The sequence below is a fragment of the Paenibacillus ihbetae genome (assembly GCF_002741055.1).
GTDB classification, from domain to species: domain Bacteria; phylum Bacillota; class Bacilli; order Paenibacillales; family Paenibacillaceae; genus Paenibacillus_AQ; species Paenibacillus_AQ ihbetae.
The window spans coordinates 2,841,272-2,956,614 of sequence record NZ_CP016809.1 but is presented as its reverse complement, the minus strand read 5'-3'; the positions used below and the strand labels follow the sequence as shown (position 1 = coordinate 2,956,614).

At 50.9% G+C, this 115,343-nt stretch carries 88 protein-coding genes, 1 other RNA gene, 2 pseudogenes and 1 riboswitch (2 of these 92 running past the window's edge); of the genes and pseudogenes, 66 read left to right on the top strand and 25 right to left on the bottom strand.

Annotated features, from left to right (window positions below; all coding sequences use genetic code 11):
- Both BBD41_RS13160 and BBD41_RS13155 read right to left on the bottom strand, forming a co-directional pair.
- Positions 1 to 218, bottom strand: partial view of a class I SAM-dependent methyltransferase gene (locus tag BBD41_RS13160; protein WP_157929359.1) — the 5' end (the start) only. It extends 484 nt beyond the left edge of the window; 218 of the gene's 702 nt are visible here — the first part of the coding sequence; its start codon is at positions 216 to 218; its stop codon lies beyond the left edge, outside the window.
- A 24-nt stretch (positions 219 to 242) separates the two neighbouring features.
- Positions 243 to 1,370: an ATP-binding protein gene (locus BBD41_RS13155; RefSeq protein WP_237087071.1), complete on the bottom strand. Its 1,128-nt coding sequence runs from the start codon at positions 1,368 to 1,370 to the stop codon at positions 243 to 245.
- 185 nt (positions 1,371 to 1,555) lie between these two features.
- Between BBD41_RS13155 and BBD41_RS13150 the strand changes: the two genes are divergently transcribed.
- Positions 1,556 to 2,470: a GNAT family N-acetyltransferase gene (locus BBD41_RS13150; RefSeq protein ID WP_077570471.1), complete on the top strand. Its 915-nt coding sequence runs from the start codon at positions 1,556 to 1,558 to the stop codon at positions 2,468 to 2,470.
- Positions 2,471 to 2,563: 93 nt separating this feature from the next.
- Here BBD41_RS13150 and BBD41_RS13145 read toward each other — a convergent pair whose 3' ends face one another.
- The 3 genes from BBD41_RS13145 to BBD41_RS13135 all read right to left on the bottom strand — a co-directional run bounded on the left by BBD41_RS13145 (position 2,564) and on the right by BBD41_RS13135 (position 4,880).
- Complete coding sequence (locus BBD41_RS13145; protein WP_099477865.1) at positions 2,564 to 2,791, bottom strand: hypothetical protein; 228 nt, start codon at positions 2,789 to 2,791, stop codon at positions 2,564 to 2,566.
- Between the two features lie 26 nt (positions 2,792 to 2,817).
- Positions 2,818 to 3,879: a hypothetical protein gene (locus tag BBD41_RS13140; protein ID WP_099477864.1), complete on the bottom strand. Its 1,062-nt coding sequence runs from the start codon at positions 3,877 to 3,879 to the stop codon at positions 2,818 to 2,820.
- A gap of 236 nt (positions 3,880 to 4,115) precedes the next feature.
- The gene (locus BBD41_RS13135) at positions 4,116 to 4,880 is read right to left on the bottom strand and encodes a DeoR/GlpR family DNA-binding transcription regulator (RefSeq protein WP_099477863.1); all 765 of its coding nucleotides are present in this window, start codon (positions 4,878 to 4,880) and stop codon (positions 4,116 to 4,118) included.
- A gap of 252 nt (positions 4,881 to 5,132) precedes the next feature.
- Here BBD41_RS13135 and BBD41_RS13130 point away from each other — a divergent pair, with 252 nt between their 5' ends.
- The 5 genes from BBD41_RS13130 (at position 5,133) to phnX (ending at position 10,709) form a co-directional block, all read left to right on the top strand.
- The gene (locus BBD41_RS13130) at positions 5,133 to 5,885 is read left to right on the top strand and encodes an ABC transporter ATP-binding protein (RefSeq protein ID WP_099477862.1); all 753 of its coding nucleotides are present in this window, start codon (positions 5,133 to 5,135) and stop codon (positions 5,883 to 5,885) included.
- On the top strand, positions 5,878 to 7,494 hold the full coding sequence (locus BBD41_RS13125; RefSeq protein WP_099477861.1) for an ABC transporter permease subunit: 1,617 nt from the start codon (positions 5,878 to 5,880) through the stop codon (positions 7,492 to 7,494). The genes BBD41_RS13130 and BBD41_RS13125 overlap by 8 nt, the downstream gene beginning before the upstream one ends.
- 276 nt (positions 7,495 to 7,770) lie before the next feature.
- Entirely contained in the window at positions 7,771 to 8,763 is a 993-nt protein-coding gene (locus BBD41_RS13120) for an extracellular solute-binding protein (RefSeq protein WP_099477860.1), read from the top strand.
- A gap of 33 nt (positions 8,764 to 8,796) precedes the next feature.
- Complete coding sequence (gene phnW, locus BBD41_RS13115; protein ID WP_099477859.1) at positions 8,797 to 9,891, top strand: 2-aminoethylphosphonate--pyruvate transaminase; 1,095 nt, start codon at positions 8,797 to 8,799, stop codon at positions 9,889 to 9,891.
- Complete coding sequence (gene phnX / locus BBD41_RS13110; protein WP_099477858.1) at positions 9,888 to 10,709, top strand: phosphonoacetaldehyde hydrolase; 822 nt, start codon at positions 9,888 to 9,890, stop codon at positions 10,707 to 10,709. The genes phnW and phnX overlap by 4 nt, the downstream gene beginning before the upstream one ends.
- Before the next feature lie 64 nt (positions 10,710 to 10,773).
- On the opposite strand, the gene BBD41_RS13105 is transcribed toward phnX, so the two are convergent.
- From BBD41_RS13105 to BBD41_RS13095, 3 genes are all read right to left on the bottom strand, one after another.
- Entirely contained in the window at positions 10,774 to 11,736 is a 963-nt protein-coding gene (locus BBD41_RS13105; RefSeq protein WP_099480603.1) for an alpha/beta hydrolase, read from the bottom strand.
- A gap of 219 nt (positions 11,737 to 11,955) precedes the next feature.
- Positions 11,956 to 18,174 (bottom strand): isopeptide-forming domain-containing fimbrial protein, encoded by a 6,219-nt coding sequence (locus BBD41_RS13100; RefSeq protein WP_099477857.1) that lies wholly within the window; start codon positions 18,172 to 18,174, stop codon positions 11,956 to 11,958.
- A 381-nt stretch (positions 18,175 to 18,555) separates the two neighbouring features.
- Positions 18,556 to 18,653: riboswitch (cyclic di-GMP riboswitch) on the bottom strand.
- 320 nt (positions 18,654 to 18,973) lie between these two features.
- The gene (locus tag BBD41_RS13095; RefSeq protein WP_077570451.1) at positions 18,974 to 19,735 is read right to left on the bottom strand and encodes a kanamycin nucleotidyltransferase C-terminal domain-containing protein; all 762 of its coding nucleotides are present in this window, start codon (positions 19,733 to 19,735) and stop codon (positions 18,974 to 18,976) included.
- 259 nt (positions 19,736 to 19,994) lie between these two features.
- Here BBD41_RS13095 and BBD41_RS13090 point away from each other — a divergent pair.
- Positions 19,995 to 20,710, top strand: a pseudogene (locus BBD41_RS13090) (class I SAM-dependent methyltransferase).
- 104 nt (positions 20,711 to 20,814) lie between these two features.
- On the top strand, positions 20,815 to 21,252 hold the full coding sequence (locus tag BBD41_RS13085) for a hypothetical protein (protein WP_237087106.1): 438 nt from the start codon (positions 20,815 to 20,817) through the stop codon (positions 21,250 to 21,252).
- A 100-nt stretch (positions 21,253 to 21,352) separates the two neighbouring features.
- On the opposite strand, the gene BBD41_RS13080 is transcribed toward BBD41_RS13085, so the two are convergent.
- Positions 21,353 to 21,931: an LOG family protein gene (locus BBD41_RS13080; RefSeq protein WP_077570445.1), complete on the bottom strand. Its 579-nt coding sequence runs from the start codon at positions 21,929 to 21,931 to the stop codon at positions 21,353 to 21,355.
- 302 nt (positions 21,932 to 22,233) lie between these two features.
- Here BBD41_RS13080 and BBD41_RS13075 point away from each other — a divergent pair, with 302 nt between their 5' ends.
- The gene (locus tag BBD41_RS13075; RefSeq protein WP_418304253.1) at positions 22,234 to 22,545 is read left to right on the top strand and encodes a MazG nucleotide pyrophosphohydrolase domain-containing protein; all 312 of its coding nucleotides are present in this window, start codon (positions 22,234 to 22,236) and stop codon (positions 22,543 to 22,545) included.
- 148 nt (positions 22,546 to 22,693) lie between these two features.
- Here BBD41_RS13075 and BBD41_RS13070 read toward each other — a convergent pair whose 3' ends face one another.
- The 3 genes from BBD41_RS13070 to BBD41_RS13060 form a co-directional block, all read right to left on the bottom strand.
- On the bottom strand, positions 22,694 to 23,671 hold the full coding sequence (locus BBD41_RS13070) for an electron transfer flavoprotein subunit alpha/FixB family protein (protein ID WP_099477855.1): 978 nt from the start codon (positions 23,669 to 23,671) through the stop codon (positions 22,694 to 22,696).
- Positions 23,672 to 24,025: 354 nt separating this feature from the next.
- Positions 24,026 to 24,793, bottom strand: coding sequence for an electron transfer flavoprotein subunit beta/FixA family protein (locus BBD41_RS13065; RefSeq protein ID WP_099477854.1), 768 nt, complete (start codon positions 24,791 to 24,793; stop codon positions 24,026 to 24,028).
- A 59-nt stretch (positions 24,794 to 24,852) separates the two neighbouring features.
- Entirely contained in the window at positions 24,853 to 25,443 is a 591-nt protein-coding gene (locus BBD41_RS13060) for a fatty acid metabolism transcriptional regulator FadR (protein ID WP_099477853.1), read from the bottom strand.
- A 550-nt stretch (positions 25,444 to 25,993) separates the two neighbouring features.
- Between BBD41_RS13060 and BBD41_RS13055 the strand changes: the two genes are divergently transcribed.
- From BBD41_RS13055 to BBD41_RS12970, 18 genes and pseudogenes are all read left to right on the top strand, one after another.
- Positions 25,994 to 28,174: a (Fe-S)-binding protein gene (locus BBD41_RS13055; protein WP_099477852.1), complete on the top strand. Its 2,181-nt coding sequence runs from the start codon at positions 25,994 to 25,996 to the stop codon at positions 28,172 to 28,174.
- Positions 28,171 to 30,609 (top strand): 3-hydroxyacyl-CoA dehydrogenase/enoyl-CoA hydratase family protein, encoded by a 2,439-nt coding sequence (locus tag BBD41_RS13050; RefSeq protein WP_099477851.1) that lies wholly within the window; start codon positions 28,171 to 28,173, stop codon positions 30,607 to 30,609. The genes BBD41_RS13055 and BBD41_RS13050 overlap by 4 nt, the downstream gene beginning before the upstream one ends.
- A gap of 241 nt (positions 30,610 to 30,850) precedes the next feature.
- Positions 30,851 to 32,041, top strand: a complete 1,191-nt coding sequence (locus BBD41_RS13045; RefSeq protein WP_099477850.1) for an acetyl-CoA C-acyltransferase — start codon at positions 30,851 to 30,853, stop codon at positions 32,039 to 32,041.
- Positions 32,042 to 32,839: 798 nt separating this feature from the next.
- Positions 32,840 to 34,630 carry an acyl-CoA dehydrogenase family protein gene (locus BBD41_RS13040; RefSeq protein ID WP_099477849.1) on the top strand — a complete coding sequence of 597 codons (1,791 nt, stop codon included), beginning with the start codon at positions 32,840 to 32,842 and terminating at the stop codon, positions 34,628 to 34,630.
- A 421-nt stretch (positions 34,631 to 35,051) separates the two neighbouring features.
- Positions 35,052 to 36,731, top strand: a complete 1,680-nt coding sequence (locus BBD41_RS13035) for a long-chain-fatty-acid--CoA ligase (RefSeq protein WP_099477848.1) — start codon at positions 35,052 to 35,054, stop codon at positions 36,729 to 36,731.
- Between the two features lie 332 nt (positions 36,732 to 37,063).
- On the top strand, positions 37,064 to 37,513 hold the full coding sequence (locus BBD41_RS13030; RefSeq protein ID WP_077570425.1) for a PaaI family thioesterase: 450 nt from the start codon (positions 37,064 to 37,066) through the stop codon (positions 37,511 to 37,513).
- Positions 37,514 to 37,936: 423 nt separating this feature from the next.
- A complete protein-coding gene (gene secG / locus BBD41_RS13025) occupies positions 37,937 to 38,167 on the top strand; it encodes a preprotein translocase subunit SecG (protein ID WP_007132909.1) in 231 nt (76 codons plus the stop codon).
- Positions 38,168 to 38,358: 191 nt separating this feature from the next.
- The gene (gene rnr / locus BBD41_RS13020) at positions 38,359 to 41,001 is read left to right on the top strand and encodes a ribonuclease R (RefSeq protein ID WP_099477847.1); all 2,643 of its coding nucleotides are present in this window, start codon (positions 38,359 to 38,361) and stop codon (positions 40,999 to 41,001) included.
- A gap of 291 nt (positions 41,002 to 41,292) precedes the next feature.
- Positions 41,293 to 41,772, top strand: coding sequence for an SsrA-binding protein SmpB (smpB, locus tag BBD41_RS13015; protein ID WP_007132695.1), 480 nt, complete (start codon positions 41,293 to 41,295; stop codon positions 41,770 to 41,772).
- A gap of 267 nt (positions 41,773 to 42,039) precedes the next feature.
- Positions 42,040 to 42,407: a transfer-messenger RNA gene (ssrA, locus tag BBD41_RS13010) on the top strand.
- Between the two features lie 93 nt (positions 42,408 to 42,500).
- Positions 42,501 to 42,698, top strand: a complete 198-nt coding sequence (locus BBD41_RS13005) for a hypothetical protein (RefSeq protein ID WP_099477846.1) — start codon at positions 42,501 to 42,503, stop codon at positions 42,696 to 42,698.
- A gap of 562 nt (positions 42,699 to 43,260) precedes the next feature.
- Entirely contained in the window at positions 43,261 to 43,743 is a 483-nt protein-coding gene (locus BBD41_RS13000; protein WP_099477845.1) for an RNA polymerase sigma factor, read from the top strand.
- Positions 43,740 to 44,348: a zf-HC2 domain-containing protein gene (locus tag BBD41_RS12995; RefSeq protein WP_099477844.1), complete on the top strand. Its 609-nt coding sequence runs from the start codon at positions 43,740 to 43,742 to the stop codon at positions 44,346 to 44,348. Before BBD41_RS13000 ends, BBD41_RS12995 begins: the two co-directional genes overlap by 4 nt.
- 319 nt (positions 44,349 to 44,667) lie before the next feature.
- The gene (locus BBD41_RS12990) at positions 44,668 to 45,120 is read left to right on the top strand and encodes an HNH endonuclease (protein WP_099477843.1); all 453 of its coding nucleotides are present in this window, start codon (positions 44,668 to 44,670) and stop codon (positions 45,118 to 45,120) included.
- A gap of 155 nt (positions 45,121 to 45,275) precedes the next feature.
- Positions 45,276 to 45,392 (top strand): annotated as a pseudogene (locus BBD41_RS30275) (DNA-binding response regulator); the annotation flags it as partial.
- A gap of 516 nt (positions 45,393 to 45,908) precedes the next feature.
- Positions 45,909 to 46,109 carry a cold-shock protein gene (locus BBD41_RS12980; protein WP_077570416.1) on the top strand — a complete coding sequence of 67 codons (201 nt, stop codon included), beginning with the start codon at positions 45,909 to 45,911 and terminating at the stop codon, positions 46,107 to 46,109.
- Positions 46,110 to 46,135: 26 nt separating this feature from the next.
- The gene (locus tag BBD41_RS12975; RefSeq protein ID WP_317616230.1) at positions 46,136 to 46,402 is read left to right on the top strand and encodes a cold-shock protein; all 267 of its coding nucleotides are present in this window, start codon (positions 46,136 to 46,138) and stop codon (positions 46,400 to 46,402) included.
- Between the two features lie 326 nt (positions 46,403 to 46,728).
- Positions 46,729 to 47,520 carry a sensor domain-containing protein gene (locus BBD41_RS12970; protein WP_077570410.1) on the top strand — a complete coding sequence of 264 codons (792 nt, stop codon included), beginning with the start codon at positions 46,729 to 46,731 and terminating at the stop codon, positions 47,518 to 47,520.
- A gap of 70 nt (positions 47,521 to 47,590) precedes the next feature.
- Here the strand turns inward: BBD41_RS12970 and nikE are convergent, their stop codons facing one another.
- The 5 genes from nikE to nikA are packed head-to-tail and all read right to left on the bottom strand — an operon-like array spanning position 47,591 to position 52,714.
- Positions 47,591 to 48,391 (bottom strand): nickel import ATP-binding protein NikE, encoded by an 801-nt coding sequence (nikE, locus tag BBD41_RS12965; RefSeq protein WP_077570408.1) that lies wholly within the window; start codon positions 48,389 to 48,391, stop codon positions 47,591 to 47,593.
- Positions 48,392 to 48,434: 43 nt separating this feature from the next.
- Positions 48,435 to 49,268 carry a nickel import ATP-binding protein NikD gene (gene nikD, locus BBD41_RS12960; protein ID WP_099477842.1) on the bottom strand — a complete coding sequence of 278 codons (834 nt, stop codon included), beginning with the start codon at positions 49,266 to 49,268 and terminating at the stop codon, positions 48,435 to 48,437.
- A 14-nt stretch (positions 49,269 to 49,282) separates the two neighbouring features.
- Positions 49,283 to 50,116, bottom strand: a complete 834-nt coding sequence (gene nikC / locus BBD41_RS12955; protein WP_077570404.1) for a nickel ABC transporter permease subunit NikC — start codon at positions 50,114 to 50,116, stop codon at positions 49,283 to 49,285.
- The gene (gene nikB, locus BBD41_RS12950) at positions 50,113 to 51,057 is read right to left on the bottom strand and encodes a nickel ABC transporter permease subunit NikB (protein ID WP_099477841.1); all 945 of its coding nucleotides are present in this window, start codon (positions 51,055 to 51,057) and stop codon (positions 50,113 to 50,115) included. The genes nikC and nikB overlap by 4 nt, the downstream gene beginning before the upstream one ends.
- A 16-nt stretch (positions 51,058 to 51,073) precedes the next feature.
- Complete coding sequence (gene nikA, locus BBD41_RS12945) at positions 51,074 to 52,714, bottom strand: nickel ABC transporter substrate-binding protein (protein ID WP_099477840.1); 1,641 nt, start codon at positions 52,712 to 52,714, stop codon at positions 51,074 to 51,076.
- Positions 52,715 to 53,345: 631 nt separating this feature from the next.
- Between nikA and BBD41_RS12940 the strand changes: the two genes are divergently transcribed.
- The 9 genes from BBD41_RS12940 to BBD41_RS12895 all read left to right on the top strand — a co-directional run bounded on the left by BBD41_RS12940 (position 53,346) and on the right by BBD41_RS12895 (position 64,627).
- Positions 53,346 to 54,599: a mechanosensitive ion channel family protein gene (locus tag BBD41_RS12940; protein WP_099477839.1), complete on the top strand. Its 1,254-nt coding sequence runs from the start codon at positions 53,346 to 53,348 to the stop codon at positions 54,597 to 54,599.
- A 341-nt stretch (positions 54,600 to 54,940) separates the two neighbouring features.
- Positions 54,941 to 55,417, top strand: a complete 477-nt coding sequence (locus BBD41_RS12935) for a hypothetical protein (protein WP_099477838.1) — start codon at positions 54,941 to 54,943, stop codon at positions 55,415 to 55,417.
- Between the two features lie 7 nt (positions 55,418 to 55,424).
- Positions 55,425 to 57,128 carry a hypothetical protein gene (locus BBD41_RS12930; protein WP_099477837.1) on the top strand — a complete coding sequence of 568 codons (1,704 nt, stop codon included), beginning with the start codon at positions 55,425 to 55,427 and terminating at the stop codon, positions 57,126 to 57,128.
- Positions 57,129 to 57,338: 210 nt separating this feature from the next.
- The gene (locus BBD41_RS12920; protein ID WP_099477835.1) at positions 57,339 to 57,884 is read left to right on the top strand and encodes a hypothetical protein; all 546 of its coding nucleotides are present in this window, start codon (positions 57,339 to 57,341) and stop codon (positions 57,882 to 57,884) included.
- Positions 57,881 to 59,434, top strand: a complete 1,554-nt coding sequence (locus BBD41_RS12915; RefSeq protein ID WP_099477834.1) for an AAA family ATPase — start codon at positions 57,881 to 57,883, stop codon at positions 59,432 to 59,434. The genes BBD41_RS12920 and BBD41_RS12915 overlap by 4 nt, the downstream gene beginning before the upstream one ends.
- Positions 59,435 to 59,801: 367 nt before the next feature.
- Positions 59,802 to 60,446 carry a TetR/AcrR family transcriptional regulator gene (locus BBD41_RS12910; RefSeq protein ID WP_099477833.1) on the top strand — a complete coding sequence of 215 codons (645 nt, stop codon included), beginning with the start codon at positions 59,802 to 59,804 and terminating at the stop codon, positions 60,444 to 60,446.
- 144 nt (positions 60,447 to 60,590) lie between these two features.
- The gene (locus BBD41_RS12905) at positions 60,591 to 62,915 is read left to right on the top strand and encodes an ABC transporter permease (RefSeq protein ID WP_099477832.1); all 2,325 of its coding nucleotides are present in this window, start codon (positions 60,591 to 60,593) and stop codon (positions 62,913 to 62,915) included.
- The gene (locus BBD41_RS12900) at positions 62,915 to 63,673 is read left to right on the top strand and encodes an ABC transporter ATP-binding protein (RefSeq protein WP_099477831.1); all 759 of its coding nucleotides are present in this window, start codon (positions 62,915 to 62,917) and stop codon (positions 63,671 to 63,673) included. Before BBD41_RS12905 ends, BBD41_RS12900 begins: the two co-directional genes overlap by 1 nt.
- A gap of 111 nt (positions 63,674 to 63,784) precedes the next feature.
- Entirely contained in the window at positions 63,785 to 64,627 is an 843-nt protein-coding gene (locus BBD41_RS12895) for an aldo/keto reductase (protein WP_099477830.1), read from the top strand.
- A gap of 98 nt (positions 64,628 to 64,725) precedes the next feature.
- On the opposite strand, the gene BBD41_RS12890 is transcribed toward BBD41_RS12895, so the two are convergent.
- The 4 genes from BBD41_RS12890 to BBD41_RS12880 form a co-directional block, all read right to left on the bottom strand.
- Positions 64,726 to 68,751, bottom strand: coding sequence for a glycoside hydrolase family 10 protein (locus BBD41_RS12890; RefSeq protein WP_099477829.1), 4,026 nt, complete (start codon positions 68,749 to 68,751; stop codon positions 64,726 to 64,728).
- A 374-nt stretch (positions 68,752 to 69,125) separates the two neighbouring features.
- Positions 69,126 to 69,302 (bottom strand): hypothetical protein, encoded by a 177-nt coding sequence (locus BBD41_RS30010; RefSeq protein WP_167392974.1) that lies wholly within the window; start codon positions 69,300 to 69,302, stop codon positions 69,126 to 69,128.
- 245 nt (positions 69,303 to 69,547) lie between these two features.
- On the bottom strand, positions 69,548 to 70,573 hold the full coding sequence (locus tag BBD41_RS12885; RefSeq protein WP_099477828.1) for a ComEC/Rec2 family competence protein: 1,026 nt from the start codon (positions 70,571 to 70,573) through the stop codon (positions 69,548 to 69,550).
- Positions 70,570 to 71,589 carry an SGNH/GDSL hydrolase family protein gene (locus BBD41_RS12880; protein WP_099477827.1) on the bottom strand — a complete coding sequence of 340 codons (1,020 nt, stop codon included), beginning with the start codon at positions 71,587 to 71,589 and terminating at the stop codon, positions 70,570 to 70,572. Before BBD41_RS12880 ends, BBD41_RS12885 begins: the two co-directional genes overlap by 4 nt.
- A 505-nt stretch (positions 71,590 to 72,094) precedes the next feature.
- Here BBD41_RS12880 and BBD41_RS12875 point away from each other — a divergent pair.
- Entirely contained in the window at positions 72,095 to 72,544 is a 450-nt protein-coding gene (locus BBD41_RS12875) for an Hsp20/alpha crystallin family protein (RefSeq protein ID WP_099477826.1), read from the top strand.
- A 364-nt stretch (positions 72,545 to 72,908) separates the two neighbouring features.
- Here the strand turns inward: BBD41_RS12875 and BBD41_RS12870 are convergent, their stop codons facing one another.
- The 3 genes from BBD41_RS12870 to BBD41_RS12865 form a co-directional block, all read right to left on the bottom strand.
- A complete protein-coding gene (locus BBD41_RS12870) occupies positions 72,909 to 73,847 on the bottom strand; it encodes a phosphoenolpyruvate carboxykinase (ATP) (RefSeq protein WP_237087105.1) in 939 nt (312 codons plus the stop codon).
- Between the two features lie 90 nt (positions 73,848 to 73,937).
- Positions 73,938 to 74,063 carry a paeninodin family lasso peptide gene (locus BBD41_RS29805; protein ID WP_157929298.1) on the bottom strand — a complete coding sequence of 42 codons (126 nt, stop codon included), beginning with the start codon at positions 74,061 to 74,063 and terminating at the stop codon, positions 73,938 to 73,940.
- Positions 74,064 to 74,078: 15 nt separating this feature from the next.
- Positions 74,079 to 76,028 carry an asparagine synthase-related protein gene (locus BBD41_RS12865; protein WP_099477824.1) on the bottom strand — a complete coding sequence of 650 codons (1,950 nt, stop codon included), beginning with the start codon at positions 76,026 to 76,028 and terminating at the stop codon, positions 74,079 to 74,081.
- A gap of 621 nt (positions 76,029 to 76,649) precedes the next feature.
- Here BBD41_RS12865 and BBD41_RS12860 point away from each other — a divergent pair.
- The 28 genes from BBD41_RS12860 (at position 76,650) to BBD41_RS12725 (ending at position 109,099) form a co-directional block, all read left to right on the top strand.
- The gene (locus tag BBD41_RS12860) at positions 76,650 to 77,393 is read left to right on the top strand and encodes a YveK family protein (protein ID WP_007132663.1); all 744 of its coding nucleotides are present in this window, start codon (positions 76,650 to 76,652) and stop codon (positions 77,391 to 77,393) included.
- Complete coding sequence (locus BBD41_RS12855; protein ID WP_007132662.1) at positions 77,374 to 78,015, top strand: CpsD/CapB family tyrosine-protein kinase; 642 nt, start codon at positions 77,374 to 77,376, stop codon at positions 78,013 to 78,015. Before BBD41_RS12860 ends, BBD41_RS12855 begins: the two co-directional genes overlap by 20 nt.
- A gap of 271 nt (positions 78,016 to 78,286) precedes the next feature.
- A complete protein-coding gene (gene galU, locus BBD41_RS12850) occupies positions 78,287 to 79,177 on the top strand; it encodes a UTP--glucose-1-phosphate uridylyltransferase GalU (protein WP_099477823.1) in 891 nt (296 codons plus the stop codon).
- A gap of 18 nt (positions 79,178 to 79,195) precedes the next feature.
- Entirely contained in the window at positions 79,196 to 79,888 is a 693-nt protein-coding gene (locus BBD41_RS12845) for a sugar transferase (RefSeq protein ID WP_007132660.1), read from the top strand.
- Complete coding sequence (locus tag BBD41_RS12840; protein WP_099477822.1) at positions 79,816 to 80,907, top strand: beta-1,6-N-acetylglucosaminyltransferase; 1,092 nt, start codon at positions 79,816 to 79,818, stop codon at positions 80,905 to 80,907. The genes BBD41_RS12845 and BBD41_RS12840 overlap by 73 nt, the downstream gene beginning before the upstream one ends.
- Positions 80,888 to 82,246 (top strand): lipopolysaccharide biosynthesis protein, encoded by a 1,359-nt coding sequence (locus tag BBD41_RS12835; protein WP_099477821.1) that lies wholly within the window; start codon positions 80,888 to 80,890, stop codon positions 82,244 to 82,246. The genes BBD41_RS12840 and BBD41_RS12835 overlap by 20 nt, the downstream gene beginning before the upstream one ends.
- Positions 82,243 to 83,223 carry a polysaccharide pyruvyl transferase family protein gene (locus BBD41_RS12830; protein WP_099477820.1) on the top strand — a complete coding sequence of 327 codons (981 nt, stop codon included), beginning with the start codon at positions 82,243 to 82,245 and terminating at the stop codon, positions 83,221 to 83,223. The genes BBD41_RS12835 and BBD41_RS12830 overlap by 4 nt, the downstream gene beginning before the upstream one ends.
- Positions 83,220 to 83,678 carry a PssD/Cps14F family polysaccharide biosynthesis glycosyltransferase gene (gene pssD / locus BBD41_RS12825; RefSeq protein ID WP_007132656.1) on the top strand — a complete coding sequence of 153 codons (459 nt, stop codon included), beginning with the start codon at positions 83,220 to 83,222 and terminating at the stop codon, positions 83,676 to 83,678. Before BBD41_RS12830 ends, pssD begins: the two co-directional genes overlap by 4 nt.
- A gap of 5 nt (positions 83,679 to 83,683) precedes the next feature.
- Positions 83,684 to 84,154, top strand: a complete 471-nt coding sequence (pssE, locus tag BBD41_RS12820) for a PssE/Cps14G family polysaccharide biosynthesis glycosyltransferase (RefSeq protein ID WP_237087104.1) — start codon at positions 83,684 to 83,686, stop codon at positions 84,152 to 84,154.
- Positions 84,155 to 84,178: 24 nt separating this feature from the next.
- A complete protein-coding gene (locus BBD41_RS12815; RefSeq protein ID WP_099477818.1) occupies positions 84,179 to 85,243 on the top strand; it encodes a glycosyltransferase family 4 protein in 1,065 nt (354 codons plus the stop codon).
- A 4-nt stretch (positions 85,244 to 85,247) separates the two neighbouring features.
- Complete coding sequence (locus tag BBD41_RS12810; RefSeq protein ID WP_099477817.1) at positions 85,248 to 86,768, top strand: hypothetical protein; 1,521 nt, start codon at positions 85,248 to 85,250, stop codon at positions 86,766 to 86,768.
- On the top strand, positions 86,758 to 87,921 hold the full coding sequence (locus BBD41_RS12805; RefSeq protein WP_099477816.1) for a nucleotidyltransferase domain-containing protein: 1,164 nt from the start codon (positions 86,758 to 86,760) through the stop codon (positions 87,919 to 87,921). The genes BBD41_RS12810 and BBD41_RS12805 overlap by 11 nt, the downstream gene beginning before the upstream one ends.
- Before the next feature lie 130 nt (positions 87,922 to 88,051).
- Positions 88,052 to 88,345 carry a lasso peptide biosynthesis PqqD family chaperone gene (locus BBD41_RS12800; RefSeq protein ID WP_099477815.1) on the top strand — a complete coding sequence of 98 codons (294 nt, stop codon included), beginning with the start codon at positions 88,052 to 88,054 and terminating at the stop codon, positions 88,343 to 88,345.
- Positions 88,345 to 88,845: a lasso peptide biosynthesis B2 protein gene (locus BBD41_RS12795; RefSeq protein ID WP_077570332.1), complete on the top strand. Its 501-nt coding sequence runs from the start codon at positions 88,345 to 88,347 to the stop codon at positions 88,843 to 88,845. The genes BBD41_RS12800 and BBD41_RS12795 overlap by 1 nt, the downstream gene beginning before the upstream one ends.
- Positions 88,842 to 90,647 (top strand): ABC transporter ATP-binding protein, encoded by a 1,806-nt coding sequence (locus tag BBD41_RS12790; RefSeq protein ID WP_099477814.1) that lies wholly within the window; start codon positions 88,842 to 88,844, stop codon positions 90,645 to 90,647. Before BBD41_RS12795 ends, BBD41_RS12790 begins: the two co-directional genes overlap by 4 nt.
- A 156-nt stretch (positions 90,648 to 90,803) precedes the next feature.
- Positions 90,804 to 91,331 carry a GNAT family N-acetyltransferase gene (locus BBD41_RS12785; RefSeq protein ID WP_099477813.1) on the top strand — a complete coding sequence of 176 codons (528 nt, stop codon included), beginning with the start codon at positions 90,804 to 90,806 and terminating at the stop codon, positions 91,329 to 91,331.
- 315 nt (positions 91,332 to 91,646) lie between these two features.
- The gene (locus BBD41_RS12780; RefSeq protein WP_099477812.1) at positions 91,647 to 92,354 is read left to right on the top strand and encodes a PspA/IM30 family protein; all 708 of its coding nucleotides are present in this window, start codon (positions 91,647 to 91,649) and stop codon (positions 92,352 to 92,354) included.
- A 27-nt stretch (positions 92,355 to 92,381) separates the two neighbouring features.
- Positions 92,382 to 93,413 carry a TFIIB-type zinc ribbon-containing protein gene (locus tag BBD41_RS12775; RefSeq protein WP_099477811.1) on the top strand — a complete coding sequence of 344 codons (1,032 nt, stop codon included), beginning with the start codon at positions 92,382 to 92,384 and terminating at the stop codon, positions 93,411 to 93,413.
- Positions 93,410 to 94,195, top strand: coding sequence for a TPM domain-containing protein (locus tag BBD41_RS12770; RefSeq protein WP_099477810.1), 786 nt, complete (start codon positions 93,410 to 93,412; stop codon positions 94,193 to 94,195). The genes BBD41_RS12775 and BBD41_RS12770 overlap by 4 nt, the downstream gene beginning before the upstream one ends.
- Before the next feature lie 21 nt (positions 94,196 to 94,216).
- Positions 94,217 to 95,269, top strand: coding sequence for an SPFH domain-containing protein (locus BBD41_RS12765; RefSeq protein ID WP_077570322.1), 1,053 nt, complete (start codon positions 94,217 to 94,219; stop codon positions 95,267 to 95,269).
- A gap of 258 nt (positions 95,270 to 95,527) precedes the next feature.
- Positions 95,528 to 95,719, top strand: a complete 192-nt coding sequence (locus BBD41_RS12760) for a hypothetical protein (RefSeq protein ID WP_099477809.1) — start codon at positions 95,528 to 95,530, stop codon at positions 95,717 to 95,719.
- A gap of 438 nt (positions 95,720 to 96,157) precedes the next feature.
- On the top strand, positions 96,158 to 97,267 hold the full coding sequence (locus BBD41_RS12755) for a BMP family lipoprotein (RefSeq protein ID WP_099477808.1): 1,110 nt from the start codon (positions 96,158 to 96,160) through the stop codon (positions 97,265 to 97,267).
- A gap of 161 nt (positions 97,268 to 97,428) precedes the next feature.
- Positions 97,429 to 98,955 carry an ABC transporter ATP-binding protein gene (locus tag BBD41_RS12750; RefSeq protein ID WP_099477807.1) on the top strand — a complete coding sequence of 509 codons (1,527 nt, stop codon included), beginning with the start codon at positions 97,429 to 97,431 and terminating at the stop codon, positions 98,953 to 98,955.
- Positions 98,952 to 100,046, top strand: a complete 1,095-nt coding sequence (locus BBD41_RS12745) for an ABC transporter permease (RefSeq protein WP_099477806.1) — start codon at positions 98,952 to 98,954, stop codon at positions 100,044 to 100,046. Before BBD41_RS12750 ends, BBD41_RS12745 begins: the two co-directional genes overlap by 4 nt.
- Positions 100,030 to 100,983, top strand: coding sequence for an ABC transporter permease (locus tag BBD41_RS12740; protein ID WP_077570312.1), 954 nt, complete (start codon positions 100,030 to 100,032; stop codon positions 100,981 to 100,983). The genes BBD41_RS12745 and BBD41_RS12740 overlap by 17 nt, the downstream gene beginning before the upstream one ends.
- A 167-nt stretch (positions 100,984 to 101,150) precedes the next feature.
- Complete coding sequence (locus tag BBD41_RS12735; RefSeq protein ID WP_099477805.1) at positions 101,151 to 107,429, top strand: 5'-nucleotidase C-terminal domain-containing protein; 6,279 nt, start codon at positions 101,151 to 101,153, stop codon at positions 107,427 to 107,429.
- Between the two features lie 165 nt (positions 107,430 to 107,594).
- Positions 107,595 to 108,086, top strand: coding sequence for an RNA polymerase sigma factor (locus BBD41_RS12730; RefSeq protein WP_099477804.1), 492 nt, complete (start codon positions 107,595 to 107,597; stop codon positions 108,084 to 108,086).
- Positions 108,083 to 109,099 (top strand): hypothetical protein, encoded by a 1,017-nt coding sequence (locus tag BBD41_RS12725; RefSeq protein ID WP_099477803.1) that lies wholly within the window; start codon positions 108,083 to 108,085, stop codon positions 109,097 to 109,099. The genes BBD41_RS12730 and BBD41_RS12725 overlap by 4 nt, the downstream gene beginning before the upstream one ends.
- A gap of 404 nt (positions 109,100 to 109,503) precedes the next feature.
- On the opposite strand, the gene BBD41_RS12720 is transcribed toward BBD41_RS12725, so the two are convergent.
- Positions 109,504 to 111,423: a beta-N-acetylhexosaminidase gene (locus tag BBD41_RS12720; RefSeq protein WP_099477802.1), complete on the bottom strand. Its 1,920-nt coding sequence runs from the start codon at positions 111,421 to 111,423 to the stop codon at positions 109,504 to 109,506.
- 471 nt (positions 111,424 to 111,894) lie between these two features.
- Here BBD41_RS12720 and BBD41_RS12715 point away from each other — a divergent pair, with 471 nt between their 5' ends.
- A protein-coding gene (locus BBD41_RS12715; RefSeq protein ID WP_099477801.1) for a pullulanase crosses the window boundary here: on the top strand, positions 111,895 to 115,343 show its 5' portion. The gene runs 1,546 nt beyond the window's last position; only the first 3,449 of its 4,995 coding nucleotides appear in the window; it begins with the start codon at positions 111,895 to 111,897; its stop codon lies off the right edge, out of view.

The window sequence follows — 115,343 nt, the reverse complement described above, 5'->3', positions numbered from 1 at the left end:
TTGCGTCCGGCGCCGCAGCCGAGCTCGAGCACACGCCCGGGCCCGATCCGCCCATCTTCGAAATACTGGACGAGATTCTCGTCCGGCGCATTGACGAAGAAGGGAATGCTGCGGTTCCGGTCCGCGTAGAAGCGGTCCCACCATGGCCCCTCCTCCCGGAAGAAGGAGTCAAGCATCTGGAAAACATCCTCGATTTCATGGATCTGCTCGACGTTTATCGACATCACCATTCATCTCCTTTTTTAAGAGGTTATATGGAAATTAGAGCCGCTAAGAGTGACGATAAGCTGCGGATAAGCGGTTGTAATGGACGCCGTGTACTTCTTGATTCGGTTGAAATCGAGGGCTTCGTGAAAGAGCTCCCGGTCTGGTGTGAACGTAACGCTGGTACCAGTCTCCCGAGTTGTTCCGATGATCTGCATCCCGGTCTGAGGAATGCCGCGGCGGTACTCCTGGCGATGAATCCTCCCGTCCCGCCGGATCTCGAGCGTCAGCGCTTCGGAGAGCGCATTGACAACGGCGATGCTGATTCCCTTCTCGGCTCCCGGGACCAGAAGCTGCGCACCGTTATTCAGGCGTTGGATATCCGTCAGTACGGATTGCGCCTCAGGTGTGTTTGAATGCGGGAGCGCCTCTACCGGAATGCCCCTTCCGTCATCAGCGACGGTCACGCTGCCATGCTCATGCAGGAAAATTCCGATCTCACCGGCATAACCTGCCGAATGCTCCAAAATGACGTTCTCCATTACTGCCCAGAGCAGGTGATGCGCATCAAAATTTCCGGTCGTGCCGAAATACAAGCTTGCATGCTGCCGGGCTTCTGCCATATCCATGTAGCTGCCCGTATCCAGCATGTCGCCGGCTGCGGCGAGCAGCAGCAGGAGCGGAAGCTGACGATGCTTCGGTACCGTATAACGCCCGCCCGGCTCCTGTTCCAGCAAGTCCGCGCCAAGAAGCGCCTTCAGGTGATGATACAGCTGGCCCGTCGTCCCCATACGCAGGCGTTCAACAAGCTCGGAGCCGGTGAGGGGCGCTGCCAGCACCGTTTTCAAAATATCCAGCCGCTGTTTATGGCCGAGCGCGGTGATGATTTTGGCTGCCTTCTCGGTCTGGATACCCAAAAGATCGGCCATCTGCCGTTCCTGCGGCTCCAAGCGGATACCTTGCCCTTGTGAAAACACCGTTCCGGCATAAAAAACGGAGCTGCGCTCCTTGAATGGCTCATCGCTTCCCGAAACGTCATTCTGCGCCTGCCGAACCGGACGGTTCTCCGGCTTCCGGTCCAACAGGAGCTGATAAACCAGCTGCTGCAGCTCTGACATCTGCTGCTTTAAAGCTTCAATTTCACGGATTACATCCCGATTGTTCATAGGCTGGACCCTCATGTTCATATCTGAATTATGTTATTACGTAATTATTATATTTCATAATTAAGTGATTGTATATCCATAATCAGGAATATAACCAACGACGGTTTTGTTTGACTTTAGCCATTTTTTATATAGGTCAGGCCGCAGGACCATCGTACAATGAAGGCAAAAGGGGGAAGCGAAGCTTGAATATACGAATCATACGAAACTTCCGGCAGGACGACATGCCTTTGCTCGGAGCGTTATACGAGGCCGTGCGCCAAGGGGTCGGACTGTTCTGGTGGGTGGGCGATGAAGACAACTGGACGAACGTCTTCTGCGCATTTGAAGAGGGGAAGATGGTCGCCAAAGGACAGGTGGCTGTCATCAATGTGCTTCCAGAGGGTTGCCCGGAAAGCTGTAAGCATCATATTTACGTCAATCTGAAGACCGTCCCCGAGCGGGAGCGGGATACTGAGCTGCTGGAGGAATTGTACCAACGGCTCTATACCCGGGCGCTCGAGCTGAAGGAGACGCTGCCCCGCCATCATGGCACTTATTTATGTGTCGGTAATTTTGCCCATGAGGAGAGGAATACGGCGTTTTTCACAGAGGAGAAAGGGTTTAGGCCGCTGGAGAACCTGTACTCCATGGTCCGCACCTTGAACAGGCCGATCCCTTCATTTGTCCTTCCGGACAACTTTAGCTGTCTGTTATGGGACATGCAGACCGAGCGGGAGGAAGCGAGGTATCTGAAGCTGGAGGCCGAGGTATGGCCGGATGCACCGCTTGGCTTGAACCGGCTCCGGGAATACAAGGCGAAACCGAATTGGACGGCGATCATCGCCGCTGAGGGGGAGCAGATTGCAGCCAGTGTCATGGCATGGCAGGAGAAGGGAGGCAACGGCGTCATTGAGGACGTGTTCGTCCGCGAGCCTTGGCGCCGACAAGGGCTTGCCAAGTACTTGCTAAGCCGGGCGATGAATTATTTGCGGGAACACGGCGCGGAAACGGCAGAGTTGGAAGTTAAAGCGGCGAATGCCTCGGCCTTGTCGCTCTATCAATCGGTCGGATTCGCCCAAGCCGGGGAAGAGCATCGATTCTATGTGCCGATCCCGTGAGATGGAGCATGGCAAAAAGGAGAAACGCAACCGTTTCGGCTGCAATTCTCCTTATTTTTTATTTTTATGTCCCGTCGAATAACGGCCGCGATGCTAAGAACGAAGCCGAAGATCATGAGAAACGCTCCGAGCAGCACAATGCTGTCGGCCCCCATTTGCGCTGATATGGTACAGCAGGAATAGTCCGATCCCGAACAATGTGCTCTGGATGCCGAGCAATAACAGATGCAGCGATTTTCGTCTGAAGACGACCGTCAGCGCGTATACGGCCACCAACGACACGATCAGCGAGGGAATCGCGGCGCCGATTAAAGTGATCAACCTACTTCCCCCTGTTAGATATGACGTTAAGCCGGAGCAGGGCTCTCCCCATCTTTCACATTCGGGTTAGCAGCAAGGATATCTTCCGTAACCCTCCACAGCTTCGGCAAGTATTTCAAGGCTTGATCCGCTCGGCTGAACAGGTCATCCCTGCCGGTGATGCCGAGGTCGGCGAGGAGCGAATCAAAGGCCGGCCGGTATTCCTGCTGAAGCGCCGGTGATGCGTCGGCAGCCAGGATGGCATGGCAGCGGGCGTATGTGGCGACCATCCAGAAGACGGCCTCCCGGTGGTTCCCCTGGGCGATCAGCTCCCGGCTGCCGTCGATGGCAATCGGCCTGGCCTCCGGCGTAATGTCGCTGCTGAAGAAGAAAGGCGTCTTGGCAACAGCGCTGGCTGCATCAAAGGTGCGGGCAAGGCCTTCAAGATGCCCCAAAGCTTGATTCTGAGTCATCAGCTGACAGCCCAGCAGCTCCAGCAGCTCGCTGTACACCCCGTCATAACCATATGCTCTCAGCACATCGCGGGCTGCCAAATATCTAAGCCGAACAGTTGGATTACGAAGGTCGGCGACCAGCAGCAAATGCGTCGTAATCCCGGTGGGAAACAGCCAGGAGGTTACCTGCTGATGCCAGGGTGCGTCCTTCGGAATGGAGCGAAGCCCTGTTATGATGCGCTCCCGGACGCCTTCGCAGCGGCGCATGACCCAGGCCCGGTCAGCGAATTGACGGGCAACGGTTGCCTGCAGCTTGCGAAGCTGTCCGGATGGATCTGCAATCAATGTGTCCACGCGAAAGCTGCCGGCCAAATGATGAGAGGATAGCACCCGCTCGGGCGAAGCAAGGTCCTGCCACGACAAATAAGTGACCTCAATCAAGGCGTCCTGGTAACGAAACTTTCCAGGCTTCATCGGAGGCTCTGCGCGATCGGTAACGACCATAACGTCGATATCGGAGGATGGCGCGATCTCGGCGTCGTCCGGCTTTCCTACGGTGGAGCCGCTGAAGTAGGCACCCATAAATCCGGGCTCGCTGCCGGCATGCTGCAGCACCCAATCGGCCGCGGCCGCCCGAGCTGATCCAACGTTCATAACCCGATTTCCTCCCCTATCTGCATAGTGTTGTATTCATTAGAAAAAACATCCTGATCTTCTTACCATTATATTGACTTCCATTTGGTAGTACAACTACAGTACGATGGATCGATCATTCATTCATTTGTTCAAAACGCCGCCTCTGTTTCCTGACCATGGCATACCCAAAAAGGACATTTCCTCCGGATTGGAACCCTTACGTTCCCGGAGTGAAATGTCCTACTGTTATGTTTCTACATTTCTGCAATAACAAGCTCGGTACCCGTCTTCTTGAATTTCGGAATAAAGCTTCGATTCACGTTGGAATCGGTCACGATACAATCGATTTTGTCGAGCGAAGCAATCGACACGGTCACGTCCTTGCCGAATTTGGTGCTGTCGGCCATCACGTAGACGTCCTTGGACAGCTCGATCATCTTTTTGCGGGTAATGGCTTCCTCCAGATTGTAATCGGAGATGCCCCGCTCGATCGTAATACCGCTGCAGCATATGAAGGCTTTCTGCACATTCAGCTCGTGAAAATTAAAGATATACTCATACGCAACGACCGACTGCTCCTCCCGCCGTATTTTTCCTCCGATCATAATCAGCTCCACGTCGCTGTCCATCAGCTCCATCGCAACCGGAAGCGAATTCGTTACGACCGTCAGCTTCTTCCGGTGTTTCACGTACTTGGCGATCTGGTAGGTCGTCGAGCCGCTGTCGATATAGATGCAGTCGCCTTCTAAGACAAATTCGCTGCATTTGCGGGCGATCCGGTCCTTCTCCTCCAGATGGCTGACCATGCGCTCATCCATGGAGGATTCGCCGAACCGGGACTCCGCAAGCTTCACGCCGCCGTATATTTTCTCGATTCGCCCTTGGTCGGTCAGAATATTCAGGTCCCGGCGCAGCGTATCTACAGAAATCTTCAGCTCATCGGTCAACTCCGTGATCTTCATGACTTTTCGAATTGTCAGCAGTTCAATGATTTTCTGTTGCCTCTCCAGCGGAAACATGCCCTCACCCATCCCATCAGCATTAGCCGAAGCCTCGTTTTTTCATGTCCAGTTTACCGATTTTCCCCTGCTTATTCAATAGAGCATCCTATATTATTCATAAGTTAGGCATCCATTAAGGATCAATATGACCATAACATGGTAAAGATTTAGTAATGATTTATGCATAATTTACGTGGGTTTAACAGTTGGCATGATTCCTGTTTACATAGGATTTCTATACTGGGAGTGTGTTTAAGGGAGGTGACCGGTTTGCTGAAACTCCAGCATGTAAGCAAACATTTCGACAATAAAGCGGTTTTGGACGATATCAGCGTGGAGATCGGCACGGGAGAGATCGTCTCCCTGCTCGGTCCGAGCGGAAGCGGAAAGACGACGCTGCTGAATATGATCCTCGGTCTGACGAAAGTCGACCAGGGCAAGATTTTATTCCACGATCAGGACCTGAGCCGCGTGCCGATGAAGAAGCGGGGATTCAACATTGTTTTTCAGGATTACGCCTTGTTTCCGAATCTGAATGCCTACGAGAACATCGTCTATGGCTTGCGCAATAAGAAGGGGGCTGCCAGCCCGCAGGAGGTTCATGAGTATATTGATTTTCTCGAGCTAAAGCCGCATTTGAAGAAGCGGATCGGCGAGCTGTCCGGCGGGCAGAAGCAGAGGGTGGCACTCGCAAGAACATTGGTCACCAAGCCGAGGATTCTTTTGCTGGATGAGCCGCTCAGCGCCTTGGACGGCGTCATTAAGGAGTCGATCAAGCAGCGGATCAAATCGATTGCGAGGGAATTCAAGCTGACAACCATTATTGTCACGCATGACCCGGAGGAGGCGCTTACGCTGTCGGACAAAATCCTCATCATCCATCAGGGGAAGGTGGCGCAGTTCGGGACGCCTCAGGAGATTGTCCATCAGCCGCAGAATGAGTTCGTGCGGGAGTTCATTATCAGGCAGCTGCACATCAAGCGCCAAAACATTTACAACCTATTCGGTGAGCAGTATGCCTAACGCCAAACCGGAAATGCGGGTGATCTTTACCGTCATCCTGCTGCTATTCGCCTTGTTCCTGTTCTTGCCGCTCTTGATTCTGCTCGTGCGTTCGCTGGAATCCGACCAGGGCTTTACCCTCGGACATTATGCTTCGGTGATATCGAGCCCCGAAATGGCGGCGTCGATCGGGAACAGTCTGAAGGTATCGGCCATGACGGCTGCCATTACAACAGTGCTGGGCTTCATCCTTGCGTATTCCATTCATTGCACGAAAATCTACCGCCCGCTCAAAGGTGCGCTAAAAACCGCCATCATCGTCCCGATGCTGCTGCCAACGATCACATACGGGTTTGCCATTATGTATTCGTTCGGCAATCAGGGTCTGATCACTCGGATTACCGGGCGCAGCTGGTTTGAGATATACGGCTTTAACGGCCTGTTGATCGGCTATGTCATTTACACGCTGCCGCCGGTGTTTCTGCTGATCCATAACGCTTTTCAATACATGGACAAAAAATTCATCATCGTCTCAAAGCTCATGGGCGACAGCACGCTCAGAAGCTTCCTGAATACGATCCTGCGGCCTTTGGCCGGCGCCCTTGGCGGCGCGTTCGTGCTGTCCTTTATCTTAAGCTTTACCGATTTCGGCATCCCCGCCTCGGTCGGCGGCACCTACCCGGTGGTGGCTACGCAGCTCTACCAGGTCATGCTCGGATCGATCCCCGATTTCAATCAGGGCGCGGTCATCGCGGTGTTGATGCTGGTCCCGGCGGTATTCGGCATCTGGCTGCTGCGCGTTCTGGAGAGGTTGAACTTTCATTATGACAAGCTGTCCGATACCGAGCTGCCGCAGCACCGGACTCGTGATATTTTGTTCGGCGTCGGTTCATCGGCCATTGTGCTGGGGATGCTGTCCGTATTTGCGGTGATGTTCATAGTGCCTTGGCTCGGCAGCTACCCATATGACTTGACGTTCACCCTCAAGCATGTGAAGGACGTGCTGCAATCCGGAGATTTGACCGGAGTTTATCGCAACTCGCTCTGGGTTGCGCTATTGACGGCGGTGTTCGGAACGTTGACGGCTTACTTATCCGCGCTGCTGAATACGCGCACTTCGCTGAAAGCCCGGTCCGGCACGGATGTGATCTCGATGATCACCAACACGGTGCCCGGCATGGTGCTCGGGATCTCCTATCTGCTGCTGTTTAACGGCAGCACGTTGAAGGGGACGTTCACGATTATCGTCCTGTGCAACATCGTTCATTTCTTCACGACGCCATACCTGATGGCCAAGAACTCCCTGTCGAAAATGAACCCGGCTTGGGAGACAACCGCCGAGCTGCTCGGAGACAGCTGGATCAAGACGGTGTGGCGGGTCATTGTGCCGAATTCTGTGTCGACGGTCATCGAGATGCTTAGTTACTTCTTCATCAACGCCATGGTGACCGTAAGCGGGATTATTTTTCTCGTCTCCGCTCAAACGTCGCTCGTCGCCAGCAAAATCAAAGAGCTGCAGCATTTTGCCAAATTCAACGAAATTTTCGTACTGTCGATGCTGATCTTCTTTACGAATTTGATCATTAAGCTGGTGTGCGATGCATTGCAGAGGAGAACGGCGCAGCGCTGACTTACCGATTTTAAGTCCGCTTCGCTGCCGGATCGTATTTCCGATCGCTGTTGTCCGGATTTCTCGGATGGAAGAGAGAGTTCGGTAGAAATCCGAAGACAAAGGCGAGCGCATTCGCTTCTCCAATACGATTCCGTCCTCTCCGCTGGGTATACCGGCCGTTGGCAGACGAAAGCTCTGTGCTCGCATCACCATTTTGACATGAGCAATCGCGTGAAATCTCTCAGCTTTCCATGAAATTTCAAATATAAAAAAATACAAGGAGTGGAGTTAATCATGATGAAGACGCTTAAGGGAATGCTGCTGTCATTGTCTGCAATCAGCATGGTGTTTGCGCTGGCCGGCTGCGGCAGCGGCACGTCCGGGGAAGCGAAGAAGGTTGTAATTTACACCAACGGGGATGAAGAAGCTGTTGCGGCGATGGAAGCCTCTCTCAAAAACGCCGGATACGACGGGCAGTATATCATGCAATCGATGGGGACATCGGAGCTTGGGGGCAAGCTGATGGCGGAAGGAAGCGATATCGAGGCCGACCTGGTCACCATGAGCTCGTATTTTATTGAAAGCTCGCAGACAAAGCATTCGATGTTCAAAGACCTTGCCTTCGAAACAGGCGCCATCGACACATATCCCGCATACTACACGCCGATTCTCGCCAACACCGGAGCGATCTTCGTGAACACCGAGGTGCTGAAGGAGAAGGGACTGCCCATGCCGACTTCCATTACGGAACTGACCAAACCGGAATATAACGGACTGGTATCGATTCCGAACATTATGGATTCCTCCACCGGTTGGCTGCTCGTTCAAGCGATTATCAGCCAGTATGGACAAGAAGCGGGGCAGCGGGTGCTCCGTGATCTGATCGCCAATGTCGGTCCGCATCTGGAGAGCTCCGGCTCCGGGCCGATCAAGAAGGTTCAGGCGGGGGAAGCGGCAGCAGGCTTCGGCCTTCGCCATCAGGCGGTAGCGGCCAAGGCATCCGGTGCTCCGATTGATTATATCGATCCGATGGAAGGCAACTTCTCGCTGACGGAATCGATTGCCGTGGTGAATAAGGAGAACGGAAATACGGACCTTGCGATGAAAATGGCGGAGACCATCATCAAGGATGCGCGAAAAGATTTGATCGTGAACTATCCGGTTGCGATCTATAAGGGCGAAACGGTCGACGAGGCGAACAAGCCGGCGCATGCGCTGACTTTTGAGAAGCCGCTGACCGTCGAGCTGCTGAAGGAGCATCAGCAATTTTTTAACGGATCGAAATAATGGAACTTTACTTCATAGGAGTGATGGGAAATCATGAACAGCTATAAGCTATTGACACCGGGACCGCTGACCACGACTCGAACCGTAAAAGAGGAGATGCTCTTCGATCGCTGCACATGGGATGATGAGTATAAATCGATTACGCAAAAAATCAGATCTCAGCTTCTGGACCTGGCCGGAGCCGAAGCCACCCAATATACGGCCGTGCTGATGCAGGGCAGCGGCACGTTTGCGGTCGAATCGGTCATGACCTCCGCCATTTCCGACAAGGATAAAGTGCTGATCGTGTCCAACGGCGCTTACGGTGAACGGATCATCCAAATGGCCGAGTACATTGGACTCCATTACGCTGCATACAGAACCGGTTATGATGAGCACCCGAAAGAGGAGGAGCTTCGCTCCATCCTGAATGAGGATCAGCGCATCACCCATATCGCGATGGTGCATTGCGAGACGACAACCGGGATTCTTAATCCGCTGGACATGATCTCGGGGCTGTCCCGGGAATATGGAAAAACCCTGATCATCGATGCGATGAGCAGCTTTGGCGGCATCGAGATCGACGTGGCGGGGCTTGGCATCGACTATTTGATCAGCAGTGCGAACAAGTGCATCCAGGGCGTTCCGGGCTTCGGGTTTGTCATTGCCAACCTCGAGCGGCTGGCGGCTTGCCAAGGCGTCGCGCGCAGCTTGTCCCTGGATCTGTATGATCAGTGGAGGGGAATGGACAAGGACGGTAAATGGCGTTATACGTCGCCGACCCATGTCGTAGCCGCTTTTTCCAAGGCGCTGGATGAGCTCATGGAAGAAGGCGGAGTATCTGCAAGATTCGAGCGCTACCGGAACAATAATCGGCTGCTGCGGGAGCGTCTGGCGAGAATCGGAATCCGCGCCTATATCGCCGAGCCTGTTCAATCTCCGGTTATTACTACATTTGTATTTCCAAGCGACCGGTTCAGCTTTGAGCAATTCTACGCGTACATCAAGGACAGGGGCTATGTCATCTACCCGGGCAAGCTGACGGAGGTGGATACGTTCCGCATCGGGAACATCGGAGAGATCTATGAGCAGGATATCGAGCGGTTATGCGAAATTATCGAAGAATATATGGGAGTGATGGCACAATGAACAAGATCGAAGGCGTAATTCTCGACTGGGCCGGGACGGCTGTGGACTTCGGCTGCTTCGCGCCGGTGAATGTGTTCGTGGATATATTCCGGAATGCCGGCATCGATGTAACGATGGAGGAAGCCAGAGCGCCGATGGGCATGCTGAAGATCGATCACATCCGCGCATTGCTGTCGATGCCGCGTGTGACGGGATTGTGGGAGGTGAAGTACGGAAGAGCCTTCAATGAAGACGACGTGGAGCGGCTGTACCGCGAATTCGAGCCTGCCCTCATGGCATCCTTGTCCACGTACACCGACCCCATTCCTGGAGTGATCGAGACGGTGGAAGAGCTTCGCGGCCGGGGGCTGAAGATTGGCTCTACAACCGGCTATACGGCCGGGATGATGGAGGTGGTCGTATCGAATGCCGGGCGCAAGGGGTATCGCCCCGATGTGTTCTTCACGCCGGATGATACGCATTCATGTGGACGCCCCTATCCGTATATGATCTACCGGAACATGGAGCATCTGAAGCTGTCGACGGCCTGGAAGGTCGTGAAGGTCGGGGATACCGCGTCTGATATCAAAGAAGGCGTCAATGCGGGGGTGTGGTCGGTAGGCGTTGCTGTGGGCAGCTCGGAAATGGGGCTATCCCCTGAGGAATTCGCATCCTTGTCCGAATCGGAGCGGGCGGAAGCCATCTCGAGGACCCGGCAGACGTTTATTCGGCACGGGGCGGATTTTACGATCGATACGATGCGCGAGCTCCCCGCATTAATCGAGCGGATCGACGGTTTGCTGAGCGATGGGAAAAGACCGGGTTATTATCTCGAATAGCTTGATACGAGAAGAAGCCGCGCCTTGAGGCGCGGCTTCTTGCTGCTTGGTTAGACTAGGATTTTTAGCGAACCATGGCCGCTCTTTTATTCTCCTCACGGACATACGTACCGATAAACTCCGTCACTTCCCGGTCATAGCCTTCGGGATCGAACTGACGGGCCAGGCCGTGGCCGGCACCGGGAACGACAAACAGTCGTTTTTCCGCAGGCCCGTTCTCGTACAGCCTGTAAACCATTTCCGTCGGGACGAATAAGTCGCCGCCGCCGTGGATGAACAGAATGGGGGTTTTGGATTTCTTCACCTGTTTCAGAGCGGAGGCTTCCTGGAACGAATAGCCTGCACGCAGCTTCGTTAGGCAGCTTGTGGATTGAAGGATCGGGAACGAGGGGAGCTTATACATGCGCTTCAGCTGATATGTCAGCTCATCCGCCACGGAGGTGTACCCGCAATCCGCTACGATGGCCTTCACCTGGGAAGGCAGCTCCTCGCCGCTGGTCATCATGACGGTTGCAGCGCCCATGGATACGCCGTGCAGGACAATCTGTGCTTCTTCTCCCGTACGTTCAACGATCCTCTGAATCCACTTCACCACATCCTTGCGCTCCGGCCATCCGAAACCGATATAGTCGCCTTCGCTCAAGCCGTGGCCCCGGGCATCAGGCAGAAGGACATTAAAGCCTAAATCCTCATAGTACATTTGAGCGAAGCTGCTCATTTGCTCGGAGCGTCCGGCATAGCCGTGCGCAAGGAGAACCGTTTGGTTTGTGGCCTTTTTCGCCGGCAAATAATAGGCATGAAGCTTCAGGCCATCGTCCGCGATAAGACTCCAATTCTCGAAGCTTTGCGCGCTCCACCAGTCTTTGCTGTCCGCAAAAGGGTTCTCGACATCCGCATTGGCTGCCAGGTCCGGATTCTCTGCTAGAAATTCCTTATCTGCGCGGGCAATGGCGACGTGATAAAAATAAAAGCTGACTGCGACCATCACGATTATAAAAAGCACTAGTGCCGTAATTGCTGCTAACATGACGACAATCCTTTGTTCAATATGATTGATAACCTCTTCTATGGTCATTGTGGTGTACGTCGCGCTGAGCTGCCGTACATCGAACGAGCGGTGATTCTGGGAAGAGAGTATGCTGCTTCCTATCATAGCTTATAACCGTATCCCTTTAAAAGAACAACTTACCATAGTAACAAGCTGCCCCCCAAGCACAAACACTTGAGGGGCAGCTGTTTTTTTAGCCTATGCTTTTTTTCTTCTTCTAAGCAGAAGCGAGCCTGCAAGAAGCATCATCGCTCCGCCTACCAGATAGCTGTACATATTCGTAGCCGTATTTGGCAATTTGTTGCCGTTTGGCTCATTTGCTGCCTGATCTCCGGATTGTGCCGGATTTTGTGGATCCGCATCCGACTCGCCCAAAGCCGAATCGCTCTGGTCATCCGGTGTTTGTGCCCCAGTATTCGAATCCCCGTCGGCGTCTCCATTCGAGTCTTCATCCGGAGTACCGTTGGAATCTCCGTCCGTGTCTTCGTTCGAGTTACCATTCGGATCTTCATTCGAATCGCCGTCGGAATCTCCACTGTCACCCGGGTTCGTCGTATTTCCATCATTGTTCCCGCTGTCCGTCACATCGATGACATTCGATGGCTTCTCTGGAGTGGTCACATTATCACCTGTGACTTCACCGATGTTTACGATCGACTTACCGGCTTGTGTCGCCTTGACGGTTGCCTTGAACGTAATCGTATGCCATTCGGTATCCGTAATCCGTCCAAAGTTACCGCTCACTTTGCCGTTAACGTACTGGCCTTTGTCTCCATCGACATTATCCGTGACGGAAACGCCGTCTACCTTCAGGCTGCCTGCTACATACGTCAGCCCTTCCGGCAGGATGTCGGCAATCACAAGGTTCGATACATAGCTGCCCGCAACGGTATTGCGTGCGGAGATCGTATACTCCAGCGTATCACCGACCCCGATGATGCCGCCACTTAGATCCCGCGACGTCTTCCGTGACTCCATCACTGGAGCAGGCGGCGTTACAGGCGGTGTCACCGGTGGATCCGGATCTACCGGTGGGTTGACTGGATCGGTTGGCGGATCGATTGGCGGTTCAACTGGCGGCTCAACCGGCGGTTCCGGTTCAACGACCATTTTTTCCGTCGGTTCGCCTGGCTGATCGATGTTATCGCCAGTTACCCTGGCCGTGTTCTCGATTACCAGCCCGCCTTGACCCGGCAAAATGATAGCCTGGAACTCCAGCGTATGCCAGTCGGTATCATCTACATTGCCAAATGAGCCATATACGTCTCCGGTAACGGAATGACCAGCGTCATCGTCTTTCGGATCCGTCACTGCGACACCATCCACTTTCAAGCTGCCTGGAACATATTCCAAACCAGCTGGCAGTGTATCGGTAATCGTCAGATTCTCCAGATACGTATCGTTGACAACACCTCTCACGCGAATCGTATACGTGATGGTGTCTCCGACCTCATACGTGGCCTTGCTTACTGTATTCGCTACAGACTTATCCGTTTCAATCTGCGGATTCCGCGGATAAACTTCGACTTCATTTCTTGGTCTGTCCGGCGTGCCAACATTGTCGCCCTCGACGGCCGCAATATTGATAATATCCTTGCCGGCTTGACCCGGTAATACTTTCACCTGGAACGTTACTTTACGCCACTCAGTGTCGGTAACATCCCCGAAACCGGCGAAAATTTTACCGTTTGCGAAATGACCTTTGTCGCCATCCTGGTCATCGGTGACTTGGACGTCGTTGACCTTCAGCGTACCCGGTACGTATTCCAGACCTGTCGGAATCTCGTCCGTGACTCTCAGGTTGGTTACCCGACTATCGGAGGCCGTGTTACGCGTTTGAATCGTGTAAAGCAGGGTGTCCCCGATTTCCGGATGGGCGGCGTCGGTGTTCCCGGCTGCCTTTTCAAACAGCTCCGCTGTCTTCGTCGACTCCAGCGCGGTTTCGCGCGGATAAACCTCGACGACCTCCTCCGGAGTGCTTGGTGTGGTGATATTATCACTATCGACCACAGCCACGTTGCGGATGTCTTTACCGGCTTGACCCGGTAAAACTTTCACCTGGAACGTCACTTTACGCGGCTTGGTATCGGTCACGTCACCGAACTTGGCAAAGACTTTGCCGTTCGCGAAATGACCCGCATCGCCATCCTGATCATCGGTGACGAGTGCGTCGTCGACCTTCAGTGTACCCGCTACGTATTCCAGACCCGCTGGAATCTCGTCCGAGATCGTCAGGTTGGTCACCAGACTATCTTCGATCTTGTTGTGCGTTTGAATCGTGTAAAGCAAGGTGTCTCCAACTTCCGGATGCGCGGCATCGGTATTCCCGGCTGCCTTTTCAAACAGCTCCGCTGTTTTCGTCGACTCCAGCACGTTTTCACGCGGATAAACCTCGACGACTTCCTCAGGTGTGCTAGGTGTGGTGACGTTGTCGCCAGCTACCTCAGCCACGTTGCGGATGTCTTTGCCGGCTTGACCCGGCAGTACCTTCACATGGAAGGACACCTTGTGCCAATTGGTATCTGTCACATCCCCAAACTGAGCGAGGACCTTACCGTTAACGAAATGGCCGTTGTCGCTGTCTTGGTTATCGGTGACTTGCACGTCGTCGACCTTCAGTGTACCCGCTACGTATTCCAGACCCGCTGGAATCTCATCCGAGATCGTCAGGTTGGTTACCTGGCTATCGGTGACAGTGTTGCGGGTTTGAATCGTGTATTGCAGCGTATCTCCGACTTCCGGATGTGCAGCGTCGGTGTTCCCGGCTGCTTTTTCTAGCAATTCCGAGGTTTTCGTGGACTCCAGCGCGTTTTCGCGCGGATAAACCTCGACCACTTCCTCTGGCGTGCTAGGTGTGGTGACGTTGTCGCCATCTACCTCGGCCACGTTGCGGATGTCTTTGCCCGCTTGGCCCGGCTGCACTTTGACCTGGAACGTCACCTTGTGCCACCCGGTACCGGTCACATCTCCGAACTGACCGAAGATTTTACCGTTAACGAAATGGCCCTTATCGCCATCTTGGTCATCGGTGACTTGCACATCGTCGACTTTGAGCGTACCCGCTACGTATTCCAGACCCGCTGGAATCACGTCCGAGATCGTCAGGTTGGTTACTAGGCTGCCTGTAACGGTGTTGCGTGTTTGAATCGTGTAGAGCAGCGTGTCCCCGACTTCCGGATGTGCTGCGTCGGTGTTCCCGGTAGCTTTTTCAAACAGTTCAGCTGTTTTATTAGCTTCTAATTTTGGTTCTCTGTACTCTACAGATGTTGTTACTTCATTGGACGAGGTTGTTTTGTCTTCATTAGTGAGTAGGTTTTTATACCCCACATTCGCTTTATTTGAGACGGAGTCTCCCACACGGTCGGATAATGCTTTGACTTTGAATTGAACCGTTATGCCGTTAGGTAAGTCATTCGTGTTCGGCACTTCCCCGAGCCGGATGATCACCTTGCTGCCGTCAAAATGGCCTGCATCTTGATCAACTGCATCGGTCAAATCACTAGCATTAGTCCCGCTCACGATTTTCATCGAACCCGGAACGTATTCCGTGCCCGCAGGAATTACATCCTCGAATACCGTATTGGCGGCAACGTCTCCGCCTGCGTTTTTAATGTTGACTTCGTAAGTAATCTCATCCCCGACAAAGGCTTGTCCTGCAGGGGAAACGGACTTTTCGGCTATGACGCACGGCTCGGTTCCAAGGAAAACATCATCAATGAAGTTACCACCGGTGATATTTCCGTTAGCAGACGCTATGGCTTCAAATCCAAATCGTGTTACTGTCTGACCGGCCGGAACGGTATAAGTTCCAGAATAATATTTCCATGCGTCTTTATCGGTTGACATTGTACGAACCGTCGGAAGATTTTCCGGAGCCGTATTGCCTGAACCGATATTTACAGCCATGGTGTCTACACCGAATCTACCTTTATGAGCTAGGCGCCAATAAATGGTTTGTCCAGGAGTAGTCTCGACATCCTGATATAACGTCGCATTCTCAAAACTATTAATTTCTGCAAACTGCTCACCATGGATTACCTCATGTTTGTTTCCGGCAGGAGTTCCAGGCTCCTCCATCAAGCTCTTAACAAAAATGTCATATCGTCCTGTTGAGTCGGTTGTATGCCATCCCGGTACGTTCTCATCCTGCGGGAATGTATACCCTGGACCTGTAGGGGTCTTTGGATCGCCAGGCGTATATGCAGGTTCCTCGAAGCTGCCGTTAATTAGCGCAACGGGTCTAGTGCAGGCATTGACAACTTCTCTTTCGGTAATTTGACTCGTTGTCTCATTCGACTCGGTCGTTTCATCCTTGTCTGTGAGTAAGTTCTTGTAATCAACAGCCGCTTTATTGGTGACTGTCTGGCCGACATGGCTGGATAATGCTTTCACCTTGAATTGAAGCGTAATACCTTCAGGCAAGTCATTGGTATTCTGCAAATTCCCGAGCCTAATGATCACCTTGTTGCCGTCAAAGTGCCCTGCATCTGTATCATCTGCATCGGTTAGGTCAACGGCATTGGTCCCGCTCACCATTTTCATGGAGCCTGGAACATATTCCGTGCCCGCAGGAATGACGTCTTCAAAGACAGTATTTGCGGCAACGTCTCCACCTTCATTTTTAACTGTGACTTCGTAGGTGAGTTCATCGCCTTCAAAAACGTCTCCAGCAGGAGAAACAGATTTCTCTGCGATAACACATGGTTCGGTTCCCAGGAAGATGTTGTCCAGGTGGTTGCCGTAACCGATTGATCCACTGGATGTCGAAACGGCTTCAAACCCAAACCTTGTCATCGTTTGTCCAGCTGGAACGGTATATGTTCCTGTATAGGTTTCCCACGCCGTGTTCCCTGACGACATTTGTTTTTGTGGAACCGTATCATAGGGATTGTCTGTTGCCGGACCAATGCGAACCTGCATCGTATCCACTCCATACCGACCCTTATGGGAGAGTCTCCAATAGATTGTCTGTCCAGGTGTGGTCGGCACGTCTTGGTATAACATGCCGTTCTCAACGGCATTTAACTCCGCATAACGATTACCGTCAACAGGGGCCGGTTGCTGCTTAACTTCAGGATCAGGATAACCCTGAGCGTAATCCCAAATTTCAATTAAGTGAACATTGGCTCCATTACCTGTATCCGTTGTCATCCATCCTGGCACTTCATCCTGATAGAACATAAAAGGACTGTTGACTGGGTCATAGGATCCTCGTTCAGGTCCTTCTTCAAAACTACCATTAATCAAGGCCACTCGGTTTCCACATGCGTTAGGTGGAGTCGTTGGAGGAACCGAATCCGATACTTCAACGTTAATCGTAGCTTCGGCAGTGGCGCATTTGCCGTCATTGGCGATGACGGTGAAGCTATCGGTGCCGATAAAGTCTTGTGCTGGCGTATACGACCAAGTTCCGTCCGCATTAACCGTCACAGTTCCGTTCTGAGGATCCGTCGCGCCTTTGGCGTACGTCAATGGATCTCCATCCGGGTCGGCGCCGATTACTTGTCCCGAGACCGGCGTATTTACCGCGGTGACTTTTGAATCACCCGGCACAACGGGTGCCTCGTTCACTTTGTAAGTATTATTCGGATCGAGAGTATCGATCGGTGCGTATGCATTCACAAAATACCAGCTATGGATATCATGCGTCTCGTAATTCGGAGATCCTGTTGATCCTGTAAAACCGGCATGAATCGATTGTCCGTTAAATATCGAACCAAGATCGATGCCATTGACATCTAAAACTTTGCTGGCATTTACCCGATCCGGCGAAGTGCCCAGATGAACCTGAACATTCCGAGTTGAACTATTGTAATCGATCCACGTATAGTACTGGGTTCCGTCAGACAATTTGAAGCTGGTGCTGTCTAAATCGGTATACCAGCCTGCTTGATTCACTACGTCTCCATTTACCGCAAGTCCAACGTAGTTTGAAGAAGGATCCTTATAAACATCGTTTTTAAACGTGTCATATTTAACGGCAAAACTCGGACTAATGCCGTAATATCCCAAGCCGCCACCGTTCATATTCTGGCTGGTTGTGCCAGTCTGGAGCGTAAAGGTCAATCCATCGCTTGCGCCTTGAGCGCTCGGGTTACTCATTTTAAAAGAAAAGGCCGTGCTGAATGAATAATTGTCTCTAGGACACAGTGCGGTATTGTTAAATGCGGCTCCGCTTTGTAATGTAGTCGGCTGTGTCAATCGTATAAAATTTTGCCCTTGAGCGATTGTGGCATGACCATCCAAGGTAAATTGATTGACCGTATTTTGGGAGAATTCATCAAATTTAAAATTCAGCCAGTTATCTGCAGCCGCCTCAGCCTGTTGAGGGTACAGAGGCAGAAGCTGACCGAACAAAATGATGAAAACAGCCGCCAAACACTTTAAACGCCGACTGAATATCGATGTTCTGTTCATCGTTTCCTCCCTTATTTCTAGTGAGAGACTTTAGAGCCATCCAAGGCTGTCAATAAATTAAATGAATGATGGGATATTGTAAATTTAAAGGCAGCTCAGGGTATATGTACTACAGAGTGATGTTCGAGCAGATCGAACACTTTAGTTGGCTCTAATCATAATCTTATGCTGCACGGCGAATGTTTCTTGATCGCCTGGTTTTCCAACCCCTCCTTCGACGTATTAATCAATTTTTCTCCCCAAAGCTCCTTCCCTCCTCGCAGGTTCATTATCTATAGACAGGGCTTGAAACCCCAGCTATCAAAATAGTAAAAATTTTATCTAAAAATTAAAGAAACCCCCGTCCAAAGGCAACGCTACCAGACGGAGGTCTCCGTCGTATTCGGCAGCTGGCTGGCACTAGCATTTGCTCTATAGCAAATCCGTTAGCCCCTATAGCTTTGCGTCCCCATTTTTCAATGGGTTTGCCATGTTCGTACGAACTAGAACAGATATGTATTTGGAAAATTTAACATTTACTTAAACATATAATATATAAGTATCGAAAGTTAGGGTCCTAAGCCTTATTTTTGTAGCATTTTCTTCCTTTGTGTCGTTAATACTCACTTAGCATCGAAAAAAAGGAGATTAATTCGAGAAAGCTGAGTGAAGCGGGGGACGTGCAGCACCGGGGCTGCACGGAGTATAAGATCGACAGCCATTCAAGCATGCTCTAGACCAGAAACCTTACGCAAAGGGAGGAGTAACGGAACGGTGTAACAATTAGCTGCTGTTCGTGATGCTGTTTTTTCTACGGCAATCAAAAAGGAAGCTTGTCCAACTTATACTCGATGCCCATCTCCCCAAACCATTCGTTTAGTCCAGTCCACAAATGCTCGCAGCGCTCATATACCAGCTCCGAATCATGAAGCTGCCCGCGGGTCACCAATTCGATAAGCTCATCATAGCCCGATGGGCGAGATGGCATTTGAAGCGATTCCTCATAGGTTCTGGCTCGGGTAGTATAGAAGGTTTTGTTGGCGAGCCCGATCAGCTTGGCGCTCTGCCACGCCAGATCCTTGGCACCGAGGGCCAGGTAGCCGTGATTGCCAGCCAATTTATTGTTGCGGATTTTGCCCATCGTTTCATAAGGCTCCCAAATCATAAATTCTCTCATTACGTCCCGAATTGCTTCGTCGGAAATGTGCATCGGCCGTGTGCGAATCTCATCGAGCAGCCGGTCCGGATCATAGATTGCTTGCAAATGAGCATATGCGCCTGCCTTAATGGCCCAGGAATCGTCAACGGTCGCCGCGGAGCGCATCGCTTCGCGTTTTTGCTTCATTCCGATTTCGATTTTGAATGGGGGATAGATAAATTCATGCCCGGGAAGAGAGAAACCATCCTTCGTAATAACCCGAAGCTCGATATCGGAGTAAGGCCCGTCGATCCCTTGGGCAAGCGAGCCGTACAGGCCGATCGCCAGAATGGCATCGCCATGAAGCTGAAGCAGCCGATCCTTGATTTGGGCGACCAATTTCATTTTTTCCTCTCTTGTCGTGGGAGCAGGGTAAGGCAGCATATGTGTGACCCTCCTTATATGGCTTTTTTCAAATTGAATACGTACATAAAAAGAGTATAGCTTAAACACCGGAGTTCGGATATGAAGTGGGTAAGGAGCGTCAGAGAGGGGAAGTGTGGAGAGTTAGGAACCATTGCGGCTTGCTTCGATCGATAAATGGCTAATATCCACCCATTCCATCATATGGTAATATAGGTTTGCGGAGATGGCGCTTGGATGGCCGGGATCCGCACCAAGATCATAGCTGAGGTGAGATGAGATGAGAAGAGACGAGATGAGGCAAGGGAAGACGAAGCTGGAATTGGACCGGGTGGTGTTTATCGGCCGGACCTATGAGGAGTATATGCAGATGTTTGATCTGCAGGCAAAGGAGCTGGCAGGCAAGAAAATATTAGATTGCCCTGCCGGAGCATGCTCCTTTACGGCGCATGCCGCAGCGGCCGGATTGGATGTCACCGCAAGCGATATCGCTTACGATCATCGGATCGAGGATCTGGAGCGGAAGGGCCTGGAGGATACCGCGCACGCAATGGAATCCATGGAGCAGACGAAGCGAAACTTTGTATGGGACTTTTACGGGGATGTTGCGGGCGTTAGCCGTCATCGCCATCAAGCCCTCCGGGACTGTGTTGCGGATATGAGAGCACATCCGGAGCGGTATGTGGCTGCGGTGCTGCCGGAGCTGCCATTTTGCGATGAACAGTTCGATCTGGTGTTATCCGCCCATTTTCTGTTTATGTACAGCGATCGTTTGGACTATGACTTTCACCGAAACACGATCCGAGAACTGCTTCGGGTTACTTCGGAGGAAGTGCGTATTTTTCCGCTCACGGATTTATCGGGGAACCGATATGAACATCTGGAGCGATTGATTCAAGATTTGGAAGCGGAGGTCTCGAAGTGACCGAGAACCAGGTGTCCTATGAATTTATGATCAATGGCAACTCCATGCTGCGGATTCGAAAAACAAGATGAGGAAACCAGGGGGCCGATCAACATTCGGCTCCCTTTCTTTATGGTGATGTTTTAAGCGTGGGAGTAAGATTTTCGTATAACTGTGAGGTGAATGGTTCTTGAAAGTGATCAAATGGATGACTGTTGCTGTATTTCTTTGCTGCACCTTTGTTTTAGGGTCGTGTTCTCCACAGCAGGCGCAGAATTCTCTACCTGAAGATCAAGAAGCACAGCCTAGACAGCTGCCCCAAGCCAAAATTTCAAATGTATCTACAACCCTAGAGGAACAGGACAACTGGTTCATCGTTCCGGAAAACACGGAAACCGTGACATTTAAGGTGGAAGCGGAGCATACGAATACGGTTCTGTTCTGGATTGCTCCTACAGGTACCGAGACAGGGAAGGAACGTAAAATAATAGGTTATGATACCGATGGTTCCGATGGCTGGTCATTGGAATGGAAGGTAGGAAATCAAGCGCTGCATGATCATATATCGATTGAAGCATTGGGCGTTGATGGCCGCACAATGGATAGTTATACGCTAAATATACATTCTGAATGAGGGAGCCGACTCTGGCATTCAATGCAAAAAGAGGCTGTATCTCAAGATTCCTCGGGGAAACTTGAGTCAGCCTCTTATGTAACCAAGGACCTCTCGCGACTTAATCAAGATCCTTCCACTTCATATCCAGCGTAGGCGGCGTATAGCTCTCCATCAGCTCAAGAAGCTTGATCGGATCGTCGGAAATGTTGATCAGATTCAAATGGGATGAATTTGCAAAGCCCGCGGTAATGCTGGATTGGACCAGGCTCATCAGCGGGTCGTAGTAATTCCGGATATTCAGCAGCCCGATCGGCTTCTGGTGAATCCCGATTTGAGACCAGCACAACACCTCGAACAATTCCTCAAAGGTTCCGAAGCCCCCAGGCAAAGCGATAAAGCCGTCGGCATATTTCCCCATCGTTGCCTTACGCTCATGCATATCCGCAACTTCAATCAGCTGAGTTAGTCCGGTATGTACAATTTCGCCCTTAAATAATCCCCGGGGCATGACCCCAATGACCTCGCCGCCAAGCTCAAGCACCGTATTGGCCACCTCGCCCATCAGTCCGACACGCGACCCCCCGTACACCAGCCGGTATTGTTTTCGGGCAATCAGTTCGCCGAGCGCTGCCGCTTGGGTCTTATAATCCGGATGCTCCCCCATGTTCGAGCCTGCAAATACGCATATTGATTTCAATTCAGCCACTCCTAACCAGATGTTGATAATAACTTCGAGTAATCATACTATATATAGTGATTGGTGTCATGGATCGAAAAAGCGATGTCTTCGTGTTCTTCAAGTTAGAGCATGTTTATATCGTACTCGCCTTATGTTAAACCGCATGGTAGAAGATTCCCCTTGTATGTAAAATTTATGAATAAGCCAAGAACACTCACGGTTTCAATCATGAAATGAATCGGCTTTGGGCAATGCGTATCTACTTAGCGGCTCAAGACCCAGGTTACAGCCCAGAACACGGAGGTATTTGGACAGTGGACATGAACGAAGCGCAGCAATGGATCAAGCAATTTTACGGAGAGCGGGGCTGGACTGAACACGGCCCTTTTATCCGAATCGGTTTTCTGATGGAGGAGGCGGGGGAAGCCGCCAGGGCAGTACGTGCTTTTGAAATCGGGAGAGACCGGCCGGACGAGGAAGTGTCGTCTCAAGAGCGGCTGAAGCAGGATTTGGTGGAGGAAATCGGCGACGTTCTTGGCAATATATCATTGCTGGCCGATCTCTATGATATATCGCTGGAGGAGGCATTTCGGGCTCATCAGCAGAAGCTGCTGAAACGGTTCAGCTCCTGAATGGAGTGACGGATCGACATAGAATATGAATGTATGAAAAAAAGAAAGGTCGAGTCCTGTCATCCGGCATGCCGAATCGGAACTCGACCTTCTTTGAGCTGGAGAAGCCGGACAGGCTTCAAGAGCTGGCCGCTGCTGCTTCGGCCGGTTAAGACACCAGCACCTTGCGGAATTCCTGGGTGAGCAGCGGCACGATATCGAACAGGTCGCCGACGATGCCGTAATCGGCTACCTTGAAGATCGGCGCTTCCGGGTCCTTGTTGATCGCGATAATGACCCGCGATTGGCTCATGCCCGCCAGGTGCTGAATGGCGCCGCTGATGCCGCAAGCGATATAAATCTCCGGCGTAACCACCTTGCCGGTCTGCCCGATCTGGAGCGCATAATCGCAGTATCCGGCATCGCATGCGCCCCGGGAAGCGCCGACGGCGCCGCCAAGCAGCTCGGCCAGCTCCTCGAGCGGCTTGAAGCCGTCAGCGCTCTTCACGCCGCGTCCGCCGGAGACGACGATTTTAGCCTCGGAGAGGTCGATTTTTCCCGTCGTTTTGCGGACGACATCCTTAACGACGGAGCGGAGGGAAGGCGCAGGGAAGGCGACATCCTCGATGCTCGTGTCCACACCCACAACAGCTTCGGCTGCCGGGATGTTATTCGGCCGAATGGTCACCACCCATGGTCCGTCTATGAACACCCGCTTCTCGAACGCTTTGCCGGCATAGAGCGGACGGGTGAATACCGCTTCGCCGCCGTTATTCTCAATCGCGGTTACGTCGGAGATTTGACCGGCGTTCATGGAAGCCGCCACCAGCGGAGCGAGATCGCGTCCGATCGCCGTATGTCCGAATAGAACCGCATCCGGCTTCGCAACGCCTAGCACCGCTTCGATCGCCGCCATGTAAGCGTCGGGATTATAGTGCTCCAGGTCGTCATGCTCAACGGTATAGATGACTTCGCCGCCGTAAGGCTTAAGCGCGGATACGGCCTCCGTAATGTTCGAGCCAGCGACGAGAATGCGGATGCTGTCCCCGTCACCTGCGATCAGACGGGCTGCCCCCAGCGTTTCCAGGGCGACCTGACGCAGCTTCCCGTCGCGGGTTTCCGCGTATACCAGTATCGTTTTGCTCATAACATAACCTCCTTAGGTCCCTATCGAGATGGATGAAGAGATGATAAATCAATAAGTTAAGAGCCAATCAGACAAACACGGGTCAAGCATAGATTGATCAGAGGGCATGCATCGATCATGGGTTTGAACTTCAAAGAAAGTTCGGCCGTGGATCGAGATGGTGAATGATAGAGATTTTCGACCACCCGAACCTAGAGCTCGGCCTGCGAAATACGTGCATGACGGACATCCCGTGAACCATACACTCAGAATACGTAGTGAAAGGGGAAGCGCTTGATCGGCCCCTGTGTAACCGCATTCAACGTATCGTAAAAAAGTAAGGAGCGAAGAATCTCCCCGTCTTCCCGTAAAAAGCTAGATCACCTTGGACTCGGTTCTTAGCAGCGTAACAAGCTCATGCGCCACCTCGGCAGGCTCACCCTTCAGAATGCGTCCGGCGCTGCGCTCCGGCGGCAAGGACAGATTGCTTTGCTTCGTCGCCGGGCGGATCTCGTCCTCGGAGAGACCGAGATCATCCAGCGACAGCGTTTGAAACGGCTTCTTCTTCGCTTTCATAATGCCCGGCAGCGACGGGTAACGCGGCTCGTTCAAGCCCTGCTGAGCGGTGAAAATCGCTGGCAGCTGAACCTCCAGCACTTCGAGATCGCCCTCAGCGTCCCGGTGCACTTCAGCCTTATTGCCGCTGATCGTAAGCTTGGTAATCGATCCGGCATGGGCTATGCCGAGCAATCCAGCAAGGCGGATCGCGACTTGGCCCGAACCCCGGTCTACCGAGAAGTTGCCGCCTAGAATCAGATCCGGCGTTTCTTTAGCCAAATACGCATGGAGCACTTTCGATACGGCATATTCGTCATCCGGAATCCGTTTATCCGAGATGAGCACCGCATCGTCCGCACCCATCGCAAGCGCGGTCCGCAAAGCCTCCGACGTGCGGTCCGGACCGACCGAGAGAAGGGTTACGCTGCCGCCATGCTCGTCGCGGAGCTTCACGGCTTCCTCCACAGCATATTCGTCATACGGATTGATCACGAATTTGACGCCATCCTCGGCAATCGACCCGTTCTCAATCTCAATCTTCTCCTCGGTGTCAAATGTTTGCTTCAGCAATACTACAATCTTCATCGGCCTCAGCTCTCCTTTCGAATGGTTGCCTTCATAAAATATGATGAGCGGGACTTGTTTTATTGCCCGCTGGACACACCGTTCAGAAAAAATCCAAGCGTCTCCCCCACCTGATCGGACAGGGAATACTTGCGGCCCGAGATGAGCCAGGAGGTTACCGCTTCGTCCATCGCTCCGAATATTAGGCTGCGCACGAGCTTAACGTTAAGATCGGAGCGGAACTTCTGCTCTTGGATACCCTGCTCCAGGATATTCTCGATCAGTACAATATAGGGCTTAAGCGCATTGCCGATTTCCTTGCGAAGCTCGAGATCGCTCTGCCGCAGCTCGATCTGCGTGACATAAGCCAGCTCCGGATTGCTCTCCAGCTCGGAAAAATGAATGCTGCATACGGTCCGCAGCGCTTCCACCGCGTCGGTCGTTCCTTTCACGCTTTCGTGGAATTTTCCGACGAGCTCGCCGAGCTTCTCCTGAAACAGACGGATCAAGATATCCTCCTTTCGCTTGAAGTATAGATAGATGGTACCGTCGGCTACGCCGGCCGCCTTGGCGATCTTGGACACCTGGGAGCGGTGGTAGCCGTTCTCGGCGAATACTTTCAGGGCGCCTTGAAGGATCAGATGGTACTTCTCATTTTTTTTACTTGTCATATGCTCACCCCGATGTTAGAATACAGTTAAAATTATGAATGAATACTCATTCAGTTCTTGTATCCATCATAAAATACGTTCATGTCATTGTCAACGACCGGTTGATGGAGGCCGGGAAATTTATGAAGCGGGCGTATTCGGACCACAAATTATAGACGTTCATATCACTAGGGCAACAGACGGCAGTTTAACCGTGAAAGCGAAAGGCAGCTTTAAGGATCGGCAAAGCCAATTACCGGTTTAAAGGATCTAGATACGCAGCTAACGCAAGCAAGTTCGGTTTGAAGAAGTCGGCAGGGCGCAGGTATGAAGGTCTATTTTTAGTCCTCGAATGTAAGCGCTTCATATGTTGTCCCGATTCACGCATGGACGGGCGGATGAGCGGAAGGAGTGACGGCAGCCTGATTTTACGAAGCAGAGTGATTTCCAGTTGGATCAACACCAATCTCCGTTGTTGGCAGTCTTCCGGCTCAGGAGGCGGGTTTAGAGTCCAACCACATCGCCCGAGCGGCAAGCAGGGGAAGAAAAATAACGCAAGGAGCTGAGAGGGATGATTCTTGATCTGATCAACGCCGTGCTCTTTGTTGGAATCACAGGCTGGGCGGTATATATGTTCGCGAGCGTGGTGTATCGCCGATACCTGTACATCCGTTTGGGAAAGCCGGCGAATTTGAAAAAGGATTTGAAGGAGCGCTTGAGCCAATTTGCGATTCAAGTGTTCGGCCATAGCAAGCTGTTCAAGGACCGCAAGAGCGGGATCATGCACTTTATCGTTTTTTATGGATTCATCATCTTGCAGTTTGGCGCGATCGACATTATATGGAAGGGCCTGTCAGGGCACGGACTTCCGATTCCGGGGTATGCGGGCTTCATCCTGATGCAGGAGATTACGGTGGCCCTCATTCTGCTCGCGATCGGCTATGCGGCATACCGGCGGTACGGCGAAAAGCTGAAGCGGCTGAAGCGCGGATGGAAGCCGAGCATCGTTATTTTCTTCATTACCTCGCTGATGGTTTCCGTACTGCTGACGATGGCATTCGAGCGGCTGCGGGAAGATCTTCCCTGGTCGGCATTGGCGCCGATCTCCTCAAGCATTGCCGCTGCGTTTGCCTGGATGCCTTCTACGGCGGTCACGGTATGTTATTTCGCATTCTGGTGGATCCATCTGCTCATTCTGTTGTCGTTCTTAGTCTACGTGCCGCAGTCGAAGCATTTTCACCTCATTACGGCGCCGATCAACATTCTGGTCCGTCGTACTGATCCTCCCGGCAAGCTCAGCAAGCTGGATCTGGAGGAAGAGGAGGCGGAGTCGTTTGGCGTCGGCAAAATCGAGGACTTCACCCAGAAGCAAATGCTCGATTTCTACGCCTGCGTCGAGTGCGGACGGTGCACGAATGTGTGTCCGGCCTCGAATACCGGCAAGCTGCTGTCGCCGATGCACATGATCGTGAAGCTGCGCGACCACCTGACGGAGAAAGGGGCGGCGCTTACCTCCAAGTCGCCGTGGATGCCGGCTTCGGTGTTTGGATCCGCCGGGGTGCATACAATGGCCGCCACCGATCTGGCGCTGGTCGGCTGGAAGGGTGAGGGCATTACCGATATCGGGCCGACGATGGAGGTCCAGAAGCGCTCCTGGCATCAGGTTGAGGGCGTGGATCCGAAGGATGTCCAGCTGATCGGCGGGGTCATGACGGAGGAAGAGATATGGGCCTGCACCACCTGCCGGAATTGCGAGGATCAATGCCCGGTCGCGAACGAGCACGTTGACAAAATCGTTGACCTACGGCGGCATCTGGTCCTGATGGAAGGCAGTGTGCCGCAGGAGGGGCAGCGTGCCATGCAAAACATCGAGCGCCAGGGCAATCCATGGGGCATCAGCCGTGCTGACCGCAGCAAATGGGTGAAGGAGATTGATCCGGAAGGAACGTTGGATTTAAACATTCCGACCGTGAAGGAAAATCCGGATTTCGACATCCTGTTCTTCGTCGGTTCCATGGGGTCCTATGACAACCGGAGCCGCAAAATCACCCGCGCCTTCGTCCGGCTCATGAATGAAGCGGGCGTGAACTTCGCCATTCTCGGCAATGAGGAGAAGAATTCGGGCGATACCCCGCGCCGGATGGGCAATGAATTTTTGTTCCAGCAGCTGTGCATGGAGAACATCGAGACGTTCCAGAAGTACGATGTGAAGCGAATCGTCACAGCTTGTCCGCATACCTTCAATATTTTCAAAAACGAATATCCGGAATTCGGGCTTACGGCTGAAGTCCTCCATCACACGGAGCTGCTGGATCAGCTGGTGAAGGAAGGCCGGCTTACGCCGAAGCATCCGATCCGGGAAAAAATCACCTACCACGATTCCTGCTACCTCGGCCGGTATAACGACGTCTATGACCAGCCGCGAAACGTGCTTCGCGCGATTCCGGGCGTGGAGCTGCTCGAGATGGAGCGCACCCGCGAGAACGGAATGTGCTGCGGAGCCGGCGGCGGCCAGATGTGGATGGAGGAGGATGCCGGCAAGCGCGTCAATCTGGCGCGAACCGAGCAGGCGCTGGCGGTCTCGCCGACGATGATCAGCTCGGCCTGCCCGTACTGCCTGACGATGCTGGAGGACGGCACGAAGCTGAAGGAAGTGGAGGACAGCGTAAGAACGCGGGATATCGCGGAAATTTTGGAGTTATCCGTATTTGGTCTATCCGAAATCCATGAACAGGAGGTCGTTGTGCAATGAATCAAACCACTACCCGGGAAGCCGTCAGAGGCTCCGGCGTCGCTAGCCGAAACATGACCAAAGCCGCTGTCATCGGCTCCGGCGTGATGGGATCCGGCATTGCCGCCCATCTCGCCAATGCAGGCATCCCTTGCCTGCTGCTCGATATTGTTCCAAAGGATCTGACGCCGGAGGAGGAGAAGGCCGGTCTCACGCTGGACCATCCGAAGGTGCGTAACCGGTTGGCGGCCAAGGCTGTTGCCGCGCTGCCGAAATCAAGCACCGCTCCGCTGTACCGTGCCGATTTTGTCAGCCGCATTACGCCTGGGAATATGGAGGATCACCTGAGCCAGCTGAAGGAGGCCGACTGGATCATTGAGGTCGTCACCGAGCGGCTGGAGATCAAGAAGAGCATTCTGAAGACGATCGAAGGCGTTCGCAAGGAAGGAGCGATCGTTAGCACCAATACATCCGGGATCTCGGTCAATGCGATGGCGGAGGAGTGCGGCGAGGAATTCCGCAGGCATTTCCTGGGGACGCATTTTTTCAACCCCCCTCGCCATATGAAGCTGCTGGAGATCATTCCGGGGTTTGATACCGATCCCGAGATCACGCAGTTCATGGTGGATTTCTGCACGAAGCGTCTTGGCAAAGGCGTTGTGCTGGCGAAGGATACGCCGAATTTTATTTCGAACCGCATCGGCACCTACGGCCTGCTCGTCACGCTGCAGGAAATGGTAAAGAACAGCTACTCCGTCGAGGAAGTGGATGCGGCGACCGGGCCCGTGCTGGGACGGCCGAAAAGCGCCACCTTCCGCACGCTCGATCTGGTCGGAATCGATACGTTCGTCCATGTGGCGAAGAATGTGTACGACAACGTGCAGGACGGGCACGAGAGAGACGTATTTACAGTGCCTGACGTGCTGAATGAGCTCGTATCCCGCGGATGGATCGGGGAGAAGGGCGGCCAGGGCTTTTATAAGAAAGTAAAGGGAGATCAAGGCAGCACCATTTTGTCCCTGAATCTGTCCACGATGGAGTATAACCCGAGCGCTAAAATCAGCTCTGCATCCATTGAGGCGGCTAAGGCGGTGAAGGGGGCTAAGCGGAAGATCAAGGCGTTCCTCGGCACGAAGGACCGCTACTCGGAGCTCGCCTGGAATGTGCTGAAGCAGGTACTCGTGTACTCCGCCGAGAAGCTGGGCGAAATTGCAGATTCCATCCAGGAGATCGACAATGCCATGAAATGGGGCTTCAACTGGGAGCTGGGGCCGTTTGAGACCTGGGATCTGATCGGCCTGCCGGAATCGGTGCAGCGAATGGAAGCCGAGGGGCTGACGGTGCCGGCCTGGGTCAAGGACTGGATCGCCGCAGGGAATAAAACCTTCTATCAAGCGAAGGACGGTCAGGTGTTCCATTATTTGAAGGGTGAATACAAAGCCGTAGATGCAGAGCCGGAGCGGATCTCGCTATCGGCGCTCAAAGCACAGAATCGGGTGATCCGATCCAATACGGGGGCAAATCTGATCGATATCGGGGACGATGTCGCACTGCTGGAGTTCACGTCACCGAACAATGCGATCGGTGCGGACATTCTGGTCATGATCCAGCAGAGCGTGGAGGAAGTCCGGGCGAATTACCGCGGGTTGGTTCTTGCTAACGAAGGACGCAATTTCTGTGTCGGGGCGAATCTGATGCTCATGCTGATGGAGGCCCAAAGCGGTGATTGGGATGAGGTGGATGACATCATCCGTCTGTTCCAGGGCAGCATGATGAAGCTCAAACGGCTGGAGAAGCCGGTCGTGGCAGCGCCGCATCGGATGACGCTCGGCGGCGGCGTGGAGGCGTGCCTGCCGGCGGACCGGATGATTTTCTCGGCCGAAACCTACTTCGGCCTGGTAGAGACCGGTGTCGGCCTGATTCCAGCCGGCGGGGGCTGCAAGGAGCTCGCCCTGTTGGCTAGCAGCCGCTACCCGGATCCGGGCAGCGATCCGCAGCCGGAGATTAACCGCATGTTTGAAATGGTGGCGATGGCGAAGACGTCCACCAGCGGCCATGAAGCGGTTCAAATGTACGGCCGCGGGGCGGATACGGTGGTCATGAATCAGGACTACCGAATCTATGAGGCCAAGCAGGCCGTGCTCGAGCTTGATCGCGCCGGCTATGTCCCGCCGCAGCCGGGCAAGGCCCGGGTCGTCGGCCGCGACGGCCGCGCCGTGCTCCAGATGGGCGCCATCGACATGAAGCGAGGCGGATATATCAGCGACCACGATCTGCTGATTGCGAAGAAGCTGGCGCATATTTTGACTGGCGGCGACGTGCCGGCCGGAACCGTCGTCAGCGAGGAGCATCTGCTCGATCTGGAACGCGAGGCGTTCCTCAGCCTGCTCGGCGAGACGAAGACGCAGCAGCGCATGCAGCATATGCTCGCCAAGGGCAAGCCGCTGCGGAACTAGGGGAGTTGTTGGTACTCCGTTGGGGATTAGATTTTACTCTGCAATTCCTCTGTGATCCGCCGCCATTCATCAAATGCTGTTGCTGCTTGCAAATTGGTCTTATTACGTTCATCGAACATTCGATTTCCAGCAGTGCCTCAGGTCCTGATTGTGAATGTTAGTCGGCAAATCCGATTAGCAAATGAAGTTAGAAGTTGTCCTATTATATCCAACCAATTCAAGGTGACGAGGTGAAGATGGCATGAGAGAAGCAGTCATCGTATCGCTTGCCCGAACTCCGGTGGGGAAAGCGAAGAAAGGGAGTTTGGCCCAGACGCGCGTGGAGGACCTGGGGAAGGCGGTGCTGGAGGCCGTCATAGCTCGCGCGCCGGGGCTCAAGAAGGAGGATGTGGAGGATATCATCCTCGGTTGTGCGATGCCGGAAGGCGAGCAGGGATTAAACGTCGCCCGGATCATCTCGTTGTATGCGGGATATCCGGTCACGGTTCCCGCCCTGACGGTGAACCGGTTCTGCTCCTCGGGCCTGCAGGCAATCGCCTTTGCAGCGGAACGGATTATGCTCGGTTACGCCGACGTGATTATCGCCGGCGGCGTCGAGAGCATGAGCCATGTGCCGATGACCGGCTTCAAGCCGGCTCCGCATCCGACGATCGTTGATGAAATGCCGGAGGTGTACATCGGCATGGGGCATACGGCGGAAGAGGTTGCCCGCCGGTTCGGAATTACCCGCGAAGCGCAGGATGCCTTCGCGGCCAGCAGTCACCGCAAGGCAGCGGCTGCCATTGCGGAAGGGAAGTTCCGGAACGAGATCGTACCGGTAAACGTGTCCTTGGCAGCCGCAGACGAATCGGGCAAGGTGCGCAGCAAGTCCTTCACCTTCGATATGGATGAAGGCGTACGTCCCGACACATCGCCGGAGGTACTGGCGAAATTGCGGCCTGCCTTTGCTCTCGGCGGGACCGTAACCGCCGGGAACGCCTCGCAGACCAGCGACGGCGCGGCGGCGGTCGCGGTCATGAGCCGCGAGAAGGCGGAAGCGCTCGGCCTTAAGCCGCTCGCGACCTTCAGGTCCTTCGCCTTGGCGGGCGTCGAGCCCGAAATTATGGGCGTGGGCCCGGTGGAGGCCATTCCGAAGGCCCTCCGGATGGCGGGCATCGGGCTGGATGAGGTGGATGTGTTCGAGATTAACGAAGCATTCGCTTCGCAATGTCTCCACATCATCCGCGCCTTGGACATTGACGAGAGCAGAGTCAATGTCAATGGCGGAGCCATCGCCCTCGGTCACCCGCTCGGCTGCACGGGAGCGAAGCTGACGGTCAGCCTTGTGTCCGAGCTGGCCCGCCGCGGCGGCGGTTACGGCGTCGTGAGCATGTGCATCGGCGGCGGTATGGGCGCCGCGGGGGTGTTCGAGGTGCACGCGGCCGGGGCGTGAGTGAGCTAATTAGCACATTAAGCAGACACCAACACAGCCAACAAGCGCTGTGCCCGCTCCGAACACGGACCGGGCACCCGCGCCCTTCCCCCCACCAACAGTGATTGTGGGGGGGCGGCTACCCAGCGGAGAGGGCGGAATTGGACTGGAGAAACGGAGTGTTCGCCTTTAATTTCATATTTCGACCGCACTAAGGGTCATTCAGGAAATTTGAAATTAAGAGCGATCGGAAGTACAATCCGTCATCGGAGCGGACACCGGAGCAACACCCGCACCAGTCATCGAAGCAGTACCCCGCACCCGTGTTCGAAGCAGAACACAGCCAACAAGCGCTGTGCCCGCTCCGAATACGGACCGGGCACCCGCGCCCTTCCCCCCACCAACAGTGATTGTGGGGGGGAGGCGGCCCTACCCAGCGGAGAGGGCGGAATTGGACTGGAGAAACGAAGTGTTCGCCTTTAATTTCAGATTTCGACCCTATTAGGGTTCATTCAGGAAATCTGAAATTAACAGCGATCGGAAGTACAATCCACCATCGTAGCGGACACCAACCGCACCAGTCTTCTAAGCTGAACACCAGGAAGTACAATCCGTCATCGGAGCGGACACCAGAGCAGTATTCTAATAGTCATCAAAGCGACGCTATCTAAGGAAGTACAATCCGCCATCGCAGCGGACACCAGAGCAGTACCCACATCAGTCATCAAAGCGACGCTATCTAAGGAAGCAGACTTAAACATCGCAGAAGACGCACCAACACAATCACTAATCCCATTCCAGAAAGGAGCATAACCAACCATGAGCGACAACCAAACGAAAGAACCGAAAATCAAAGGCGGCAGCTATATTATCGATAACCTGGACGTCCAGCGCATCCTGACCCCGGAGGATTTCACCGAGGAGCATAAAATGATCGGCGACACAGTCCGGGGCTTCATCGACGGTGAAGTGGTGCCGCATGATGAGGAGCTGGAGAAGCTCAATTACGAGCTGACCGTGGATTTGCTGCGCAAGTCCGGGGAGCTCGGACTGCTGGGCGCTGACGTGCCGGAGCCGTTCGGCGGCGTCGGGCTGGATAAAGTGAGCTCCACGATCATCAGCGAAGCGCTGGCCAAGGGCTCGTCCTTCGCCCTGTCCTTCGGGGCGCACGTCGGCATCGGGACGCTGCCGATCGTGTTCTTCGGCACGGCGGAGCAGAAGAAGAAGTACCTGCCGGACCTGGCCAGCGGGGCCAAACTCGCGGCCTACTGTCTGACCGAGCCGACGTCGGGCTCCGACGCGCTCGGCGCCAAAACGACGGCACGTTTATCCGATGACGGCGAATATTATATTTTGAACGGATCGAAGTTATATATTACCAATGCCGGATTTGCGGATATCTTTATCGTGTACGCCAAGATCGACGGCGAGCATTTCACCGCGTTCATCGTGGAGAAGGAGATGGAGGGCTTCACGCTCGGACCGGAAGAGAAGAAGATGGGCATCAAGGGCTCCTCGACGCGTCCGCTCTTCTTCGAGGATGTGAAGGTGCCGAAGGAGAATTTGCTGGGCGAAATCGGCAAAGGCCATCGCATCGCCTTCAACATCCTGAATATCGGCCGGTATAAATTGGCAGCCGGTACGGTCGGCGCGGCGAAGGAAACGATCGAGCTGAGCGCGAAATATGCAAATACCCGCAAACAGTTCGACACCCCGATCTCCCAGTTCCCGCTCATGCGCAAAAAGCTGGCCGAGATGAACATTGCCACCTTCGTGATGGAGAGCATGGTGTACCGCACAGCCGGCCTGCTTGACGAGGCGCTGCAGGACATCGATTATGCCAGCGAGGACGCAGGGGCCTTGTCGGCCGCTGCAATCTCGGATTATGCCATCGAATGCTCGATCAACAAGGTATTTTGCTCGGAAGGGCTGGATTTTGTAGCGGACGAAGGGGTTCAGATTCACGGAGGGTACGGGTACATTCAGGAGTACAAGGTGGAGCGGATCTACCGTGATTCCCGCATCAACCGCATTTTCGAGGGCACGAACGAGATTAACCGCCTGCTCATCCCGGGAACGCTCGTGAAAAAAGCCATGAAGGGTGAAATCGCGCTGCTGCAAAAAGCGCAAGGCCTGCAAAATGAACTGCTGCAGATCGTTCCTGGCCAAACGTTTGAGGGTACGCTGGAGCAGGAAGCCCATTTCCTGGATATGAGCAAAAAGATTTTCCTGCTCGCCGGCGGCCTTGCGGTTCAAAAATTCGGGACCAAGCTCGAGAAGGAACAGGAGTTATTATCCAATCTGGCGGACATGATGATTGATATTTTTGCGCTCGAAAGCGCCCTGCTGCGCACCAAGAAGCATATCGCTCGTACATCGGAAGAAAAAGCGGCCGGCATGATCGAGATGACGCAGGTATTTGCGTATGAAGCGTTCCAACGCATCGAGGCGCTCGCCAAAGAAACGCTGGCCTCGGTGGAAACCGGCGATATGCTGCGCATGCAGCTGTCGGTATTGAAAAAGCTGACCCGCACCAGCCCGGTCGATACGGTAGCGCTGAAGCGCAGCATTGCAGCCCGCATCGTCAAAAACGAGCGGTATACGGTGTAAGTAACGTTGCGCCCATACTGCTGCCGGCATATTAACAAGGTATCCAAATCTTCCGGCGGATCACCCTGAAGCTCATTGCGCAGATTGCGGATAACGGAGAACACTGTGAACGAGTTCATAGGGTTCCCGTCCCGCATAAACGCAGGGAGGAGTCAAGTCGTGCGAACATCCAGAAGGGGCGTACGACTCGGAGACCGGACCAAAGCGGTTCGATAATCCGGGCCAACCGATGTCCAGACATTCAGAGTACGCGGACATTCTAAGACAGCGGACAGCCCAAGCAAGTGCACGACCTAAACCGTTCCTCCCGGGATGTGCGGGGGTGATCTATACCGGATTTTTTTGGAGCTTAACAAAAGAGACAGGTTTTTTCTTGGAGTAGGAAAGGAAGAAGCATTCCTTAGGAAAGGGTTGGTTTTGTATGGATACAAAGCCTTGGCTGCAGTTTTATCCGCCGGAAGTAGCCCCCGCTTTTGATTATCCGAAACAGAATTTGGCGTTGTTTCTCGTGACGTCGGCACAGAAATATCCCCGGAAGCCGGCGATGTATTTTATGGGGAAAACGATCAGCTACCAAAGCTTGCTGGACTCCGCCTACCGCATGGCAAATGCGCTCCGCAGCAAGGGCGTGAAGAAGGGAGACCGGGTGGCGATCATGCTGCCCAATTGTCCGCAGGTCGTCATCTCGTACTATGGCGCGCTGCTCGCCGGAGCGGTGTGCGTCATGACCAATCCGCTCTATATGGAGCGGGAAATCGCCTATCAGATGAAGGACTCCGGTGCCAAAATCATCATCACGATGGATATGTTCGTTTCCCGGGTGGAGAAGGTAATAGAGGAGACGAAGCTTGAGCATATCATCGTAACGTCGGTGAAGGACTATCTACCGTTCCCGAAGAATCTGCTCTATCCGATCAAAGCGAAGCAGGCAGGCCCTCTCCCGGTCGTCCATTATGGCAGCCGGGTGCATGCATTTAAACAGCTGCTGGCCGCATCGCCTAACGATCCAATCTGCGAAAGCGTGGATGCGGAAAGGGATTTGGCACTGCTGCAGTATACCGGCGGCACGACGGGGACGCCCAAGGGCGTCATGCTGACGCATCTGAATTTGGTGGCCAATACGGTCCAGTCTGCGAACTGGTGTTACCAGGTAGAGGACGGGAGGGAGCGGTATATGGCCGCGCTGCCGTGTTTTCACGTATTCGGGCTGACGGTGCTGCTGAATCAGGCGGTGTACCGTGCCGGCATGCTGATTCTGGTCCCTAAATTCGAAGTGGCGATGATCCTGGAGTTAATCAGAAAAGTAAAGCCCACGCTCTTCCCCGGCGCGCCCACCATGTATATTGCGCTGATCAATCATCCGCGGATTCAGGAATACGATTTGTCTTCCATTAATGCCTGCATCAGCGGCTCTGCCGCGCTCCCGGTCGAGGTGCAGGATAAGTTCGAGGAGCTGACGAAGGGACGGCTGATCGAGGGCTACGGATTGACGGAAGCCTCGCCGGTGACCCACGCGAATCCGATCTGGGGAAGACGCAAGATCGGGACGATCGGTATTCCGATACCCGATACGGAAGCCAAAGTGGTCGACCCGGAGACCGGGGAGGAAATGCCGGTCGGCGAGCCGGGCGAGCTCATTGTGAAGGGCCCTCAGGTTATGAAGGGCTATTGGAACCGGCCGGAGGAGACCTTCGATACGATCCGCAACGGTTGGCTGTTTACCGGGGATATGGCGACGATGGACGAGGAAGGTTATTTTACGATCATCGACCGCAAGAAGGATATGATTATTGCAAGCGGTTACAATATCTATCCGAGGGAGATCGAGGAAGTGTTGTATGAGCATCCTTCCGTCAAGGAGGCCGTGGTGGTCGGCACCAAGGACGATTACCGCGGCGAGACGGTCAAAGCTTACATCGTGCTCAAAGATGGAGCGGCTCCGGATCCTTCGGGATTGGAAAAGTTTTGCCGCAGCCAGTTGGCTGCTTATAAGGTTCCGCGGCAGTTCGTATTCCGCGATGCCCTGCCGAAGACGATGGTCGGCAAGGTGCTTCGCCGCAAGCTGCTGGAGGAAGAGGAGGAAGGCAGACCGACAGGCTGAAGCATAAGATGGAGAAGTTAGGTGCAGGCGCTGCGGGCATGCATCGGTCGACAAGACGTAGCTTCTCCTCTTACCGCGTGCCACTCCCGGCGCGGTGTAAGGATGACTGCTGCACGATGCTTAGCGTCGACGCTCTCGGCGACCAGCCATGCCCTTTGGATGACCCACTGAGGTCACTCCCCGCTTGTCGCCGGCGATTTTCCGCCGATCGTTCAGAAGGCATCATTTGTAAACGATGAGTAGGCAACGTTGAAAATCGGAAGATGGGGTACCTTAAACGTTGAATATCGTAAGTATGCCGTACCATAAATTCGATATAAGGAGGCGGCCTTATGCATAAAGCCGATACGAGCCAGGATCCGAAGGCCGGACAGCCGGCGTTTGACCGGGAGGCCTACATGGAGGCCATGACCAAGGCGGCGGAGCCTACCTTTTGGGGATATCTCGGCTGTAAGCTGGCTTCCGCTACCCCGGAAGCGGTTGTCGTCACCCTGGATGCGCAGCCTCATCATATGAATATGATGGGGATCGTGCATGGCGGTGTCCTCTCCTCGCTCATGGATAATGCTATGGGCATCGCCGTCATGCTGGAGCGTCCCGGCGAGTCGACGGTGACCAGCAACCTGAACGTGCATTTTGTCATGCCGGCCCGGGAGGGTGTCCTCACGGTAACGGCCCGAATCGTTCATCAGACGCGCCGTTCGGTAACGACGGAATGTAAAATTACCGATGCCAAGGGCGAGCTGGTTGCCATTAGCACCGGATCATTCCGAGTGAAATGAAGGAAATGGATGAAGAGCGGTCTGCCGTCTCCTAAGGGTGGGGAGGGCAGGCTGTTTTTTTGCTGAAGCCAGGTAGTGGCAAGCTCTAGGAGGCTTTGTTGCGATACACAGTTAGATAAACGTTTCGCATCGTTGAATTTCTCGTATTCACTTATTATCGCTCACAATCTTCGAATATGGAATCGAATCTTAGCTGGTACTTGAATCTTTCATTTGGTTGCATTCTTGGAATTCTGCCTTCTCTTGTAAATCACTTGAATCTCTTAAATCCAAACATTTGATCCGACCACTAGAGACGGTTGGTAATGCCTTGTCAGTCAGAATAAGCTATGGTACAATAATAATGCTGTTTTTCATCAGAATTTTGAACCTTTTAATTCGATTATAAATCTGATGTTTACATACGCGTAGGAGGTGGAAGTCATGGTTGTATTGTTCGAAGTGCTGCTCGTCATTTTCTCCATCGGGTTGATTACGGTTGTTCTTCTCCAGAAAGGGAAAAGTGCAGGTCTTGCCGGTGCCATCTCCGGCGGTGCGGAACATCTGTTTGGCAAAACGAAGGCTCGCGGTATGGATCTCGTGCTGCAGCGCATTACCGTTGGTTTGGCGGCAGGATTCATGATCTTGGCGATTGTTGTTGCGATGTTGAAATAATGGTAATACGGCCCTCGCTTTTCACTCTGGAAGAGCGGGGGCTTTTTTATATGCCTTGGGCGAATGGTGATCTTTGGGGGGATTTCGAAGGATACCGCGGATTAAATTCGTGTATACTAGGGTATGTGTATATGTAGGCAAAGAATGGATAGAGGAACGAATGAATTCGCAGGTTCCCCGAGGTGATAATCATGATAACGGAACAAATTTTACTCGATTTTATGCGGGAAACTGCATACAAACCGATGACGTACCAGGAATTGGAGCAGCATTTTGCGATTGAGGATGCTCATGATTTCAGGGAGTTTTTAAAGCTGTTGAACGATCTGGAGCAGTCCGGAAAAATCATTCTGACCAGCACCCAGCGCTACGGCGTGCCGGAGCGGATGTCTTTGCTGCGCGGGCGCCTGCAGGCGCATCCGAAGGGTTTTGCGTTTCTGATTCCGGATGACCGGGAGCATCCCGATGTGTACATTCATGCGAACGACCTGAAGAGCGCCATGAACGGCGATACGGTGCTGGTTCGCATTAGCTCGCAGCATAGCGAGGGCGGCAAAATGGAAGGCGAGGTTGTCCGCATCGTCACCCGCGCCGTCACCCAAGTGGTGGGCGTCTTCCAAAATCACGAGGCGTATGGTTTTGTCCTGCCGGATGATAAGCGGATTAACCGGGATATTTTTATACCGAAGCATGCGATGAACGGCGCCGTGGACGGCGTGAAGGTCGTCGTCAAGCTGGTGAGCTATCCGGAGGGACGGACGGCGGCCGAGGGCGAGGTTGTGGAGATTTTGGGCCACAAGGATGATCCGGGCGTCGACATCCTGTCGATTATCCGTAAGCATCAGCTGCCGGAAGGCTTTCCGGAAGAGGTGCTGGCCGAGGCGGATGCTGCGCCGGATTCCATTACGGAAGAAGAAATCGTCCAGCAGGGCCGGCGGGATCTTCGCAGCTTAAATATCGTCACGATTGACGGCGAGGATGCGAAGGACTTGGACGACGCGGTCAACGTGGAACGCCTGCCGAATGGCCATTACCGTCTGGGCGTGCATATTGCCGACGTGAGCTATTACGTGCGCGAGCATTCCGAGCTGGACAAGGAAGCGTACAACCGCGGGTGCAGCGTCTACCTGGTAGACCGGGTCATTCCGATGCTGCCGCACCGCTTGTCCAACGGCATTTGCAGCTTGAATCCGCAGGTGGACCGTCTCACGATGTCCTGCGTCATGGAATTCAATGAGCAGATGAAGGTCGTGAAGCACGATATTTTCACAAGCGTGATTCGGACGAAGGAACGGATGACGTACAACAATGTGCGTAAAATTCTGGTCGACGAGGATCCGGAGCTGATCGAGCGTTACAGCGATCTGGTGGAGGATTTCCGCCTGATGCAGGAGCTGGCGCTGAAGCTGCGGAACCGCCGGATGCGGCGGGGCGCGGTCGATTTTGACTTTGTGGAGTCCAAGGTCATTGTCGATGAAAATGGCAAGCCGATCGATATCGTCAAACGGGAGCGCTCCATCGCGGAGCAGATTATCGAGGAATTCATGCTGGCCGCCAACGAAACGGTGGCTGAGCATTTCCACTGGCTGAAGGTGCCATTCATCTACCGAATCCACGAGGATCCGGATCCGGAGAAGCTGCAGAACTTCATGGCGTTTGCCGCGAATTTCGGCCACCATGTGAAAGGGCGCGGCAATCAGATTCATCCGCGTGCCCTGCAAAGCTTGCTGGACGACATCCACGGCACGAAAGAGCAGACGGTGCTCAGCACGATGATGCTCCGTTCGATGAAGCAGGCGAAGTACGATTCGGAGAGCACCGGCCATTTTGGTCTGGCGGCCGAGTACTATTCCCACTTCACGTCACCGATTCGCCGTTACCCGGACCTGGTCATTCACCGGGTGATCCGGGAGGTGCTGGAGAGCGGCGGAACGCTGAGCGAGCAGCGGCATGAGCAGCTCGCGGCCCGCATGGCCGACATCGCTCAGCAATCCTCGGAGCGCGAGCGCGTCGCCGTTGATGCTGAGCGTGACACCGAGGCCCTGAAGAAGGCCGAGTTCATGCTGGATAAGGTCGGCGAGGAATTCGAGGGCATTATCAGCAGCGTGACCAGCTTCGGGATGTTCATCGAGCTGGAGAATACGGTGGAAGGCCTGATTCGGCTCAGCGCGCTGACCGACGATTATTACCACTTCGACGAAGGCCACATGGCGCTGATCGGGGAGCGGACATCGAAGGTGTTCCGCATCGGCAATGACGTCAAGGTGCGCGTGGCGAAGGTGAATATGGATGAGCACACCATCGATTTTGAGATGGTGGATATGAAGCCGCGCCGGCAAGGCCGCGGCGGCGGTACTGGCGGCGGCGACCGCGGCGGAGCCGGTGGCCGCGGGTTTGGCGCCCGCGATGGCGCAGCCCGCGGGGGCAAGGGCCGCGGCAAGCGCAGCGCCGCGGCAGAAGGCGGCGCGCCGGCAGGGCGCCGCGAGGGCAGCGCCGGCGGCCAGGGCGGCCGTGCCGGCGGGAAGCGCGGCGGCGGAGAGGCCGCCGAAGGCACGGAGACGCGCAGCTTCGCGTTCGGCTCCGGCAAGGGCGGCTACAGCTCCGCCGGCGGCGGGGCCCTTGGCTTTGACCGCAACGCCCGCTCGGGCGGCGGAGGCGGCAAGGGCCGCCGGAAGAAGACGTCGCGCAGCGGCATCTTTATCGGCGAAGGACCGACGCCGGGCAGTGGGCCAGCCGGCCCTGATGGCGATGCCTCAGGCGGCGGCGGACGGCGCAAGCGGAAGAGCAAAGGCGGGAACGGCACAGCCGCTTTTGTGAGGAAGAAGAAAAAGTAGGGCTGGGGCGGACGGCAAGCGTTTTGACATCCCTATAGGACCAGCACTGTGAACACAGTTATGATGAATGGGAAGGGGATACTCATTTAATCTTGAAGTCCCTCTTCGGTGCTCATGGCCTTAGAATCATGGCTGCCGATTTTGCCATTCGATATTCAGAGCGGAACGCTTGCCCCGCCTTGCGTAAGCAGGCCAACGTTTGATACAATGGACTTCTGGTGAGATTGCATTTTTTCGGCGGTCTGCCGGGAGTCCTTTTTCCATTTACTGCTCATGACAAGGAGTGAGACCATGGGTAAGAAGAGTGACGGGAAGGTTCTGGCCCAGAACAAGAAAGCTTCCCATGATTACTTCATAGAAGATACGTACGAAGCGGGGATGGTTCTGACCGGGACCGAGATCAAGTCGATCCGTAACGGCCGTGCCAATATTGGCGACGCGTTTGCGACAATTCGCAATGGCGAGATCCACATTCACAATATGCACATCAGCCCGTTTGAGCAAGGGAACCGGAGCAATCCATCCGACCCGACGCGTGCGCGGAAGCTGCTGCTGCACAAAGAACAGATCCGTAAGCTGCTAGGTCAATCCAAGCAGGAAGGATATACGATCGTTCCGCTTAAAATCTATATCCGCAACGGTTATGCCAAGCTGCTGCTGGGCCTCGGCAAAGGTAAGAAGCAGTACGACAAGCGTGCGGATGCTGCGAAGAAGGACGCGCAGCGCGATATCCAGCGGGCACTGCGGGAGAAGCAGAAGATTGTGCGTTGAGGAAGCAAGTTGGCTTTTCGAGTGGCATGTTTTAGCTGTGTTACCTGCATTATATATATCATTTTGATGCAGTTTGTGATATACTATTTGATGTAAGGCAAGATTGACTCTTTGACAACAGCATGCAGTAGACGGCATTCTTTCTTTGGAGGGAAGGAATGCGAACGTTTGATTGACTACTGTGGCTGAATCATCTTTAGATCTAATCCAGGTACCCTTTTTGGCGGAAACGTCAGGTGCTTAGCGCATCGGCATTTCTCCACATAAGGGGGCGTTCTTTGGATTCGACGGGGATAGTTCGGGCATGAGTAGCGGGTAGTGGGGACGCGTCCACTTCATCAACGCTAAAGCCATAATAACTGGCAAACAACAAACTTCTTACGCTGTAGCAGCTTAATAACCTGCACGCGTGCTCTCGCTCTGTATCGCCCATGTACCGGGATGAGGGCTCAACTTTAGTGGGATACGCTGTCACATCTCCGCCTGGGGTGTGCTGAAGAAGACAATCAGGCTGGGCATAGCGAAAGCCGGTTACGGGGCGTTTGCTTTGCCGACATTAAAACTGTAACTACACCCGTAGAAACTTGTGTTGTCGTTATCTTCGGACAGGGGTTCGACTCCCCTCGCCTCCATACATACCAATGATAGAGCCATCAGCCAGTGATCTGGTTGGTGGCTCTTCTGTTTATGATATAATAAGCGTAATTAGAAAACTGGAGGGACTCAGGATGGTTGCCAATCGAGAGCAGCTCCAAGAAATTCTGAAAAAAGCAAATCAACATGCACGCAAGCAAGCCAAGGAGTCAGGGGCATCCATTTACTATATCAAGAATAATAAACGAGTTCGTGAGGATGCTAACGGAAATAAGTTCGAAATCATTTATGATGCAACCGGAAAACGACATGAGTTCGAATATCATGAATAAGCAAAAACCAGTTATGACGGTTTTTGCCGGAACAAATGGGGCCGGAAAAAGCACGCTCAGTATGCTCGCCCGTATACCAGGATAAGGGCTCAACTTTAGCGAAATACGCTGTCTTGTCTCCATGAAGCTGAAGGAGACAATCAGGCTGATCTGAAGGGAATTGGGTGACAGGGAGTTCGAGTGTCGCTTACGATGTTAGCATTGTTTCGCAATGCTCTCAGGTGACATCAAATCTGTCACCACACCCATAGAAGCTTGTGCTGTCGTTATCTTCGGGCAGGGGTTCGACTCCCCCTCTCCTTCATACATAGAAATCCACAACCAGTTAGGTTGTGGATTTTTGCTGTTTGTAGAGAAAACAAAGAGCAAGCTGACCCTGACGAATGTGGAGATACAGGCCGTGACTTATATAGGATTGAAATAAGAAGCGTTATACAAGGAATTGTAAATAAATTTCAGGAATGAAGCGGCACCTTTATTAATCAATGAAAATTTGGTTATTTCAAAATAAGTTGTAACGTTTATCATCATATATGGATATATAACTTGAGGAGGTGAACAGATGCAGGACACCGAGGAATTATACAGGGAATTTTCAACCCAAGTATATAAGTTCGTATTCAGCTTGTGTCAGAATCATTTGTTGGCAGAAGAGATCACCCAAGAAACTTTTTATAGAGCGATAAAGTCGATACATAGATACGATGGAAGCTGTAAAGTATACGTGTGGCTTTGTCAGATTGCTAAGCATGTTTGGTACCAGGAGCTGGACAAGCAGCAGAGGAGGCCCTCTGATACATTACTAGATCCTTCTCTTACGGATTCAAATTCGACAGAATCACAGTTTATTTTAGCTCAGGACAAAATGGACTTATTCAAAAGGCTACATTTGCTTGATCCAAATACTAAAGAAGTGTTGTACCTGCGTTTGACCGGAGAATTTAGCTTTCGGGAGATTGGAGAGATTCTCGGCAGAGATGAAACGTGGGCAAGAGTTACCTTTTACCGCGGAAAACAAAAATTGTTGAAAGGAAGATCGTCATGAAGTGCGATATAATTCGGGATCTGTTACCTTCCTATATTGAAAAGCTAACTTCTTCGTATAGTAATGAAGAAATCGATAGGCACCTGGAGTCCTGTGAGGCATGCCGTCAGTTTCATCGAGAAATGACCGAGGAAACAGGTCTCGGTATGCCCGTAATTGATAAAGATGAGATAGACAAACTCAATTACTTAAAAAAAGTGAAAAAAATGAACAAACGGAAGATCATTTTATCCATCTCTGTGGTGCTCTTACTGGCTGCAGCTATTATTTGGCTATTCGCTATTGGGACTCGAGTGTCGTCTAATGATGTTGATATCGTTTATAAGAAGAGCAACGGTCGTCTGGAGGTTCATTTAACTTTGAAGAATGGCAAAGACTTGCTGGTCTCGGGGAAGAATGAATTTATTTACGATGGTGATGACAATGTAATCGGTAGTGAAACAAGATACACCCCTAAAGGCGTGATTCATAACCCTTTTGATGATGTTGGTAATGAGTATAGCTTAGGGATGGAGATCCGTAATGAATCGGATTACCAAAACACTTTTATTTTAGAATTCAAAGACAAATCGATGACGTTCATTAATGGTGAACTGGTGGAATAAATCAAGGTGTTAAGGGAAAATTAACCCTTCCTGCGACCTAACAAGGTCGCTTTTTGTATTTTGGCATTTGTAAGGGACGGCGAAACTGGTATTGTGGTTCTGGGCCGCCTCGTGCTGGTCTTGTATATTTACGGGCAATGCTTTCAGGTGACATTAAAACTGTAACTACACCCGTAGAAACTTGTGTTGTCGTTATCTTCGGACAGGGGTTCGACTCCCCTCGCCTCCATCTTGAAAAACACCATCCGCATGAGGATGGTGTTTATGTTTTATATTAATACTATAGGCTAGAGCATGTCTTACAGATGGAGTGAAATCGATGAATCATAGTCATGATGGAGAGGATCGATTGATAACGGTGCTCAATATGGATGGTCAACAGCTAACCCCGTGTTTGCTCCATCGGGCTTGGCGGGAAGTTGAGCGATCGCGGGCTGTCTGGATTGATGAGCAGACGATCCAATTGCTTTATAATCCTTTCTTATTCCCGGGCTATCGAAAAGCTGCACTGAAACGAGATCATTACACTTGTTTGTGGTGCGGGGGGCACGCCACGACAGTAGACCATATTATCCCCTCAAGCAAAGGCGGCTCGGATCTCCCCCACAACCTGATCGCTTCATGCAGCGAATGCAATACGAAACGTGGAAACCGTCCGGCATGGTCCTATCTCAAAGAAAACGCACGCGCTGTTCCGAATCTTATAAAGCTGTGCTGGCGTATCTTTATCGCGAATTACAGACATCGCCCCATGAAAAAAGGGGACACTTGAGTAAAGGTCTAGAATTGTTGTTTCGACCGACCGAAGTCTTTGCAGGAATCGTGGCCAAAAATTCACAAAACATGACACCTCAATCAAAGAGTATTAAATGTACATTATGCATAAGAAGGGCCTTTAGAGGTCCTTCTTTTTTGCCCCTTTTTTCTGTGTTTCTATCCTACGGAACGGTACGGAACTATATGTCGGAAGCGATTGCGAAGCTCGGGGCGAATACACGGATCGAAGCAATAGACATCGCACGTAGCAAGGGATGGTTGGATTAGGGAGAGCTCCGAGCTCTTGAACAAAGTATGATTAGACAAATTTTGGAGTTACCTGCTCCATCCGTTCCGTATTCCTACCATCAACAGCCTGAAGCTGGGCAGAACTGGTTTATTGCGAAATGGTGAAGGGTTTCGAGGGCGGGCTATTCATGTTGCTCTGACCGCCTACGATGACTTCATTCCTTTTCCTCCGGGTGGCCTCGATCATTTTATTAGCGACCTCATTGAGCGAGCCGGATTTGTCATACCAGTTTTCGGGATTCGCCCCTGAAGTGTGAGCTTAAATTCGTGCTTATATGTCCGGGAGACAGATAAGGTGTGGGGTAATTAAATTGATGCAAAAGTAAAGAAAACTTGTAAATCAACTCCAGTTGTGTTATAGTTAGATTATTGGAATTTGGACCTGAGATCACATATTGTAGAGGGTTAGATTTTGATTATGTAGCCTTGTACAATATGTGATTTTTTTTTGAATTCGAAGATCATGTAAAAATGAAAATATGGAGGTAATTGACCATGGAAAATGGAACAGTAAAGTGGTTTAATGCAGACAAAGGCTTTGGTTTTATCGAGGTTGAAGGCGGAAACGACGTATTTGTGCACTTCAGTGCAATTGTTAGCGACGGCTTCAAATCTTTGGAAGAAGGTCAAAGAGTTGAATTTAATGTAGTACAAGGCAATCGAGGCCCACAAGCCGAGAATGTTGTTAAACTATAACTTGTAGTTAGAAGGTCCCGCACATCGTGTTGGGGCCTTTTTTTTCGCTCATTATTCCAGAAGAGAAAGAGGGATGCTGCTTGTACTATTCACGGAGAAGACTAATGGTTGATCTTCCAGAGGAAATGACAACGATATGGTCATGCGCCAATAAAAAGTGCAACGGATGGATGCGGGATAACTTTGTTTTTTTGATTCAACCGATCTGTGGCCAATGCAATTCCTTTATGGAGAAGAGTGAGAGAATGCTGCCTATTTTGGCCAATACAAGTCCTAATCAAACGAAGCACTAAAATAAAGCGAGAACCGGTGATTTCACAATCCTTGTCACCATCAAGAGCCCCGATTACCTGAGTTTTCAATTCATAATTGGAATTTTCAACACGCCATGAGTGGGTCAGCTACCTTCAGAAAGGTGATTCGTTATGAACTTCTCTTTTTATACCAAACGATTTGCGTGAATTTCCGGAAGGTTAACGTCTGCAAATCGACCGATCCCTAGTCTTAGGTCTAGGTCCAGATACCCCTTAAGACGGTTATGTCGGGTGAAAAAGGCGGTTATAATGAATTTATAACTTGCTGATACGTGACTATATGATGTCGAAAGGGGTGTTTGAATTTGAAAGCAATAGAAGCAACGAACTCGGAGCGGACAGGTAAGGTGAAATGGGTGCTTTTTAATCCAAAAACCTACGCAACGATCCTCTATTTATTGCTATCCCTCCCGTTAGGGATTATTTATTTTACAGTAGCGGTAACAGGACTGGTATTATCCATCGGTCTAACTCCCATATTTATCGGAATCCCGCTGTTCTTTGGCGTAGCGAAGCTGTTAAATGGGATTGTGCTTTTTGAACAAGGCATGATTAGGCAAATTTTGGGCCTTCCTGCTCCATCCGTTTCGTATTCCTACCATCAACAGACTGAAGCTGGGCAGAACTGGTTGAAACGAATGGTGAGCGGTTTTGACGGAGCACTATTTATTCGAAACCTGCTGCTCGTATTCCTAAGGTTTGTTACTGGTATCGTATTCTTTGTTATTATGGTGACGGTGATTTCACTGGGACTCGGATTGATTGCTCTTCCGGTCGTGCATATCATACTGATGAATGAAATCCAGCTTGATATTTTGGAGAAAAGCTTGTTCAGTTATTTCCATATCGATTGGACTTATAATCAGCAATACCTGCTGTACGTAGGCGTTGGTCTTGTCCTGTTCTGGGTCGCGCTGCGCATCGTGAATGGGCTCATGCAAATTCAGCGCAGAATCATGTACGTGGATGAACCCTATCAGCGGCCGTCCGTGTCCATGGAAACCCAAATCCATGAGCCTTTTCAGCCGCCATATGATGAGTACCCGGAGGATCAGCCCGCTCAAGGGATGATGCAGCCAGCCTATAGAGAGCTTTAAAAGCTCTCTTTTTTTGCGTTTTTTAGTTGTAATCCATTCAACCAGGAATCCCCAACCCTTACTTATATGCTTATACACCTGAGCGGAAGCGGGGGTGTTCCGGAAGCATCGATTGAACGAGTTTTTGTACGCTTAGGTGCTGCAGCCCAATAAACTGCTCTTTATTCTCGGAATGCACGACCAGTTCGCCGTGATCCATGACGGCCAATGCATCGGAAATGTGATAAGCAGCCTTAATATCATGCGATATAAATAAATACGATAGGCCAAAATTCGCCTTTAAATCAAGTAATAACTTGAGGATAGCAGATTGCGTTACCATATCGAGGCTGCTGACAGCTTCGTCTAATACGATCATTTTCGGCTTCAATGCAATCGCTCTTGCAATATTGATTCGCTGCAGCTGTCCGCCGCTAAACTGATGAGGGTATTTTTTTCGATCATCCGGATGAAGCCCGACGATTTCCAGCAGCTCTTCTACCCTTCGTGTTTGCGCTTGCGCTGATAATTTCTCATAGTTCATCAGCGGTTCTCCGATAATTTGCTCCGCATTCATTTTCGGATTAACCGATGAATAGCAGTCTTGAAAAACAACCTGCAGATCGCGGCGAAGCTTTTTGCGGTCGTATGCATTTGAAGCATACAGGTCGACGCCTTGAAATAAAATTTGTCCCTTCTGCGGTCTTTCCAAGCCAAGGATGACTTTGCCGAGCGTGCTTTTACCCGCTCCGCTCGCTCCAAGAAGGCCCAGGCATTGGCCGGGCTCGATTGATAGGGAGATGTCGGAAAGCACGATTGAACGCTTAGCTTTTCTAAACAGACTACTTGCGGCGTATCCATGAGTCACATGGCTTACTCTCAGCAAACTCATCACAGGGCCCCCGATCTTATACAATTTGTCAATTTGTGAACGATCATGCCAGTATAATCTCATTGGATTGTTGGTCTATGGAGAACGATGGCCTTGCGTTCAACAACTTTTGCGTATATTCGTGCTGCGGATGATCGAATAGCCGAAAGACATCCGCTTGCTCGACAATACGCCCTTGATGCATGACGGCGACTTCGTCGGCTATTTCCGCAATGACTCCCAAATCGTGAGTAATGAGCAAAATGGACGTGCCATACTCCGAACGAATACGGTCTAGCTGCCGCAATACGCGCAGCTGATTGTCCGCATCTAACGCGGTGGTCGGTTCGTCGGCAATGATGACGGAGGGACGGAGGCAGACGGCCGTCGCAATCATGATGCGCTGCAGCATACCGCCGCTCAATTGAAAAGGGTACTGCTTCATAATGGTCGTCGGGTCCGGCAAGTTCACGTCATGCAGCGAAGATACGGCCAGCTCATAGGCTTGTTTTTTCGATAGGGAAGTATGCGTACGGATCGTTTCGATGCATTGGCTGCCAATAGTCAGAACAGGATTGAAAGCATTCATCGGATTTTGCAGGATAAGCGAAATTTCTTTGCCGCGAATGGCACGCATCGACTCTGAACGAATTCCGTTCAGCTCGCGCCCATTCAGCCGGATGCTGCCTTCGATTTTTGTCGTTTTCCGGTCCAGCAGCTGCAGCACGGACATGCTGGTCATCGTTTTGCCGCATCCGCTTTCCCCAATTAAGCCAAGCACGCGGCCGGGCCGGAGCTCCAAATCGATGGCATGGACGAGCGGCGTCTCGCCTTGAGCCGTCTTTGCCGTTACGCGCAGGCCGCTTATCTGCAATACAGCATTAGATTGTGCCGTCATATGGCTTCACCCTTTCAGAAACGTCGTTTTACGCCGAAGCGCTCCGATAACGCTTCTCCTAAAATATTGAAGGTCACGACGATGATTAAGATCATGATGCCCGGATACAGCATAAGCTCGGGATTGCTTCGAATATAGGATTTGCCCTCATGAATCATGGAGCCCCACTCCGGCGAAGGCGGCTGGACGCCCAACCCAAGAAACGACATGGCGGCGATGTCCATGATCGCCCATCCGATCTCTAGCGTCCCCATAACGACGATTGGCGGAAGCACATTCGGAACGACATGACGCCGAATGATCGTCCACTGTGAAGAGCCGCTTATTTTTGCCGCCGTAATGAAATTTCGCTCCCGTAAACTGAGCACCATGCCTCGAAACATCCGGGCGTAATAGACCCACTGCACCATAATCATCGCCAAGATCACCTGCGGCAATCCGGGGCCGAATATACCGACAAGTCCCAGCACGAGCACAAGCGTCGGAAATGCCATGACTCCTTCGCAAAAACGCATCAGCACTTGATCGATGATTCCGCCTTTATATCCGGCAAACGTCCCAATCAGCAAACCAATCAGGAGCGAGGATATAAAGATTAAGGATGCGAAGCCGAGGGAGATGCGCGATCCGTACAGCAGGCGGGATAGATTACATCGTCCGAGCTGATCGGTGCCGAGCGGATAATCCCATGAAGGGGACTGCAGCTTGATCGCCAAGTTGACCTGAACCGGATCATGCGGGGCGATCCACGGAGCCATAATGGAAAGTAGAAAAAGGACGGCCAGAATGACCGAGCATACCGCTGCGGTCTTTTGGCTCCTAAGGCCGGTACGCATACTAGCTATCATTGGTCGGTCCGTCCTTTCCATGAGATTCGAGGATCCAAAACCATTTGCACAAGATCGACAATCAAGTTGCATACGATAAACAGGCAAGCGGAAATGAGCACGTAAGCTTGGATAACGGGTATGTCCCGATTAAAAATCGCTTCAATAAAATAACGGCCGAAGCCTGGCCAGGAGAAAACCTCCTCGACAATGATCGTCCCGGCGAGAAGTTTTCCTAAATTCATGCCAAGGCCGGTCAGCATCGGTGGTATAGCAATTTTCAACACGTGCTTGCCCAGAATCACCTTCTCTTTGATCCCTCTGGTTCGCGCATACAGGACGTATGGCTCTTGCAATTGTTCCAGGACGCCGGTGCGCAGCAAGCGGGAATAAATGGCGATGAGCCCTAGCGCGAGTGTAAAGGACGGCAGGACAAGATGCGCGAATGAACCTCTGCCCTGCACCGGCAGCAGGTCCAACTTGACCGAAAAGAAAAAGATCAACAAATAGCCGAGCCAAAATTGAGGAATCGATGCGCCGAAATAGGCAAGCACGCGGCTAAGATGATCAAACACGCTATTTTTGTATATGGCGGCCAAAAAACCGATGGGAATGCTGATGATGACAGCCAGTACAATACTGCTGAAGGCGAGCTGAAGCGTCGCCGGCATCCGAAGGCCAATTTCGTTCCAAACCGGCTCGTTCGAAACATAAGATGTGCCGAAATCGAGTCGGCACATCTTCATTAAGGATTGAGTGTATTGAACAAGCAGCGGCTGATCCAAGCCGAATTCCTGTCTTTTCTGTTCGAGAAGCTCCTCTGTCGGATGAATATGTGCCGCTGTCAAATAGACTTCGGCTGGATCGACGGGGGATAGATGAATCAGCAAAAACGTCAGAAACGTGGCAAACAGGAAAATAGGGATGACGGCCAAAAGCCGTTTTCCGATAAAGCTGCCCATGATGCGCCTCCCTGTATTACGGATTTAAGCTAATGCTGGAGAATGGGTTATCGTCCCGGCTTCCAGGAAATTCGAAACTGCCGATTTTATCGGTGTATGCGACAGTCTTCCTGATGTAGGAGATGGGCACAAGCGCACCTTCTTCGTGAAGCGTCGTCTGAATGGCGTCATACAATTCTTTGCGTTTATTCTCATCCGTCGTAGCAAGTGCTTCCTGCACCTGCTGGTCAAGTTGTTCCTTTATCGGCAGGTTAGTGAGCGCCTCCGCAATGCCGAAGCTCTTCTCCGCTACGATATGGATGAACGAGCTCGGATCGTACGGTGCGCCGTAATTGCTGAAGAAATACAGATCGAATTGCCCCGCGCGGAACCGTTTTATTTGCTCCGTCAGCTCAATGCCCGTAATGTTCAATTTCACGCCGATAGCCGCCCATTCCGCTTGCAGCGTTTCGGCCATTGGCTTGATCACTTGATCCGACTTCTCGTAAATCAATTCCACCTCCAGCTGCTTGCCGTCTTTTTCCCGTACCGCCTTGCCCTCAGGCAGCGTCCAGCCGGCTTCGTCCAAATAAGCCTTCGCTTGCTCGAGATCGTAGCCAAGCGGGGCAGGGTTCTTCTGCGCATATGGGAAGTTGGAGGATAGCAAGCTGTCCGCGGTCTCTTCCAATCCAGAAGTGACGCCTTGCACCATTGCATCTTTATTGAAGCCGTGCTGCAGAGCCAAACGCACTTTTTTATCCGACAGCGCCGTGTTCGTCGTATTCATAACCAGCTGCCTTGTTGCAACTGGGCTGGAAATTTGCGTGGAATAATCATCGTTAGCTTGCAATTGCATAAATGCGTCCATGCTGATGGAGCCTTCTCCGTAGATCAGGTCCAATTCGCCTTTTTCGAAGGCAAGAACGCGGGTATCGCCGTCCGGTATGATTTTAAATACGACTTTATCGATTTTAGGCTGCTCACCCCAATAATGAGGATTGCGCGTGAACTCCGCATACTCATCCGTTTTGTAATCCGTCAGCATCCACGGGCCGGTTCCAACAGGCTGCTTCACGCCTTTAGAGGTATCGCCGTCATCCGGGAAGCCGGCATCACGGAGGAAACGCACCGGACGAATAACCGACAGCTCCTGTAAAGTCGGATAATAGGCTTGTTTCAAAACGATGTTGAACGTATATTCGTTTACCGCCTCCGTTTTGTCCAGCAAGCTGATGAAGCCGAGCCAGCTGTGATTATCCTTGTGTATCATAATGGCATCGAAATTTTTCTTGGCACTTGCTGCGTTGAACGGAGTGCCGTCCGAGTATTTAACATTTTGGCGAATTTTAAACGAATAGGTTTTGCCGTCCTCCGAAATTGTCCACGATTCGGCCAAGAATGGCACAACCTCGCCGCCTTCGTTATAGTTGACCAACGGCTCATAGATCATCGATTGCGCGATTAGCTGGGACGGATTATAAACATGAGGATTCATCGGTCCGATGTCCCGTGGCCACGATACCGTGATCGTTTTATTCTCAGGCGTTATAGTTTCTGAATTTTCCTTTGCGGCAGCATTGCCGGCGGCGTTATTGTTGTTATTGCCGGAGCAGGCTGCAAGCGTAATAGAGATTAAAAGCAGTATGAGCAGCAGCATTTGGGTTTTCGATGTAAACATCGGAGTAGTACTCCTCTCGGATTCAGCTATTTTAATTGAGATTGATAATTATTATCAATTCACTATAGCAGATTATAATATTCAAGGTCATACTGTCAACAACAAAAATGCGCTAGACTCTACAGAATATATTGATAGTATCCATTAAGAAGCACTGTAATCGATTATCAGAGCCAGCAATCAGAGCCGTAGAATCATATTCACTCTAGGTAGTACAGCCTTTCCCTGGCACTATCTCTCATAGCGGGAGGGTGGGTGAATAAGGCAACGGTCCATGCAGCCGATCTTTCGATCATTGGCGGTGGGGGCTAGATGAAACGGCGTATATAGAAAGGTCGCCCGTAGGTAATGTGGAGGGATACAATGTATATGTTAAAAGCGCCGGCGCGCCGGATAGCTAGAATTTTGGGGAGGTCTTTTTCCATTTATGCCTTAAGAAGGCAATAGCTAAAAAGATATGGTACATATAACCATTGAATCTGTCTTTCCTTTACCTCGGGTCTCCATCTACTTTATAATAGTAGGCTATATAAGCTGAACGAAATGAGGTGTAGACAGCACGAATATTTTACGTACTAGGCAGTGCATCAATTTCATACTCATATAGTAAACAAGGCTTTAGGAGGCAACAATGGATTTTATCAGAAATCAACTAGACGGATATGGCATGAGCGAGCAAACGGTGATCTATCTTTCCAACATGATCATGGTCCTTTTCATCGCGCTGGTCTCCATACTGGCCAATTATATAACCAAAAAGATTGTGCTGAAGATCATCATTCACATCGTCAATAACAATCGATATACGTGGGACAATATCATTGTGGAGAAAAAAGTGTTTCATAAGCTCTCGCACCTGGTGCCGGCAATCATCATCTATTATTCGGCGTCGATTTTTCCGTCCTATCAAACTTTGATTGAAAAGGCAGCCATGACCTATATGATTATCGTAACGATCATGGTATTTAATGCGCTGCTGAATGCGTTTGATGCCATTTATCGTTCGTTCGAGGTTTCCAAGATCCGGCCGATTAAGGGATACATTCAGGTAGCGAAGATCGTTCTTTACATCGTCGGCGGCATTGTGGTCATCTCGAACCTCATCGGTCAGAATCCCCTGATTATTCTCAGCGGGCTGGGTGCCTTATCGGCTGTGCTGATGCTAATCTTCAAGGACTCCATCTTAGGCCTGGTGGCAGGCGTTCAGTTATCGTCAAATGATATGGTGCGTGTCGGCGACTGGATTGAAATGCCCAAATACGATGCCAACGGCGACGTCATCGACATTACCCTAAACACGGTGAAGGTGATGAATTTCGATAAGACGATCACCATGATTCCAAGCTATGCACTCATCTCCGACTCCTTCAAGAATTGGAGAGGCATGCAAGTATCCGGCGGCAGAAGGATCAAGCGCAGCTTCTATGTTGATACGACGAGCATCTGCTTTTGTAGCAAGGAAATGATTGAGGAATTTCAGAAAATTCACTACCTAACCGACTATATCACGACAAAAATAAGCGAAATTAACGCGTACAACCTCGAACACCAGATTAATACGGAAAGCAAAGTGAATGGCAGACAACTTACGAATATCGGCGTATTCCGGGCATATATCCAACAATATCTGAGGCATCATCCGAAAATTCATCAGGAGATGACGCTGATCGTCAGACAGTTAGCGCCGGGAGATAACGGGCTGCCATTAGAGATTTATGCTTTCAGCAATGATACCAACTGGGCAGTATATGAGGCGATTCAAGCGGATATCTTTGACCATATTTTCGCAGTCGCGCCGACATTCGGGCTTCGTGCCTTCCAAAATCCAAGCGGCCATGATATCGTCCATCTCAAGCAAAGCCCGGAATTTTCGCGGGGATATTGAGGTAGGGAAAGAAAAGTCAGTCTGAAATACCCGTGTTTTTAGTTAATGATTGAGGTCATTTAAAAAAAGGTTTTAATTCATTGTTAGTTCATTCATATAATCCACAATCTTCCGAGATTGTGGATTTTTCTTATACTTTGTTCTGACCAGGGGATAGAATAGAAAGCTTATGAACCCAGTAAGGATTGGTTTTAATTAATTGTATAATTCTACAATTTGTTTCAGTAAAAGTGTTGAAGAGTCTACTAAATTCTACATTCTGAAGTACCAAGTTCATCATATCCCTACATCATGTTCCATGATATACTAAAATAAACCAAAATCTAGTTCTTGGAGGTACTATGCGGAGACCGATATTAGGACTTAATACACGGGTTGAGACCAGTCTGGATGTCGCCCCCAGGCAGCAAGCTGTAGTTCGCTTGGAAGGAATGGCATTAGAAAAAAGACTGCGCTCAAAACGCTCGAGCGCCTTTGTCGAAGCGATATCCAAACTTGATGTTAGCGGTGTGGTTGCCACTAAGGAGAAGGTTCAAGAGCTTATTGATCAAATAGCCAGTGAATTCCCTGAGTTAGCGCCAGATCAACTTCCATTAGGTATTGTGAGTAAGTGTTACTTGGGAAATCCTTATGAGGTCCATTCGCTAGATGCTGGACTACAGATTATCAATCATTATAAACGAGGTGAAGTTCTACCCAACGGTATGGAAAAAGCCAGAAGATTGGCTATGCATCCTGGCTATGAATACATCGAGGTTTATATGAATATGATGTGTGCGGTATCCGGGTCCGGAGAAGTATCTATAATTAAGGAGTAGATAAACGATGTCAAATCAAACGATCTCAACGGCTAACCTAAGTCGGATAGAAAATTCGTTAAGCGCAATTAACGACAACATTAATGTAGTGTCTCATCAGGTTGCTACAGTAGAACAACAACTAGAAGATACTAAGAGCGATCTAGAACTGCTTGCAGAAGAGTTTCGTGAGTATGTCCGTCAGGACGCTTTAATCAAAAATGTCCAGTTAGCAGAGATGAGATTAGTTAAGGTTCGACAAGAGATCGAAAATAAATACGGCCACTATGAGGATGTTCGTCGTAGAGCGATTGGAATATTGCAAGCCGTCGACACCAGTTTGGTACGTAAGGATACGATCGAGAATGCATCGGAAGAGCAGCTGCTGGCTGCTCCGCGGTATTGGTTGGCGCCTTGTTTAATTGCACTATCCGCTTGGCTCAGTGATAAAAAAGAACTGGCTGAGAAGGCAGTTATTGAAGCTCTGCGAAGAGATGACGAAAAGACATCCTTGTTTTTTGCATTGGTAACACGTCGAGGAGGTCGCTATCAATCAAGTCGTGCTTGGCTGGAACGATATTTTGGTCAGCAAGATCCAAATGAGCTAAAGAGAGAAATCGTTGTTTTGATTGATGGTTTTTCTAACGGAATTTTTGGTCCGGAGGCTAGAGCAAGATGCGGTTTATTAATTAAAAGCTGGTTGGACGAGCTATCGCAAAAAGCAGGATTTATAGAAACGCAGCGAGATCAGTGGAAGAAAGCGCTCTTGTCACGCACAGAAAAGCTGGATTCTGCAAAATTTCCTCATTTACAGAAGTATAGCCCAACTTGGCCAGAACTCCGACATTCGTTTGAGGGAGCAAAGTTGCATGATGTTATTTTTCAATATTTCAATTTTATACTTACGCAAGAGATTATTCCTTCCAAAAACTTGGCTTTTGCAGTAGACGAACTGCTTGACATTTTAGTTCGTGAATTCGACGAAGAAGAATTGCCGTTAAGACGTGAAGAACGCCTAAATGAATTGATCATAAAAGAAGATGGGGATAAAATATCGGCTCAGAATTTGTTTGCAAACGAGAAGGTCATTGAGGAGAGACTTGACTTTACCCAGTTACTCACAAACTTCGCCATGTATCCTACAGAATCCAACGCTTCAGTCGCTACCCAAAAGCTGGCCATAGCATTATCCAAGGAGTGGATTAACCATGCCCATGATGATCTAACTGCCGAAAACCGCAATTCAGTCCCAATTGATATTGAGATTGAACTAGATGACTGGCAAGGAATATCAAGGGACGGGAGTAACGAGGAGGAGCTGATTACTGATTTACAACAGCATATTCAATTGAAAAAAGAGGATGCCTTGAGAAGAAACAAACTTGGTATCAAAAATTGGATAGCACTTGTTGCAGGTGTTGGGTTCTTTATTTTAGGCTTAAGCACATTGTTTTTATTTATTGTTTCAGCAATCTGCTTCATTATTTTCCTAAATGGTTTGATGAATGTAAAAAGGAACGTAAAAGTAATTGAACAGAATTATGAGGAGCTTTTCGCAAACCACAAACAAATTTTAGTAGCAACCCTAAGTGATATTGTTGATTATCGCCGAGAGTATGCGAACGAAGACACGAAAGCTAGCAATATAAGAGAGCTCCTTGATCAGGTTACACCCGAGCAATATACATATTCTACCTATGATTCTGCACGAGCCGTTATTTCTTCAAATTAAAAGGAGTGAAATTTTGATGTTATTAAATCGGACCAAGCCAGTTAACCAGAATTCCTCTACTGAGCCAGCCGACCAAAAGCAACTTAAGCTGGATCTCAAAATTGAAGAGCTACAAAGGCAAACGATAAATCAATCATTAGCAGAAAGCTTCCCTGCATGGGATTTAAATCCGCCAGCTATATTAGTTCGTAGACGGAGCTCAAAGGTACTATGAATCCTCCAAACTATTATTCCGATTGGATGCATTTGTTACATCAATTGAAAGATCTTGGTCAGGAAGATGAGAAGATTATCGGTGTCCTTGAAAAAGGAAGTTTGGAATGGACATCAGGTGTGGCTGATAAAATTGTTGATTTAACTCTTGAAGTTATTGAATTCAAATTAAAGAATACAACTCGTCAGTTTCAGCAGGAATTAGATCATTCACGCGGTGAAGAAGCAGCAATTATTTCGGCTATTATAAATGCCCGATACCGATTCAATTTAATCTATCGGTTGTGCCGGTTTGCTATATTTCCAAATGAGGTAAAGGAAGCTTTGACGAATGTTGTCAGTAAATATGTCGGAGATTCTCAGGAAGCTTTATTGGAAAGCGCAAAGTATGATCGAACTGGTCAACTTGCCTATACGATTAGACATAACAGTCTGATACCGCAACAGACACAAGCTCCAGCAGCAGCGGCTCGTGAGTCAATTGAACAGAAGGAGACTAATTCTAGTCAATTTAAGCCTAGAAGAAGGGTGCTATTTAAATGAGTGATTTGCAAACATGTATGAGAACTATGGAGCAGTATTTGAAAGCTAGAATTCCCTTTATTTCTATCCGTACCGCGGAACGATCTCGAGCACTTAACTTTATTGCTCAATTATCAACAAAATTAAATTTAAATATTGGCTACCATACACTATCTCAGGGAATGAGGGATATCACAACGAATCGGCTTCTCAATGAGGACCGTTCGGTCATAGGCGGTTTAGATTATGTGACGCAAAAAATCGGCCAACTGCAAAATCAAACATTTGTTTTTACTGAAGTACAGGAGCTTGAGGATGATACTCGAATGGCAAGACAATTACAAGATGCCGTAATGCTTGCCACGGAAACCGGTGGTTCTATCGTTATTATTACAAATAATCCAGTCTGGGGACCATTACAGCGTCTCGGCATGTCGATTGCCCTATCTCCGCCTAATGAAGATGAAATGTTGATTATTATTAGGGATCAAATTAACCCTTATCGAAGCGAAATGTTAATTGAATGGAATGATGCCGAGGAGAGGCAAGCGGCAGCGATACTTGCGGGCATAAGCCAAATCGAGGCAGAAAATGTAATCGCAACATTATTAGCTAACGGCAGTATTAGGAACGAGGATCTAAAGGAATTAATGCATGCCAAAGATAAAATATTCGCCGATATTTCTGGCATTGAACGAGTTATTGTAAGAGATGACTATCAAATTGGGGGGTTGGACGGTCTTAAATTATGGCTTGAAGCTAACCGCCAACTATTAACAGCCGACTTACGAGAACGCGGCATTCGTCCTCCCAGAGGTATTTTGTTAGTAGGTGTTCCAGGGTGCGGGAAGTCTTTGTCCGCTAAGGCAATTGCCTCCTTATGGAACCTTCCACTTTATCGTTTGGATTTATCCACCATACATGGGCAGTACTTGGGCCAAAGTGAGAATCGTTTAAAAGAAGCATTATCTACAGCCGATCATGTGGCGCCATGCGTATTATGGATTGATGAAATTGAGAAGGGGCTTGCTGGCGCAGCAAACGGAGGAGATGGAGGCACATCTATTCGTTTAGTAGGCCAATTCCTATATTGGTTACAGGAAAGCCTTGCTAGAGTCTTTGTTGTTGCGACTGCTAATGATGTGTCTAAGCTGCCTCCTGAACTGCTGCGCCGTGGACGTTTTGATGAATTGTTTTTTGTGGATCTGCCAACTGCGAGTGAACGGGAAGAGATCATAAAGATTTATATTGAAAAAGGGTTGAAGAGAACAATATCAGACGATTTATTACAGCATTTGGTGAGAATTTCAGATGGCTTTGCAGGTGCAGACTTAGAAGCAGCTGTTCGGGACGTAGTGAAGCAAGCATTTGTGAAGGGGGACAATTCAATTACAGATGAAACTTTTATAAACTTTTTTTCAAATGTTGTTCCGTTATCTCAAACAAGCCCTGAGCAAATTGAAGCAATACGTACTTGGGGAAAAGAAAGAGCAGTACCTGCTGGTAAAATAAGTGATGAACAGAATGGACATAGCGCTCACCGACCAAGCGGACGGAAAGTAATAGTATAGTAAATAAAGGCTCAATAGACGTTGTGTGCTTCTGCATTTTAGCTAATCATTTGAGCTGTTGAATCGATAGGATAATCGATGAGCCCTCCTTTCTACAAATTTTTCATAAAAGTACTAATTAGCCATCCTTCGATCACGAGAGTTCGAGGTTCCATAGAATAGGGGTGCACTAACAGAGGCTCAGCTCCCTCGCCTCTTCTGTAATCCACAGCCATGCCGGTTGTGGATTTTTCTTATGATTAAAATGGATAAAGAATGACGCTTCATGGAACGAAACCCAACGACAGGAAACTACCTCTTGACATCCTTCCAGCATATGGTATCATTTAACCGACAGACAGTCGGTCTATGTCAATGGAGGGATTCCATGAGAGTTGTAAAAAAAGCAGAGGAACGCAGAAACGAAATTCTTGACGCGGCGGATGAGCTTTTCGGTCAGAAGGGCTTTGACGGAACGAGCACCAATGATCTCCTCGAGAAGGTCGGCATTGCGCGTGGAACCTTGTATCATCACTTCAAGTCGAAGGAGGATATCATGGACGCTCTGATCAATCGGTATGCGGCCCGCCTCTTGGAAGGGGCACGGGAAATTGCCGCGGACAAGAGCATCCCGGTCGTTGAGCGGATTACCCGCGTTGTGATGGCGCTGAACCTTAGCGGCGGAAGCAGCCAGGAAATTATGGAGCATATTCACAAGCCGCAGAATGCGCTCATGCATCAAAAAATACAAAAGGTCATTATCAATGGCGTCCCCCCGATCCTGACGGAAATCATCCGTGAGGGAATTACAGAGGGGCTGTTCCATACACCGTTTCCGTATGAGTGTATGGAAATGGTGGTGATCTACGCGACAACCGTATTTGATGACGATGTGGTTGCCATGACGAGCGAGGAGCGGTTATCACGAATGGTCGCGTTTATTTCCAATGTCGAAAGACTGCTTGGCGCGGAAAGCGGAACGCTGATGGACACGTTGAAGATGTTTGGCGGAGAAGGGGGGAGCCATGAGTAGACCGGAGAATTCGTTCTGGAGGCTTCTTCCGTTGTGGTCGGGACGGGAAAATATCGTCTTGATCGGTATTTCAGGATTTCTTTTCTTCGTCATGCTCCCGTTTGCCGGCACAAATCTAGATGAGCCTGAATATAGGGGTGACTTATGTATTTCAAAATAATTCGCAACGATATGCTTAAAAGCAAATGGGTCACATTCACAACCATGCTGTTCGTTGCCGCAGCAGCTATGCTTGTATCCCTTGCGGCTATTCTTTTCGTCCATTTGTCCGGGGCGCTGAATGAACTGATGACCACGGCGAGAACGCCGCATTTTCTGCAGATGCATGCAGGCGAAGTTAATTCCGAACGCCTTCGGAATTTTGCGGAGCAGAATCCCGATGTGGATGAATATCAGGTCCTCGAGTTTCTAAATCTAGATAATTTCAAGTTTCAATTTGGGGAACAATCGCTTACGGATAGCGTTCAGGATAACGGGCTTAGCGTGCAAAGCCAAAAATTTGATTATCTGCTCGATCTGGACGGTAACGTCATCCATGTCTCCGAAGGGGAGCTCTATGTTCCGATCAGCTACATGAAGGCTGGCATCGCTCAGGTTGGCGACAAGGCGACTGTAAGCGGAAAGTCGTTTACGGTAGCGGGATTCCTTCGAGATTCGCAGATGAATTCCGCGCTTGCTTCCTCCAAGCGGTTTCTGATCAGTGCCCAAGATTTCGAGGAGCTTAGAGGTCTTGGAAATGTAGAGTATTTGATTGAGTTTCGATTAAAGGATCTGTCAAAGCTAGGCGAATTCGAAGCGGCTTATGCTTCCGAGGGACTTGAAGCGAACGGACCCACCGTAACCTACCCGCTGTTCAAAATGATTAACGCCATCTCCGATGGAATGATCATTGCGGTTATTCTTCTCATTAGCGTGCTGGTCGTGACGATTGCGCTAATGTGCATTCGCTTCACGCTTCTTGCAAACATCGAGGACGATTACCGCGAAATCGGCGTCATGAAGGCAATCGGGATGCGGATCTCCGACATCAAGAAGATGTATCTTGCGAAGTATGCGGCGATAGCGGCGGCAGGCGGTATGCTGGGTTTTGCCCTTTCCTTAGCCTTCAAAGACAGGCTGCTCGAGAATATTCGGCTTCATATGGGGGAAGGCGGCAATTCTTCATTAGCCTGGCTGCTTGGCATCGCCGGCATCCTGGCTGTGCTCCTTGGAATAATGGCTTATGTAAATCATGTGCTCAGACGTTTTCGGAACATATCCGCCGCCGAAGCCATCCGCTTTGGTATGTCGCAGGAAAAGGCAGTCGGCGCCAAACGGTTTACCCTGAGCGGAAACAGGCTCTTCAGCACGAATATATTCCTCGGGCTAAAGGATGTTCTGGCAAGGAAAAAGCTTTACGCGACCTTGCTTGCCGTACTGGTCATTTCGGCATTTATCGTCATCGTTCCGCAGAGCCTGTACCATACGATTTCGTCCAAAGGCTTCATCCAATACATGGGGATCGGCAACAGCGATATGCGCATAGATATTCAGCAGACCGACAATATGTCGGAGAAAGCCGCTGAAATTATGAACATGATGGAAAGCGACGACGCTTTTTCGAAATATTCTCTGCTTGCAACCAAAGCATTTAAAGTAAGAACGGAGGACGGGGTGGAAGAAAGGCTGAACGTTGAGCTCGGTAACCATTCCGCATTTCCCTTAGAATACACCGAGGGAGAAGCGCCAGCCGCAGACGATGAAATTGCTCTTTCGTCTATGAACGCCGATGAGCTGGGCAAAAAGGTCGGAGAATCCATCATGCTGGTAGTTGAGGGAAAGGAAAGGAAGCTGACGGTAAGCGGCATCTATTCCGATATTACCAACGGCGGCAAAACCGCCAAGGCAGCGTTCGCCGATCATTCGGCAGACGTTATGTGGTATGTGATCTATGCGCAGCTTTCGGAACCGTCTCTTACCGATCGTAAGGTCTCGGAATATGCGGAGAAATTCGCGTATGCCAAGGTGTCCGACATCGATGAGTATATGGCGCAGACCTATGGCTCAACCATAAGCTCTGTCGGCAAGGCCTCCCGTACCGCTACGGTCGTTGCGCTGACAATTATGATCTTAATCACCCTGTTGTTTATGAAAATGCTTGTGGCCAAAGACAAATATGCCATTGCCGTCATGAAAGCGCTCGGGTTTACGGACAATGACGTGAAGGCGCAGTATATATCTCGTTCGGTCATCGTCCTCATTGTCGGCATCGTCCTCGGCACCATTCTAGCGAACACGCTTGGAGAGCGACTTGCGGGCGCTGCGATTTCCACCTTCGGAGCATCGGCATTTCGGTTTACGGTCGATCCGCTGTCTGCGTATTTGCTCAGTCCGCTGATGATGATCGGTTCGGTGCTGATTGCGACCGTGATCGGCACATCAGGCGCGGGGCACATCAAAATATCCGATAGTTTAAAGGAGTCAACCTGATGAAGAAAATGATTGTCGGTGATCATATCGTAAAATCTTTCGGCGAGGGTGATGAAAAGCGCAATGTTCTTGACGGCGTCTCGGTCCATATCAACGAGGGGGAGTTCGTTGCGGTAATGGGACCGTCAGGTTCGGGGAAATCATCGCTAATGTTTGCGCTGAGCGGCACGGATGGCATTAACGACGGGAAAGTCGTCGTTGACGGCCAGGATTTATCGAAGCTGGGGGAGAAGGAGCTATCCGATGTTCGAAGAACGAAGATGGGCTTTGTGTTCCAACAGCCGACGATGCTGAAGAATCTGAACATTCTCGATAACATCCTTCTTCCAGCCTTACGGGATAACCGCAAAAACACTGCGGACCTGACGAAAAAAGCAAGAGCGCTTATGAAGAGGGTAGGTATTGAAGAGCTCGAGAAGCGCGACATGACACAGGTATCGGGGGGACAGCTTCAGCGTGCGGGAATATGCCGGGCGCTGGTGAACAACCCGAGGATTATTTTTGGCGATGAGCCTACGGGCGCGCTCAACTCGGCCTCGGCGCAGGAGATTATGGACATTTTCTCCGAAATTAACGGCGAAGGCACGGCGGTAATGCTTGTCACCCATGACGCCAAGGTGGCGGCACGGACAGAACGGATTATGTTTATGCGCGACGGAGCAATTGTAAGTGAAATGACGCTTCCGAAGTATAACGGCATGAGGCTGGACGACAGGGTCGAGAAGGTAACGGCCAAAATGCGGGACATCGGCATATAACAGAGACCGTCGCCAAAAAGGAGCTAGCTGAATCATGAATGGGTCATGTCCCCTGAATGAGGTTTATAATAGGACTAGTGAGGACCCAACTTTATGTAAGGAGGCTTTCCAATGAATCAGAATGTTCCGGAGCTTACGCTAAATGACGGCTTGAAGGTGCCCGCAATCGGACTCGGCACTTATAGCCTGAAAGGCGAAGAAGGCGTTAAAGCCATGGCTGCCGCGATGGATGCAGGGTATCGGTTGATCGATACGGCTTTTAACTATGAAAATGAAGGTGCCGTCGGCAAAGCCATCAAGCGGAGCTCCGTTGCCAGGGAAGAGCTGTTGATTTGCTCCAAGCTGCCGGGCCGCCGCCATGCCTACAAAGAGGCGCTCGTAACCATCGAAGAGTCGCTGTACCGAGCGGATCTTGATTATTATGATCTTTATCTGATCCACTGGCCGAATCCCAAGCAGGATGTGTACGTGGAAGCCTGGCAGGCGATGATTGAAGCCAAAAAACGCGGATACATCCGGTCTATCGGGGTTAGCAATTTCCTTCCCGAACATATTGACCGTCTAATTAAAGAGACCGGGGCAGCACCTAGTTTGAATCAGGTGGAGCTTCATCCTTTCTTTGACCAGGCGTACCAGCGGAAGAAGGATGGGGAGCATGGCATCGTTACGGAATCGTGGAGCCCATTGGGACGCGGCAATGATATCGTGCAGGATGAACAAATCGTCCGAATAGCCGAGGCTCATGGAAAAACGGGAGCGCAGGTGATTTTGCGCTGGCATACCCAGCTTGGGGCCATTCCGATTCCTAAATCGGGCTCCCTTCAGCATCAGAAGGAAAATCTCGATATTTTCGATTTCGAGCTGACTGCGGAGGAGATGGATGTCATTTCATCCTTCAGCCGCGAGGATGGACGGTTGTGGGGACAGGATCCGAGCACTTACGAAGAATTTTGATCGTAGTAAGCCGCTTCTTTGGCCAATATCCCCCATCATCAAAAGCAGACGCCGATATTTAACCGGCGTCTGCTTTTTCGTCCTTTTCTATTGCTGTACTACAGCTTCCAAATACGGTACAGAATTACCGCTGCTTCGGCGCGGGTGAGGGGATCGTGCGGTGCAATGCGGCCGTTCTTGCCGTTTACAATCCCGGACTTGACCAGTCGGGCCGCACTTTCCAATGCATAACCGGAGACGCTTGCCGCATCGCGGTAACCGTCCAAGCTTCCGGTACCCTCGAGGGATTTGCCGGCTGCCGATAATGCCCGCACGGTCAGCGCCATCATGTCTTGTCTTGAGATCGGCTCATTCGGCTGGAAGGTCTGATCTTGAAAACCTTTTACGATTCCGAGCGCATAGGCGATGTCCAGCTCGCTGTGATCGAAACCGGCAGACTCGGCATCGCTGAAGCCTGCTTGCAGAGCCGCTGTCCCTTGGCCGCCGGATCCCTTTAACTCGAGCGCTCTGACAAGAAGTGAGACGAAGTCGCCTCTCGTCATAAATGCTTCGGGAGAGAAGCGGCCCTCGGACGTCCCTTTGATGACATCCCGCGCAGCCAGATGATGAATGGCTTGCTCGGCCCAAGGAACCTTTTTCAAATCTTTGAAAGCCTTGGCCTCGTAAGCTATAGCGTAGGTACCGAAACGGGTCGTTTGAAAAACAACCGCGCCCGCCGATGCATCATATCGGCCATTTGGAATGACCGCAACCTTTCCTTTGCCGTCCATGTACCAAACCACCAGGCGCTCCGGATTAAGCAGTTCTTTGGCGGTTGGGGTATATGGAATTTTTACCGTTACAGGAACCTCAGGATGACTCCAGTCTATGGCTTTCCCGTCTGCCGAAAGACTTAGATCGATGGCTGGTCGGCCGCTGATCCGTTCGAGGTCCGCTGCAGCCAGATGAGCCGTTGAAGCTGTGCCTATGCGGATCGACACCTGTTTTGCGGCTTTTGCGGCTTGCGACAACCCGCTGCTTGGGATATGAAGGGTCGCGTTGTCCGTTTTCAGCACAAGCTCAAAGGCTGGATGGGCGTTCAGGCTATGGCCCGGCAGCTGTACTTCATATGCATCTACGGCATTTTGAGGGGCCACTTCAATTACGATTTGTTTCTTGCCGTTGGGGTTAGGAGTGGCTAGCCCAAGCGCTTTTGCGAGATCATCGCTAGCAATGGTGCCTACTGCATGTCGATTAGCGACCTTCACTTCGGGCTTGATGGTAATCACGCCGTTTTCGTTCCTAATGCTTCCGGCTTGAGGGGTGCTTCCATTGCCGGAGCCGGGATTGCTGCCATTGCTGCTGCTTGGGCTGCTTCCATTGTTGTTACCTCCCCCGCCGCCGCTGCCATTGTCAGAGCCGCCGCCGTTCCCAGGACTTGCGGGTTTGCCGTCTAAGGTAACGACGCCGAACACGGAAGGATCCTGATAGCCGTTGCCGGTCGTATCATTCCACGCGGCAACGCTTTGGCGAGCGCCGTCTTTCGCGTCATTGATCTGGGCGTCGAAGCCTATTTTAACCTGATTTGCAGGTTTGATGGATTTGAAAGGGATCTTTGCTTCCACCGTGTAGTTCGTTCCGGAAATTTTGGTTGCGGACATAAAGCCTTCTGCGATCGCTGGAGGATTAAATGAGGTCTCATTATCAAAGTTGATTCTGTACTGCCCGTCATCCGCTTGATAGAACGTTGTTTTGGCATTGTTTTCGTCCAGGAAAATTTCGACGGAGTCCTGCTCCCACACATTCACGCTCGCTTTATCAAGCTGGGCGTCGCTAACCTGGATCAATACATATAGATTGTGGTCATCCCAGAGCGTTCTGGCCACCCCGGTCGCACCCTGCCAGGCCGTCTGGTATTGATGGATCGACATCTCGGGAGCTTGGCTCCAGATCGGGTCGACTGTTCCGTCTATGCCAGGTGTGCCATACATGGCAGTGGACTGGTTGGCATCCTTCGAATCAGGCTGGTGCTCCTGAATAAATGTATCAGGATCAATGACACCGTAATAGGCCGGTTTGGCCCGCAAGTTCTTATCAAACAGCAGCGGGTTGGAGGCGGCCCGCCAGCTTGAGCTGTCTTCAAGGCCCCAGAAGGTAACGCGGCTGATATGAGCCGCATGCTCCTTGAAAATTTTCATGAGCTGGGCATACAAATAGCCTTGTGCATTGGCTAACTGCTCGGAGAGCTGGTGGTTGCTTCCGGCCTGGATGTCAAGCTCGCTGATGGTGATTTCCACGCCCAAGGAGATAAATTTCTCCAGGGAGCGCTTCACATTTTCCGGATTCGTGTTGATGTTGTAATGTCCCTGCATGCCGATTCCGTCGATGAGCAGCTTGCCCGGATGGTCCAGCGCATACTTGTCATTGATTGCTTTCACCATATTGTAAATGGCCTGGGCTTTATTCTGATTGTCTTCGTTATAGTCATTGTAATGAAGCTTGATATCCCATTCCGGATGTTCGTCAAGCACTTCCCTTGCCGCGAGAAATGCCTGCTCGACATAATCCGGACCGATGGCCTGATACCAAGGGGACTGACGCAGCGAGGCTTCCCAATCGGACGGATTCGGCGGATTATCGCTCATCGCCTCATTGACGACATCCCAAGAGATGACTTTGTCGCCGAAGTGCTCCATTACGGTGCGGATATGCGTGCGCAGATTCTCAAGGGCTTCCTCCCGGCTTAAAGGGATCGTATTCCCTTGTCCATCCTGCACCGTGTTCATCCATGCCGGGGACTGCTGGTGCCATACCAGCACATGCCCGTGCATCTGCATGCCCTCTGCCAGAACTTTATCTACCATGGCATCCGCGGCCGTGAATGTAAAATTACCCTTTGTCGGCTGCAGCGCATCCGGCTTCATCGCGTTTCCGGCGGTGGCCGCATTATGATGCATCGATAACAGCTCGAGCCGCACGCCTTCGAGATCCTCCGCTGTGATGGCGTTGCCGATGAGGAAATCATTTTGATACGCTTGTTTGACGGGAATCAAGTCTTTCTCGATTTCGACGGGGCCGGCGCTTGTTTTCTCGAAGCTGATGTCATCGATATAAAAGGATGCCGTCGCGTTATTCGAGCTTTCTACATAGATGGTTAAGTATTCATTCCCCACACTGTTGTACCGATAGGTTCCCTCGAACTGGACCCATCCGTCGCTGGTGCTGATCGTTTTGGGGGAAAGGGCCACATAATTCGCGCTGCTTCCGGAGCCGATTTGGGAGGACAGCTGGAGCTGCGAGCTTGCGGGCTCGATCAATTTGATCCATGCCGTGACTTTATATTCGCTGCCTTGATCAACGTATTTCTCGACTCGCAATGATGGCCCGTGCCATGTGGCTGTACGGCCTTCTACCTTCAAAGCGTAAGAGCCGCCGGGCGTATGGTTGGCTTCCTGGGTGACGGTCAACGTTTCATTACCGGATCTGCCTTCAAATCCGCCAGCCGTTTGGTCTTCAAAATCGATGGGAGTGAAGGGTAAAGCGGGTTCCCTAGGAGGCCCTTCCTCACCATCACCGCCGGAAGCCGCCTTCTTGGTGATCCGTATATCCCCGATGTAGAAGGGAACCGTCTTCCCGTCCTCGTTGGATTGAACCCGGAGGGCCGAATCGACTTCGGTATTAACGGTGAATTCTTTACTAAGCTGTACAGGGGTGCCTGCGGCAAAATCCGCACCGGCCAGCCAACCATAGCTGTCTACCGTTTGAAGAAAAGCCTGAGCGCCTGTTGGCACAGGCTCATTGGCGTCTACATATACAGAGACGGTCACCGTATACGTTATGCCGTTCTCCAAGCCCAAGTCGACGTATTTGAAATCGGCCGCGTCCCAGTTATTGGCTCGGTTGCTTACATACAGAGCGCCTCCGTCCTCATTGCCGGCAAACGCTTTATTGGATACATGCGATATGCTGGCACTGCCCGATTGCACGGCTTTTCCTACGCCCGTCCCAAAGGTTTCATGATAAACGGTTTCGGTGGCTTCCGGTTCCTGTGCGTCAGCCCGAACATCCGGGGCTCTCCAGCCCGTCGGAAGAAGTAAAGCTGCCGCGATCAGAATCGAGATGCCTTGTTTGATCCATTTACTCATTCACTGTACTCCCCCTACCCTAAAGAATATTAAGCGCTTTCATTACTTTACAAGCAGCCTCCTTTCTCCAGAAATTGTAGCATCCGGTTAGATCCAGTGTCTTTTTGCAAATTAAAGGAGATACTTAGTTTTTTACATACATTTGTTGGTTAGAAGCAGAAGAGATTTGTTGGTTAGAAGCAGAAGAGAGTGGAGGAGCGTTGGACTTAAGGGGGATATAAAAAGAATGTTCATGCTGAGGACGTCCCGCCCGATCATATCCTAGAAATATGTAGACATTTGAGCATATGAAAAGCGACCGGTGATCGGCCGCTTCTTTGGGTGATTGTTTTTGGAAGAGGGTAGTAGTGTAAACAGTTAGAAGGGGGCACCCCTTAATGATAGTTCTTCGACTCGTTTTCCTTGTATTTGCCATCGCTGTCATGCAGTGCTTGCTTCCGGCGATCATTCCGGGCTTGCTGCTGCTGTTGGGCGTCCAAGCTGTTCACGGGCGTCTCATCCAGTCTCTCGACCGTATTGATCAGGTTCTTGTCCGGTTGGTTCGTGCTCAAATGTAAGGCCCTCCTTATACTGGAATCGGTTGTGATGCTTATTATGTGCGGGAAGCAAAGCGGGTATTCAAGCATATGGGGTTGTGCCATCCTGTTAGGACTCCGGGTTGTTCGAATGGCTGAAGGAAAGAAAGCAAAATTCCGTATTCGACGCTCCGTAGGGTTGAAACGGCCTAAAAACGAAGTCCCTAACATGACAAAACCCCGGTTTTCCGGGGCCTTGTACGAGTGTTTCATAAGGACGGTTATCTAACTTCCTTCTCCGTAATGAGCTCGATGGCTTTGCCATCCGATACGAGCAGAATATTGCCGTGGAGGGCGGTTGAAGCTACGAGGGCTCCGTTTTTTTCATAACGCTGTTTGATGTCGAGATTTTGAAAAATATTGGCGCTTAGAACCGCGATGTCAGGCGAAGCCGCTTTAACGAATTGCGGAGAGGAGGACGTTTTGTCTCCGTGGTGGGGAGCATGCACCATATCGGCTTTAAGCTGATCAGCATGCCGCTCTGCAAGATCATATTCTCCAGACTTGTACAAGTCGCCGGCAAATAAAAAGGTGTTGTCCCCATAGTGCAGCTTCATCACGAGTGACTGATTATTGATATTCTCAGTCGACCAATCCTCGAATTTATCCGGGGAGGTACCTTTCTCCGGATTCAGCAGTTCAATCTCCACATGTTCGCCGATCTGAAGACGGTCGCCGTCCTCTAAATAATGGAGCGGAATATCATGCTGCTCAATCAAATCCATCACCGTGCGGTATGTGCCGGTCGTATGTTCAATATTCGGCATATAAAATCCGCCGATTTCTTTCGTCCTTAGCAGCGATGTATACCCGCCCATATGGTCATAATGAGGATGTGTATTTATGGCGTAATCGATTCGGGTTACACCCAGCCGTTTCATATACTCCTCCAATTGGGAGCCTGTTGCGGGAATGCCTGCGTCGATCATGATGTTGAGCCCGTCGGGCGTTTGCAGAAAAATAGAGTCGCCGGATTTCTCCTCCGAATCCAGGAAAAAGTATCGTACCGTGAGCTGATCCTGGTATGACTTCGTATCGAATACGTCACCCGTCCGGTGGACAATCGCGGATTCGGACCGCGGCTTAGCAGATGCATCGGCTGAAGCACTGGCGTTCTGCAGGCTTGAGGGATCCGCAGTTCCAGCCTCCTTAGCCGGAGTGCATCCGGCAAGAACCAGAAGCATAGCGAGCGCTAGAGCGAGCAGTCTATTGAACAACAGATGGGGCAGGGGCAGCCTTGATCTCATATCCGCTCGTTCCCTTCGCTTATAAGGCTGTGGAGCTTGAGCTCATCCTGGAAAAGGCGGTGCACGCGCCGTGCGATCAATGTATAACCTTCCGCATCCGGGTGAAGCTTGTCGGACAAGCGTTCTTGATCCGATTCCCCGAATATGTCGAGACCTTCAACATAGAACAGGTGGCGATCGCCATGCTCCCGCAATATCTCGTAGGCCTCGCGCAGCTCCTGCCGGATTTTTACCAGATTCAGACCGACCGGGTTGTCCGCGGTTTCACGCTCCGGCGCGAAGATCGGCGACATGAGCAGGAGAGGGGTACCCTGATGTCGTTCGCGGATAATTTGAATGAGCCCGATGACGCTGGATTTAAAGGTTCTCGCATTCAGGCTGGATTGTCCCATCACGTTAATGCCAAGGCATAAGGAAATGATATCGGCCGGGAGATCCCGGATCATCCTTGCGACCATAGGCTCAAGATGGCAATTGGCCGAATAGCCGAGACAGGTCAGCTGAAGCCCTGAGCTTTGCGCGACAAGCGCCGGCCAGGTTTGCGATGGGCTGGCCGCCTTGCACTGCGTGATCGAGCTCCCGTAAGCGATCCAGCGGGGGCGTTTATCTTGAAAATAGGTGAAGCTGGAGTCCTGATCGAGCAGGATGCGCTGAACACAGACCGGGTGCTTCGGGGATAAATAGATTTCGATCGACTTATTCGTGCCGGGCAGCGCGTCCCACGAGACAACGGATTCCCCCGGCTCGGCGGTACGGGTCGAATGGAATTGCCCGTCTACCAAACAATCGAAGCTTAGCGGATTCTCGGTTGCAGCAAAGCTTACTTGAATCGAGGACGAATCACTCCAAAAGGAAATGCGCACGCCTGCGGGGACCTTCGCTTCCCCGCCGATTCCGTCCGGCGGAAATAATGCGGCTTCACGGTAAGGAATGCGCCAGGGCCGGGCCCCATCCTCCGTGATCTCGACACTGACGGCACCGTGAAACAAAGCTTCATTCATGGCAATGACGTTCATGGACTCACTCCTGTGGACGTTTTTTTAAAAGACTTATGAATTTCGTAAAAGTACAGCAGATCTGCGAGGATAACAAGAAAAAGCCCTTTGCACCAAAAAACCTTTAATCGATAAAGGCTCTGATGATGCAAAGGGCTTCTCATATTCTCTGCCCGCTTCAATTTCAATATTCACTCTCATAGTACACATATCTTAGAATGATGACAAGCTATTTCGTAAGTAACGTAATCGTCGATTCATCGGGTACAATTTCGTCGAAGCCTATTTTCGATGATGTATGGTTGATGTAGATCTCCCGCGAGTTCGTAGTCTTCAACAGCAGAAAGCAAAAGGTCAAAGGTCAAGGATAGTCAAAATCAAATATTAAACGCTAAAACATGGCCATTTCCAGCCAAAACAAGCGGATTCAGGTCCATATCGGGTTTATTCGGCTTTGTCATAACCCTTCGACGGGCATATAATGAACATGTAAGGTCAAACAAGGTCAAAGAAAGGGGAATGCATCATGTTTGATATGATTCCTTTTGGAAAACGCAGAGAGGACTCCATCAGCCAGCTGATGAAGTCATTCAATGATGTGTTTAGCAACGACTTTTTTGCACCGTTCAAGGGTTCGGCGGCGATGTCCTTTAAAACCGATATCCGTGAGACGGAGAATGCTTATCTGGTTGAAGCGGAATTGCCCGGATTCCATAAAGACGACATTGAAATCCGCTACGAGGAGCCTTACCTGACGATTAAAGCCGTGCGCAAGGAAGCTAGCAACGTGGAGGATTCGGATCAAAATATCATCCGGAGAGAGCGCAGCTACGGCGAATACGTACGCCACTTCCATGTTCAGCATATTGACGAGGACGGCATCACCGCATCGTTGAAGAACGGAGTGCTGAAGCTGGAGATCCCGAAACAGCCGAACACTCGCGCCAAGCGGATCCAAATCCGGGATGACATGTAATCCAATTTCGCGGCCTTAAGCCGCGTTTATATATAAAGGGCTGCCTCCAGGGTGCTATCACCCAGGGGGCAGCCTTAGCTGCGTTCGGGTCATTGGACTGCCGACAACTTGGCAGCGTGATTCGAGCATTGTAATACATGAGGCTAACTGACAATGAACCAAGCGAGATAAATGATTTTCCGCAAATGAGCAGTTTTATTTATATATAAGAATTAATCTTAATACGTGGCTAAGGTAAACATATGTAGTGAAATTAATATGATAGACATCGGCATCAATCATTAATATTAAGAAGACCAGGAAATCTAATTTATTTTTAGAAAAGAAAAGTAATACGGCCGGATGGGCCGCATTCAAAGAAAATTTATTTTTTTTCGATGGCATCTAGCACCATATCCATCAGCTGGTGAACGGTAGGTTCGTTCAGCGGCCGCCAGAGCTGATAAGCGGTAATGCAGCCGGCTATCTTGGCTGTCATACTGAAGTGCCATTGTGTCAGCCCGCTGTCGGCAAGAAAAGATCTACGATAAGTGTGGCGCTGCAGAAGCGGAATACGCTGCAGTTTATCGAACGGCCGAATTCCGGGAGCCTCACAATCCGTTTTGACCAGCTCGAAAATGCCGGCTAACGGCAGAGCTGTTGTTGCGAATTGAGAACTAACTGGCACCGCAAACTTCGTTTCACGTTCAAACAGCGGACGAAATTTCCCAGCATTCAGACCGAGTGAGTCCAAACTTTCCTGCCACAGCTTTTGTTGAGGATAAGCCGGGGAAACCATGGGTACGTTCTGCTCATTTAAGGTAACTGCGATCACATCGTCGGTTAACATGCAGAACCCTTGCTGTATAAAGGCGGAGGCCAGCGTCGATTTACCGTGCCCGGAATGACCGACAAAGGCGTAAGCCTTGTTGTCTACTACAATGGCGCTTCCGTGAAGGGGGAGAATTTTACGCTGGAGTAAAAGCGCACCCATGCAGGATCCGAGGATGAAGAGGCGTATTTTGTCTTCATCGGCGCCTGGTTCGGGAGAGACGTGAATGGTGTTTCCGTTCTCGATGGCGAAAACGGCGAGATCAGGAACTTTAAACATGATTTGGCTAGGGGTACATATGAGATTATGAGGAATTGGCCTATGCTGGGGCCAAGTCATATCTAAATCAACATAGCGAACCGAAATATGAGTAGCACCGTGCAAATCTACTGCCTCTGCCTGCGGCAGTTCCGGAAGTGGAATATCACTTTGGATGGAAAGACCAAAGGCTTTATACATCGTTTGATTGAGCGTGTGGGACAAAATGATCACTCCATTGCTTATTGGCATAGAAAAGAAGATAGCCCTTATACCCGAACAGGCGCATAGGGGCTCGCTTCTGGAGATGATAGATTACAAGGATTAGCTGTAGTTGACATGCTCATCTGGATCCGGTTGAACTGCATCCGGGATTGAGTTTCCAGGACCCGCCATTGTCATGTTGACATCAAGAATTTCAAGGGAAGGCACGCTCCATTCTTTTTTCATAGATATCACCTCCTTTCAGAAGTTTTTTTGCAGAAATCGGTACAGAATAATACTTCGAAGTAACACTTTAATAGAAGGGCCGTAGGCTTCGCTGGGATCGAGACCATTCCTCGCTTGTGTCAGTGCCTCCTGGATGACAGGCATATTTAAAAGCTGATTCATACGGGAGTCCCTGCTTAATTGCTCTACCTCTTGTATAATCACGGGCCATTTATCTGACATTCTGTGGATGGAGTCGGCGGCCTGTATTCCTCGGGTACGCTGGTTCAGACGAATGGCATCCGGCAGCCAGCCCTTGGTCGAACGACGGATGAGGGCTCGGTCCATGCCGTCTTGCACAAATTGCTCGATGGGAGTTCCTAGACAAAAACGGATAACGCGTAGGTCATTCGTGGGGTCATGGCCCCAAACAGAGTAACGGACTGAAAGCTTGCTCCCGCTGGTACCGGTAGTACTCCATACGTTGATTCGGTCGAAATGCAGCTTTCTTGCTTCCAGTGGATCTGACGGAAGGTCAGCCGTCGATCCGATTCCGGTAAACTTTGGGTCGCTGAGCTTTTCATAAATCCCGGTTCGTTTCGCAAAATCAGAATGAACCAGCTGTGGAAACTCATAGGGCGAAGGAGTAGGCTTTAAACGATCAACGAAGGAGAAAGCCTTGCGGCCGACAATGGAGTAGATTGTTTTACGACCTGCACCGACATTTTTGCTGTATTGTTTAATTTCCCGGGATAACCGATACCATTGCAACCTTTTTACAAGCTTGCTGTAGTAATCCAGTGCGGGCCCCCAGGAAATGCTGTAATTGCCTCGTGCGCCGTTCAGAAGAATGCCAATTCCACGTTGTTGCGATTGTTCATAAAACCCTCTAAGCCAAAAAGTGTTATCAAAAAATTTATAGGGAGACTCCAAAATATCTAGCCAATCGTCAATCTCGGTATAGGGGTCGCTGCCCGAAAAACTTAGATAGTTGTCTTCTATATTACCTACGTATTTGACGGTCTGCTGTATAAGCGGCCGTTCGTCGGCCAGCCTGCGCTTGGGAGTCCAGTCTACAAAGCCCTCATCCGGCACATAGCTGAAGGTGTGGAGTTGGCGGTTGCTCTCTTGAAGGGCTCTTGCCGCGAAGCTGACGACAGACCCGGAGTCCAGCCCTCCGCTAAGGTGAGCGCCAATGTGGCGCCGGGTACGCTTCAGTCTCGCTGTTACGGCTTTATGAAAGACCTCCCGGAACCCTTCCTCATATTCCTGAGGTGAGGAAAGCTTTATAGGAGCTATTTCAGAGAGACTGCTATATTTTGAAATTAAAATCCTGTTATTACTGACGATTAAGGTGTGTGACGGAGGCAACTGGTAGATATTTTTATAAACCGTTGCGGCGACATCCGGAGGCTCAAAAACGCCTTTGATCGCCAGGAATTCCGCCAGCCATCGTTCATTAAGCTGCTTATGTACATGCGGTAATGATAATAAGGGATGGGTCATTGTGCAGAAGGAGAATTGCTCAGCATCCTTGTGATAGTAGAGGGTCCGTGAGCCTGAGAAATCCCTTGCGCAGAATAGAAGTTGTCTCTTTTCATCCCAAATAGCGAAGGCAAAATCGCCGACTAATCGCTCTGTCATGCGCTCAGACCATTTGTCGTAAGCAAGGAGAAGAAGTTCACTGTCGGCAATATCGGCCCTTCGTACTGATGAGACTTGCAGTTCATCCATTAACTCCTCGCGGTTATCAATGATGGCATCGGCCGTAATAGCAAGCCTCTTCATCGAATCATAGAAGGGAAGCTGTTCATGAACCGATTGCTCTGTTATCCACTGCGCATGACACGCGAGCATCATCCTGCCGCCATCCCATACCCCACGTTGATCTGCTGGATACTTTCCCATTGCGTGTATGAATAGTCTTTTATCCTCTTGCTGGACAGCATCTTCATTTAAACGATAAACACCGGCAATGACGCTCATTAGAGTTCCTCCGTTATAACCCATCCTGTCAAACGTATTGATACATTCCGTATCGACAATCATTATATAACGAGTATACAAAATGTATCAATAGTTTTTTGAAGAAAATTATTTAATGAACAGGCCCTCTCTTAGCTGCGGCTCTTCCCCCATGAAGTCTTACGCATACACCAAAAGCAACAAAAGATGAAAGTTCAAGGGAGCAAGTCTAAAAAAACAGGACTGCCCAGAGAGAAGATAAAACCGCATATAGAATACGCTCCCCCCTGAATACGCTTCCATTATATATGTTGGGCTTCTCAGTTCCTGATCGATACGAATGTGCCTAGCTCATATATAAGTGAAATTACACATTCAATAACTTCTCAAGGGTGCGGAAATAACTTTATATAGGAAAGCGCTAACAAGTGTTGTACCGCATGATTGCGATACATGATGCCATTTTTTTGAAAAGATAAATATTAAATATAGCCTTGACATGATACAATCTGTATCGTAAATTATGGGATATGAATTATACATATTGTATCGTTGCGAAAGGTTGAAATCTTAATTGATTGTAAGCAGAGATTTGCGATATGTCACGAGCTGTTCACTAATTAAGCGGGGGGTTAATCACTAATGGAACTTAAACAGTATTTCAAAATAATTCAGAAAAGATGGTGGCTCATCGCAGCAATCGTTACTGTTGCAATCGCTGCTACTGGAATCAAGAGTTACTACTTTACGACACCGGTCTATGCGGCAAATGCCAAACTGATCGTTAACCAATCCTCGAGTGACGGGCTTAATACAAGCTCAATCCAAACAAGTATTTTCCTCATCAATTCCTATAAGGAGATCATCATGTCGACCGCAATTATGAACAAAGTGGTTGAGAAATATCCTGATCTCGGAGAAAGTCCAACGACGCTTGCCGCCAAAATTTCGGTGTCCTCAGCCAACAACTCTCAAGTGATGAACCTCGTTTACCAGGATACTTCCTATACTCATGCAGCTGCTGTAGTTAATGCGGTTTCAGCAGTATTTAAAGAGCAGATTCCTCAAATTATGAATGTTGACAATATTACAATTCTGAGTGAGGCAGACCCAGCAGCCAAAGTGGCCCCAATCAACTTAAATCCGGTAATGAATATAGTTATCAGTTTTGTTGTTTCGTTAATGCTGGCTTTAGGCTTCGTATTCCTGCTGGACTATTTGGACGATACGGTGAAAACGGAAGACGACATTGTGGAGATTCTTGAGGTGCCTGTACTTGCCGTAGCAGGGAAGATGAGTAAGGCAGAGCTCAAAAAAAACGCAAGATTAAAGACCACGGAAAAATCAAAAGTAGGAGAGGGTCAGTATGCGACGATCAACCAATGACGCTAGTTTAATCGTATCCGTAAATCCCAATTCGCCTCGTTCAGAAGTATACCGTTTGCTTCGAACCAGAATCCAATTTTCCTCAAAAGATCAGGATCTGAAAACGCTAGTGATTACCTCTGCACAAACAGGAGAAGGAAAAACAACTACAATCAGTAACCTGGCAGTGATTTATGCGCAAGAAGGCAAGAAGGTTCTTCTTATAGATGCAAATATGAGAAAGCCATCTCTTCACAAGATGTTTTCTCAAATGAATCATCAGGGGTTAAGCACCGTCATTACCGGGAAAGACAGCTTTGAAAATGCAGTGCAGGACACTTATATTAGCAACCTTCGATTACTCCCTGCCGGTCCAATCCCCTCGAACCCTTCGGAACTAATTGATTCCCCTGCGATGTGGGGGCTCTTGGAAGAACTGGAGGCTCAGTATGACGTCATTCTTATTGATACGCCGGCCATGTTAGAGGTTTCAGACAGTGTTATATTCAGCGCTATGTGTGATGGCGTTGTTATGGTGGCGGCTGCAGGTCGGGCCAGGAAGGATTATTTACGAAAGGCGAAGGAACAGCTGCACCATGTGAATGCACGGATATTGGGTGTCGTATTGAATCAAGTCGGATAAACAGGCGCACAATCTGCAGGTTGCAATCTCATCTAGATATACAGGTAATGTCTACTGAACCTTTATCACTGTAGGCACTCGGTTACGCTGTGGGTCTGTAACGACCTTAGACATGATTGTCGAGGGTGTAACGTGAGGAAGGGTTTAATGCCCTGATTAGAAAGCTTAGTTATGCTCTCTTCTGATGGAAGAGTGTATAGGTAAACTTGTCTACAGCAGCAACACAACTCAGCTTCCATATGAAATTAATTGAGATAGGAGAGGACCATCAATGAAAAAAGTAAAAAAAGCCATAATTCCTGCAGCGGGGCTGGGTACTCGATTTCTGCCGGCAACGAAAGCCATGCCGAAGGAAATGCTTCCAATTGTAGATAAACCTACGATTCAGTACATTGTCGAAGAAGCGGTGGCTTCCGGAATCGAGGATATTATCATCGTTACGGGGAAGGGTAAACGTTCGATCGAGGACCATTTTGATCATGCCTTCGAGTTGGAGAACAATCTGTTCAGCAAGGGGAAATTTGATCTTCTGGATGAGGTTCGCCGCCCCTCAAATGTGGATATTCACTATATCCGTCAAAAGGAGGCAAAGGGTCTTGGTCATGCCGTTTGGTGCGCACGCAATTTTATTGGTGATGAGCCCTTTGCAGTGCTTTTAGGCGACGATATTGTCCAGTCACCGACTCCCTGCATTCGTCAGCTGGCGGAGCAGTTTGAACAACTTCAGCGCTCTATTATCGGAGTTCAGACGGTTCCATCCAATCAAACGCATCGTTACGGAATCGTCGCCCCACTTAAGAGAATCGATCGCTTGTACGAAGTAGACTATTTCGTCGAGAAGCCTCTTGCAGGGCAAGCTCCATCGAGGCTGGCAATCATGGGTAGGTACATATTAACGCCGGAAATTTTTGATTTCCTTGAGCATCAGGAAGAGGGGGCGGGCGGTGAGATTCAGCTTACGGATGCCATTCAAAAACTGAATGTAAGCCAAGGCGTGTATGCTTATGATTTTGAAGGCATTCGGTACGACGTCGGTGAAAAACTTGGTTTTATTATGACCACGCTTGACTTTGCTCTTCAGAATGAAGAACTTCGTAAACCGCTGCTTCAGGGTATGGAGGAAATTTTGGAGCGAGAGCATTTGGGAAAAATAAATCGTTAAAGAGGTGAATTGGAGGATATGTATCCGACCCCGCAAAGAAATGAAGCAGAGGTCGCCCTGGACGGAGCCTCGGCATATAACGGTTATGCGCAAAATGAAACTAAAATTGCTTATCTAATGATTAAACGGTCAATAGATTTCATATTTGCGCTTTTGGGGCTTCTTCTATTATCACCGCTTTTTTTAATCATATCTATTCTCATTAAATTAGAGGACCCTAAGGGGGCCGTTTTTTTTTACCAAACACGTATCGGGAAAAACGAGAAGCCGTTTCGCATGTACAAATTTCGGTCTATGGTCTCGAACGCAGAAGAACTATTAGACAAGTTACTGGAACACAACGAGATCAATGGGGCCATGTTTAAGATGAAGGAGGATCCGAGGGTAACTAGGATCGGGAAATTCATACGAAAGACCAGTATTGATGAATTACCGCAGCTCTGGAATGTCATTCGAGGCGAGATGTCGTTGGTTGGCCCAAGGCCGCCGTTGCCCCGGGAGGTAATGGAATACAGCAACCACGATAAACAGCGGTTAAGAGTTACTCCGGGATGCACGGGATTATGGCAGGTTAATGGAAGGAGTAGTGTAGGCTTTTCACGGATGGTTGAGCTTGATCTGATCTATATCAAAAACAGATCCCTGCTTTTCGACATGAAAATCATATTAAAAACGATCTGGATTATGCTCACGTCCAAAAATTCTTACTAACTTCATTTCGATTAGGAGGACTTATCCTGAAGGAAAAGATAGCATATTGTATCCTGGCCCATAATGACTGTAAGCATTTTGGGCGACTTGTCCGCATGCTGAATGACAAGGCGGATTTTTATGTGCATATTGATAAGAAAACATCCCAGTCTCCTTTTCAGAGTGAGGTCAGCCAGCTGAGTAATGTTCATTTTTCTAAGGAGAGATATCCGGTGTTCTGGGCTGGTTTTAACGTAATAAAGGCAACAATTGCATTGTTGCATCTCTGTATATCTTCGGGAAAGCAATACAAAAAAATTGTGTTGCTTTCCGGTTCCGATTATCCCCTTGTTAGCAATGCAGAAATTCATGCTTTTTTCGATAAGCATCCTGATATCGAATTTATTAGAGCATCAAATGTCTCTAAAAGCCATAGCAAACATCATCTGAACCACATTCAAAGGTATTTCCTGAGAGACTGGAATATCAGAAATAAGCTTGTTTATAAAGTAGTAATGAAAATGGTGGAGATGATTCATGGTTTTCTTCCTTTTCAAAAGAAGCCTTTCATTGAGATGAACCGGAAGAAATTTGACATTTATATGGGATCTCAATGGTGGGCTCTTTCTCAGGAGTGTGTCGTGGATTTACTGACATGGATAGAGGAGTATCCAGGGATCGACCGGTACTTCAAGCATTCTTTTGCGCCGGACGAAAAATATTTCCATACGCTTATCTACAATTCCCCCTACAGAAACAAAACTGAACTGGGCGATGAGGAGCCGTTCCGTACGGAAGAATACAAATGGCCAATCTGGCCAAATATCCACCATATTCATCCATCATTGCAAAAGTGGTATACCGCGGATGATGCAGATGAAGTTTTGTCCTCGGATAAACTGTTTGTACGAAAAGTCAATTCTTCAGTTTCTTCAACACTGCTCAACAGGATCGATAGTCGAATTAAGCTATCGGAAAAACGAGTAATGAAAGCCATAACAAGTATATGGAGTTGTTCCCATGATTCCCAAAAGGCTTAGCAAGCTGATTCACAGTAAAAATATAGCAGGAACGATATTTATTTCGAGTTTTACAAACTTATCTATAATGCTGCTTACTATGCTTCACTCTATCATTACAGCAAGAGTGCTGGGTGTAGAGGGCAGAGGTGAATTAGCTGCTATTCTTTTTTGGCCGATGTTCATTTCCGGGTTAATTGGCCTTGGCTTGCCGACTTCTCTTATATACAACGTCAAGCAAGGCATTGGTAACACTCCTGTTTATATGAAGGCTTCCTTGAGTTATCTGGTTCCAGCCGGCATCTTTGCCGGAGCTGTTGCTTGGTTTCTTCTTCCTGTTTGGCTTGGCGAGTATTCCGAGACAGCTGTTCGCTTAGCACAAATGTATACGGTATTCTCAATCCCTTTAACTTTAATGACCAACATTTTAAGCGCTTTAGCTAAGAGCATGGACCGCTTCTATATCAGCAATGCATTACTGTTGACAGTACCTCTTATTAATGCAATCAGTCTTGCTGCTTTGAGCCTAAGCGGAAGCTTGAATTTGATTACTGCCACCATAAGTTACCTCGTGCCGACTCTTTTAACCGTTGTGATTGTTGGATTCGTCCTAAAGAAACACGTATCCAATATAGAGTCTGCTAGCTGCCGCGCAGATCGGTCTGTCAAACCGTTGTTTCATTATGGATTCAAGGTTTACGGCATGGACCTTATGAGTACCTTATACACACAAGCGGATAAGATCATTATCGTTTCGTTATTAAGCCCGAGGGATTTTGGCTTATATTCGGTTGTATTTGCACTATCACGGGTTTTTAATACCGTACAGCTGGCTATTACCGATGTCTTATTCCCAAAAGTTTCGGGTCTGCAAAAGCATGACATTATTTCAATTGTCGGCAAGTCGTTTCGCATTTCAATGACCATTATGCTGGTACTGCTTGTGCCATGTCTAATCATAGGTCGTTTTTTTCTGTTAGTCCTGTTTGGAGAGGAGTTCCTGGAAGCGGACACTACCTTTTATATTTTATCGCTGGAATGCATTATTGGCGGTGGATCCTGGATTTTAGCCTCCTCGTTTAACGCCATTGGCCGGCCGGAGCTGGTTCTGATAAGGCAGGCAACAGCGATAGCAGTCAACATTGGGTTATTCTTTGTGTTTACGCCTTTATTTGGACTTCAGGGAGTCGCCTTGGCGCTCATGTCGGGATCTATCGTGCGGCTCGCAATCACATTAGTCCAAATTCCCATGATTTTTAAAGTAAGGCTTGGAGCTTTATTGTTTAATCGCGGTGATTTTACTGATTTAAGAAATATCCTAAAAGATAAAACGATGAAAAGAAGGAGAATGGTTTCATGATGTCAACTAAAGAAATGCATCCGATGGACGAGTTAAAAGAGAAGCTGAAAGTAATCCTCCAGGCAGTCCCATCTGGGTCGAGTATCTATTACATCGATTATCCCTTGTATGATAACGGCGGCGATCTGCTGATTATGAAAGGCACCGAAAAATTTTTTGCCGATCACAACATTAACGTGATGGCAAGATATTGTCTTAATGATTTTCCTAAAAAGCTGTCGATTCCGCAGAATTGCATCATTGTTTTACAAGGAGGAGGGAATTTCGGAGATTTATATCCTAACCATCAAGGGCTGAGAGAAAAAGTCATTGAGCGTTATCCTGAACACCGTATCGCCATACTGCCCCAGACGATCTACTACGAAAATGATGCTGCCTATAATAAGGCAGCCGCAATTGTAAACAAGCACAGAGATCTTCATATATTTGTAAGGGATACGGTAAGCCTTGAACAGGCCCGCACAAAATTTAAATGCAATCTCTATTTATCCCCCGACATGGCCCATCAGCTTTGGCCGCTGTTGCCTTCTAAGGAGTCCAGTAAAGAGGTACTGTATTTTTTGCGTCTTGATAAGGAAGCAAGCGGCAGCCAGGAGAGTATTCCTCTTCAATCCAGCAGTGACTATCAAGATTGGAAGACGCTTTACTCATTTCGGGAGCAGTTGATGATTAAGTTTATCTCTAAACTAACCTCCTTAAAAGGAAGAATAGGTTTAAAGTTTTCTATGAATTTCATGTGGTACCTCTATTCCGACCATCTAGTTAATAAAGCACACAGCTTGTTCAGTAATTATAAAGTTATAAAGACCTCCAGGTTGCATGGACATATTCTGTCTTGTCTAATGGATAAGCCGCATATTCTGGTGGATAACTCTTACGGAAAAAATTCAAACTACTATAACACTTGGACCTATCGATGCCAGAGCGCTCGATTAAACGTTAGTGAAGCTAAGTTATCCGGAGGGGCTGGAGCATGAAAGTTTGCTTGGTAAGTTCTACAGGGGGGCATCTTGCTGAGCTGCTAAAGCTGATTCCCGCAGTAGAAGAGCATCAGTACTTTGTCGTGACTGAATACAGCGAAATGAGCCGGTCCTTGGCCGAAAAAGAACGAGTGCATTATCTGCATCAGCAAGAAAGGAGTAACTGGAAATTTTATATTGTTGTTGTAGCGAACATGTTTAAATCATTGAAAATATTAATTAAGGAGAATCCGAAACTCATCATCACGACGGGTGCTGGGGCGGTATTCCCACTTTGTCTGTTTGGAAAGTTACTGGGGAAGAAGGTAGTTTATATTGAAAGCTTTGCGAAAATTCTAACCCCGAGTTTAACAGGTAAAATGATTTACAAATTTGCGGATGAATTTTTTATACAATGGCAAAGTCTATCCGACCATTACCCTAAAGCGAAGTATAGGGGGTCATTGTATTGATATTTGTGACAGTAGGCAGTCAGAGGTTCCCGTTTCCGAGATTGTTTCAGATGGTTGATCAGCTTATTCGTGACCGTGTGATTACGGGAAAGGTGATCGCTCAGGTCGGTTATACCGATTATCAATCGGATAATATGGACATTCACCAATTTTTACAAGAATCTGAAATGAAGGAATGTATCAGAAATTCGGACATTATCGTTACACATGCGGGTATTGGGACTATCACTCAATGTTTAGAAAGCGGCAAGAAGATCATCGTGGTACCCCGTAAAAGGGAGCTAGGTGAGCATGTAGACAATCATCAGATTGAAATTGCAAATGTTTTTCGAGATAAGAAACTTATAACGGTTGCGAATAGCCAGCAAGAGATTCAGACCATCATAGAACATATGGACTCCATTCATCTTCAAAATTACGTCAGACCAGAGTCTGAGTTAGTTCTAGCGTTAAAACAATATGTGGATCAATTATGACGAAACAGGCGTAAGGAGGCATTTATGTCTAAGCCAACTGTCGTAGTCGTCGGTTCTTCTTTGAAAGATATGGGCGGCATCGTTACGGTGATTCAGAACATAGAGCAATCAGCCATATCCAGTTTTTATAGAATGTTTAGAGTGGAAACTTATATTACAGGAAATGTATTTCATAAGATAGTTTACTTTTTTTCTGGGCTTCTAAAGTTTCTGAAAATTCTTATATTCAAAAAAACGGATATTATTCATATTCATATGTCTGAGAGAGGGAGCTTTTACAGAAAAGCCATCTTTTTATTGATAGGAAAAGCATTCGGAGTCCCGGTAATTATTCATCTTCACGGGGCAAATTTTGATGATTTTTATAATAGCAGCTCAGCACAAAGAAAGCTTTGCGACTATATCTTGAACAAGGCCGATAAACTTATCGTATTGTCTGTCCAATGGAAAAATTATTATTCCAATATAGTGCCTTCCGAGAACATCGAAGTCCTATACAATGGGGTTTTTACTGATCCCAATAAGAAGACTTACAAGAGAAGCAATTCGCAGCCCATCTGCCTTTTCCTTGGAAGGCTTGGAAAGCGAAAAGGAACCTACGATCTGATTGATGCTGTAGACATCCTGAAAAATAAAGGGGTTAAGGCTAAATTTCTATTGGCAGGGGACGGCGAGATTGAAGAGGTCAAACAAACAGTGGAGAAAAAGTCCCTTCAGGAGTATATCGAGGTTATGGGCTGGGTGAACAGCGAGAAGAGGGAAGAGCTTTTGCAAAAATCCGATATTCTGGTGCTTCCTTCCTATAATGAGGGGCTGCCAATGGCTATCCTTGAGGCGATGAGTCATTCACTTCCCGTCGTTTCCACATTTGTGGGGGGGATTCCGGAAGTAATATCCAACGGTAAAAATGGATTTCTGATTCAAGCGGGGAACGTCCCCGACCTTGCAAGTTCTTTAGAAGAGCTAATCCATAATGATCAATTAAGGCAGAGTATGGGGGAAGAAAACAAGAATATAATTCATAACAGATTCGACATGAAGATGATTACCAAAGAATTGAGAGGCATTTACCAGCGTTTAATTTGCTGAGAAAATGACGATCAAAAAAGCAGGGCCAAGGTGGTGGTACTGTATCTTACATTTAATAAATCAAAAGAGGTTGTTGTTCCTTTCAATATGCGGTGCCGCAGTTATTGGATTTGTTACACCGGATAATTTGAAGATATTGCTGCTTATCTTAGGTTTGATCGGATATGTGATTCTTGTTCTGGCGGCCACCCGTGAAAGCAACATTAAAAGGTGCATACCACCTTTTCTGCTGTGCATTCTTTTTCAAGACACGATTGTAAATTTGCTGGGATCTAAGGGCGTATTTTTATCCTATTTGGATGAGCTGTTTGTCCTCATATGCGTACCTGCACTGATGATTAACTTTCTAAGGGGAAAAAAGATTGCTGGGGGTTACATATTCTTATCCATGGTGGGCATGGTGCTTTTCGGGATGGTCTCCTCCATCCTTCACAGCAACCCTTTTAACATAACCTTCCAGGGTATGCAATTAATGATTAAAGGATTGTTATATGTTTTTGTCTTTGCCAATATATCGTTTACCAGGGCTGATTTATTGCACTATGTAAAGTGGGTCAAGGTTGCTGCAATAGGTGTGCTTATATTTTCAGTTGTTGATCTGGTAATGCCAAGCACTTTCAGGGGACTATTGGGCATCACAGCTTCTGTTGATTACCGTGTGGGAGTGCCAAGTCTCCAGTCACTATTTATTCACCCTGGAATCTATGGATGGTTTATGACACTGGTTGGAATTTACTTGGCGGTAAATTACAAGATAAAAACTGACCCACGATATTTCTATTGGGCCTGCGTATTTTTCTTTTTTGCGTTATTATCCTTCCGGTTTAAAACCATTGTTTCTATCATAGTTATTGCTCTTATATTTTATTTGCTTTCAGGTATGAAGAAGATGTTAACGTTTATCATTCCTGCATCTGTCGTGGTGGCGATCGTTTATTTATTTGCGGGGAATTACATTATGGAATTAACCGATCTGACATTCTCGAGGTATATCGAAGTCGATGTGATGAAATCGGCTAGAAAAGCAATGTATTATTTTGGTTTTGTGATTGCTAACGAGAATTTTCCATTCGGAGTCGGGTTTGGACGTTACGGTGGATACATTGCGAAGGAATACTATTCACCTGTTTATTATGAGTATGGAATGAATACGATTTACGGGTTGACGCCTGACAATCCTATGTGGGCTATGGATACGTATTGGCCTTATATATTAGGGGAATTGGGGTATTTTGGGGCAGGTGTGCTTTTGGCGCTGTTCATATACTTAATAGTAAAACTTATCGCAAATTACAAATCGATCGTGGACCCAGTTGCAAGGCACTTTGTTTTGTTTGCTGGATTGGTATTGATTCACGCTTTGATTGAAAGTAGCGGTGAGCCCGTTTTCAACAGCTCTCCGCAAAACGTATTCATTTTTACTGCGTCAGGAATCGCATTATCAATAGTGAGTGCCCGCAAAAAAACAATGGATCTTCACACCTTAAAAAATCAATCAATGAGAGGTCATTTATTTGGGAACTAAAATCGACATGACAGGAACTTCGGTCGAATTGATGTTTATGTTAAGACTTCTTCGGAGCACTAAGTTTGAAGACGAACAATCCGTCCTATTTTTTAGCTCTAATCTTGATTGGAATAAATTGTTGAAAACGATACAGTTTCACAGAATGTATCCAGTCTTATACCTGGAATTAAAAAAATTGGATTTGGATTGGATTCCGCCATGGTTCATGGAAAGACTGAAAAGTAAATACGAACGCAATGTCATCAATATGCTAAGACTATGCTCTGATTTGGAGAAGCTGAACAAACAATTTAGGGATAGTGGAATCCCTTCTCTACATTTAAAGGGACCGGTATTGGCTCGGAAAATTTATGGAGAGATCTCACTGCGTACATCAAAAGACTTGGATATCCTAGTTAGTCCGGAAGATGTCAGGAAAGCCGAGGAAGTTTTATTGAATCTTGGGTATACAACGGACGTGAAGATTTTAAACGTATGGAAATGGAAAAGCCATCATATTAGTTATAATCATTCTGCTACTCAAACCGAAGTGGAACTTCATTGGCGAATAAATCCGGAAACGAGTGGGTCTGCATTTCATGAAGTATGGGAAAGGCGAAACGATGTGGTCTTTTCAAGCCAACATATTTCTTTATTGGGTAATGAGGATCTGTTTGTTTATTTAGTGACGCATGGGTCCAGACATGGATGGATGAGGTTACGCTGGTTGTATGATATTGATCAAATGCTGAGAACAAAAGTGTTGGACTTCCCGTTTTTAAAGAGACTACTACAAAAGACACGCAGCAGTCATTTAGTAGGCCAAGCGCTCCTATTATCCAACGAATTGCTGGGCACACCAATCCCTGATGAATTGGCTACGTTGGTACAGGGGGAACGTGCTTTAAGATTAGCACAGAAGTCGTTTTACTATCTAAACCATACCATCGAGATATCGCCGGAGGGAGATATTCTCGAGAACAAAGATTTCAAAAAGTACGTGTATTCATTGTTTACAGGCAGACAAAAAATACAGTATCTCGTAAATAGGTTGTATCCAAGCGCAAAGGATGCTTTGCTGTTGCCATTGCCTAAACCGCTTCGGTTCCTTTACTTCCCGCTCCGTCCCTTTTTATGGGCATGGAGACAAATGAGACGGCAATATTTATAACTTTGGAGAGTGGAATTTTTTTTTATTGTCCATGATACATTTTGTATCGACAGTGATACAAAACCTGCTTTATAGTTTGTGATTTTTGTAAAAAAATGAGTGGATTTATCCCAAATAGGAGGTTCTTCCCATGAGCACGGAATTCATTACGGATGAGGTACTGATCATGCAGTCCGAAGGCTTTCTGGTCAGTGATATGGACGGCGAGAAGGTTATGCTGAGTATCGATAATGGCAAGTACTACAACCTGGGCCGGATTGGCGGCCGGATCTGGGAGCTGGCGTCTACGCCGATTACGGTCGGCGGTATGGTGGAGAAGCTAGTTGCGGAATACGATATCGAACCGGATGCGTGCGAGCAGCAGGTACAGCGGTTTTTGCGGCAGCTCGCCGATGAAGGGCTAGTGCAGGTGAAGAAGGCCTGATGAGTCTGTACCGGAAAATAAGGACGTATATGTCTTTTCCCGTTGCGATGAAGCTGATGTTCATCGAAGCCTATGTTTACCTGGCTTGGGGGAGAGTGTTCAAGCAGCTGCCCTTCGCAAGGGTGGCCCCCTCCCTGGGCCAATTTATGAAGGAAACGCCGTATACCTGCTCGGAGGAGGAGCTGAAGCAGCTGCGTCAAATCTCCAGAGCCGTACATGCGATGAGTCGAGTCACGTGGTGGGAAAGCCAGTGCTTGGTCAAAGCCGTTGCCGCCATGAAAATGCTGGAGCGAAGAAGCATTCCGCATACGCTCTATTTAGGGAGCGGGCGGGATGAGCAGGGACAAATGGTGGCGCACGCCTGGCTCCGCAGCGGATCCTACATCGTTACGGGCAAAGAAGGGCATGAGAAGTATGCCATCGTCGGAATATTCGGCAAGGAGATGCGGGCCGAGGAGTTGAACTTTAATCGGTCATCCGGTAAGGAGTTTTTACATTGAAGGATCTCTTTTATTTTATCCGAAAAATGCACGGGACGGCCGGGTTTAAGCTCTACCTTAATATGTGCATGATCCTGGTCATCAGCATCCTGGACGGTATCGGCATCTACCTGATCGTCCCGCTTCTCGGCGTGATCGGCGTATTTCAGACCGATCTGAACGGAGTCCCGCTCGTCTCGACCTTGACGGATCTTGCGGATGCGTGGTCCCTGCAGCTCAATTTGCCGGTGGTGCTGGGCATCTATGTCGTGATTGTGGGCGGGCAGGCCCTGCTGCAGCGAAGCCAGACCTTGCTAAACGCCAAGATCCTGCAGCGATTTATCCGCAAGCTGCGAATGGAGACGTACCAGGGATTGCTGCATGCAAAATGGGAGTTTTTTCTCCGCCACCGCAAATCGGATTTCAATCATGTCATGACCAATGAGCTTGGGCGCGTGAATCAAGGCACCTTTCTGTTCTTCCAAATGATCTCATCGTTGTTGTTCACGATCATTCAGATTGGCCTTGCCCTGTGGCTGGCTCCGTTGTTAACCCTCATCGTGCTGGTAAGCGGAGGGGGCCTCGCCCTGTTCGGGCGCAAGTTCATCCGCAGCTCGAAGCGGATCGGCGAGCAGACGACCGAGCTTTCAAAGTATTATTTTGCCGGCATCAGCGAGCATTTCAGCGGCATTAAGGATATTAAGAGCAACCGTCTGGAGCCGTCCCATATGGATTGGTTTGACAGGCTGTCGCGAAAAATGGAGCGGAACTTTATCCAATTCAATAAAGTGAACTCCCTGTCCCAGCTCATCTACCGTCTTTCATCCGTCATCCTCGTTGCCGGGTTCGTATACCTTGCCCTGGAGGTGCTTCGCACCCCGGTCGAACAGCTGCTGATGATTGTGCTTATTTTCTCGCGGTTGTGGCCAAGATTTATCAGTATTCAAACCAGCACCGAGCAGCTTGCTTCGAATTTCCCGGCTTTTCGGGCAATACGCGAACTGCAAGCGGAATATGAGGCAGACCGGGAGCTTGCCGGAACGGCTGGAGTTCCGGATGGCGAGCGGCTGCACCTGCAGCAGGGCATTACGTGCAGCGATGTCGATTACCGATATGACGCTTCTAATCCGACCTACGCTTTGCGGGGCATCAACTTACATATTCCGGCCCGCCGCATGACGGCCATCGTCGGCAAATCCGGCGCGGGCAAGAGCACCCTGATCGATCTGCTCATGGGGTTGATCCAGCCGGAGAGCGGGCAGGTTCTGGCGGACGGCGTGTCTATTGGGGACGAACGTCAGCTTCTGTCGCTCCGGGGGAGCATCGGTTATGTGGCGCAGGACCCGTTTCTCTTCAATGAGAGCATCCGGGATAACCTGAAGCTGACCGCTCCCGAGGCATCGGATGATGAGCTGTGGGAAGCGTTGAGGTTTTCGGCGTCGGACGAGTTCGTGCGAAGGCTTCCGCAGGGGCTTGACACGGTCATTGGCGACCGCGGCGTGCGCTTGTCCGGCGGAGAGCGACAGCGGATCGTCCTGGCAAGAGCGATCTTGAAGCGGCCCTCGATTCTTGTGCTGGATGAAGCGACAAGCGCGCTGGACAGCGAGAATGAGCGGCGGATCCAGGAGGCGCTGGAGCAGCTGAAAGGAAGCATGACCATTATCGTGATCGCCCATCGGCTGTCTACGATCCGCCATGCCGATCAGGTTATCGTGATGGAGCAAGGGCGAATTATCCAGCAAGGAGGCTATCAGCAGCTGTCACAGGATCAGAAGGGCACCTTCCGGCAGCTTCTCAGTTACCAAACAGGCGCCCAGATGTAAACAGCGTTCAACAGCCGTCCCTCGTTGAGGGGCGGCTGTTTTTTTGTTTTTAATTGCGGTGTTGGCGCCCACCCGAATTCCTATTATCATTTGTACTAACAACGGCTGGTGTTTACCGGCCAATGTTCAATCTTTATATGTAGAGGGGGAACGCGAATGGATGGCCAAAGCAACCTTTTCCAGTGGATTAACATACGGCCGATTACCCTGGATGATTTTGTAAATGTCTTAGCATGGAGCAAGGATGACTCCTTCTGCGAAGCAAATGGATGGGAAATCGACAGAAGCTCTGAAGAATTATATAAATGGTGGCACAATTGCGTAAATCATCCTGCCGAAGATTTTATTCGAATGGGAATCACGTTGAACGGGAAAATAATTGGATATGCCGATATGGCCTGTGCTAAAGGTAATACCGCTGAACTGGGCATTGCCATTGGTGAGAGCAGGCTGTGGGGGCAAGGGATTGGATCTGCTTCGGCAATGTGTATGATGGAATATGCATCGAAGAAGTTAGGAATTTCAATTTTTAACGCTGAAACCCACGAGGCCAATGCTCGTTCCAGAAAAATGCTTGAGAACTTAGGTTTCATAGAAATAAGTCGAAAAGGCAGTGAAGAATACTTAGGGATGAGGGGCCAACGAATACAATATAGACTTATTTTAATGGGGAAACCTGAATGAATAACCTATGCACAAGGCCTAAACTCCTCCTTCAACCAGTAATAATCCTTAAAGCTAGACGCTGGATAACCTTTTGTCCAATTTGTCTCAATAACAATTCCTTCGTCAAATTTCCTCGAAATACTCAACATTCGACCATGATAGACATTTGTTCTACCCATCAATATAAACCACTAGTGAAGTCCCCGCCTAACTACCTCCCGATTACCAATGTAAATTTTCGGAAAACATGCCATGAAATATCGAGTTATGAAACCCCTCCGGATGAATTCCGGTATTATTAGATAAACAAAGTTGCCAAGGAGGAATATGTCCATGGGAATGTTGTCGAGATTTACCGATATTATGCGAGTAAATGTGAACGCTTTGCTGGATCGGTCGGATGATCCGGAGAAGACGATTGATGAATATACGCGCAGCTTGCACAGCGACTTGGGTCAGGTGAAGGCGGAGACGTCCTCATTGCTTGCGGAGGAGCGGCGGGCCAAGCGGGCGCTGGATGAGCGCATTACGGAGGTCGCCAAGCTGCAGCGGTATGCCGAGAAGGCAGCGGAGGCAGGAAATGAAGCCGATGCCCGCAAATTCCTGGAGCGTAAGGCGGAGGCGGCCGTGAAGCTCGACGAGTTGCAGCAGGCTTATGAGCAGGCAGCTTCCGATGCGGCGAGCATGAAGCAAATGCAGGATAAGCTTGCTGCGGATATGGAGCGGCTCGAAGCAAGACGGAGGGAGCTCAAAGGGAAAATGGCCGAAGCGAGGCATCAGCAGCGCTTAAGCGAGAGCGGCTCTTCCCGAGGCAATGTCGGTGGGGCATTCCAATCGATGGAGGAGAAAGCGAACCGGGCTCTGGACGAGGCGCTGGCACTCGCGGAGCTCCGGGCCGGATCGAAGAAGGAAGACGATTTGGATGAGCTGATGGCGGAGCTTGAGGAGCAGATGAAGCGACGCAGCGATGATAGCCAGGCGGCAGCAAATCCGGAAGCAGCCCCGGATGATCGCAGCGATCGATCGAAGCAGAAGGAGTAATGGCCTGATGGGAATTGAGGTGATCCGATGCCGGTAATTGAATACAAATGTCCGTACTGCGGCAGCGGGATGAGCTTTGATGCGGCGACGGGAACGCTGTCTTGCCCGGGCTGCGGGAACCAAGAACATATTGAGCAGCTCCCCGATCCGATGAAGCAGCAGGTGTTTACGGAGGGCGAAGTCAAGGAATACCACTGCGGCAGCTGCGGAGCCGTGATCATGACGGATGCGGAGACCAGCGCGACGAGCTGCAGTTATTGCGGCTCCGCGGTCGTGCTCGCTGATCGACTGAGCGGAGAGCTTGCTCCGGCGATGGTCATTCCATTTTCCATTAGCAAGGAGGAAGCGATCAAGGCTTTTCGAAAATGGTGCAGAAACGGACTTCTCACCCCGCGGGGGTTCATGAACGCCAACCGAATCAAGAGCTTAACCGGGATGTATGTGCCGTTCTGGTTATATGAGCTGCATAACCGGGTTGAAGTGCACGGGCACGCGACGAAGGTAAGAACATATACGCAAGGTAATTACGAGTATACCGAAACGCAGCATTACGAGATTTACCGGAAGATGCGCTTGAACTACACGAAGCTTCCGCTCGATGCATCGGCGAAAATGGACGATGAGCTGATGGATAAGCTGGAGCCATTTCCTTACGAGCAGCTGAAGGAATTCAAAACCCCGTATCTTGCCGGATACTTGGCGGAAAAATACAGCTACAACGATCAGGAGCTTCTTCCTCGGGCCAAAGAGAAGGTTCGCAGCTACATCGATGCGGCTATTTCGTCTGCAGTCGCCGGATATACAACGGTTAATTACACCAATAAGCAGATTGATACCACGATGAAAAAAGCGGATTACGTCCTTCTTCCGGTATGGATGGTGCATTACGACTACAACAAAACCGTGTACACGTTCGCCATGAACGGTCAAACGGGCAAGGTGGTGGGCAGGCCGCCGCTCAGCAAGGCGAAGATTGCCGCGTGGTTCGCCGGGATATCCGGCGTGTCGTTCTTGTCCTTGAAGCTGATCGCCTGGATGATGGGAGGTGGGTTCTGGTGAGAAGACGACGGTCGATGCTAGGACTGGGATGGATCATGATGCTGGCGGTATTCCTTATGATGCCGCATCGAACGGCAGCCGCTGCTGCCGAGGCCAAGCCGCTCATCTTTGATGACGCCGGGCTTTTGAGTTCGCAGGAGTATGAGGAGCTCAGCGCCTTGGCCCGCGAGTACGGAGCCGAACGGGAGACCGACTTTATCATTATTACTACGGACAATCCGGACAATGTGGATATCGAGATATTGATTGAGGATTTTTATGATGCGTATGCGCCCGGGTATGACAGGCCACACGGCAACGCCGTCATTTTGGGGCTGGATATGCGCAACCGCGATGTGGAATTGCAAGGATATTACAAAGCCGAGGAATACCTCGACCGTAACCGGCTGGATAAAATTCGCCGCAAGATCACGGACGACTTATCGGACGGAGAGTATAAGAAAGCATTCGAAGCCTACATTATATCCGCGCATGAATACATGGGCTATGAGCCGGGATTCAATCCCGATAATCCGCTGTTCAATATATGGGTTCAGCTCGGCGGGGCTGTCCTGATCGGCGGATTGGCCGTCGGCCTGATGACGTACCGCGCCGGCGGCCGGGTGACGGTCAATCGCCGGACTTATGAGGATGTAAGCACCTCGGGCATCATTGATCAGGAAGACCGGTACATCCGAACGACGACAACAAGACGGGAGATACCCAAAAATGATGGAGGCAGCTCCGGCGGAGGCGTAACGAGCGGCGGCCATTCGCATAGCAGCAGCCGTGGGAAATTCTAAAGGAAGGGATGGAATCGTAGCATGGGGTTTTTCAGAAATCAATTCTCCAACGTGGTGGAATGGGAAGAGTTTAGAGATGATATGATTTTTTGGAAGTGGAGCAACCGGGAGATCAAGAAAGGCAGCAAGCTGATCATTCGCGCCGGCCAAGACGCCATATTTGTGAACAACGGCAAGATTGAAGGGATCTTTGAAGATGAGGGCGAGTACAGTATCGATTCGGACATCATTCCGTTTCTGTCCACGCTGAAGGGCTTTCGGTTCGGGTTCAACAGCGGTATGCGGGTAGAGGTTCTGTTCGTCAACACGAAGGAGTTTACCGTCCGGTGGGGAACGCAAAATCCGGTTCTGATTCCGACGCCCCAGCTTCCGGGCGGCATGCCGATCCGGGCCAACGGCACCTTCAATTTCAAAGTCACCGATTATGTGACGTTGATCGACAAGATCGCGGGCATGCGGGAGAGCTACCTGGTGGAGGACGTTAAAATCCGCATTACGTCCGTTTTGGATCAGCTCCTGATGAAATGGATCAGCCGTGAAGGCAAGAACATGTTCAATCTTCAGGCGAATGCCTCCGAGATCGCCAAAGGCATCCGGGAGGACCTGGATATGGAAGTGATGGACAATGGAATCTCTATCACCGGCTTCCAGGTCATGAGCTTCAATTATCCGGCCGAAATCCAAGAGATGATCACCAAGACGGCATCCCATGAAATGATCGGCAACCTTCAGAAATACCAGCAGGTCAGCATAACGGACGGCATCGCTTCAGGTAAAATAAAGGGCGGCGGGGCCGCTTCGGATATGGCCGGCATGATGATGGGGATGAATATGGCCAATGAGATGATGCGAAACATGAATGCCAGTCCAACTCGGGACCAACGCGCCCCCGAGAGGGCGGAGGGACAAGACCAAGCCCGGAACGACAAGCAGCATGCAGGCGGAGAATCCCAATCGCCGCCGCCGGCGTCCTCACCCTCCGAGGGCAAGAGCAAACCGAACTTCTGTCCCAACTGCGGAGCGAAGAACGAGGGCTCGAACTTTTGTCCGAACTGCGGACATAAGCTGGGGTAAGCTCAGGCAAAGCCTGGCGTAAAGTACAGCCATAAGCTGGGGGCTTGGATAAGCGGCCAGGTTATGGCTGTTTTTATCAGGATACCGCTATCTAATATTCTTGCGTGACTCTCATTGCAGATTTTACATCGGAGCTGATATTTGGCCGTTTTATAAAATGTATGCGCATACTTATTCATGGTATAATGTTTTTATGAAAGATCATGATGCTGGAAGCAGGATGCATCATTAGACCTTGGGGGCAGGAGTGTTGCGGGGATGAGAGGATATAATGTGTGGCGGCCGTTGATCTTGATTGCGGCGGCGCTGCTGACGAACAGCTTGGTAACCAATTTATGCGTTTTGTTTGGCATGACGCCGGAGTCGGCGAGCAATTTGGGGTTCATCGCGATGATCGCTGCCGCGTTCATCACGTACAGCCGGATGACGAAGCATCAGCGCCGGAAATAGAAGGTTCAGCTCTGGCCGTAAACGTACATATAAAGAATGCATCATTATATATACTGAATGAGCACCTCGGGAGGGGTGCTCTTTTATGCTTTGCATGCGGACGGCACAGGGGGCTGCTCTTTCAGTGAGGGGACCCATTCTATTTGACGCTATTTTTCTTTCTATTGAACCTACCTGCGGTGTTCCCTCTATCGTTGCATCACACCTTCTGTAATCCCTATGTTATCTATAAATGCTGAGCTATTGCCCTCTTTCTGTTTAGGTGCTCTCAAATGCGCATGAAATGGCTATATACCAAGGCTTAAACCATTCACCGCTTTACAGATGTACTTTGGCAAAAACACCCAAATTTTTGTTGAAAACGGTCTATATTATTAATATATTGTAAATAGCACGAATCTACCATTCGGGCATATAAACCTAGGAGGGTCAACCTTAATGAAAAAAGGGGTCTTATCATTAATCAGTTTGGCGTTATCGGTCACCATGCTCGCGGGCTGCGGCGGCAAGCCAGCATCTGAGCCAACCGGAGGTGCAGGCTCGGACGCACCGAAGGCAAACTTCAAGGTCGGGATGGTTACCGACGCAGGCACCATTGACGACAAATCGTTCAACCAAGGGACGTATGAAGGTATTGTCAAGGCGAACAAGGACTTTAATATGGAGTATAAATACCTGAAGCCTGCTGGACAGACGGAAGCCGATTATACCAAGGAGATCGTCAACCTGTACGATGCCGGATACAAATTCATCGTAACGCCGGGCTTCAAGTTCGAGACGGCTGTGCATAAGGCGCAGGAGAAGTATAAGGACGCAAAATTCGTCCTGATCGACGGATCCCCTCGCCCTAATCCGGATGCGGATCCAGACCTTAAAGAGAACACCGTAGCCATCTACTTCGCCGAGCAGGAGTCCGGCTTCCTGGCGGGCGTTGCGACAGCCCTTCATGTGAAGGACGGACAGGCCGGCTTTATCGGGGGCATGAAAATTCCTCCGGTGCAGAAGTTCAACTGGGGCTTCCAGCAAGGCGTGAAATACGCGAATGACAACCTGGGCACGAAGGTGACGATCAACAAGGAAAATGTCGTGTATCAGGGTACCTTTGATGATGTTGCCGCTGGCAGCCAGCTGGCCGCCCAAATGTACGACCGCGGCGTGAATGTTATCTTCGCTGCCGCAGGCGGCGTTGGCGTTGGGGCGATTAACGAAGCGAAGACACGCGTGCAAGGCGGCAGCGATGTATGGGTTGTCGGCGTTGACGTCGACCAGTATCAAGACGGCGTGTATGAAGGCGACAAATCCGTGATCCTGACTTCCGCAGTGAAGAAGATCGACCAAGCGGCTTACGACATGATCAAAGCCGAAACCGAAGGCAAGTTCCCTGGCGGTCAGACGATCACGCTGGATGCGAAGAATGACGGCGTCGGCCTTCCGGCTGAAAATCCAAACTTGAGCGAGGACATTCTCAAGCAAGTGGATGAAGTGTTCAATAAGATCAAAGCCGGCGAAATTACAGTGGCGGCAGAGCAAGGCGACCTGATCGAATAGTCAAGGGAGCGCCCTGCTCGGGGTTGCCGGGCACATTTGAATGGATAACCGCAATGCGTTAGAAAAAGACGGACTTCCCTCCGTCTTTTTTTAAGGTGAGTGGGAATAGGATTGAAACAACAGACGGCATCTACCAAATATGAAGGAGAGGACGCTAAACCATGGACTATGTTGTCGAGATGGTGGGCATCCGCAAGGAATTTCCGGGCATCGTGGCCAATGACGACATCACGCTTCAGTTGAAGAGAGGGGAGATCCATGCGCTGCTCGGTGAGAACGGCGCGGGAAAGTCAACCCTGATGAGCATTCTGTTCGGCATGTACCAGCCCGACCGCGGAGTCATTAAGGTCAACGGCCGGGAAGTGCGGATTTCGAATCCGAACGTGGCGAACAGGCTCGGCATCGGGATGGTGCACCAGCACTTTAAGCTTGTTGAGGCGTTCACCGTGACGGAGAACATTATACTGGGCAGCGAGACGCGCCGAGTGGGGATGCTTGATATCAGGAAAGCTGCCAATCGAGTGGAGGCGTTGTCCAAGCGGTACGGTTTAAACGTGGACCCGCACGCCAAAATCGAGGACATTTCGGTCGGCATGCAGCAGCGAGTGGAGATTCTCAAGATGCTGTACCGCGATGCGGAGGTGCTGATCTTCGACGAACCGACCGCGGTGCTGACGCCGCAGGAAATCGAGGATCTGCAGGGCATTATGAAAAATTTGGTTCAAGAGGGCAAATCGATCATTCTGATCACCCATAAGCTGAAGGAAATCAAGGCGGTGGCTGACCGCTGCACCGTCATCCGGCGCGGTAGGACGATCGGCACCGTCGATGTGGCTGATACGAGCCGGGAAACGATGGCCGAGATGATGGTCGGCCGCAGCGTTTCCTTTAAGGTCGACAAGCAGGAGCGTCGACCGGGCGAAACGGTGCTCGATATTCGCTCGCTGACCGTGAAGAACAGCAAGAAGGTCGATGCGCTTAAAGCCTTCTCGCTTGAGCTGCATGCCGGCGAGATCGTCGGCATTGCCGGGGTGGACGGGAACGGGCAAACCGAGCTGATAGAGGCTATCACGGGTCTGCGGCAGGCAGAGAGCGGCAGTGTGATCCTGAATGGAAAGGATATTACCGGGCTGTCCGTTCGCCAGCGCAATGAGAGCGGCATCGGGCATATCCCAGAGGATCGTCAGAAGCGCGGGCTTGTACTGGATTATACGCTGGAAGAGAATTTAATTCTGGAAGTGTACAAGCGGCCTCCGTATTCCAAGAACGGGCTATTGCAGCGAGCGGCCATCCGCAAGCATGCGGAGCATATCATTCAGAGCTTCGATGTCCGTTCCGGGGAGGGCGGGCGCTCCATCGTCCGCTCCATGTCCGGGGGGAACCAGCAGAAGGCGATCATCGGCCGCGAGGTGGAGCGGGATCCGGATCTGCTGATCGCGGTTCAGCCGACGCGGGGTTTGGATGTCGGCTCGATTGAATATATTCACCGACGTCTTGTGGAGCAGCGGGACAAAGGAAAAGCGGTGCTGCTCGTATCATTGGAGCTCGATGAGGTGCTGAACCTGTCCGACCGCATCGCGGTCATCAACAACGGCGAGCTGGTCGGCGTGGTCAACGCTTCCGAAACGAACGAACAAGAGCTGGGCCTCATGATGGCCGGGTATCATAAAGAGGAGGGCAGTGCATGAATAACAGCATAAAATCACTGCTGGCCGTCCTCTTCGGCCTCCTGGCAGGGGCGCTGCTGATGGCGGTGACCGGCCACAATCCGGTGGAAGGCTACAAATTCCTGATCCAGGGCGGGCTGAAGAGCCCGGAGCGGATCGGCAACACGCTGGCGACGGCAACCCCGCTCATCTTGACGGGCTTGTCGGTAGCCTTTGCCTTCCGGACGGGGCTGTTCAACATCGGGGCCGCAGGCCAGATGTTGTTCGGCGGCTTCTGCGCAACGGCAGTCGGCCTCTCGGTGGATCTGCCGCGGGCTCTGCTGCTGACGCTGATGGTGCTGGCCGGATTCATCGGCGGGGCTTTGTGGGCGCTGATCCCCGGCATTTTGAAGGCCCGTTACAACGTGCATGAGGTCGTATCGACCATCATGATGAACTGGACGGCGTATTGGACCGTGTACTACGTCATTCCGGGATATTTTAAAGGGGAGAGCCTGGAGACGGAATCCCGTCAGCTCCCGCCGGAGGCGATGCTTCACGCGTCCTGGCTGAGCGATATGTTCCAGGGCTCGTACATCAATCTCGGCTTTTTTATCGGGGTGGTGGCCGTTCTGGTCGTCGCCTTCCTGATCAATAAAACGACGCTCGGCTATGAGCTGAAGGCGGTCGGATTCAACCGCCACTCGGCCGAATACGCAGGGATTGCGGTGAAACGCAGCATCGTGCTGTCGATGTTCATCGCCGGCGGCATTGCCGGCCTTGCGGGCGTGGCGCAGTACGCCGGGAATGCGTCGAGCCTTCAGATCGGCGTCTTGCCGAGCCAGGGCTTTGACGGCATTGCCGTTGCGCTGCTCGGGGCGAACGCACCGCTTGGCGTGATGCTCTCCGCGCTCTTCTTCGGCCTGCTGTATTCGGGCCGGGGATTCATGAACGCGATGACGGAAATTCCGCCGGAGATCGCGGATTCGATTATTGCCATCATCATCTATTTTGCGGCGACAAGCATTCTGATCGAACGCCTGATCCGCAAGTGGAAAGTGCGCAAGCCGAGAGCACCGCACAGCGCGGCAAATAAAAAGCAGGGGGAACGAGAACATGTGGACAACGCTTGAACAGATTTTTCCGTATGCCATCGTCTTCACCATCCCGCTGTTGATAACCGCCTTGGGCGCGCTGTTCAGTGAACGAAGCGGGGTCGTGAATATCGGCCTCGATGGACTGATGATCGTCGGTTCCTTTATTGGAGCCTTTGTCGTATCCAAAATGCAGGCGCAGTTCGGGGGAAGCTGGTGGGTGCTGTGGGTCGGACTTCTGGCCGCGGCGGCGGCAAGCGCCCTATTCTCGCTCCTTCACGCCTTTGCGAGCATTAATCTTAGCGCCAACCAGATCATCAGCGGTACGGCAATCAATATGATTGCGGGGGCGCTGACGATCTTCCTGGCCCGGAATATTACGGGGAGCGGCAACATCCGCATTACGAGCGGCTTTAGACCGTTTGATTTTCCATTATTGTCGGATATTCCGATCATCGGAGATCTGTTCTTTACGAACACTTACATCACGACGTGGCTCGTGCTGATCCTGCTATTGGTGAGTGCGTTTATCCTGTACAAGACGCCGTTCGGTCTGCGCTTAAGAGCTTGCGGCGAGCATCCGCACGCTGCGGAGGCGGCCGGAATTCGGGTGCGCGCCATGCGGTATGTCGGCGTCATGATTTCCGGCGCTTTCGCCGGGCTTGGCGGTGCCGTCATCCTGATGACCTATTCCGGCGAATTTACCGGCAACGTCGCAGGTTTGGGCTTCCTCGCCCTGGCCTCGCTCATCTTCGGCCAATGGAAGCCGTTCGGTATTCTGGCGGCAACGTTCTTCTTCGGATTTGCGAGCACCGTGGCGAACGTCTCGCAGGTTATTCCGCAGCTGGCCGTGATCCCGCCGGTGATCCTGAAGATTTTCCCTTACGTGGTCACCTTGATCGCATTGGTCATTTTCTCGAAGTCCTCCAATGCGCCTAAGGCCGTCGGGGAGCCGTTCGACTCAGGCAAGCGCTAAGATTTTGACGAAAAAAGAAACCTCCGATAGGACCTCCGCCTGGAAGGCTGGGTCTAACGGAGGTTTTTTTACATAGGATTCACTTTCTATTAGATCGGCCAAAACAATTCTGGTATATATAGTAAATAAGGCTGAAAATCTAATAGAGTTGAGGAGTGAATACCTGAATGCGCATTCGATTCCAGAAGGGCCGACAACAGCTCAGTGTACTTCTTGCTATTGCAATGCTGGTAAGTATTCTTGTTCCTTTCGGATCCGTGCAGGTAGCGGAAGCTTCGCCTCGGAATGATCAAGTCGTCATCAGCCAGGTTTATGGGGGCGGCGGGGGCAACGGGGCGGTCTATGCGAACGATTTCATCGAGTTGTTCAACCCTACGGGACAGGCCGTAGACCTTACAGGCTGGAAGGTACGTTATGCAAGTGCAGCAGGTGACTTTAATAACACAACCTCGTTAACAGGCAGCATTGAGCCTTATCAATATCTATTAATTCAGCAAAGCGGGGGCAATACAGGGAAGCCTCTTCCAACGCCCGATCTGACAGGGAACATGTCCCTAGCCGCAAGTAACGGCAAGGTGGATCTGGTGAATGCCGCAGGAGAGCGCGTCGATCTGATCGGCTACGGCTCCGCAAACGCTTCGGAAAGCAATCCGACGGCTGCGTTATCCGCTGACAAGGCAGCGATCCGGAAAGAATTGCCTGCAGGTCAGCCCGGGAATCGGGGACTGGATACAGACAACAATGCAGAAGATTTCAACGTTGGTGCACCGGACCCCCGCAACAAATCATATCAGGCTACGCCCGGAAATCCCGGCAGCGGCTTAGGCAAGGTAACGGCCTCCCCGGAACCGAATGCCTGGCCGGCAGGGACAGAGATTAAGCTGGCCCCGCCTACGGTAGGCGCCTCGGTCTATGCGGATGTGTACGTTTCGGGTAACGCCGGCAGAGGGTTTGAGCTCGTAGACGGTCCGATCGTCATCAACGAGCCGACCCGAATCGATGCGTTTGCCGCTATGGAAGGCGTTCCGGATGGGCCGGTAACGTCGTTCCAATATGATATTTTGAAGCAAACATCGGTTGCGGAAGCGAGAGCCAAGTCTAAAGGCGAACACGTCTGGACGGAAGGCATCATCACACATATCGAAGGCAGAGAAACTTATATCCAGGACGATACGGCCGGCATCGTGCTCTACGATTATCCGATTGGCGCAGGAGTGGGCGATCGGGTCAGCGTGGCCGGCGTGATGGAAATCTACAACAATTTGCAAGAGATCAAACCGCATCCACTGCTGCCGTATAACGTGACGGACAGCAACGTCGGATCGCCGCAGGCGGTACGGATTAGCGGAGCGGATCTAGCTGCAGACAAAGGGGAAGCTTACGAGGCAAGGCTGGTTTATTTGGAGGATGTGTCCATTAAGTCCGAGAATCGGGCGGGCGAGTTTACGGCCGAGCAAGGCGGGCACGAATTCATCATTTATTCCGGTCTGTCGAAGCTTGCTCCGGGTAAAACCTTCAGCCGGGTAACGGGCGTGGTGAAGCAGTACGGCAATATCTACGAGCTGATCCCGCTAAGCAATGACGCCTTGATTGAAGACATGTTCTCCGTGATCGCAAGCCCGGGGCCAGGCCCGATTATTATCGGAAGCACGGTAGAGCTGTCGAGTCCGACGACTGGAGCCAGCATCTATTATACGGTGGATGGAACGACTCCGACGGCAGCAAGCACGCTGTACACCAAGCCGATTCAAGTGGATCGCGATATGACCATCAAGGCCATCGTGGTCTCTGGCACGAATGTGAGCAAAGTGTATGAGTTTGCTTACAAGGCGACACAGCAGCCGCGCATTGCGGACATTCAGGGCGAAGGACACGCCTCGCCGTATAATGGGCAGACCGTGAAGGGCATTGAGGGCATCGTTACGCAATACGGCTATACCTTCTCCAATGGCAGCATCAAGGGCTTCTATATCCAGGATGCAGAGCCGGATAATAATCCGAACACATCCGATGCGATTTTCGTGTTCGGGACGGGCGGCAAGCTGCCAGAGGTGGGCGACCTTGTGTCCGTTACCGGCAAAGTAGCGGAATATAACGAAGGAAGCTCGTCGAATCTGACCTCAACCCAGATCGAGCTGCAATCGCTCACCGTTATCTCGGAAAATCAGCCGCTGCCGGAGCCGGTTACGCTGGGCAAGGGAGGACGGCCGATCCCGGCATCGATTATCGATAACGATCGACTCCAGGTGTTCGATCCGGAAGAAGACGCCATCGATTTCTACGAATCGCTTGAAGGGATGCGGGTCAGACTGCCGGACCCGACGATTATTAGTCCGTATTGGACGAGCAGCGGCACCTACAACATTCCGACACGTGTCGAAAACAACGTTCCGGACGTCATTACGCCGGCAGGCGGTCTGGTGCTGAAGGAGCAGGGCAACTTCAACCCGCAGCGCTTGATCATCGCTTACGGGAATCCGGGGCAGGAAGTGAGCACGGGCGATACATTTGCCGAGGACGTCATCGGCGTGATCGGATACAACAGCGGCAATTTCAAGGTCATTCCTCCGAAGGACGGGCTGCCTGCGATCGAAGGCGGTTCCTTTGAGCAAGAGGTATCCACGATCGACGTGAAGGATGACCAGCTGCGCGTGGCGACCTATAATATCGAGAACTTTTATCCTGGCGTGGGCTCCGCCAAGATCAACAAGCTTGCGGAATCCATCGCGAGTCATTTGAAATCCCCCGACATCATCGGTCTCGTCGAAGTTCAGGACAACAACGGGGAGAAGAATGACGGCACGACGGCGGCCGATCAAAGCTATCGGGCGCTGATCGAAGCGATCAAAGCGGCCGGCGGACCGGAGTACAGCTTCACGGACATCGATCCGGTCAACAACAAAGATGGCGGTGCACCGGGTGCGAATATCCGGGTAGGCTTCCTCTATAACGCCGACCGCGTCATGCTGTCGGAGAGCGTGAACGGCAAGAAAGGCTCCTCGACGGATGCGGTTGCCTATGATGCGGCCACGGATCAGCTTACCTACAATCCGGGCCGGATCGAACCGGAGAACAGCGCGTTCCATGCATCCCGCAAGCCGCTGGCCGCCCAGTTCGAATTCCGCGGCGAAAAAGTGATCGTCGTAGCGAATCACTTCAATTCGAAATCCGGAGACCAAGGGCCTTTTGGCAGCACGCAGCCGCCACTGCTATCCAGTGAGGCTCAGCGCCATCAGATTGCGGCTGTCGTGAACGGCTTCGTCAAGGATGTGCTGAAGGGCAATCCTGACGCGAATATCATCGTTCTGGGCGATTTGAATGATTTCCAGTTCACGCAGACCGGAATGATTCTGAAAGGCAATGAGCTCGACAATCTGATCGACATTCTGCCGCCGGGAGAGCGGTATACGTATACGTACGATGGCAACTCGCAGGTGCTTGACCATATTCTGGTCAGCAAGAATCTGACGAAGTCGGCTGAGGTTGACGTTGTCCATCTTAACGCCGATTTCCCGGCCTCCAAAGGCCGCGTGTCCGACCATGATCCGGTGGTCGCGCAGCTGGATCTGACGGGCGAGGCCGCTTCGGGCTTCCCGCTGACGATTCTGCATACGAACGATACGCATGCGAATCTGGATACCGTCAGCTCGCCTGACAACATCGCGCGCCGGGTGACGGCGATTAAAGAAGCGAAGGCTTCAGCGGTGAATCCGCTGCTTGTGGATGCGGGGGATGTATTCTCCGGGACGCTCTATTTTAATCAATATGAAGGACAAGCCGATCTGGCGTTCATGAATCTGGTTCAATACGATGCGATGACCTTCGGCAACCATGAATTCGACAAGGGATCCGAGGTGTTGAACGCCTTCATCGAGAACGCGAAATTCCCGTTCGTGTCTTCGAATGTGAACTTCTCGGCAGATCCTGTGCTTCGGGAGAAATTCAACGATGGCGTTACGAGGGATGCCAAAGCCGCCAACATTTATCCGGCGGTCATCATGGAAGTGGACGGCCAGGAGGTCGGCCTGATCGGCCTGACCACCGAAGACACGGCGAACATTGCTTCTCCGGGGCCGGTCACGTTTGACGATGCCGTACAGAAGGCTAAGGATACCGTCGCGATGCTTCGGCAGGAAGGCATTAACAAAATCGTCGTGCTGTCGCACTTGGGCTACGACGTGGACGTAAACCTGGCCAAGGCCGTGGAAGGTATCGATATTATCGTGGGCGGGCACAGCCACACCAAGCTGGATCAAGCCGTCGTGGATCGTACGGACAGCGAGCCGAAGCTGATCGTACAGACCGGCGAGAAGGGTCAATTCCTAGGCAGGCTGGAAGTTGTGTTCGACGACGAGGGCGTTCTGCAGGATTGGAACAGCCGCTTGATCTCGGTTGATGAAAAAGATAGCAGCGGCCAGTACGTGATCCAGCCGGATGCCGAGGCGCTCAACCTTCTGAATACGAAATATAAGCCGGGCGTAGAGGAATTGAAGCAGACGGAGGTCGGCTATACGGAGGTTAAATTGAACGGAGTCCGGGCCGATGTGCGGACGAAGGAAACAAATCTTGGAAACCTGATTGCCGACGGCATGCTGGATGCGGCGCGGGCAGCGGGAACGAATGCGGTGATCGCGCTGCAGAACGGCGGAGGCATCCGGGAGTCGATCGAAGCCGGCAAGGTTACGATGGGCGACATCATGACGGTCCTGCCGTTCAACAACGATCTGGTTACCATCACCCTGACCGGTCAGGAAATTAAAGAGGCGCTGGAAAACGGAGTGTCCAAAATCCCTGCCCAGGACGGACGGTTCCCGCATATTGCCGGCATGAGGTTCTACTATGATTCCACAAAACCGGCCGGTGAGCGTGTGCTCCGCATGGAAGTGAAGGGCAAGAACGGCTATGAGCTGATCGATCCGAAGCAATCTTACGAGGTTGCTACGAATGCGTTTACCGCCAAGGGCGGCGATTTCTACGCATCGCTAGAGAAGGCCTATCAGGAAGGGCGCGTAAAGCTGCTTTATCTTCCGGACTATGAGGTTTTCTCGGGTTATGTGAAAAAGGTAGGTACGATTACGGACAAAACCTCGGCTGTCGAAGGCCGGATCGTTGACTTGAAAGGAGCACCGCTTCCTGGAGGACCTGATCCGGGGCAGCCAGGACAGCCAGGACAGCCAGGGCAGCCTGGCCAGCCTGGAAATCCAGGCACACCGGGTTCTCCTGGACCGGCAACCCCTCCGGTGAACCCGCCGGGTACGGGCACGCCATTGCCTGCAGAGCCGGGCAAAGTCAAGGTGCAGGTTCAAGTGAAGGATGGAGAAGCTTCCGGCACGGTGACCGGGTCTGCCTTGAAGGATGCGTTGAAGCAGCCGGCTGGCGGAAAAGTAACGGTCGAGGCCGTAAGCACGCAGCCTTTCCAATCCGCCTCGATTACGGTGGATAATGAGGCTCTGCAAGCTTGGCTTGCCCAAGCGGGCGCCCAGGTGCTGAGCGTCGAAACGCCTTTCGGAAGCTTCGATCTGCCGAAGAAGGAGGTTGACCTTCAAGATTTGGCGAAGCAGATGGGGACAGATACCGCCGGGATTCGCCTGGTTGTCCGGGTGGCCAAGAATACCGACGCGTTGAAGGCTGCTGCAGCCCAAGGCTATCGCCCGCTGCAAGCGGTGAGCTACGCTGTAGAAGCGCATGCTTCCAGCGGCAAAACCGCGCAGTTGAATGAATTTGCGTCTTACGTGAAGCGCTCGGTCGCGGTGGATCAGACCGGGCCGGCCAATTCGCTGGCGGTGGTGCGTCTGAACGAGGGACGCTACACGCCGGTGCCTTTCAAAGTGAACGGGCAGCAGGTCGATATTTACAGCCGGGAGAGCGGGACTTATCTGGTTCTCCGGAATACGGCCACGTTCCCAGACATCGCTTCCCACTGGTCGAAGGGGGACGTTGAATCGCTCGCTGCCAAGATGATCGTTACCGGACGTTCGGAGCAGGCCTTCGTGCCGGATGCTCCGATCACGCGGGCGGAGTTTGCAGCGCTGATTGTAAGGGCGCTCGGTCTAAGTGCTGCTGCGGGACCGGATTCCTTCCAGGATATATCGGTATACGATTGGCATGCCGGTTCGATCCGGGCAGCTGTGGAAGCGGGCATCGTTAATGGTTATTCGGACGGCACATTCCGACCGGACCGGACGATTACGCGCGAAGAGATGGCGGCTATGGCGCATAATGCGCTGGAATACGCCGGGTACGAGCAAGGCGGCGCTGCGCCAATCCGCTTCGCTGACGAGGCTCACATCGGTGCTTGGGCCGAGGAAGCGGTGCAGGTTCTGGGCGGGCTTGGTATTCTGAACGGCGATAACCGACAGCGGTTCGTGCCGAAGTCCCATGCAACGCGAGGCGAGAGCGCCGCGGTGCTGAACCGGATGTTGGGCAAGCTGACGTTTGCGAAGTAAAATGAGCGCACATTCATCGTGCGAAATGTACGGCAGCTTCGCGCTGCTGGGAGGATTCGCCCTCAAAAGAGCTGTTCCCTAATGGGAACGGCTCTTTTTTTGTACCCAAATGTGACCGATCTGCGTCCATAACTGTGTTAAGGGTAAAAGGAGGTCTGAAACACCATGCAGACATATTCGCTCCGGCCGGGCGGGGATATTGCGGAAGCCTATGAAGTATACGGCGGCATGCTGTTCAAAATTGCGATGGTTTACCTTGGAAACAAGCAGGATGCCGAGGAAGCCATGCAGGAAACGTTCATCAAGCTGATGAACAAAGCACCTGTGTTCATTGACCGGGAGCACGAGAAAGCCTGGCTGATCCGGGTGATCACAAACCAGTGCAAAAACATGCTGTCCAGTCTGTGGCGCAAACGGGTGACCCGCATGGAGCATATGGACGATTACTTCGAGGAGCCGTCGGAACGTCTGCTCATGGATCATGTGATGGGCCTGCCTTTTAAATATAAGTCGGTTATTCATCTGTTTTATTACGAGGATTATTCGGTGCGGCAAATCGCCGGCATTCTCCAGATCAGCGAATCTGCCGTCAAAATGCGTCTTCAGCGCGGCAGAAAGCTGCTGCGAATGGACCTGGAAGGGGAGGAGTGCCCATGAACCGGAAGGATTACAAGCGACTGATCGATCGTATAGAGCCTGATCAAGGATTGGAGGAACGTTTGATGAGTGGAATTCGGGACAAAGAGCAAGAGAAGCATTCGCCGATAAAGAGGAGCCGGATCGGCATGGCTGGCGTCGGCGCAGCCGTTATGCTAGGCATAGTGCTGGTCATATCGATTATATGGCACACGGAGAATGCGCCTGTCGCGGAAGCGCCTGTTGTGACGCCGGCCGTGAGCGATGGCCAGGATGCACAGCCCGGGATGGAGGGGCCTCGGGACCCGGCCGAAGCGGGATACGAGCCGGTGGAGATCCCTGCGATCGAGCTGCCGAAAGACGACGGCGTCATGATGGATATGATCGGCCTGGTCGTCTATAAAGGCAACATTTACACCCAGACGGGGACGCAGATCACGGCCGAGACGGCCAAGCAGCTGCGCGGCGGGAAGCTCGGCAGGTCGACGGCAGGCATTACGGAATGGAGCACGCAGGCGGATTATACAGAGCTTGCCTCCACCATCGGCGAGACGGATATTTACGCGGTACAGGGGTATGATGAGACGTTCCGGATCATGTCCTATGAAGAACACGACGGTCAGGTTTTTGCCGATCTATATGAGCATTTGAATGGCATTACCGTAACGCGGGGCGAGGATATCGCGGGCAAGCTTAAGCTTGACGGCCGGATCACCTCAGCGCAGTGGCAGGACTTTGACAGCTGGAACATGGGGGAGAACCGTCTCCAGGAGCTGCCCGCGGATGCTTCACTGGATGCTTTCATCAAGGCGTTATATGAGGCAAAGCCGGTTGCGGAGAACCAGCTGATGGAAGCCGGAATATACGATGCCGGTTCGGGTGAACAGAAATTCTTATATCTGAACCTGGAGGATGGAACCAAGGTAGAGCTGCGGCTTTTCAAAAGCGGACCTTATGCAAAATACAGCCATGCGCAGGTGTTTTTCGAAATGGATGCCGAGGCCTTCGGGGCGCTATGGGATCGCATGAAGTAGCGTAAAGGGAGTGCCTTTGATTATAGGAAACGTTGACTTTATGAAAAAAGAGCGACCCTTGGGGCCGCTCTTTTTTTGGGTCACTCGTTGGATGGACCAGCCCAGCTGATGCAAATGGGTTGAGTCACCGCGGATCTGAAGCCGCGGATGAGACGCTGGGTTCAACGGATAAGCCGGTTTAACTTTGATTCGAGGTGATTCCATGTTGGTCCAATGTTGGTTCAATGTCGGTTCAATGTGGTTCAATGTTGATTCAATGTCGATTCCATGTCGATTCCATGTTGGCTTGGTGGTTGGCCCATTGTTTGCTCAATGATGTTGGCTCACTGCTGCGGCATGAACAAGAGGTACGCCCTGGTAACCCGAGGGCCTTCGGCCTTCGTGTCCATTCGGAGTTTGCCGGATCAGAACGGATTCAGCACATGATAGAATACGTTTGGCGACGCCATCCGGTAATAGTGGCTGCACCAGCCGACGCCTTTGTGGTTGAACCGGTTGGTGGTGCTGAACACGAGCCGTTCCTGCTCCAGCTCCTCGAGCCGCGGGATTCGTCCGTCCACATAATCAAGAATGCGGAGCGATGCGGTGTCCAGGCGGGTGAGGACGCCTCCGTAGCGGATATCGATGACCTCCCAGCCGAAAGGTTTGAACATCCGGTGCCACTGAATGCGGTGTGAGGCGCGCAGGTCGCGGACGGCATCCGCGATGGCAGGAAGCACGCTTTTGGCGATATGCCGCAGCGACTCGTGGTCCTTGGCATCATAGGCACGCTTCAAGGTGATGCCGATTTCGCTTTTGCGCTTCAATACGGCGCTCAGCTTTTCCGGCATGTCGAACAGATAATCCAGCCCGGCACCCGGGCTGCGCTTGTCGCGAATGCGCTGCTCCAGCTCCGCGTAATGGTTCGCGAGGTCCAAGCCCTCAATCTGCTTGTCGAATAAACCGAGAAGCACATCCTGGTACAGCAGAAATTTCGACGGATTACTTTGCTTGGCATTGTTCGGCTCCTGGCCCGGAATTTCGTCCAGGTCCTTGAGCAGCAGAAAGGTGTCCATCTCGATGCCCGTGCAGAATTTCACACGTTCGGCCAAGTGGGCCTGGGAAGGCTTTTTCTCCGAGTAGGCGTGCTCCGCGTATAACTGAAGGCCCAGCAGGGCCGCGAACGGATTGCCCTCATTTCCGTCGTCTCCCCACATGGTTGCGTATACCTCGCGGATGCCCTCCTGCTTACACACCTGCAATGCGACATCGGATGCGTTCAGGGAGAGGCCGTAATTGACGCCGAACGTATTGAAAATCCACACCGCGCCGGCAAAGACGAGATTGCAGCCGAGGGGACGGTGATTTGCGATCAACTTCTTATAGTCGCCCGGCTCCATATGGGTATAGTCCCAGTACACCATGTCCACGTCCTTCGGGATGCGGCGGGCCATCTCTTCCGGGATCGAGGTGTCCTTATCGTAATATGCCGCATCGCCGCCTCCGCCGGAAGCGAGTTTGAGGAACATGTCGCTCCACATCATCGGCTTGAGTCCGCGCTTGCGGACGGCAGCCAGCACTTTGTCCAGGTGCGCGATCATGATGTCGAAGCGGCTCTCATACCCGTTCAGGTCCAGATACTTGCCTCGACCGAGTTCCTCCGCCTCGTCCATGCCGATGTGGATTTTCTTGCTGCGGAACGGGGCGCTGGCTGCTTCAATCATCCGTTCAATAAGGGAATCGGTTCGCTCGCTGCCGACGAGCAGCGCTCCCTTCGTATCGCGGTAGTGCTTGATCGGCTCCCACTTCAGGAACTCCTCCAGATGCGCCAAGGTTTGGATGCTCGGAAACGCCTCAATGCCGAATTGATCGGCATAGTCGTCGATTTCCCGCAGCTCCTCCTGCGTATAGCGGCCCCGCATATATCCAAAATAGGGCTCGTCCTCGATCCCGTACGTATCCTCCATATACAGCATGACGGTATTCATGCCCATTAAGGCGAGTTTATTCAGCATCAGCTTGAAGCTTTCTACCGTGAGCACTGCATTGCGGGACAGGTCGAACATAGGTCCGATCTGGTCGAATCGCTGTTGCTCCCGAATATGGAAGGCTTCGCGATGTCGGCTGTGCTGAACGAGCAGGCCCAATCCACGGAAGAATTGATGCTTCGCTCCATAGCGGATGTAGGCGTGGTCCGCTTCGCGGCCGGCCTCCAGATGATCGCCCTCCGACTGTCCGATGCGGACAGGAAATCCGTCCTCACTCAGCTCCACGCCAAGCTCATGCAATAATATCCGGGCGCCGGATTCAATATCCGCGGTTAGGCCCTCGAAACGTAATTTCATCGAGATCGTCCCCCTGTTTCACGATTTTCACGTCACAACATTATATCATTATAATGTTTAATGGTATTGCAATCGTGGGCGGAAAGCAATAAGGATTTTTTTATGAGGTTTGCAGGATATGGGAGACCAATTCCCGATTTGAAACATAGGACCGTGCTTATTATGAGGATTAATAAAAATTGGCTTTATCAAACGATATACTCCTCACATTTTGTTCAGAAATGAAGTAAAAGAGTGGTTGACGTTATCTTGGAGCGATACTACAATAGACATGCAAACGTTTCCATAATCATCGCTTTCAAACATGAACCTATGACAATGTAACTGAAGGATCAGCATATTTCACCAGCCGTTGTCGTGGAATGTCGTCAGCTTTGAGGGTTGAAAGCCCTTACTTATTTATGCAAGCGTTTGCGCAAATGATAGCACTCAATTCAAGTATGTACATTTAACGACAAAAGGAGGCTTTTGATGATGAGTAGGGCCGTATTGAACCCGGCAATGAAACGAGCGTGGTCCATCCTGGTGATACTATCCTTGGTGCTGTCCATGCTGGGCATCGCTCCTGCAACGGTACATGCGAACCAGCCGCCAAGCAAGGTGGTCCTCGTCGGCAACCTGCAAACCAAGCTGGGTCATGACAAGGAATGGGATCCTGCGGCGGACGCAACCGAAATGACCGCCACCGGGGACGGTGAATACCGTCTGACGGGGGTACTGCCGGCAGGAACGTATGAGTATAAAATCGCGATCGATGGCGATTGGAACGAAAGCTACGGATTCGACAATTATTCGAATCGCAGTGGTGCCAAGAAGGGCGACAATATTGAGATTACACTCGATAAGGAGACTGAGGTTACCTTCTACTACCATCATGGCACGCATCGGATTGCCGATTCTACATATTACAAGCCGCTTGCGGCGGACAAGCTTCCGCGGGTCATCGGCAGCTTCCAGACAGGCATCGGCGAAGCCGCCGATTGGTCTGCTTCGGATGCGCGGCTCCTACTGCAGGATACCGATTATAACGATGTCTATACCGTGACGGCAGACGTCTACGGCGGCGATCACGAATACCAGATCGCGCTTGGGGCAGATTCCGCCGCGGACGTTTATCCGGCAAGCAAAGAAGCACTCAAGCTGCCAGAGGACGCTGAGGTTACCTTTGCTTACAACGCGGTGAATCACAGCGTATCGGCAACCTATCAAATTCCGCAGCAGCCGGCCAATCCGGATGACCCGATCCCTGCCGATCATATTCGGGTTCATTACAAGCGGGTGGACGGCAATTATCGCAATATGGGGCTGTGGGTTTTTGGCGATGTCGCGTCGCCGTCTGCAAATTGGCCGGCGGGTGCGACACCGTTTCCTGACGGGCAAGTCGACCAATACGGCGCTTTCGTGGACATTCCGCTGAAAGCGGACGCCAAGAAGGTCGGCATCGTGGTCGTTGACCGGGTCAGCGGCAGCAAGGACGGAGGCGACAAAAACTTCGCCATTGCAGCCCCGGAGATGAAGGAGGTCTGGCTTAAGGAAGGCTCCGATACGGTATATCCGTTTGAGCCGGTGGACCTGCCAGCCGACACCGTACGGGTTCATTATCAACGACAGGACGGCAACTATTCTTCGTACGGCTTGTGGCTATGGGGCGACGTGGCCGCGCCTTCGGAGAATTGGCCTGCCGGCGCGACGATGTTCCCTGCGGGTCAGACGGACCGTTACGGGGCTTACGTCGACATTCCGATGAAGCCGGATGCCCAGAAGATTAACTTTATCGTGCTGGATCCGTCGAAGGGCGATGCAGGCAAGGACGGAGGCGACCGCGGTTTTGCTTTGGTTGACCGCTACCAGCATCTGTTCTTGAAAGAGGGAGACAACACGGTTTATGTATCTCCATACGGAGAGGTTGCAACCGGGCTGGTCTCGGCCGAAGTACTGGCGCCCGGCAAGCTGCGTCTTGGTTTTACAATGACGGACGGGCTGGAAGCCGGCGCTGTCCAAACCGAGCTGCAGATCCGCGACAAAGGCGCCAGCACGGTCAATGTCAGCAAAGTTAGCATCCTTGACGGGATGACGATCGAAGCGGAGGCTGACTTTACGCTGGATCAGGTGCCGCTTCAGGTCACCTATGCCGGGAAGACCGTAACGGCCTCCACCGGCTGGCGCATGCTGGACGAGATGTACGCCTACGACGGCGATGATCTCGGCGCGACCTATCAAGGCGGAGGCGCCGTGCTGAAGCTGTGGGCGCCGACGGCGGACAATGTGACGGTGAATGTGTACGATAAAGGAGACGCGACGCAGCTGGTTGGAAATGTACCTCTGCATAAGGGCGATCGCGGCGTCTGGTCGGCGGAGCTTAGACCGGGGGATCTCGGGATTGCCGATTTCAGGGGCTATTACTACCAGTACGAAGTGACCAATCAAGGCGTTACGAAGAAGGTGCTGGATCCTTACGCCAAATCGATGGCGGAGTTTCGGGTCAACACGAAGGGCGAGGCAGGGCCGGACGGCGACACCGTCGGCAAAGCTGCGATTGTGGATTTAAGCGGGACAGACCCGGCCGGGTTTGACTTTGCGGATATCCCGGGATATGAGCAGCGCGAAGACGCGATTATTTGGGAAATCCATGTCCGGGATTTCACGTCCGATCCTTCGATCGAGCATGATCTGAACAATGCGACATGGGGATCGTACGATGCCTTCAAGGAGAAGCTTGCTTACATCAAATCCCTCGGCGTGACCCATGTTCAGCTTCTGCCCGTTATGGCATGGTACTACGGCGACGAGACTGCCATGAAGAACCGGGAGCTTGAGTACTCTGCGAAGGACAACGAATACAATTGGGGCTACGACCCGCACAGCTATTTCTCGCCGGACGGCGCTTACTCGGAGAATCCGGCCGACCCCGAGCTTCGAATCAAAGAGCTGAAGGCAATGATTCATGCGATTCATGAAGCGGACATGGGCGTCGTTCTCGATGTCGTGTATACGCATATGGCCAAGGCCGATTTCCTGAACGATATCGTGCCGAATTATTATTCCTTCCAGGATGCGAACGGCAATTTCATCGGCGGCTTCGGCAATAACCTTGCCACCAACCGCAAGATGGCTGAGAAGCTGATGGTGGATTCGGTGAAATACTGGTTCGAGGAGTACAAAATCGACGGCATGCGCTGGGATATGATGGGGGATGCCACATATGAATCCGTCCAGCACGCGTATGATGCTGCGGCTGCGATCAATCCGAACGCGCTGTTTATCGGCGAAGGTTGGGTGACTTTCGGCGGGCATCTGTCCGATCCGTCCCTGGCAGGCAAAGGCGCTGACCAGAACTGGATGGATAAAACGGATGATGTCGGCGTATTTTCCGATGAGTTCCGCAATGAGCTGAAATCAGGCTTCGGACACGAAGGGGAGCCGAGATTCATTACCGGCGGAGCCCGGGACATCCAGACGATCTTCAACAATATCAAGGCACAGCCTAGCAATACGAAGGAAGACGATCCGGGCGATATCGTGCAGTATATCGAAGCCCATGACAATCTGCCGTTATATGACATTATCGCGCAGTCCATTAAGAAGGATCCTTCCGATCCGGCCAATGACTCGGAGATCCATAAGCGGATCCGGCTTGGCAATCTGATCACGTTAACATCCCAGGGAACGGCGTTCCTCCATGCCGGGCAGGAATACGGCCGCACCAAGCAATGGAAGGGGCAGGGGATTCCGGAGCAGAAATATCACGAATTGTTTGATGAGAACGGCAAGAGCTTCGGCTATTTTATTCATGACTCCTACGATTCCTCGGATGCGATCAATATGTTCGACTGGGCGAAGGCAACGGATGAAGTCCAGTTTCCGGAGAACAACAAGACGCGTGAGTACACCACAGGCCTGATTGAGCTTCGGAAATCAAG

Coding starts and splice junctions, on each gene's coding strand:
- BBD41_RS13070 (WP_099477855.1), bottom strand. CDS start 23,671: ATGAGCAAAACGATACTGGTATACGCGGAAACCCGCGACGGGAAGCTG.
- BBD41_RS12745 (WP_099477806.1), top strand. CDS start 98,952: ATGAATAACAGCATAAAATCACTGCTGGCCGTCCTCTTCGGCCTCCTG.
- BBD41_RS13040 (WP_099477849.1), top strand. CDS start 32,840: ATGAGCGACAACCAAACGAAAGAACCGAAAATCAAAGGCGGCAGCTAT.
- BBD41_RS12765 (WP_077570322.1), top strand. CDS start 94,217: ATGGGGTTTTTCAGAAATCAATTCTCCAACGTGGTGGAATGGGAAGAG.
- BBD41_RS12990 (WP_099477843.1), top strand. CDS start 44,668: ATGAATCATAGTCATGATGGAGAGGATCGATTGATAACGGTGCTCAAT.
- BBD41_RS12725 (WP_099477803.1), top strand. CDS start 108,083: ATGAACCGGAAGGATTACAAGCGACTGATCGATCGTATAGAGCCTGAT.
- BBD41_RS13055 (WP_099477852.1), top strand. CDS start 25,994: ATGATTCTTGATCTGATCAACGCCGTGCTCTTTGTTGGAATCACAGGC.
- BBD41_RS12915 (WP_099477834.1), top strand. CDS start 57,881: ATGAGTGATTTGCAAACATGTATGAGAACTATGGAGCAGTATTTGAAA.
- nikC (WP_077570404.1), bottom strand. CDS start 50,116: ATGATAGCTAGTATGCGTACCGGCCTTAGGAGCCAAAAGACCGCAGCG.
- BBD41_RS13060 (WP_099477853.1), bottom strand. CDS start 25,443: ATGACAAGTAAAAAAAATGAGAAGTACCATCTGATCCTTCAAGGCGCC.
- BBD41_RS12880 (WP_099477827.1), bottom strand. CDS start 71,589: ATGAACGTCATTGCCATGAATGAAGCTTTGTTTCACGGTGCCGTCAGT.
- BBD41_RS12755 (WP_099477808.1), top strand. CDS start 96,158: ATGAAAAAAGGGGTCTTATCATTAATCAGTTTGGCGTTATCGGTCACC.
- BBD41_RS13125 (WP_099477861.1), top strand. CDS start 5,878: ATGCCTAACGCCAAACCGGAAATGCGGGTGATCTTTACCGTCATCCTG.
- BBD41_RS13105 (WP_099480603.1), bottom strand. CDS start 11,736: ATGTTAGCAGCAATTACGGCACTAGTGCTTTTTATAATCGTGATGGTC.
- BBD41_RS12795 (WP_077570332.1), top strand. CDS start 88,345: ATGAGTCTGTACCGGAAAATAAGGACGTATATGTCTTTTCCCGTTGCG.
- nikA (WP_099477840.1), bottom strand. CDS start 52,714: ATGTTTACATCGAAAACCCAAATGCTGCTGCTCATACTGCTTTTAATC.
- BBD41_RS12730 (WP_099477804.1), top strand. CDS start 107,595: ATGCAGACATATTCGCTCCGGCCGGGCGGGGATATTGCGGAAGCCTAT.
- nikD (WP_099477842.1), bottom strand. CDS start 49,268: ATGACGGCACAATCTAATGCTGTATTGCAGATAAGCGGCCTGCGCGTA.
- smpB (WP_007132695.1), top strand. CDS start 41,293: ATGGGTAAGAAGAGTGACGGGAAGGTTCTGGCCCAGAACAAGAAAGCT.
- BBD41_RS13075 (WP_418304253.1), top strand. CDS start 22,234: ATGAACGAAGCGCAGCAATGGATCAAGCAATTTTACGGAGAGCGGGGC.
- BBD41_RS13050 (WP_099477851.1), top strand. CDS start 28,171: ATGAATCAAACCACTACCCGGGAAGCCGTCAGAGGCTCCGGCGTCGCT.
- BBD41_RS12890 (WP_099477829.1), bottom strand. CDS start 68,751: ATGAGTAAATGGATCAAACAAGGCATCTCGATTCTGATCGCGGCAGCT.
- BBD41_RS13005 (WP_099477846.1), top strand. CDS start 42,501: ATGGTTGCCAATCGAGAGCAGCTCCAAGAAATTCTGAAAAAAGCAAAT.
- BBD41_RS12740 (WP_077570312.1), top strand. CDS start 100,030: ATGTGGACAACGCTTGAACAGATTTTTCCGTATGCCATCGTCTTCACC.
- BBD41_RS12860 (WP_007132663.1), top strand. CDS start 76,650: ATGGAACTTAAACAGTATTTCAAAATAATTCAGAAAAGATGGTGGCTC.
- BBD41_RS12930 (WP_099477837.1), top strand. CDS start 55,425: ATGTCAAATCAAACGATCTCAACGGCTAACCTAAGTCGGATAGAAAAT.
- BBD41_RS13140 (WP_099477864.1), bottom strand. CDS start 3,879: ATGAACGTTGGATCAGCTCGGGCGGCCGCGGCCGATTGGGTGCTGCAG.
- BBD41_RS13155 (WP_237087071.1), bottom strand. CDS start 1,370: ATGAACAATCGGGATGTAATCCGTGAAATTGAAGCTTTAAAGCAGCAG.
- galU (WP_099477823.1), top strand. CDS start 78,287: ATGAAAAAAGTAAAAAAAGCCATAATTCCTGCAGCGGGGCTGGGTACT.
- BBD41_RS12980 (WP_077570416.1), top strand. CDS start 45,909: ATGGAAAATGGAACAGTAAAGTGGTTTAATGCAGACAAAGGCTTTGGT.
- BBD41_RS12760 (WP_099477809.1), top strand. CDS start 95,528: ATGAGAGGATATAATGTGTGGCGGCCGTTGATCTTGATTGCGGCGGCG.
- BBD41_RS12785 (WP_099477813.1), top strand. CDS start 90,804: ATGGATGGCCAAAGCAACCTTTTCCAGTGGATTAACATACGGCCGATT.
- BBD41_RS13000 (WP_099477845.1), top strand. CDS start 43,261: ATGCAGGACACCGAGGAATTATACAGGGAATTTTCAACCCAAGTATAT.
- phnX (WP_099477858.1), top strand. CDS start 9,888: ATGAACAAGATCGAAGGCGTAATTCTCGACTGGGCCGGGACGGCTGTG.
- BBD41_RS12835 (WP_099477821.1), top strand. CDS start 80,888: ATGATTCCCAAAAGGCTTAGCAAGCTGATTCACAGTAAAAATATAGCA.
- BBD41_RS12905 (WP_099477832.1), top strand. CDS start 60,591: ATGTATTTCAAAATAATTCGCAACGATATGCTTAAAAGCAAATGGGTC.
- BBD41_RS12720 (WP_099477802.1), bottom strand. CDS start 111,423: ATGAAATTACGTTTCGAGGGCCTAACCGCGGATATTGAATCCGGCGCC.
- phnW (WP_099477859.1), top strand. CDS start 8,797: ATGAACAGCTATAAGCTATTGACACCGGGACCGCTGACCACGACTCGA.
- BBD41_RS13045 (WP_099477850.1), top strand. CDS start 30,851: ATGAGAGAAGCAGTCATCGTATCGCTTGCCCGAACTCCGGTGGGGAAA.
- BBD41_RS12900 (WP_099477831.1), top strand. CDS start 62,915: ATGAAGAAAATGATTGTCGGTGATCATATCGTAAAATCTTTCGGCGAG.
- BBD41_RS29805 (WP_157929298.1), bottom strand. CDS start 74,063: ATGAAAAAAGAATGGAGCGTGCCTTCCCTTGAAATTCTTGATGTCAAC.
- nikB (WP_099477841.1), bottom strand. CDS start 51,057: ATGGGCAGCTTTATCGGAAAACGGCTTTTGGCCGTCATCCCTATTTTC.
- BBD41_RS13065 (WP_099477854.1), bottom strand. CDS start 24,793: ATGAAGATTGTAGTATTGCTGAAGCAAACATTTGACACCGAGGAGAAG.
- BBD41_RS12815 (WP_099477818.1), top strand. CDS start 84,179: ATGTCTAAGCCAACTGTCGTAGTCGTCGGTTCTTCTTTGAAAGATATG.
- BBD41_RS13030 (WP_077570425.1), top strand. CDS start 37,064: ATGCATAAAGCCGATACGAGCCAGGATCCGAAGGCCGGACAGCCGGCG.
- BBD41_RS12750 (WP_099477807.1), top strand. CDS start 97,429: ATGGACTATGTTGTCGAGATGGTGGGCATCCGCAAGGAATTTCCGGGC.
- BBD41_RS12830 (WP_099477820.1), top strand. CDS start 82,243: ATGATGTCAACTAAAGAAATGCATCCGATGGACGAGTTAAAAGAGAAG.
- BBD41_RS13035 (WP_099477848.1), top strand. CDS start 35,052: ATGGATACAAAGCCTTGGCTGCAGTTTTATCCGCCGGAAGTAGCCCCC.
- BBD41_RS12780 (WP_099477812.1), top strand. CDS start 91,647: ATGGGAATGTTGTCGAGATTTACCGATATTATGCGAGTAAATGTGAAC.
- BBD41_RS12885 (WP_099477828.1), bottom strand. CDS start 70,573: ATGAGATCAAGGCTGCCCCTGCCCCATCTGTTGTTCAATAGACTGCTC.
- rnr (WP_099477847.1), top strand. CDS start 38,359: ATGATAACGGAACAAATTTTACTCGATTTTATGCGGGAAACTGCATAC.
- secG (WP_007132909.1), top strand. CDS start 37,937: ATGGTTGTATTGTTCGAAGTGCTGCTCGTCATTTTCTCCATCGGGTTG.
- BBD41_RS13120 (WP_099477860.1), top strand. CDS start 7,771: ATGATGAAGACGCTTAAGGGAATGCTGCTGTCATTGTCTGCAATCAGC.
- BBD41_RS12845 (WP_007132660.1), top strand. CDS start 79,196: ATGTATCCGACCCCGCAAAGAAATGAAGCAGAGGTCGCCCTGGACGGA.
- BBD41_RS13100 (WP_099477857.1), bottom strand. CDS start 18,174: ATGAACAGAACATCGATATTCAGTCGGCGTTTAAAGTGTTTGGCGGCT.
- BBD41_RS12775 (WP_099477811.1), top strand. CDS start 92,382: ATGCCGGTAATTGAATACAAATGTCCGTACTGCGGCAGCGGGATGAGC.
- BBD41_RS12875 (WP_099477826.1), top strand. CDS start 72,095: ATGTTTGATATGATTCCTTTTGGAAAACGCAGAGAGGACTCCATCAGC.
- BBD41_RS13135 (WP_099477863.1), bottom strand. CDS start 4,880: ATGTTTCCGCTGGAGAGGCAACAGAAAATCATTGAACTGCTGACAATT.
- BBD41_RS12940 (WP_099477839.1), top strand. CDS start 53,346: ATGGATTTTATCAGAAATCAACTAGACGGATATGGCATGAGCGAGCAA.
- nikE (WP_077570408.1), bottom strand. CDS start 48,391: ATGAGTTTGCTGAGAGTAAGCCATGTGACTCATGGATACGCCGCAAGT.
- BBD41_RS12895 (WP_099477830.1), top strand. CDS start 63,785: ATGAATCAGAATGTTCCGGAGCTTACGCTAAATGACGGCTTGAAGGTG.
- BBD41_RS12735 (WP_099477805.1), top strand. CDS start 101,151: ATGCGCATTCGATTCCAGAAGGGCCGACAACAGCTCAGTGTACTTCTT.
- BBD41_RS13095 (WP_077570451.1), bottom strand. CDS start 19,735: ATGCTGCCTTACCCTGCTCCCACGACAAGAGAGGAAAAAATGAAATTG.
- BBD41_RS12910 (WP_099477833.1), top strand. CDS start 59,802: ATGAGAGTTGTAAAAAAAGCAGAGGAACGCAGAAACGAAATTCTTGAC.
- pssD (WP_007132656.1), top strand. CDS start 83,220: ATGAAAGTTTGCTTGGTAAGTTCTACAGGGGGGCATCTTGCTGAGCTG.
- BBD41_RS12855 (WP_007132662.1), top strand. CDS start 77,374: ATGCGACGATCAACCAATGACGCTAGTTTAATCGTATCCGTAAATCCC.
- BBD41_RS12935 (WP_099477838.1), top strand. CDS start 54,941: ATGCGGAGACCGATATTAGGACTTAATACACGGGTTGAGACCAGTCTG.
- BBD41_RS12810 (WP_099477817.1), top strand. CDS start 85,248: ATGACGATCAAAAAAGCAGGGCCAAGGTGGTGGTACTGTATCTTACAT.
- BBD41_RS12995 (WP_099477844.1), top strand. CDS start 43,740: ATGAAGTGCGATATAATTCGGGATCTGTTACCTTCCTATATTGAAAAG.
- BBD41_RS12800 (WP_099477815.1), top strand. CDS start 88,052: ATGAGCACGGAATTCATTACGGATGAGGTACTGATCATGCAGTCCGAA.
- BBD41_RS12865 (WP_099477824.1), bottom strand. CDS start 76,028: ATGAGCGTCATTGCCGGTGTTTATCGTTTAAATGAAGATGCTGTCCAG.
- BBD41_RS12920 (WP_099477835.1), top strand. CDS start 57,339: ATGAATCCTCCAAACTATTATTCCGATTGGATGCATTTGTTACATCAA.